Source organism: Pseudomonas sp. C6002 (assembly GCF_013385805.1).
Taxonomy (GTDB): Bacteria; Pseudomonadota; Gammaproteobacteria; order Pseudomonadales; family Pseudomonadaceae; genus Aquipseudomonas.
Map to the genome: position 1 here is coordinate 1 of NZ_JACAPH010000018.1, position 110074 is coordinate 110074.

115 protein-coding genes, 2 tRNA genes, 3 pseudogenes and 1 riboswitch (1 of these 121 cut by a window edge) are annotated in these 110074 nt (G+C 61.1%); of the genes and pseudogenes, 64 read left to right on the forward strand and 56 right to left on the reverse strand.

Going from position 1 to position 110074, the window contains the following annotated elements; translation table 11 throughout:
* Positions 1–145 precede the first annotated feature (145 nt).
* On the reverse strand, positions 146–1162 hold the full coding sequence (locus HX817_RS12315) for a DUF4917 family protein (protein WP_003212103.1): 1017 nt from the start codon (positions 1160–1162) through the stop codon (positions 146–148).
* 127 nt (positions 1163–1289) lie between these two features.
* Between HX817_RS12315 and yiaY the strand changes: the two genes are divergently transcribed.
* Complete coding sequence (gene yiaY, locus HX817_RS12320) at positions 1290–2438, forward strand: L-threonine dehydrogenase (RefSeq protein WP_177040313.1); 1149 nt, start codon at positions 1290–1292, stop codon at positions 2436–2438.
* On the opposite strand, the gene HX817_RS12325 is transcribed toward yiaY, so the two are convergent.
* On the reverse strand, positions 2405–3592 hold the full coding sequence (locus HX817_RS12325; protein ID WP_177008901.1) for an MFS transporter: 1188 nt from the start codon (positions 3590–3592) through the stop codon (positions 2405–2407). The genes yiaY and HX817_RS12325 overlap by 34 nt on opposite strands.
* A gap of 115 nt (positions 3593–3707) precedes the next feature.
* Between HX817_RS12325 and HX817_RS12330 the strand changes: the two genes are divergently transcribed.
* The 5 genes from HX817_RS12330 to HX817_RS12350 all read left to right on the forward strand — a co-directional run bounded on the left by HX817_RS12330 (position 3708) and on the right by HX817_RS12350 (position 9072).
* A complete protein-coding gene (locus tag HX817_RS12330; RefSeq protein ID WP_102604145.1) occupies positions 3708–4382 on the forward strand; it encodes an NAD(P)H-binding protein in 675 nt (224 codons plus the stop codon).
* Complete coding sequence (locus HX817_RS12335; RefSeq protein ID WP_102604146.1) at positions 4383–5294, forward strand: LysR substrate-binding domain-containing protein; 912 nt, start codon at positions 4383–4385, stop codon at positions 5292–5294.
* Positions 5295–5552: 258 nt separating this feature from the next.
* A complete protein-coding gene (locus HX817_RS12340) occupies positions 5553–6746 on the forward strand; it encodes a CaiB/BaiF CoA-transferase family protein (protein ID WP_102604147.1) in 1194 nt (397 codons plus the stop codon).
* Entirely contained in the window at positions 6743–7681 is a 939-nt protein-coding gene (locus HX817_RS12345; protein ID WP_177008902.1) for a hydroxymethylglutaryl-CoA lyase, read from the forward strand. Before HX817_RS12340 ends, HX817_RS12345 begins: the two co-directional genes overlap by 4 nt.
* A gap of 59 nt (positions 7682–7740) precedes the next feature.
* Positions 7741–9072, forward strand: a complete 1332-nt coding sequence (locus HX817_RS12350) for an MFS transporter (protein ID WP_177022970.1) — start codon at positions 7741–7743, stop codon at positions 9070–9072.
* Here HX817_RS12350 and HX817_RS12355 read toward each other — a convergent pair whose 3' ends face one another.
* Positions 9073–9561, reverse strand: coding sequence for a DMT family transporter (locus HX817_RS12355; RefSeq protein WP_177008904.1), 489 nt, complete (start codon positions 9559–9561; stop codon positions 9073–9075).
* 68 nt (positions 9562–9629) lie between these two features.
* On the opposite strand from HX817_RS12355, the gene HX817_RS12360 reads away from it, so the two are divergent.
* Positions 9630–10547, forward strand: a complete 918-nt coding sequence (locus HX817_RS12360; protein WP_008437802.1) for a LysR family transcriptional regulator — start codon at positions 9630–9632, stop codon at positions 10545–10547.
* A 6-nt stretch (positions 10548–10553) separates the two neighbouring features.
* Here the strand turns inward: HX817_RS12360 and HX817_RS12365 are convergent, their stop codons facing one another.
* Complete coding sequence (locus tag HX817_RS12365; protein ID WP_008437803.1) at positions 10554–10838, reverse strand: type II toxin-antitoxin system RelE/ParE family toxin; 285 nt, start codon at positions 10836–10838, stop codon at positions 10554–10556.
* Complete coding sequence (locus tag HX817_RS12370; protein WP_008437804.1) at positions 10828–11067, reverse strand: CopG family ribbon-helix-helix protein; 240 nt, start codon at positions 11065–11067, stop codon at positions 10828–10830. The genes HX817_RS12365 and HX817_RS12370 overlap by 11 nt, the downstream gene beginning before the upstream one ends.
* A gap of 209 nt (positions 11068–11276) precedes the next feature.
* On the opposite strand from HX817_RS12370, the gene HX817_RS12375 reads away from it, so the two are divergent.
* On the forward strand, positions 11277–11804 hold the full coding sequence (locus HX817_RS12375) for a DUF4142 domain-containing protein (protein WP_003212082.1): 528 nt from the start codon (positions 11277–11279) through the stop codon (positions 11802–11804).
* A 55-nt stretch (positions 11805–11859) separates the two neighbouring features.
* On the opposite strand, the gene HX817_RS12380 is transcribed toward HX817_RS12375, so the two are convergent.
* The 6 genes from HX817_RS12380 to HX817_RS12405 all read right to left on the reverse strand — a co-directional run bounded on the left by HX817_RS12380 (position 11860) and on the right by HX817_RS12405 (position 15019).
* Positions 11860–12285, reverse strand: coding sequence for a low affinity iron permease family protein (locus HX817_RS12380; protein ID WP_003212079.1), 426 nt, complete (start codon positions 12283–12285; stop codon positions 11860–11862).
* 110 nt (positions 12286–12395) lie between these two features.
* A complete protein-coding gene (locus tag HX817_RS12385; protein ID WP_003212078.1) occupies positions 12396–12878 on the reverse strand; it encodes a methylated-DNA--[protein]-cysteine S-methyltransferase in 483 nt (160 codons plus the stop codon).
* Between the two features lie 89 nt (positions 12879–12967).
* On the reverse strand, positions 12968–13300 hold the full coding sequence (locus HX817_RS12390; RefSeq protein ID WP_003212076.1) for a hypothetical protein: 333 nt from the start codon (positions 13298–13300) through the stop codon (positions 12968–12970).
* A gap of 22 nt (positions 13301–13322) precedes the next feature.
* Positions 13323–13733 (reverse strand): type II toxin-antitoxin system HicB family antitoxin, encoded by a 411-nt coding sequence (locus tag HX817_RS12395; protein ID WP_003212074.1) that lies wholly within the window; start codon positions 13731–13733, stop codon positions 13323–13325.
* Positions 13734–13756: 23 nt separating this feature from the next.
* On the reverse strand, positions 13757–13939 hold the full coding sequence (locus tag HX817_RS12400) for a type II toxin-antitoxin system HicA family toxin (protein ID WP_003189411.1): 183 nt from the start codon (positions 13937–13939) through the stop codon (positions 13757–13759).
* A 171-nt stretch (positions 13940–14110) separates the two neighbouring features.
* Positions 14111–15019: a LysR family transcriptional regulator gene (locus tag HX817_RS12405; RefSeq protein WP_087692622.1), complete on the reverse strand. Its 909-nt coding sequence runs from the start codon at positions 15017–15019 to the stop codon at positions 14111–14113.
* A gap of 95 nt (positions 15020–15114) precedes the next feature.
* Between HX817_RS12405 and HX817_RS12410 the strand changes: the two genes are divergently transcribed.
* Both HX817_RS12410 and HX817_RS12415 read left to right on the forward strand, forming a co-directional pair.
* Positions 15115–16278 (forward strand): MFS transporter, encoded by a 1164-nt coding sequence (locus HX817_RS12410; protein ID WP_177040314.1) that lies wholly within the window; start codon positions 15115–15117, stop codon positions 16276–16278.
* Positions 16275–17465: an MFS transporter gene (locus tag HX817_RS12415; protein ID WP_177040315.1), complete on the forward strand. Its 1191-nt coding sequence runs from the start codon at positions 16275–16277 to the stop codon at positions 17463–17465. Before HX817_RS12410 ends, HX817_RS12415 begins: the two co-directional genes overlap by 4 nt.
* On the opposite strand, the gene HX817_RS12420 is transcribed toward HX817_RS12415, so the two are convergent.
* The 3 genes from HX817_RS12420 to HX817_RS12430 all read right to left on the reverse strand — a co-directional run bounded on the left by HX817_RS12420 (position 17458) and on the right by HX817_RS12430 (position 19036).
* Complete coding sequence (locus HX817_RS12420) at positions 17458–17766, reverse strand: addiction module antidote protein (RefSeq protein ID WP_003212064.1); 309 nt, start codon at positions 17764–17766, stop codon at positions 17458–17460. The genes HX817_RS12415 and HX817_RS12420 overlap by 8 nt on opposite strands.
* A 2-nt stretch (positions 17767–17768) precedes the next feature.
* A complete protein-coding gene (locus HX817_RS12425; RefSeq protein ID WP_087692619.1) occupies positions 17769–18062 on the reverse strand; it encodes a type II toxin-antitoxin system RelE/ParE family toxin in 294 nt (97 codons plus the stop codon).
* 161 nt (positions 18063–18223) lie between these two features.
* Entirely contained in the window at positions 18224–19036 is an 813-nt protein-coding gene (locus HX817_RS12430; protein ID WP_177035863.1) for a helix-turn-helix transcriptional regulator, read from the reverse strand.
* Between the two features lie 95 nt (positions 19037–19131).
* Between HX817_RS12430 and HX817_RS12435 the strand changes: the two genes are divergently transcribed.
* Positions 19132–20022, forward strand: a complete 891-nt coding sequence (locus HX817_RS12435) for an SDR family oxidoreductase (protein ID WP_177035864.1) — start codon at positions 19132–19134, stop codon at positions 20020–20022.
* A gap of 33 nt (positions 20023–20055) precedes the next feature.
* Positions 20056–20297 (forward strand): annotated as a pseudogene (locus tag HX817_RS12440) (GNAT family N-acetyltransferase); the annotation flags it as partial.
* A 49-nt stretch (positions 20298–20346) separates the two neighbouring features.
* On the opposite strand, the gene HX817_RS12445 reads toward HX817_RS12440, so the two are convergent.
* Positions 20347–20697: a BrnA antitoxin family protein gene (locus HX817_RS12445; RefSeq protein WP_008437812.1), complete on the reverse strand. Its 351-nt coding sequence runs from the start codon at positions 20695–20697 to the stop codon at positions 20347–20349.
* 3 nt (positions 20698–20700) lie between these two features.
* Positions 20701–20982, reverse strand: coding sequence for a BrnT family toxin (locus HX817_RS12450; RefSeq protein ID WP_008437813.1), 282 nt, complete (start codon positions 20980–20982; stop codon positions 20701–20703).
* Positions 20983–21556: 574 nt separating this feature from the next.
* Here HX817_RS12450 and HX817_RS12460 point away from each other — a divergent pair.
* The 4 genes and pseudogenes from HX817_RS12460 to HX817_RS12475 all read left to right on the forward strand — a co-directional run bounded on the left by HX817_RS12460 (position 21557) and on the right by HX817_RS12475 (position 26078).
* Positions 21557–22363 (forward strand): polysaccharide lyase family 7 protein, encoded by an 807-nt coding sequence (locus HX817_RS12460; RefSeq protein ID WP_177040316.1) that lies wholly within the window; start codon positions 21557–21559, stop codon positions 22361–22363.
* Positions 22364–22585: 222 nt separating this feature from the next.
* The gene (locus HX817_RS12465; protein ID WP_003212052.1) at positions 22586–23359 is read left to right on the forward strand and encodes a 2OG-Fe dioxygenase family protein; all 774 of its coding nucleotides are present in this window, start codon (positions 22586–22588) and stop codon (positions 23357–23359) included.
* Positions 23356–24279 (forward strand): lysine exporter LysO family protein, encoded by a 924-nt coding sequence (locus HX817_RS12470; protein ID WP_177040317.1) that lies wholly within the window; start codon positions 23356–23358, stop codon positions 24277–24279. The genes HX817_RS12465 and HX817_RS12470 overlap by 4 nt, the downstream gene beginning before the upstream one ends.
* A gap of 306 nt (positions 24280–24585) precedes the next feature.
* Positions 24586–26078 (forward strand): annotated as a pseudogene (locus tag HX817_RS12475) (amidohydrolase).
* 115 nt (positions 26079–26193) lie between these two features.
* On the opposite strand, the gene HX817_RS12480 reads toward HX817_RS12475, so the two are convergent.
* The 10 genes from HX817_RS12480 to HX817_RS12525 all read right to left on the reverse strand — a co-directional run bounded on the left by HX817_RS12480 (position 26194) and on the right by HX817_RS12525 (position 36540).
* Positions 26194–26267: transfer RNA gene (locus tag HX817_RS12480), tRNA-Gly, on the reverse strand.
* Positions 26268–26404: 137 nt separating this feature from the next.
* A complete protein-coding gene (locus HX817_RS12485) occupies positions 26405–27289 on the reverse strand; it encodes an alpha/beta fold hydrolase (protein ID WP_003212046.1) in 885 nt (294 codons plus the stop codon).
* A 305-nt stretch (positions 27290–27594) separates the two neighbouring features.
* Positions 27595–28287 (reverse strand): pseudouridine synthase, encoded by a 693-nt coding sequence (locus tag HX817_RS12490; RefSeq protein WP_177040318.1) that lies wholly within the window; start codon positions 28285–28287, stop codon positions 27595–27597.
* The gene (locus HX817_RS12495; protein ID WP_003212042.1) at positions 28287–28499 is read right to left on the reverse strand and encodes a cysteine-rich CWC family protein; all 213 of its coding nucleotides are present in this window, start codon (positions 28497–28499) and stop codon (positions 28287–28289) included. Before HX817_RS12495 ends, HX817_RS12490 begins: the two co-directional genes overlap by 1 nt.
* A gap of 73 nt (positions 28500–28572) precedes the next feature.
* Positions 28573–32214: an urea carboxylase gene (gene uca, locus HX817_RS12500; RefSeq protein WP_177040319.1), complete on the reverse strand. Its 3642-nt coding sequence runs from the start codon at positions 32212–32214 to the stop codon at positions 28573–28575.
* 305 nt (positions 32215–32519) lie between these two features.
* Entirely contained in the window at positions 32520–33152 is a 633-nt protein-coding gene (locus HX817_RS12505; RefSeq protein WP_003212037.1) for an urea amidolyase associated protein UAAP2, read from the reverse strand.
* A gap of 9 nt (positions 33153–33161) precedes the next feature.
* Positions 33162–33887 carry an urea amidolyase associated protein UAAP1 gene (locus HX817_RS12510; RefSeq protein WP_177040320.1) on the reverse strand — a complete coding sequence of 242 codons (726 nt, stop codon included), beginning with the start codon at positions 33885–33887 and terminating at the stop codon, positions 33162–33164.
* Positions 33884–34648: an ABC transporter ATP-binding protein gene (locus tag HX817_RS12515; protein WP_003212032.1), complete on the reverse strand. Its 765-nt coding sequence runs from the start codon at positions 34646–34648 to the stop codon at positions 33884–33886. Before HX817_RS12515 ends, HX817_RS12510 begins: the two co-directional genes overlap by 4 nt.
* On the reverse strand, positions 34645–35460 hold the full coding sequence (locus tag HX817_RS12520) for an ABC transporter permease (RefSeq protein WP_003212030.1): 816 nt from the start codon (positions 35458–35460) through the stop codon (positions 34645–34647). The genes HX817_RS12515 and HX817_RS12520 overlap by 4 nt, the downstream gene beginning before the upstream one ends.
* Before the next feature lie 12 nt (positions 35461–35472).
* Positions 35473–36540 (reverse strand): putative urea ABC transporter substrate-binding protein, encoded by a 1068-nt coding sequence (locus tag HX817_RS12525; protein WP_003212027.1) that lies wholly within the window; start codon positions 36538–36540, stop codon positions 35473–35475.
* 61 nt (positions 36541–36601) lie between these two features.
* Positions 36602–36702: riboswitch (guanidine-I (ykkC/yxkD leader) on the reverse strand.
* 302 nt (positions 36703–37004) lie between these two features.
* On the opposite strand from HX817_RS12525, the gene HX817_RS12530 reads away from it, so the two are divergent.
* Entirely contained in the window at positions 37005–37361 is a 357-nt protein-coding gene (locus HX817_RS12530) for a hypothetical protein (protein WP_003212026.1), read from the forward strand.
* A 160-nt stretch (positions 37362–37521) separates the two neighbouring features.
* The gene (locus tag HX817_RS12535) at positions 37522–37971 is read left to right on the forward strand and encodes a DUF3757 domain-containing protein (RefSeq protein ID WP_177040321.1); all 450 of its coding nucleotides are present in this window, start codon (positions 37522–37524) and stop codon (positions 37969–37971) included.
* Here HX817_RS12535 and HX817_RS12540 read toward each other — a convergent pair.
* Entirely contained in the window at positions 37965–39077 is a 1113-nt protein-coding gene (locus HX817_RS12540) for an enoyl-CoA hydratase/isomerase family protein (protein WP_177040322.1), read from the reverse strand. The genes HX817_RS12535 and HX817_RS12540 overlap by 7 nt on opposite strands.
* A 135-nt stretch (positions 39078–39212) precedes the next feature.
* On the opposite strand from HX817_RS12540, the gene ung reads away from it, so the two are divergent.
* The gene (gene ung, locus HX817_RS12545; RefSeq protein ID WP_003212020.1) at positions 39213–39905 is read left to right on the forward strand and encodes a uracil-DNA glycosylase; all 693 of its coding nucleotides are present in this window, start codon (positions 39213–39215) and stop codon (positions 39903–39905) included.
* Positions 39906–39973: 68 nt separating this feature from the next.
* Here the strand turns inward: ung and HX817_RS12550 are convergent, their stop codons facing one another.
* The 5 genes from HX817_RS12550 to HX817_RS12570 all read right to left on the reverse strand — a co-directional run bounded on the left by HX817_RS12550 (position 39974) and on the right by HX817_RS12570 (position 45404).
* The gene (locus HX817_RS12550) at positions 39974–41011 is read right to left on the reverse strand and encodes an AbrB family transcriptional regulator (protein WP_003212018.1); all 1038 of its coding nucleotides are present in this window, start codon (positions 41009–41011) and stop codon (positions 39974–39976) included.
* On the reverse strand, positions 41004–42518 hold the full coding sequence (locus HX817_RS12555; protein ID WP_177040323.1) for a tripartite tricarboxylate transporter permease: 1515 nt from the start codon (positions 42516–42518) through the stop codon (positions 41004–41006). Before HX817_RS12555 ends, HX817_RS12550 begins: the two co-directional genes overlap by 8 nt.
* Before the next feature lies 1 nt (position 42519).
* Positions 42520–42978 (reverse strand): tripartite tricarboxylate transporter TctB family protein, encoded by a 459-nt coding sequence (locus tag HX817_RS12560; RefSeq protein ID WP_008437838.1) that lies wholly within the window; start codon positions 42976–42978, stop codon positions 42520–42522.
* Between the two features lie 130 nt (positions 42979–43108).
* Positions 43109–44095 (reverse strand): tripartite tricarboxylate transporter substrate binding protein, encoded by a 987-nt coding sequence (locus HX817_RS12565; RefSeq protein WP_166742143.1) that lies wholly within the window; start codon positions 44093–44095, stop codon positions 43109–43111.
* A gap of 28 nt (positions 44096–44123) precedes the next feature.
* Positions 44124–45404 carry an OprD family porin gene (locus tag HX817_RS12570; RefSeq protein ID WP_008437839.1) on the reverse strand — a complete coding sequence of 427 codons (1281 nt, stop codon included), beginning with the start codon at positions 45402–45404 and terminating at the stop codon, positions 44124–44126.
* 236 nt (positions 45405–45640) lie between these two features.
* Here HX817_RS12570 and HX817_RS12575 point away from each other — a divergent pair, with 236 nt between their 5' ends.
* Together HX817_RS12575 and HX817_RS12580 are read left to right on the forward strand one after the other, a co-directional pair.
* Positions 45641–46312 (forward strand): response regulator, encoded by a 672-nt coding sequence (locus tag HX817_RS12575; RefSeq protein ID WP_003212008.1) that lies wholly within the window; start codon positions 45641–45643, stop codon positions 46310–46312.
* Entirely contained in the window at positions 46305–47690 is a 1386-nt protein-coding gene (locus tag HX817_RS12580) for a sensor histidine kinase (protein WP_003212006.1), read from the forward strand. The genes HX817_RS12575 and HX817_RS12580 overlap by 8 nt, the downstream gene beginning before the upstream one ends.
* Here HX817_RS12580 and HX817_RS12585 read toward each other — a convergent pair whose 3' ends face one another.
* Both HX817_RS12585 and HX817_RS12590 read right to left on the reverse strand, forming a co-directional pair.
* On the reverse strand, positions 47691–48512 hold the full coding sequence (locus HX817_RS12585) for an HDOD domain-containing protein (RefSeq protein WP_177035873.1): 822 nt from the start codon (positions 48510–48512) through the stop codon (positions 47691–47693).
* 36 nt (positions 48513–48548) lie between these two features.
* Complete coding sequence (locus tag HX817_RS12590) at positions 48549–49490, reverse strand: folate-binding protein YgfZ (protein WP_177040324.1); 942 nt, start codon at positions 49488–49490, stop codon at positions 48549–48551.
* 139 nt (positions 49491–49629) lie between these two features.
* Here HX817_RS12590 and HX817_RS12595 point away from each other — a divergent pair, with 139 nt between their 5' ends.
* Together HX817_RS12595 and HX817_RS12600 are read left to right on the forward strand one after the other, a co-directional pair.
* On the forward strand, positions 49630–49884 hold the full coding sequence (locus HX817_RS12595) for a succinate dehydrogenase assembly factor 2 (protein WP_003212000.1): 255 nt from the start codon (positions 49630–49632) through the stop codon (positions 49882–49884).
* A complete protein-coding gene (locus tag HX817_RS12600; protein ID WP_008437845.1) occupies positions 49868–50320 on the forward strand; it encodes a protein YgfX in 453 nt (150 codons plus the stop codon). The genes HX817_RS12595 and HX817_RS12600 overlap by 17 nt, the downstream gene beginning before the upstream one ends.
* On the opposite strand, the gene nadB is transcribed toward HX817_RS12600, so the two are convergent.
* On the reverse strand, positions 50289–51905 hold the full coding sequence (nadB, locus tag HX817_RS12605; RefSeq protein WP_003211997.1) for an L-aspartate oxidase: 1617 nt from the start codon (positions 51903–51905) through the stop codon (positions 50289–50291). The two genes, HX817_RS12600 and nadB, sit on opposite strands and share 32 nt — an antisense overlap.
* A gap of 468 nt (positions 51906–52373) precedes the next feature.
* Between nadB and rpoE the strand changes: the two genes are divergently transcribed.
* The 4 genes from rpoE to HX817_RS12625 all read left to right on the forward strand — a co-directional run bounded on the left by rpoE (position 52374) and on the right by HX817_RS12625 (position 56230).
* Entirely contained in the window at positions 52374–52955 is a 582-nt protein-coding gene (rpoE, locus tag HX817_RS12610) for an RNA polymerase sigma factor RpoE (RefSeq protein ID WP_003172477.1), read from the forward strand.
* A 31-nt stretch (positions 52956–52986) separates the two neighbouring features.
* Complete coding sequence (locus tag HX817_RS12615; protein ID WP_003172479.1) at positions 52987–53574, forward strand: sigma-E factor negative regulatory protein; 588 nt, start codon at positions 52987–52989, stop codon at positions 53572–53574.
* A gap of 16 nt (positions 53575–53590) precedes the next feature.
* Positions 53591–54547 (forward strand): MucB/RseB C-terminal domain-containing protein, encoded by a 957-nt coding sequence (locus tag HX817_RS12620; protein ID WP_003211995.1) that lies wholly within the window; start codon positions 53591–53593, stop codon positions 54545–54547.
* A 243-nt stretch (positions 54548–54790) separates the two neighbouring features.
* Positions 54791–56230, forward strand: coding sequence for a DegQ family serine endoprotease (locus HX817_RS12625; RefSeq protein ID WP_003211993.1), 1440 nt, complete (start codon positions 54791–54793; stop codon positions 56228–56230).
* A gap of 67 nt (positions 56231–56297) precedes the next feature.
* On the opposite strand, the gene HX817_RS12630 is transcribed toward HX817_RS12625, so the two are convergent.
* Positions 56298–57731, reverse strand: coding sequence for a M48 family metalloprotease (locus HX817_RS12630; protein WP_003211991.1), 1434 nt, complete (start codon positions 57729–57731; stop codon positions 56298–56300).
* A gap of 95 nt (positions 57732–57826) precedes the next feature.
* Between HX817_RS12630 and HX817_RS12635 the strand changes: the two genes are divergently transcribed.
* Both HX817_RS12635 and HX817_RS12640 read left to right on the forward strand, forming a co-directional pair.
* Positions 57827–58066: a sulfurtransferase TusA family protein gene (locus tag HX817_RS12635; protein ID WP_003211989.1), complete on the forward strand. Its 240-nt coding sequence runs from the start codon at positions 57827–57829 to the stop codon at positions 58064–58066.
* A gap of 40 nt (positions 58067–58106) precedes the next feature.
* The gene (locus HX817_RS12640; protein WP_003211986.1) at positions 58107–59177 is read left to right on the forward strand and encodes an AI-2E family transporter; all 1071 of its coding nucleotides are present in this window, start codon (positions 58107–58109) and stop codon (positions 59175–59177) included.
* 133 nt (positions 59178–59310) lie between these two features.
* On the opposite strand, the gene HX817_RS12645 is transcribed toward HX817_RS12640, so the two are convergent.
* Together HX817_RS12645 and HX817_RS12650 are read right to left on the reverse strand one after the other, a co-directional pair.
* On the reverse strand, positions 59311–59784 hold the full coding sequence (locus HX817_RS12645; RefSeq protein ID WP_003211984.1) for a peroxiredoxin: 474 nt from the start codon (positions 59782–59784) through the stop codon (positions 59311–59313).
* 10 nt (positions 59785–59794) lie between these two features.
* Positions 59795–60355: a glycine cleavage system protein R gene (locus HX817_RS12650; RefSeq protein ID WP_003172487.1), complete on the reverse strand. Its 561-nt coding sequence runs from the start codon at positions 60353–60355 to the stop codon at positions 59795–59797.
* A gap of 261 nt (positions 60356–60616) precedes the next feature.
* On the opposite strand from HX817_RS12650, the gene dapA reads away from it, so the two are divergent.
* The 11 genes from dapA to HX817_RS12705 all read left to right on the forward strand — a co-directional run bounded on the left by dapA (position 60617) and on the right by HX817_RS12705 (position 67796).
* Complete coding sequence (gene dapA / locus HX817_RS12655; RefSeq protein ID WP_003211981.1) at positions 60617–61495, forward strand: 4-hydroxy-tetrahydrodipicolinate synthase; 879 nt, start codon at positions 60617–60619, stop codon at positions 61493–61495.
* Positions 61496–61512: 17 nt separating this feature from the next.
* Positions 61513–62628, forward strand: a complete 1116-nt coding sequence (bamC, locus tag HX817_RS12660) for an outer membrane protein assembly factor BamC (RefSeq protein WP_102604223.1) — start codon at positions 61513–61515, stop codon at positions 62626–62628.
* A 4-nt stretch (positions 62629–62632) separates the two neighbouring features.
* Positions 62633–63391, forward strand: coding sequence for an MBL fold metallo-hydrolase (locus tag HX817_RS12665; RefSeq protein WP_008437853.1), 759 nt, complete (start codon positions 62633–62635; stop codon positions 63389–63391).
* A gap of 28 nt (positions 63392–63419) precedes the next feature.
* Positions 63420–64133 carry a phosphoribosylaminoimidazolesuccinocarboxamide synthase gene (gene purC, locus HX817_RS12670; RefSeq protein WP_003211975.1) on the forward strand — a complete coding sequence of 238 codons (714 nt, stop codon included), beginning with the start codon at positions 63420–63422 and terminating at the stop codon, positions 64131–64133.
* Positions 64134–64216: 83 nt separating this feature from the next.
* A tRNA-Ser gene (locus tag HX817_RS12675) sits at positions 64217–64306 on the forward strand.
* A gap of 121 nt (positions 64307–64427) precedes the next feature.
* Positions 64428–64823, forward strand: a complete 396-nt coding sequence (locus HX817_RS12680) for a nucleotidyltransferase domain-containing protein (protein ID WP_087692601.1) — start codon at positions 64428–64430, stop codon at positions 64821–64823.
* The gene (locus HX817_RS12685; RefSeq protein WP_008437859.1) at positions 64813–65247 is read left to right on the forward strand and encodes a DUF86 domain-containing protein; all 435 of its coding nucleotides are present in this window, start codon (positions 64813–64815) and stop codon (positions 65245–65247) included. The genes HX817_RS12680 and HX817_RS12685 overlap by 11 nt, the downstream gene beginning before the upstream one ends.
* Positions 65248–65322: 75 nt before the next feature.
* Entirely contained in the window at positions 65323–65880 is a 558-nt protein-coding gene (locus HX817_RS12690; protein ID WP_087692600.1) for a cytochrome b, read from the forward strand.
* Between the two features lie 43 nt (positions 65881–65923).
* Positions 65924–66475: a tetratricopeptide repeat protein gene (locus HX817_RS12695; RefSeq protein ID WP_017479232.1), complete on the forward strand. Its 552-nt coding sequence runs from the start codon at positions 65924–65926 to the stop codon at positions 66473–66475.
* A 59-nt stretch (positions 66476–66534) separates the two neighbouring features.
* Positions 66535–67032 carry an RNA polymerase sigma factor gene (locus tag HX817_RS12700; protein ID WP_003211943.1) on the forward strand — a complete coding sequence of 166 codons (498 nt, stop codon included), beginning with the start codon at positions 66535–66537 and terminating at the stop codon, positions 67030–67032.
* Positions 67029–67796, forward strand: a complete 768-nt coding sequence (locus tag HX817_RS12705; RefSeq protein WP_177035877.1) for an anti-sigma factor — start codon at positions 67029–67031, stop codon at positions 67794–67796. Before HX817_RS12700 ends, HX817_RS12705 begins: the two co-directional genes overlap by 4 nt.
* Before the next feature lie 2 nt (positions 67797–67798).
* Here the strand turns inward: HX817_RS12705 and HX817_RS12710 are convergent, their stop codons facing one another.
* From HX817_RS12710 to HX817_RS12720, 3 genes are all read right to left on the reverse strand, one after another.
* On the reverse strand, positions 67799–68827 hold the full coding sequence (locus HX817_RS12710; RefSeq protein ID WP_003211939.1) for an AraC family transcriptional regulator: 1029 nt from the start codon (positions 68825–68827) through the stop codon (positions 67799–67801).
* Between the two features lie 26 nt (positions 68828–68853).
* Complete coding sequence (locus tag HX817_RS12715) at positions 68854–69675, reverse strand: SDR family NAD(P)-dependent oxidoreductase (protein WP_102368300.1); 822 nt, start codon at positions 69673–69675, stop codon at positions 68854–68856.
* Positions 69676–69787: 112 nt separating this feature from the next.
* Positions 69788–70729, reverse strand: coding sequence for a LysR family transcriptional regulator (locus tag HX817_RS12720; protein ID WP_003211934.1), 942 nt, complete (start codon positions 70727–70729; stop codon positions 69788–69790).
* Between the two features lie 159 nt (positions 70730–70888).
* Here HX817_RS12720 and HX817_RS12725 point away from each other — a divergent pair, with 159 nt between their 5' ends.
* The 5 genes and pseudogenes from HX817_RS12725 to HX817_RS31620 all read left to right on the forward strand — a co-directional run bounded on the left by HX817_RS12725 (position 70889) and on the right by HX817_RS31620 (position 76450).
* A complete protein-coding gene (locus HX817_RS12725; protein ID WP_177040325.1) occupies positions 70889–72199 on the forward strand; it encodes an MFS transporter in 1311 nt (436 codons plus the stop codon).
* 22 nt (positions 72200–72221) lie between these two features.
* Entirely contained in the window at positions 72222–73451 is a 1230-nt protein-coding gene (locus tag HX817_RS12730) for a Zn-dependent hydrolase (protein ID WP_177040326.1), read from the forward strand.
* 168 nt (positions 73452–73619) lie between these two features.
* Positions 73620–74645: a histone deacetylase family protein gene (locus HX817_RS12735; RefSeq protein WP_177035881.1), complete on the forward strand. Its 1026-nt coding sequence runs from the start codon at positions 73620–73622 to the stop codon at positions 74643–74645.
* A 179-nt stretch (positions 74646–74824) separates the two neighbouring features.
* Positions 74825–75592, forward strand: a pseudogene (locus tag HX817_RS31615) (MCP four helix bundle domain-containing protein); the annotation flags it as partial.
* Between the two features lie 48 nt (positions 75593–75640).
* Positions 75641–76450, forward strand: coding sequence for a methyl-accepting chemotaxis protein (locus HX817_RS31620; RefSeq protein WP_371316412.1), 810 nt, complete (start codon positions 75641–75643; stop codon positions 76448–76450).
* On the opposite strand, the gene HX817_RS12745 is transcribed toward HX817_RS31620, so the two are convergent.
* Positions 76419–77270, reverse strand: a complete 852-nt coding sequence (locus HX817_RS12745; protein ID WP_177040327.1) for a hypothetical protein — start codon at positions 77268–77270, stop codon at positions 76419–76421. The two genes, HX817_RS31620 and HX817_RS12745, sit on opposite strands and share 32 nt — an antisense overlap.
* A 665-nt stretch (positions 77271–77935) precedes the next feature.
* Between HX817_RS12745 and HX817_RS12750 the strand changes: the two genes are divergently transcribed.
* Entirely contained in the window at positions 77936–78838 is a 903-nt protein-coding gene (locus HX817_RS12750) for a LysR family transcriptional regulator (protein ID WP_008437881.1), read from the forward strand.
* On the opposite strand, the gene HX817_RS12755 is transcribed toward HX817_RS12750, so the two are convergent.
* Positions 78830–79588, reverse strand: a complete 759-nt coding sequence (locus tag HX817_RS12755) for a substrate-binding domain-containing protein (protein WP_087692592.1) — start codon at positions 79586–79588, stop codon at positions 78830–78832. The genes HX817_RS12750 and HX817_RS12755 overlap by 9 nt on opposite strands.
* A gap of 12 nt (positions 79589–79600) precedes the next feature.
* A complete protein-coding gene (locus HX817_RS12760) occupies positions 79601–80893 on the reverse strand; it encodes an MFS transporter (RefSeq protein ID WP_003211917.1) in 1293 nt (430 codons plus the stop codon).
* Positions 80894–81091: 198 nt separating this feature from the next.
* Here HX817_RS12760 and HX817_RS12765 point away from each other — a divergent pair, with 198 nt between their 5' ends.
* From HX817_RS12765 to HX817_RS12795, 7 genes are all read left to right on the forward strand, one after another.
* Complete coding sequence (locus HX817_RS12765) at positions 81092–81238, forward strand: hypothetical protein (RefSeq protein WP_166742144.1); 147 nt, start codon at positions 81092–81094, stop codon at positions 81236–81238.
* Positions 81239–81672: 434 nt separating this feature from the next.
* A complete protein-coding gene (locus tag HX817_RS12770) occupies positions 81673–82395 on the forward strand; it encodes a GntR family transcriptional regulator (RefSeq protein WP_003211913.1) in 723 nt (240 codons plus the stop codon).
* Positions 82392–83180 (forward strand): SDR family oxidoreductase, encoded by a 789-nt coding sequence (locus HX817_RS12775; protein WP_010176559.1) that lies wholly within the window; start codon positions 82392–82394, stop codon positions 83178–83180. Before HX817_RS12770 ends, HX817_RS12775 begins: the two co-directional genes overlap by 4 nt.
* Positions 83181–83262: 82 nt before the next feature.
* On the forward strand, positions 83263–84195 hold the full coding sequence (locus HX817_RS12780) for a 3-keto-5-aminohexanoate cleavage protein (protein WP_008437904.1): 933 nt from the start codon (positions 83263–83265) through the stop codon (positions 84193–84195).
* A gap of 69 nt (positions 84196–84264) precedes the next feature.
* Complete coding sequence (locus tag HX817_RS12785) at positions 84265–85143, forward strand: SMP-30/gluconolactonase/LRE family protein (protein ID WP_134325896.1); 879 nt, start codon at positions 84265–84267, stop codon at positions 85141–85143.
* A gap of 75 nt (positions 85144–85218) precedes the next feature.
* The gene (locus tag HX817_RS12790; protein WP_003211904.1) at positions 85219–86541 is read left to right on the forward strand and encodes an MFS transporter; all 1323 of its coding nucleotides are present in this window, start codon (positions 85219–85221) and stop codon (positions 86539–86541) included.
* A 59-nt stretch (positions 86542–86600) separates the two neighbouring features.
* Positions 86601–87932 (forward strand): MFS transporter, encoded by a 1332-nt coding sequence (locus HX817_RS12795; RefSeq protein ID WP_087692587.1) that lies wholly within the window; start codon positions 86601–86603, stop codon positions 87930–87932.
* Here the strand turns inward: HX817_RS12795 and HX817_RS12800 are convergent.
* On the reverse strand, positions 87887–88132 hold the full coding sequence (locus HX817_RS12800) for a hypothetical protein (protein WP_023659101.1): 246 nt from the start codon (positions 88130–88132) through the stop codon (positions 87887–87889). The two genes, HX817_RS12795 and HX817_RS12800, sit on opposite strands and share 46 nt — an antisense overlap.
* 61 nt (positions 88133–88193) lie before the next feature.
* On the opposite strand from HX817_RS12800, the gene HX817_RS12805 reads away from it, so the two are divergent.
* The 3 genes from HX817_RS12805 (at position 88194) to HX817_RS12815 (ending at position 90776) form a co-directional block, all read left to right on the forward strand.
* Entirely contained in the window at positions 88194–89129 is a 936-nt protein-coding gene (locus HX817_RS12805) for a LysR substrate-binding domain-containing protein (RefSeq protein ID WP_003211897.1), read from the forward strand.
* Positions 89130–89155: 26 nt separating this feature from the next.
* A complete protein-coding gene (locus tag HX817_RS12810) occupies positions 89156–90343 on the forward strand; it encodes a low temperature requirement protein A (RefSeq protein ID WP_177040328.1) in 1188 nt (395 codons plus the stop codon).
* 70 nt (positions 90344–90413) lie between these two features.
* Positions 90414–90776: a 5-carboxymethyl-2-hydroxymuconate Delta-isomerase gene (locus tag HX817_RS12815; RefSeq protein ID WP_003211892.1), complete on the forward strand. Its 363-nt coding sequence runs from the start codon at positions 90414–90416 to the stop codon at positions 90774–90776.
* A 128-nt stretch (positions 90777–90904) separates the two neighbouring features.
* On the opposite strand, the gene HX817_RS12820 is transcribed toward HX817_RS12815, so the two are convergent.
* From HX817_RS12820 to HX817_RS12835, 4 genes are all read right to left on the reverse strand, one after another.
* Positions 90905–91840, reverse strand: coding sequence for a LysR family transcriptional regulator (locus HX817_RS12820; RefSeq protein WP_023659100.1), 936 nt, complete (start codon positions 91838–91840; stop codon positions 90905–90907).
* Between the two features lie 137 nt (positions 91841–91977).
* Positions 91978–93165: a cyanate transporter gene (locus HX817_RS12825; protein ID WP_177008928.1), complete on the reverse strand. Its 1188-nt coding sequence runs from the start codon at positions 93163–93165 to the stop codon at positions 91978–91980.
* A gap of 231 nt (positions 93166–93396) precedes the next feature.
* Complete coding sequence (locus HX817_RS12830) at positions 93397–94839, reverse strand: aldehyde dehydrogenase family protein (RefSeq protein ID WP_177040329.1); 1443 nt, start codon at positions 94837–94839, stop codon at positions 93397–93399.
* Complete coding sequence (locus tag HX817_RS12835) at positions 94836–96461, reverse strand: 5-guanidino-2-oxopentanoate decarboxylase (RefSeq protein WP_177040330.1); 1626 nt, start codon at positions 96459–96461, stop codon at positions 94836–94838. Before HX817_RS12835 ends, HX817_RS12830 begins: the two co-directional genes overlap by 4 nt.
* 111 nt (positions 96462–96572) lie before the next feature.
* On the opposite strand from HX817_RS12835, the gene HX817_RS12840 reads away from it, so the two are divergent.
* Positions 96573–97451: a LysR substrate-binding domain-containing protein gene (locus HX817_RS12840; protein ID WP_008437911.1), complete on the forward strand. Its 879-nt coding sequence runs from the start codon at positions 96573–96575 to the stop codon at positions 97449–97451.
* 118 nt (positions 97452–97569) lie between these two features.
* Here HX817_RS12840 and HX817_RS12845 read toward each other — a convergent pair whose 3' ends face one another.
* Both HX817_RS12845 and HX817_RS12850 read right to left on the reverse strand, forming a co-directional pair.
* On the reverse strand, positions 97570–98184 hold the full coding sequence (locus HX817_RS12845; RefSeq protein ID WP_102368311.1) for an NAD(P)-dependent oxidoreductase: 615 nt from the start codon (positions 98182–98184) through the stop codon (positions 97570–97572).
* A 34-nt stretch (positions 98185–98218) separates the two neighbouring features.
* Entirely contained in the window at positions 98219–99091 is an 873-nt protein-coding gene (locus HX817_RS12850) for an MBL fold metallo-hydrolase (protein WP_102368312.1), read from the reverse strand.
* Positions 99092–99195: 104 nt separating this feature from the next.
* Here HX817_RS12850 and HX817_RS12855 point away from each other — a divergent pair, with 104 nt between their 5' ends.
* The gene (locus HX817_RS12855) at positions 99196–100101 is read left to right on the forward strand and encodes a LysR family transcriptional regulator (protein WP_003210653.1); all 906 of its coding nucleotides are present in this window, start codon (positions 99196–99198) and stop codon (positions 100099–100101) included.
* 100 nt (positions 100102–100201) lie between these two features.
* On the forward strand, positions 100202–100378 hold the full coding sequence (locus tag HX817_RS12860) for a hypothetical protein (RefSeq protein WP_162835184.1): 177 nt from the start codon (positions 100202–100204) through the stop codon (positions 100376–100378).
* On the opposite strand, the gene HX817_RS12865 is transcribed toward HX817_RS12860, so the two are convergent.
* The gene (locus tag HX817_RS12865) at positions 100362–101258 is read right to left on the reverse strand and encodes a helix-turn-helix domain-containing protein (RefSeq protein WP_177040331.1); all 897 of its coding nucleotides are present in this window, start codon (positions 101256–101258) and stop codon (positions 100362–100364) included. The two genes, HX817_RS12860 and HX817_RS12865, sit on opposite strands and share 17 nt — an antisense overlap.
* Positions 101259–101447: 189 nt before the next feature.
* On the opposite strand from HX817_RS12865, the gene pobA reads away from it, so the two are divergent.
* Entirely contained in the window at positions 101448–102632 is a 1185-nt protein-coding gene (gene pobA, locus HX817_RS12870; protein WP_177040368.1) for a 4-hydroxybenzoate 3-monooxygenase, read from the forward strand.
* A gap of 74 nt (positions 102633–102706) precedes the next feature.
* On the forward strand, positions 102707–104218 hold the full coding sequence (locus HX817_RS12875) for an MDR family MFS transporter (RefSeq protein WP_008437917.1): 1512 nt from the start codon (positions 102707–102709) through the stop codon (positions 104216–104218).
* Between the two features lie 144 nt (positions 104219–104362).
* On the opposite strand, the gene HX817_RS12880 is transcribed toward HX817_RS12875, so the two are convergent.
* From HX817_RS12880 to HX817_RS12890, 3 genes are read right to left on the reverse strand one after another with little or no spacing between them, the layout of a single operon-like run.
* On the reverse strand, positions 104363–105202 hold the full coding sequence (locus HX817_RS12880; RefSeq protein WP_003210658.1) for a cache domain-containing protein: 840 nt from the start codon (positions 105200–105202) through the stop codon (positions 104363–104365).
* Between the two features lie 55 nt (positions 105203–105257).
* Entirely contained in the window at positions 105258–105728 is a 471-nt protein-coding gene (gene cynS, locus HX817_RS12885) for a cyanase (RefSeq protein ID WP_003210659.1), read from the reverse strand.
* A 29-nt stretch (positions 105729–105757) separates the two neighbouring features.
* Positions 105758–106399 (reverse strand): carbonic anhydrase, encoded by a 642-nt coding sequence (locus tag HX817_RS12890; protein WP_087692575.1) that lies wholly within the window; start codon positions 106397–106399, stop codon positions 105758–105760.
* Positions 106400–106511: 112 nt separating this feature from the next.
* On the opposite strand from HX817_RS12890, the gene cynR reads away from it, so the two are divergent.
* Positions 106512–107378 (forward strand): transcriptional regulator CynR, encoded by an 867-nt coding sequence (gene cynR / locus HX817_RS12895; RefSeq protein WP_177040332.1) that lies wholly within the window; start codon positions 106512–106514, stop codon positions 107376–107378.
* Here cynR and HX817_RS12900 read toward each other — a convergent pair.
* Positions 107353–108129 (reverse strand): transporter substrate-binding domain-containing protein, encoded by a 777-nt coding sequence (locus HX817_RS12900; protein WP_087692574.1) that lies wholly within the window; start codon positions 108127–108129, stop codon positions 107353–107355. The genes cynR and HX817_RS12900 overlap by 26 nt on opposite strands.
* A 387-nt stretch (positions 108130–108516) precedes the next feature.
* On the opposite strand from HX817_RS12900, the gene HX817_RS12905 reads away from it, so the two are divergent.
* Complete coding sequence (locus HX817_RS12905; RefSeq protein WP_177040333.1) at positions 108517–109890, forward strand: glutamine synthetase family protein; 1374 nt, start codon at positions 108517–108519, stop codon at positions 109888–109890.
* A gap of 145 nt (positions 109891–110035) precedes the next feature.
* On the forward strand, positions 110036–110074 hold the 5' portion of the coding sequence (locus HX817_RS12910) for a class I SAM-dependent methyltransferase (protein ID WP_003210665.1). It continues 612 nt past the right edge of the window; the window shows 39 of its 651 coding nt (coding positions 1–39); it begins with the start codon at positions 110036–110038; its stop codon lies off the right edge, out of view.

Below are 110074 nucleotides of genomic sequence, written 5' to 3' on the forward strand. Positions count from 1 at the left end.
CCGAGTGGTGGGGCAAAGCGTTTTTTGGTTACTTTTTTAGGCGTTTGTAAAAAAGTGACCCGCTGTAAGAGCGGAACCATAAGTGGCCGTTACCGCAGCAACGGATATGTACACCCCACCCCACCTCACCTCACCCCAACTACCATCACCGCTCCACGGGCACCGAAAGCCCCGAATTCCCAAGCGCATGACTACGCGCATCAAAAAACCGCAACTCCACCTCCATCCCCTCAAACAACTCCGCAAAACGCCGCTTCTGCTGCTGGATAAACCCTGCACTGCGGCCAAACACCGAAATCGCCAACGTGCTGATCTTCGCCTGTCGAATCGCCTGCACCAGATGCACATCCTGCGCGCCGAGGTGATGCCCAAAGATGCATAGCCCACCTTCATGGCCCAACAACTGCTCATAACAGAACGACAAATAGTCAGAACTGCGAATGGTCTTCAGCTTCTCCTCAACCTTGCCCTCGCTGACAAACAACGGCACATCATCCAGCGTCTTGATCGTGTTGTTGATCGCAAAACTGCTGAGCAACGTGCTGTCAGTGGTCGGCAATTTACGCGCCGTACCATCAAGGTTACGCACCAGGTGCAGGCCACCATGCAGATACAAAATGCGCGTGGTGTCGCAGGCAGTATTGCGCAGGTCAAAGCTCGCATCGGCACTGCGAAACAGATCATCGATGCCCGGCGCATGCAGGATCGCCCAGTAGTTGAGCAGGTCGTAATTGCTGGTGAACACCGTCGGGTAACTCGCCAGCTCCTGATGGAGGGTCGCCAGTGTCGACGGCTTCACCAGGCGCCACGGAATATGCACGCTGTGGATCGTATTGATCAGCGCTTCCTTGATCGCGTAATAGCGATTACGCGGCGCAGCCGAGCTGACCGCCAGGGCCTTGTTGACCCGGCTGGTGGTTTTCAGTGCACCCAGCACCTGCTCGAAGCTGCGGGTCTGCATCGCGTCAAACACGCTGAGTTCGGACTGGCTCAGGGGTTTTTCTTCCACGGTGCGGGCGTTTTCGAACAGTGAGTCGTAGGCAAAATCTTCCCACACTGCGCGGCTGGCGCCGTTGCCGATCAGGATCCCGCTGATGGCGGTACTGCTGCGCAAGGCGTTCCAGTCTTCTAGGTGGGCATCAAAATCCTGGGAATCCTTCATTGCGGCGGGTCTACTCGAAATCGGCTGGGCGGTGACTTTATCACGAGCGGGCGTTGATCCTGGTCAAGATGCCGCAGGCAATCGAGGTCGATGCTGTAGGCATAACGACTTTAAAGGATTAGCCACCATGAGCAGCACCTTCTTCATTCCCGCCGTCAACATCATGGGCCTCGACTGCCTCGACGAAGCCATGACCGCGATTCGCAACTACGGTTTTCGCAAGGCGCTGATCGTCACTGACGCCGGGATGGCCAAGGCAGGTGTGGCCAGCATGATCGCCGAGAAGCTTGCGATGCAAGACATCGACTCGGTGATCTATGACGGCGCCAAGCCCAACCCGAACGTCGAGAACGTCGAAAAAGGCCTGGCACTGCTGCAGCAGAGCGCCTGTGATTTCGTGGTGTCACTGGGCGGTGGCTCACCCCATGACTGTGCCAAGGGCATTGCCCTGTGTGCGACCAACGGCGGGCACATCGGTGACTACGAAGGCGTCGATCAGTCGGCCAAACCGCAACTGCCGCTGGTAGCCATCAACACCACCGCCGGCACGGCCAGCGAAATGACCCGCTTCTGCATCATCACCGACGAAACCCGCCACGTGAAAATGGCCATCGTCGACCGTAACGTCACGCCGCTGCTGTCGGTCAACGACCCGGCGCTGATGGTCGGCATGCCCAAGGGCCTGACTGCCGCCACCGGCATGGACGCACTCACCCACGCAATCGAAGCCTACGTGTCCACGGCTGCCAACCCGATCACCGACGCCTGTGCGATCAAGGCCATCGAGCTGATCAGCGCCAACCTGCGGATTGCGGTGCGCGACGGTAAAGACCTGGCCGCCCGGGAGAACATGGCCTACGCGCAGTTCCTTGCCGGCATGGCCTTCAACAACGCGTCCCTGGGGTTCGTGCACGCCATGGCGCACCAGTTGGGCGGGCTGTATGACTTGCCTCACGGCGTGTGCAATGCGGTGCTGTTGCCCCATGTGCAAAGCTTCAACGCCAGCGTCAGCGCCGAGCGCCTGAGCCATGTGGCACGGGCCCTTGGCGCAGATATCAAGGGTACGTCGCTGGAAGAGGGCGCCCAGGCGGCCATCGCGGCGATTCGCAGCCTGTCCCAGGATGTGGAAATTCCTGCCGGGCTACGGGAGTTGGGCGCCAAGTTGCAGGACATCCCGCTGCTGGCGTCCAACGCCCTGAAGGACGCCTGCGGCCTGACCAATCCGCGGCGGGCGGATCAGCGTCAGATTGAAGAGATCTTCCGCAGCGCGTTCTGATCAGTCCTGGCCATGGCGACGCACAGCAGTGCGCCGCCCGCCAGCGTCACGCATAACACCGCCAACGGCCAGGCCTGCTGACTCGCCAGCAGGCTGGCCACGCCACCGATCGCCGCAGCCATCAACTGATGCATAAAGCCGCTCAAGGCCATGGCGTAGGAGCCGCTCACCGGTGATTCATCATTGGCCAGCGACAGGCTGATGGGATAACTCATCGATTGGCCGAACACCGCCAGGCAATACGGCAGCCACAGCAGGATCGCCAGCCCATTGGCAAACAGGCTGCCCAGCAACATCGTCGCGCTGCCGCACATCACCAACGCCACGCCCCAACTCATCATCGACAGGCGCCCGGTGCGGGCGACGAGGCGATTGACCATCAACGCCCCCGCCAGATACGCCCCGCTGATCGGCCAGCCGAGCCAGCCATATTGCGCCGCGCTCCACTCGAAATGGCCCTGCAAAATCAACGGTGCGCAGGTATTGAACGCGATGATCACCCCGTAACCCAAACCGCCCGCCAACGCAGGCCGCAGGAACGCCGGATGACGCAGGATCGTGCCGTAGATGCGCCAGGCCGAGACGTGCCCGGCGGCTTTTTCCAGTGTTGCAAACACCACCCGTTGCAGCGCAATCATCAGGCCGACAGCCGCTATCGCCAGCCCATAAAAGATCGCCTCCCAACCAAACGCCACTTGCAACAGCGAGCCCACAAACTGCCCGATGCCCAGGGCGATCACGAACGTCATCCCCAGCCACGACAAACCTTTGGCCAACAGGGCACCGCTGAAACTGTCACGAACCAGCACCCGCGCCATCACCGACACACCGCCCGCACCGAGGCCTTGAACCAGGCGCAGGCCGAGGAACGATTCGAGGCTGTAGGCGGACGGAATCGCCGCACTGGCCAGCGCATACAACGCCAACGCTGCCAGCAACACCGGCTTTCTACCCAGGCGCTCACCGAGGCTGCCCCAGAGCAGCATCGGCAACGCCATGCCGATCAAGTACACCGCCAGGGCCAGTGCCACCTGGTCCTCTGCAGCGGTCAATGACAAGGCAATCGCCGGCACGGCGGGCAGATAACTGCTGATGCCAACCTGGGACAGAAAGGCCGCGCTGCAGGCAATGGTGAGGGTCGTGGTGCTTTTCAAGGGGCAAAAGATCCTGTTGAGCAGTAAGCTGCAAGCCGCAAGCTACAAGTTGCCAGTGGGTTTGTCTCTACCTTGCAGCCTGAAGCTAACCGCTTGTCGCTTAGGAACCAACCTTATGAGAGTTCTATTATTCGGCGCCACCGGCATGGTCGGCCAAGGCGTGTTGCGCGAGTGCCTGCTGGCCAGTGACGTGCAGGAAGTCGTCGCCGTCGGCCGTACCGCGCTGACCCAGGAACACGGCAAGCTGCACCAGGTGCTGCATGCCGACATGTTCGATTTCCAGCCCCTGGAGCATCTGCTGCAAGGTTTCGATGCCTGCTTCTTTTGCCTGGGCGTTTCTTCGGTGGGCATGGATGAAGCCAAGTACACCCATTTGAGCTACGACTTGACGCTGGTGGCCGCCAGCACCCTGGCGCGGCTCAACCCGCAGATGACCTTTATCTACGTGTCCGGCGCCGGTACCGACAGCAGCGAAACCGGCAAAACCATGTGGGCACGGATCAAGGGCAAGACCGAGAATGCGTTGCTGCGCCTGCCGTTCAAGGCGGTGTACCTGTTCCGTCCCGGGGTGATCCAGCCGTTGCACGGCGTGCGCTCGAAAACCCCGCTCTACCAGTCCATCTACACCGTGGTCGGCCCGTTGTTGTCGCTGCTGCGCCATGTGCGACCGGCCTGGGTGGTGAGCACGGAAACCGTTGGCCGCGCAATGCTCTCGGCCGTCCGGCACGGTGCACCTCTGCCGGTGGTGGAGCAGGCCGATATCAATCGCCTGGCCACCGAGCGCGCCTAGATGCTGCACAAAAGCCTGGTTCGCCGCCTTGACCTGATCACCCTGCAATTGTTTGTGGCAGTGCATGAGGAAGGCACGCTGACCCGCGCCGCCGCCCGTGAAGCTATCGCGGTCTCGGCGGCCAGCAAGCGCTTGATGGAGCTGGAACAGGTGCTGGGCGTCAGCCTGTTTGTGCGCCAGGCCAAGGGCATGCAGCTCACGGCTGCCGGCGAGACCTTGCTGCACCATGCACGGCAGATGCTGTTCAATGTCGAGAAGATGGGCCTGGAGCTGGGCGAACACAGTCACGGCGTGCGCGGTTATGTGCGGATGCTGGCGAACCTCTCGGCAATCATTCAGTTCCTGCCCGAAGACTTGCGCGACTTTTCCGCGCTGCATCCACAGGTGAAGGCCGACCTGGAAGAGCGGCCCAGCAATGGCGTGGTCCAGGGTGTGATTGACGGCGTTGCGGACCTGGGCATCTGTTCCAGCGACACCGATACCAAAGGCCTGCCCGGTGTGACCTATCGCCGGGACAAACTGGTGGTGCTGATGCCGGCGGATCACCCGTTGGCCTCGCGCAAGACCCTGGCGTTCGCCGAGACGCTGGACAGCGACTACGTGGGGCTGCATTCCGCCAGTTCGATCAACATGCGCACCCATGCGGCGGCGCGGGAGGCGGGCAAGGTGCTGCGCTTGCGGATCCATGTGCCGGGCTTCGATGCCATGTGCCGGATGGTCCAGGCCAACATGGGCATCGGCATCCTGCCGCAAAAGGCCTATGAACTGTTTGGCCGGGCATTGGGCTTGCACGCGGTGCCGCTGACGGATGCCTGGTCGGACCGCAGCCTGATCCTGGTGGTGCGTGACGAGGCGCAGCTGTCGCCGGTGAGCCGGTTGTTGTTCGATTACCTGCGGCGGGAGCAGGCGTAAGCAAACCCTGTGGCGAGGGCGCTTGCTGTGGTGAGGGAGCTTGCTGTGGCGAGGGAGCTTGCTCCCGCTGGGCTGCGTAGCAGCCCCAAAAAAGCCGGGAGCGCTACGCACTCCAGCGGGAGCAAGCTCCCTCGCCACAACCAGTCCTTACTCAAGCGTTCGCATTTGGCGAACGCTCGTTGCCAACTGACGGTTGGATTTCTACTGCCTGCATCCTCTAGCCTTGGCCCCACATTCCAAGAACAAGAGGTACACCCCATGACGGCTCCCCTGAGCGGTATCAAGGTGATCGAGATCGGCACCCTGATTGCCGCGCCCTTCGCCGCCCGGCTGATGGCCGAGTTTGGCGCCGAGGTGATCAAGATCGAAGCCATGGGGCAGGGCGATCCGCTTCGCAAATGGCGAAAGCTGCACGAAGGCACGTCGCTGTGGTGGTACCTGCAATCGCGTAACAAAAAGTCCCTGGCCCTGGACCTCAAGTCGGCAGAAGGCCTGGACCTGGTCAAGCAATTGCTGGGCGATGCCGACGTGCTGATCGAAAACCTGCGCCCCGGCGGCCTGGAAAAACTCGGCCTGGGCTGGGACGTGCTGCACGCCCTCAACCCCAAGCTGACCCTGGTGCGCATCTCCGGCTACGGCCAGACCGGCCCTTACCGCGACCGCCCGGGCTTCGGTGCCATCGGCGAGGCCATGGGCGGGATTCGCTACACCACCGGCAACCCGGACTCGCCACCGGCGCGGGTGGGCGTCAGCCTCGGTGATTCCCTGGCGTCACTGCACGGCGTGATCGGCGCGCTGATGTCGCTGTTGCGGGTCAAGACCGGCCAGGGCGACGGCCAGATCGTCGATGTGTCCCTGGCCGAAAGTGTGTTCAACCTGATGGAAAGCCTGGTGCCGGAATACGACATGCTCGGCCATGTGCGCGAACGCAGCGGCGGCGCCTTGCCCGGCATCGCACCCTCGAACACTTACCTGACCGCCGACGGCGCCTATGTGGTGATCGCCGGCAACAGCGACCCGATCTACAAGCGCCTGATGCTCGCCATCGGCCGCGCCGACCTGGCCGAAGCGCCGGAGTTTGCCCACAACGATGGCCGCGCTGCCAAGAGCGGCCTGCTGGACGCCGCCATCACCCACTGGACCAGCAGCCTGCCCATCGACGAGGTGCTCAGTGCCCTGGAAGCCGCCGAAGTACCGGCGGGGCGCATCTATTCAGTGGCTGATATCGTCGCCGATCCGCACTACCAGGCCCGCGACATGCTGCTCAGCGCCGACCTGCCCGGCGGCCTCACGGTGAAGATGCCCGGTATCGTGCCCAAACTGTCGGAAACCCCCGGCGCGGTGAATTGGCAGGGCCCGAGCCTGGGCCAGCACACTGATTCAATCCTCGGCGACCTGGGCCTGAGCGGCGCCGATATTCAACGCCTGAAATCCTCGGGAGTGGTGCAATGAAAAACTATTCCGATGCGCTGATCGTGCAGGAAGTCTCGCCCCGTGACGGCCTGCAAATCGAGCCGACCTGGGTCGAGACTGTCGACAAGATCGCGTTGATAGACCAACTGTCCATGGCCGGGTTTTCCCGGATCGAAGCCGGCTCGTTCGTGTCGCCCAAGGCCATCCCTGCGTTGCGCGATGGTGAACAGGTTTTCCAGGGCATCACCCGTCATCCCGGGGTTATCTACGTGGCGTTGATCCCCAACCTCAAGGGCGCCCAGCGTGCCATCGAGTCCCGGGCCGATGAGTTGAACCTGGTGATGTCCGCCAGCCAGACCCACAACCTGGCGAATATGCGCATGCGTTGCGAAGCCTCGTTGGCGGCGTTCGGCGATATCGTGAGCTTTGCTGCCGAGCACCCGGTGCGCCTCAACGGCAGCATCGCGACCACTTTTGGTTGCCCGTTCGAGGGCAAGATCGATGAGGACCGCGTGCTGCAATTGGTCGACGCCTACCGCGAGCTGGGCATCCAGGGCATCAGCCTGGCCGACACCACCGGCATGGCCAATCCGCGTCAGGTCGAGCGCCTGGTCAAGCGCGTGCTCGAACGTGTTCCGGCGAGCGACCTGACCCTGCATTTCCACAACACTCGCGGCCTGGGTTTGTGCAATGTGCTGGCCGCCTACGAGGCCGGTGCGCGACGGTTTGATGCGGCATTGGGCGGCCTCGGCGGTTGCCCGTTTGCGCCCGGCGCGTCGGGCAATATCTGCACTGAAGACCTGGTCAACCTGTGTGATGAAGTCGGGATCCACACCGGCATCGACCTGCCGCACCTGCTGAAAATGTCGCGGCAATTGCCAGCCTTGCTGGGCCACGAATTGCCGGGCCAGGTGGCCAAGGCCGGGCGCAATTGCGACCTGCATCCGCCACCGGCCTACATCGCCACCTTGTAAGCCGTAACCAGACAACAAAAACAATCGGACGCCTGCGAGCAGTCTGCTGGAGAGAATCGATGAGCCTTAATACGTTGGAGGCCGGCGTGCGCCCGGCCGCTGAACACGATGCCGAAAAAGCCTTGGTCAGCAAGGTCGCCTGGCGCCTGATGCCGCTGATCATGGTCTGCTACCTGTTCGCGTTTTTTGACCGCATCAACATCAGCTTCGCCAAGTTCCAGCTACAGGCCGACCTGAGCCTGAGTGACACCGCCTATGGTCTCGGCGCCGGGCTGTTTGTGGTGGGCTATGTGATCTTTGAAGTGCCGAGCAACATGATGCTGTACAAGGTCGGCGCCCGCCGCTGGATCGCTCGCATCATGATGTCGTGGGGGCTGGCGACGGCCGCTATGGTGTTCGTCACGGCCGAATGGCAGTTCTACGTGCTGCGTTTCATCATCGGTGCGATGGAGGCGGGGTTTGCTCCGGGGGTGCTGTATTACCTGACGTTGTGGTTCCCGCAGCACTACCGTGGGCGCATCACCTCGATGCTGTTCCTGGCGTCGGCGTTTGCCGGGCTGGTGGGCGCGCCGTTCTCCGGGCTGGTGCTGGAACACCTCGATGGCGTGCTGCAAATGCGCGGCTGGCATTGGTTGTTCTTGCTCGGTGGCTTGCCCTGTGTGGGCCTGGGGTTCCTGGTGCTCAAGCTGCTCAAGGACCGTATCGAGGACGCCCACTGGCTGACCTCGGCGGAGAAGACGTTGCTGGCCAGCCGCATTGCCGTGCATGAACCCCACAAGAGCGGTGGCTCGTTGCTGGCTGCATTGCGTATCCCAGGCTTCCTGATGCTGGGTTTTATCTACTTCCTGATCCAGGTGGCGTCCTACGGCCTGAACTTCTGGGCGCCGCAACTGATCCGCAGCGCCGGCACCCAGAGCCCGGTGATGATCGGCTTGCTGACGGCGATTCCCTACGTCTGCGGCGCCATCAGCATGGTGGTGATCGGACGCTTGTCCGACGCCACCGGCGAACGTCGCAAGTTCGTCAGCGGCCTGGTGGCGCTGGGGGCGGTGGGGTTCTTCTGTGCCGGGATCTTTGCCGATCACACCACGTTCCTGATCGTCGCCCTGAGCTTGCTGGGCGCCGGGATCATCGCTTCGATCCCGACGTTCTGGACGCTGCCGCCGAAGTTGTTGGCCGGTGCCGGCGCGGGCGCTGCTGGCGGGATCGCGGTGATCAACACGTTGGGCCAGTTCGGCGGCATCGTCAGCCCGGTGATGGTCGGCCGGATCAAGGACCTTACTGGCAGCACCACGCCGGCGCTGTATGTCATCGGCGTGTGTGCGTTGCTGGCGGCGGCGCTGTTGCTGTGGGGCTTGCCTCAGAAGCTGCGCACCCTCGACAAGCGCTGATCAGCCGGCGGTCACCAGCGAGCGGGTGGGTGCGGCACTGAATTGAATCAGGGCCACACCGCCAATCAACATCAGCGCCCCGATCAACCGGGGCGCGGTCAATTGGCGCTCCACCAGCCCGAACAAGCCAAAGTGGTCCAGCATCAACGAGGCGACGATTTGCCCGGCCATCGCCAGGGCGATAAACCCCGAGGCGCCGAGCTTGGGCATCAGGATCAACGCCAGCGAAATGAAGCACACGCCGAACGCGCCGCCGCTCCACATCCACAGCGGCGCCTTGGTGATAAAACCCAGGTTGGGCAGCGGCAGGCGCAGGGCCAGGATCACCGGCAGCAGCACGACGATGCTCACCAGCAGCGAGGCGAGGGTGGCCCACAGCGGATGCCCCAGGCCGCGTCCCAGGTTGGCGTTGATCGCGCTTTGAAACGGCACCACTGCCCCGGCAAACGCGGCCAACAGCAACAAACCTACCCAATGCAACGTCGTCATGATCAATATCCCAGAGGTTTTGCTGGACTCTAGGCTATTCGTCGCGCAAATTTAAATTCCAAGTTCTTATGCAGAACATGCAGCTGATGAATGATCTACGACGCATCGACCTTAACCTGCTGGTGATCCTTGACGCCTTGCTCAGCGAGCAACACGTGACCCGTGCCGCCGAGCGCCTGCACCTGAGCCAGCCGGCGGTGAGCCACGCGCTGGCGCGGTTGCGGGACTTGCTCGGAGACGCGTTGCTGGTGCGCCAGGGCAGTTCGCTGGTGCCCACTGCTCGTGCTCTGGAACTGGCCATGCCGCTGGCGGAAGCGCTGGCCCAGGTACAGGCGCTGCTGGAGCCCAATCGTTTTGATCCGGCGTCGGCCAAGCGCACCTTCCGGGTCGCCATGTCGGACTACAGTGCGGCGATTTTCTTGCCGGGGCTGGTGCGCACCTTGCGCCGGGAAGCGCCGGGGATTGATTTGCAGATTATCCAGGCCAGTCGCGAAGGCATGCTTGACGGTGTGCTCAATGGCGATATCGACCTGGCGGCCGGGGTGTTTCCCGACATGCCTGCCGAACTGCGCAGCACGCCGCTGTTTGAAGAGCATTACGTGTGCCTGGTGGACCGTGACAGCCTGCCGGCAAGCGGTGTACTCGACCTGCCCACCTATCTGGCGCGGCCCCACGTATTGCTGGAAATGCGTGGCAGCGGCACCCCGGAAATCGAACGGGCGCTGACGGCGATTCGTGAGCGCCGGCACGTGTCTATCAGCTTGCCTCATTGGGGTGTTGCGCCGCAGTTGATCCAGGGCACGGACCTGATTCTTACCGTGTCGTCTCGCGGGCTGCTGAACATTGATCACGAACAGTTGTTGGCGGTGCCGCCGCCGTTTCACATTCCGTCGTTTGCGTTTGTGCTGGCGTGGCATTCGCGGCGGGGTGGGGACGCGGCGTTGCAGTGGTTGAATGGGCAGGTGCAGGTTGTGATACAGGGTTGATCGGCGTTACCAACTGTTCGGTGGTTGGCGCCGTGTGTGAAATATTCGAAGAACCTGTAACCGTCCCTCGCGAATACGATATGGCACGAGATAGGGCCAGCGTGGCATCACCCACTCACGTGTACCAGGAACGCGTCCTTCTCGACCCATCGCCGGAAACTCAGCAACATGCTCAAGCCCCGTCCGGATGGCCTGAACAAACTCATAAGCCGCTTTGGGGTTTTCCTGGGCGATGAAAGCTGCTTCATCATCAAGATTTTTGAGTGCTGCCTTCAGCCACTCAACGCGCATTGGCACGCCATTTGTTTGCCACTGCGTCTACTTCGGCGGCAGTTGCAAAGTCACCCGCATCGGCTTCTTTCAACGCCTTTTGAATTTCCTCGATTTGCCATGCTTCACGCGTCAGGTATTCGCGTAACGCATCGACGGCGAGGAACGATTTGCTGCGCCCGGTGGCCTTGGCAAGGCTGGCGAGTGTTTCGGAGATGTCTTCAGGTAGACGTAATGACATGACCGACATAAGTGCCTCGATGTAGTGATGTGTAATACAACATACTACATTGTCACCGTTGCATCGTTGTGTCCCGTTCGTCAGGACTGCTCCTCAGTAAGCCCTGACGACCGTTCGTCGCACTAACAAGTTTTTTCTAAACCTTTACCGCCCTGAAAATTCAGATTCAGAGCGGGGCTCGTTTCCCTGCACCTGTTTATTACCTGGAGGAACCCATCATGAGCCGCATGGCTATCCGGTTACGCACCGCCAGTTTCGCGATGCTGCTGGGCCTCGGCGCCAGCAATGCTTTCGCCCAGTCGCCTGCCGATTTCATCGAGCAGGCTTCGGCCAAGGGCATGGCCGATATCGAGACCAGCCGCATGGCACACGCCAAGACTTCGTCCCAGGAGATCAAGGACTACACCATCGAAGTCATCAATGAACGCACCCTGGCCAATCAGCACCTGGCGGCCATCGCCAAGAAGCTCGATTTGCCAGTGGCCCCACGGGACAAGATTGTCGACAAGGCCGAATCGCTGATGCCCGAGCTCAAGGACGGCGACTCCTTTGACGCCGCCTACACCGCCCAGCAGATCAAGGCCAATGAAGACGCGATCGCCTTGTTCAAGCAGGAGGGCGCCGAGTCGGATATCCCGGAAATAAAGGCTTTGGTGGATGAGACCTTGCCCAAGTTGGAAGAGCGCTTGGAGAAAGCCCGGGCGCTGGCGTCGACGTACGGTAAGGGTCACCAGGGCGACGGTTGATTGCCTTGAGTACCCCATGAAAAACGGTGGCTGGAGTGATCCAGCCGCCGTTTTTTTATGCCTGGTTCAGGTCCGTCTTGGACCGGCCATTGTCATCCGTTGTTTCGGTAACCAGCGTCGTCACAGTGATGGTTTCACTGTCGCCGATGGTCTTGTATTCCTTGCGCAGTTTCTCCAGTTCCTTGCGGTCCAGGCCGTCCAGGCTCAATACGGCGTTTTGTGCATCTTTGGTGGCGCGCAGCAACTCGTCAATCTTGATATGCAAAATGTCGTTGTCGCGGTTTTGCGTGTTCTGGATCAGGAACACCATCAGGAAGGTGATGATGGTGGTGGAGGTGTTGATGATCAGCTGCCACGTGTCGTTGTAGTGGAAATAAGGCCCGCTCAGACTCCACAGGAGGATCAATCCCACCGCCGCGTAGAACGTGCGGGCGCTGCCTGCCCAGCGGGACAGGGATTGTGAGATGGCGGAGAATTTCATGACCGTTTTCCTATAAGGGTGGGTGATGAAAATACTGACCGCAGGCGCGCTCTGAAATTTCTTTTTACAATTGAGGATCTGAACAAAGTTGTACGTTTTCCTGCTGGGGGTCAGCCGTGATCCTCCAGCGCCAGCAGATACTGCTTGGCCTCAAGCCCGCCGGCGAACCCGGTCAAGCCACCCGACGCACCAATCACCCGATGGCACGGCGCAACAATCGAAATCGGATTGCGCCCGTTGGCGGCGCCGACGGCACGCACGGCCTTGGGGTTGCCTATCTGCGCAGCGATCTGGCTGTAGCTGCGGGTCTCTCCGAACGGGATGGTCAACAGCGCCTGCCAGACTTTCTTCTGGAAGTCGGTGCCGGCGAAGTCCAGTTCCAGCTCGAAACGATTGCGGGCACCGGCGAAGTACTCCTTCAACTGTCGCTCGGTCTCCAGCAGTACCGGGCTGTTGCTGGCTTCTTGCAGGGCACCCAGGCGAACGCGATTGGGCCGCTCTTTTTCCCAGAGGATGGCGGTGAGTTTTCCGTCACGGGCCACGAGGGTCAGTTGGCCGACGGGGGAGGGCATGTATTTGTATTCGTAGGACATGGTCGGGCTCCTTGAGTGGGTATGGCTCTACTGTAGATGGGCCGGCCCAGGGTGGAACTACGTTTCTTGCGGTCGAATTCGCGAACGACTTAGAAGTTCCAGTAAACCCAATCGGCGTAATACGGATACCAATAAAACCACGAGAACCAGTACAGCGCCTTGAGTACCGATGCCGTGCCAATGACAAAAAATGAAGCGATGTTGAGCAGCGTGATGATCACGGCAAATACGGTTACACGCCGACTGGCATGCAGTTGGGCAAACCGGGCGCCATAAACGGAGGCGGTGATGGACGCCAGCACCAACACGAGTCCCAGCGCAAAGGGCAGCCTGAGGAACGAGAGCAGCAGAGGAGCGATCAGCACCCAGCCCAGTACCTTGCGCAGTACGGGGCTGGGCGTGCGGTGTGAGGGAGGGAGCATTGCGCGGTTCCTTGAAGTGCTGTTACCGGTCTTGTTGCAATACCTTGAGGGCAGCAGACGCAAGAAAGCCCGAACGGCTTTTTTCTTCCGGATGATGCAGGACGTATTCGTCAATGCGGTTCAGCAGATAGCCGGGCAACGTGATATTGAGTTTCTGTGCCTTGCCCAGGTACTTGGTCACATCAATATCCACCACCGCCCACGTGCAGCCGGCATATTGCGGGTTGGCGGCATGGAGGGTGACTTTCTGTGCTGTAGGAATGGGCGCACCGTCTTCTGCGAGGATCTCGAAGTGGCCTTCGATCGCTTCGCGGGCCATGGCCATGGCGTCGTCCAGATCATCTCCAGCTGAGAAGCAACCGGGAATGTCCGGGACTTCCACACCCCAGGCATGGTCCTCGTCACCGGTTGAAATTGCGATTGGGTACAGCATGTTTGTTGTCCTCCACGAACGTGTTAGCTGAGCAGAGCTTGTTTCAAAATGCTCTTTGCGGTCTTGTCCAGCAGGTCTTTTTTAGGATGGGGAATCGTCACGAGCCCCGGCTTTGTGGGGTGCTTGAAATGATGATGGCTGCCTCTGATTCGCACCAGATACCAGCCATCCGCAACGATGTGACCTATCAAATATCGGCTGTCCACAGCACCTCCTTGTGGTGTGTGTTGGTGGAGACTATAACCACTGAAAATAAATTATCAACACTCTACCTACCAGCGGTCGATGACCGGTGTTTCTGTAGGGCGCGTATGTAGTGTATGAGCGCATGGGGACGGTGCCCGACGGAGGTATTGCGAGGTTTTTCGAGAGAACAATCAGGCTTTCTGACGAGCCTGCAGCAACTCATCAATTACCGTGAGAAATGCCGTGACCATCAAGCTGCTTGCGCCGCTGCGCGTAAGAACGAGCAGCCGTGCATACGCTTCCGCGTCCACCAACGGCCGATACGTCACGCCCTTGTTCATCAAACTCTGCGTACATTCCGGCACCAGCGCCACACCTTGTCCCGCCGCCACCAGTGCAATGATCGAGGTAATTTGCCGTCCCGACGGCCCGGCCCTTAGTGGCAAACCTTTGTGCCGATAAAGCTGCTCAATGGACTGGTTAAGCCCCGAGCCATAATCGGCTGGGAACAGAATTAACGGGTACCCACTCAACTGCGCCAGGCTGACCTCGGCCTGGTTGGCCAACGGGCTGTCGCTGGACACCGCCGCCACCAGCCGCTCCTCACCCAACGACAACGCTTGCACCTCAGTCTGACCGTCCTGGGGCAGTAACCGGCTCAAGCCGATATCCAGGCGGCCATCAGCCACCTGTGCGCCCAGGCTGCCGGAGGCGCATTCCACCAGCGTCAGTTGCACATCGGGAAAGCGTTGGGCGAAGGCTTGAATCGCCTGGCTGAACAAGTCCGACAGGGCTATCGAACTGACGTAACCCAGCGCCAGTTGCCCGGCGGCACCCGCCGCCAGTTTGCCCGCGATGACTTCAGCGAGGTCGACCTGCTCCAGCACCGCCCGTGCGTAGGGCAGGAACGCGCGCCCCTGGGGAGTGAGCGAAACCGTGCGACTGGTGCGGTCGAACAGGCGAAATCCCAGCTCAGTCTCCAGCGCGGAAATCTGCCGGGTCAACGGCGGCTGGGCCAGGTGCAGGCGAATGGCCGCTCGGCCGAAGTGCAATTCTTCGGCGACGGTCAGAAAGTAACGCAGCTTGCGTAGGTCGAGCATCCTGGCCCCAGGGTATTGATCGGTTCAAAATCGGTATTGGTCTCGGGTGTGCGGGTCATTCTATAAAGGCCTCAGATAATAAAACGAGAGGTTTCATGAAACCGCGCCTGCATTGTGCCCGTCTTGCCCTGTTCCTGTGTGGCTGCGCGGCGTTTCTCAACCTCTACGCCACCCAGAGCATTTTGCAGACCCTTGCCGCCAACTTTGAAGTGAGCGCCAGGGCGGCCGGTTGGAGCATTACCGTCACCACCTTGGCGGTAGCGCTGACCGCGCCCTTTGTCAGCCGCCTGACCGGGCGTTTTGAGCAACGCACGGTGATCTCGGCGGCCGCGCTGTTGCTGGCGTTGCCGGCGCTGATGACTGCCTATGCCAGCAGCTTTGCCGAACTGCTGGTGTGGCGCTTTATCGAAGGCATGCTGATCCCCGTGGTGTTCGCCACCAGCGTGGCCTACATCGGTGATCGCTGGCGCGGCGGCACCGTCACCGAAGTCACCAGCCTCTACGTGGCCGGCACCGTGCTCGGCGGGTTTGCCGGGCGCTTCGTCACCGGTGTGATGACCGAGTACGTCGGCTGGCGTGAAGCCTTCGAGCTGTTGGCAGTGTTGAGCCTGATGGTGGGCGGGTTTATCCAGTTCCTGCTGCCGGGCAATCCACCCCGAATTGCGCGACCTTCAACCACCTGGGCCGATGTGCTCGGCACGCCGTTGCTGGCAGCCTACGCCGTAGGATTTTGCGTGCTGTTCTCCCAAGTGGCGACGTTTACCTACGCTGGCCTTTACCTCAGCCAGGCCCCGTTCGACCTTGGCCCGGCGGCGCTGGGCACGATCTACATGGTGTTCCTGCTGGCCCTGGTAGTCATTCCCGTTGCCGGGCGCCTGAGCAAATCCCGCCCGCAATCCGAACTGCTGACGGCGGCTGCGGTGCTTGGCGTTTGTGGCTCGGGCCTGACCTTGCTGCCATCCCTGTGGTGCATCGTATGGGGCCTGGCCCTCAGCTCTACGGGCGTGTTCCTCGCCCAGGCCGCCGCCAGCGCCTTCACCACCGCCACCGCCCGCCACAACAAGGCCGGCGCCGTGGGCCTGTACCTCACCTGCTATTACCTGGGCGGCAGCTTCGGCGCCATCGTCCCGGCGCTGATCTGGGGGCGTTGGGGTTGGGTGGGGTGTGTGGCGCTGATCATCGGTTTCCAGCTACTGTCGTTGCTGATCGCCCTGGCGGGCTGGAAGCCCCTCCAACCTGAACTGAGCAAGACCTCATGAACGATGCCGTTGCCCTGCCGGTACCCGAGACTTCCGCCCGTCGCCGCTCGTTGATCGCCGGCTGCAGCGCCCACGCGATTCACGATGGCCTGACCGATGTGATCTACGTGCTGCTGCCGATCTGGCAAGCGCAGTTCGGCATGACCTACGCCCAGGTCGGCCTGCTGCGCGGTGCCTATTCCGGGATGATGGCGGTGTTTCAGTTGATGGCCAGTCGTGCCGCCAAACGCTGGGGACGCACGCCGATGCTGGTGGGCGGCACGGCGCTTGCCGGTGTTGCTTATCTGTTGGTGGGACAGGCGACCGGGTTGGGCATGTTGTTGCTGGCGCTGCTGTTGGGCGGGCTGGGGGCGAGTACCCAGCATCCGCTGGCTTCTTCGATGATCACCGACACCTACGAGAACGGTGGTGGGGTCAAGGAAGCGCTGTCTCAATACAACTTCTCCGGAGACATTGGCAAAACCCTGGTTCCCGGGCTGGTCGGCCTGTTGCTGACCGTCATCAGCTGGCGCGCGAGCGTCACGCTTCTTGGAATGCTGGGATTGGCCGCGGCGGGGTTGCTGTGGTGGCTGATCCCAACGCAGGCAGCGGCGTCTGCTTCCGGCAAAACCGCCAAGACCTTGATCGGAAGTGGCTCGGTCAGCGGTCTGCGTGCGCTGATCGTCACGGGCACACTCGACAGTGCCGTGCGGATGGGCTTTCTCACGTTTCTGCCCTTTCTTCTGAAAGCTAAAGGCGCCGGCACTGCGGGCATCGGTCTCGCGCTGACCATGCTGTTTATCGGCGGCGCCTTCGGCAAATTGCTCTGCGGCTACCTCGGCGCACGCATCGGCATGATGAAAACCGTGTGGCTGACGGAAACCGTCACGGCGCTGTTGATCGTCGCGGCGGTGTACCTGCCGTTGAGCGGGTTGATGGTGATATTGCCGGTGTTGGGGCTGGCGTTGAATGGCACCTCTTCGGTGCTGTACGGCGCGGTGCCGGATCTCGCTGGCGCAGGTAAACGAGAGCAGGCGTTTGCCGTGTTCTACACCGGCACCATCGGAGGTGGCGCGTTGGCGCCGGTTCTGTTTGGCGGGCTGGGGGACTTGATGGGCGTGCCGGTGGCGGTGATGGTGCTGGCGGGGATGTTGTTGCTGACGTTGCCGTTGGCGTGGGTGGTGCAGCGGGGCTGCTCACTCAAATAATCGAATGATTGGCGACATGCCCCGGCTGTGCTTGCAGATCGATACCCAGTGCGTGAAGCACCTTGAGTACCGTTTCGAAGCGGGGCTTTGCTCCAGGGGCAAATGCCTTGTACAGACTCTCACGGCCCATGCCGGTATCGGTCGCGACCCGCGCCATCCCGCGAGCTTTGGCCACGTACCCGACGGCCCTGAGGAACTCCTCGTTATCGCCGTCGGCCAGAACTTGAGAAAGGTATTCGCTGATGGCTTCATCACTGTCGAGCAGTGCCGCCATATCAAATGTCGTCAGTGTTTGGCTCATGATCAAACTTCCTTTGCCAGTTTTTTTGCTCGCCGGATGTCGGCGTCTTGTGAGGATTTGTCGCCACCGGCCAGCAAGACGATGACGGTTCTTCCTCGCTGCGTGAAATACACTCGATAACCTAGACCGATATCTACGCGCATTTCCGAGACACCATTGCCTACCGTCTTTATATCGCCCAGATTGCCAGCAGATGCGCGATCGATGCGCCGGGCGATGGCGATTTTTGCGCGTAAATCACGTATTGCTGAATGCCAGGTAATGAAGGTCTGCGTTTGCTGGACATGATAGTTCACGGGTTCTCACTGTATCCATATGGATACAGGCTGGCAATAGGCATGAGCACGTGCGCGCGGCGCGGTTAGGCGCAGGAGAATGATGTGAGTAAGGCTAAGGATTCAAATGGCCTCTTGTTGCGAGCGATTGCAGTGTCGAAGTCTCTTGCAGTTGCTGGCGCCTAATCCATCAAGGATGCGATCCGCTGCGCATCCTCCGGCGTCGCCGGGTTGTACACCACCATATTCAGATCCTTGCGCCCATCGACCGCAAACACTGAATACTCAAATTCGATCGGCCCCAACACCGAATGGCGTATCCGCTTGATGCGATCACCATGGGCGCCCTGAACATCGTTTTCGCTCCACATCGCCTTAAATTCAGGGCTGCGTCGACACAGTTCATCCACCAGCGGCTGCACCTGCTCCGCCGCGCCTGAGCGCGCCGTATCAATCCTGAAAGCCCCCAACACAAACCGTGCCACGCTTTCCCAGTCGTATTGGGCCGCGCGGGATTTGGGATCAAGGAACATGAACCGCAGGATATTTCGCTGTTCCGGCGCCTGGGATCCGTAGTCCATCAACATCACCGTCGCCGCCTGGTTCCAGGCCACCACATCCCAGGTCGCCGTACGCAGGATCGCGGCGCTGGGGTTCAAGGCATCCAGTACCCGTTGCAGGCGTGGCGTCACCGTTTCGTTTTGCTGATAGCGCACTTCGGGTGGGCGTCCGAAGGCCAGCAGGAACAGATGCTCGCGTTCGATATCGGTCAACATCAGCGCATGGGCAATCCGCTCCAGCACTTCCACCGACGGCGCGCCGCCACGGCCCTGTTCGAGCCAGGTGTACCAGGTAGGGCTGATGTTCGCGCGTTGGGCCACCTCTTCGCGACGCAAACCTGGCGTACGCCGTCGTGCCGATGAGAAGCCGAATGCCGCCGGATCAAGCCGGGTACGTCGGTCTTTCAGATAGCTGCCCAACTGGTTTGCGCTCATAGCCTGTTAGCCTCTATACCCTGATAACTTCACTACTTTACCCGTATAGGGCAGGCGCACAGATTAGTCTCTGAATACACACGGAGATACGGTTCATGCGCATATTTATAACGGGTGCCAGCGGATTTATCGGGTCGGCTGTCGTCAAGGAACTGATCGCGGCGGGCCATCAGGTGCTGGGGTTGTGCCGCTCGGATGACAAGGTGGCAGCGCTGGAGGCCGCCGGGGCTCAGGTACATCGTGGGTCGCTTGAGGACCTGGGAAGCCTCAAGTCTGGTGTTGCCCAGGCGGATGGCGTGATTCACCTGGCGTTCAATCACGACTTCTCGAAATTCGTCGCGAACTGCGAGGACGACCGCCGGGTTATCCAGGTGCTGGGAGAGGCACTTGCCGGGTCGGATCGACCGCTGATCATTACCTCCGGTGTCGGAATTGCGAGCACCGTGCCGGGGCAGTTGGCGACGGAGGATGGTGCGGTGGTTACCTCAGCGCAGATTCCTCGTGCAGCGTCGGAAGAAGCAGCTAACGCTGTAGCCGCGACGGGGGTGAATGTGTCGGTGATGCGTTTGCCTCAAGTACACGACACCGTCAGGCAGGGGCTGGTTAGCCCGGTGATCGAGTTGTATCGCGAGAAGGGCGTTTGCGCTTACATCGCCGACGGGAAAAACCGTTGGCCGGCGGCACATATTCTGGATGTGGCTCGGCTCTACAGGCTGGCGATTGAAAAGGCCGAGCCGGGCACGAGGTATCACGCGGTGGCGGAGGAGGGTGTGTCGCAAAGGGAGATTGCCGAGGTGTTGGGGACGCGGCTAGGGTTGCCGGTTAAATCCATTTCGGCGCAAGAGGCTCAGGGGTTTTTTGGTTGGTTGGCAAGGTTTACCGCTCACGATATGCCTGCATCCAGTGCGATCACGCGCAAGAAGTTGGGATGGGAACCGGTGGGGCCGGGGTTGCTTGCGGATCTTGCGCAGTTGGAGGGCTTTTAAGGTCGAATTGCTGGAGGGCAGATTACTAATGTTTTCGAGAACGGGTTTGTTTCATTAGTCGTTGTTTCTCCAGCATTCCAACGTCAAGGAATAGCGCTTCGGCTGCTTGCTGCGTCTGAGACCGCCTGCAAGACGATGAAGCTTTTTACCTCGGCAAATACGTCCAACGTCGCTTCCCAGAGACTCATCGCCAAGGCTGGTTTTTTCCAAGCGGGGTTATCGAGAACCCGTATGAGGATGATCCGGAGCTGGTTTATTTCAAACGTATTCGGTGAATGAGACGGGCCGTTTGATCATTGTGAAACACCACGCTTGAGGCCTGGCTTAGTGTTTGCCGGAGTTGTGTGCTCCTAACACACGATGCAACTCCCCCGCGACAGCAAGCAGTTGCTGTTCCAAGGCTTCCACATCGGATGCGTTGATCCTGTCATTGATGACAGGCAAGGTTTTCGCCCGCTTTTTCGGGGCGGTTACTAGGTTATGTGCATCCTGGGAGACCAGAGCCTGGCGCAGAATGTTATTGATCACCGTCTGATAGCCCGTACCGGCGTTTTCGGCGCATGTGCGTGCTGCATCGATCACGACGTCATCCAGCATGATGGTGATGCGTGTCTTGCCTTTGTTGCCTGCAATAGCACCGCGCTTCCCTGAGCTGAAATCGTATTCGTCTTTCATGGTTCAAACCTCCAGATACTGGCGTCGTTCACTTTTGGATGCGAGCCTTGCACTGATGATGCGTACGAAATTCGGATCACGGTAGGTGTAGGCCACCACCAATATTCGATCCTTTGCATCTTTGCCCACGACTACCCAGCGTTCTTCATCGTGGTCGCGGTCTTCTATCATCAATGCTTTAGCGTCGTGAAATACCGGTTCAGCATCGGCCAGGCTTACACCTCTGTGCTTTAGCTGATTCAGTGTGTTCTTGGTGTAGTCATACTGGATTCTAAAGGTTTTCATTATGCATATTTTATATGTATAAAAAAGCGATTGATTGGGGGATGGATCTTGAGGGAAGGGATGACGGATTTCCGTCGGTCGACGCTGATGCGCCCGGTATGAGGGGGATGCTTAGTGTGTAGGGAAGGTGAGGAACCAAGGGGGGATTGTTGAGCGCAGCTATCTGGAAGAGAGATCTTGCGGCTTTGCCTACACAGCCATCAGAATCGTCCCGGTTGTACGCCTTGGGCGACGTCTTTAAGGTTCGTCAGCCGCTGCCCATCAGCGGTCGGGTTTAGTAGCCCGATTTGATCAACGGCGTATGGCTGTGCCATTTTTCAGACGTTTGAATGTCTGGTCTTTATGGTGGCTGTACGCGGGGCGCCTTTGGGCGCGCCGGTTTCGTTGATCAACCGGTCTACTAACCCGCGTATAGCCGCCACCCTTTGTTTAGTATCTCCGGAAGGTGGTCCTAACCGAGGATCAACAGATGTGTACTGGCTCGTATAACTCACCCACATTGATTCGACGCCCCCAATCGCTGTCGGATTGCTGGCGTTGCAGTTGGCGCTTTGACGAATGATCGGTGACGGTGATGCACGCATTTAAAGTGTTTGGCGCTGGATTTAGCGTGGTGTCGGTCTTGGCCATCGGAGTGATTTTTAACGGTGGAAATGCCTTTGCCCTGGATGCCACAAAAACCCCAGGCGACAACCTGCCCAACCTGAGCCGTGCGTACGTTCTTCAGGATTTCAATGCGCAAGGTCAGCCAGAAGAAATAGCGCTAGGCGAAAATCTTCAGAACGCCTATTTCTACACAAACTGTTATCGCTCATCGGGATGCCATCAAGGTGTGCCGGAAGGAGCGCTGGTATTCAACACACCCTCGGGTTTTAACGCGACGCCCAACAGTCACTATCCCCGGGTTGAACTGCGGGCAAAAAGAGAGTTCACCGCAGGTGATGTGTTTGATAACACCCAGTCCGGCGAGCTTTATGTGGTGCAAAATCCAAGCACAAAATCGATCATATTTGCCCAGATACATGGCGACAAGGCGGGAGGTTCGGAGCTGCTGAAGCTTCGCTGGGAAGGTGGCTCGATCATCGCCGGGACCAAAACGCGCTATGGGCAGAAGGAGCAACGGACAGTATTGCTGAAGGGGCTCGAGCTTAACGACAAGCTGAATTACAAGATTGAGGTCAAGGGCTCCGAGGGTGGCATGGTGCTGCTAATTTCGGCTGCGGCGAATGGCAGGCAGGCCAGCCGGGAATTCGATATTTCGCCATCGGGTTGGCAGGGCATCAATCTGTATTTCAAGGCCGGGAATTACAACCAGACCGCTGAGCAGGACGGCGGGGCAGCTATTGTTGCGTACACCTCCCTGGATGTGGGTTACCAGTAGCAGTGTGCGCCGGTTCAGAGACTCCCCGGCCCAGCAACCTGCGTACAGTTTCACCCTATCTGCGTAGTACTGCGTCAGTAATGCCGAGTAAAAAGATTCGTTCCCCCTCTCCCCATTAGCGTCCGACGTCGTTGTAAGACACTTCTCGTTGTTCGCGCCTCCATTGAAGTTCTCCACGGTGATTGCCTATGTTTGATGGCATCAAACCAAGGAGGAATGACCATGCCTCGAAGTGCCTTAGCAGAAGATGGATATCTGCATTACATGCCTCGTGTGAGCCAGACTCATTGCGTCGAAGAGCTCGCAGAATTACGTCGAGAGTTTGAACAGTTGGAGCCGGATGAGTACGCCCCGCCTGGAGTAAACAGGTTTCGACGGTATGGCAACGGAGTCATTCTTCCCTGGCAAGACACGCATGAAGGCCACTGGTTGCCAATCGTCAAAGATGGGGCAGGCCACGGACGCGCAGGTTACGACCAAGGCGGTAACAATCCGGATCACGCAAATATTCGCTACTTTCACGCGTTGAGTGATGCGGTAAAAAACAATCGCGTACTACTCGACCTGATCGATGAAGATTTTTCCCTGACGTTCTGGCAGCATCCTGGCCAGCCCCTTCCTATCTATTTTGGGGTGCATTTTGTAAAACTCACGTCCGCGAGTTCGGATCAGCCAGGTATAAGCTCACCGAACTTTTTTCACCAGGATGGAGAGCCCTTCACGTTTGCGCACTTGATCTACCGTTCTTCGAACATGACGGGTGGCATCAATTTTATTGGGCATCCGGAAATTCGAAACATGCTGTTTGAGGACGCGCGGTCAAGTCAGATTTGGGCGGAGTTTACCCTTTCGGAGCCTCTCGATAGTTTTGCCGTTCATGATCCGAAGGTTTCGCACTATATAAGCCCGATCAAGAAACTTGACGACGCCTCTCCCGGAGTCTGTGAGCGCTGTATTGTTTTGGTTGATTTCTCGCCAACCATTCAGAGGATATGACGGTGCAGGCGTTGAGCTCGGTATTGCCCATCTTGATTGCGTTGGGAATAGGCTATCTATCGAGCAAACTCTTGCTCCCGGATAAAGTTGTTGCCCGATTGGTCAGTCTGATCAGCCCTTTGGTTTGGGGGCTACTTTTTCTGATAGGCACTGAGTTCGGCGAAGTGGTTTCTTCGCTGGATGCGGTTGGCTATGTGCTCAAGACATCTTCGCTTGTCGCGGTCGCAACAACAGTGGTGCCTTGCATGCTGCTGCTGGGCTTGGCGGCTTTGAGAGGGGCTGGACGAGAACCAGGCAGGGTTGCCAGTTTCGATATGCATGGCGCTGCTGCTCCTCTGAAAGAGTGCTTTATTGCGCTGCTGATGGTGGCCTTGGGCGTGTTGTTCACATATGCAGAATCAACCGTTGCAAGCTTGTGGCTTCCGCCCAGCAACGTGATGTTAATGGTACTGATCTTCTTGGTGGGACTCGACTTGTCGAGCATCAAGTTAGGTCGTGACTGGATCTCATGGGGCGTTCTATGCGTTCCGATTGCCGTGGTCATTGGCTCAATATTGGGAGCCTATGCGGTTCATTTCATCACTGGCGAAGATATCCGTTTGCTCCTGGCACTCTCGACGGGATTTGGATGGTTCACGCTATCCAGCGTCCTGGTCGGAGGGCTGTCCGGAGAAGTTCATGGCGCTACGGCATTGCTCGCAGACCTGGGGCGCGAACTGATCGCGATCGCTTTACTGTACCTGGTCGGTGGCTTCCACCCAAGGGTCGGTATCGCCGCCGCTGGGGCAACCGCTCTGGACTCGACGTTACCGATCGTGCGCCAAACCTGCCACTGCGACACGCTGCCTACCGCTCTCATGAGTGGTTTGATTCTGACGGTGTTAGCGCCCTTTTTTATAACCTTCTTTCTGACCGCATGACGTGACCTCTTACTGGAGGAAATCATGACTCCACGATTTTCAGGAGAAAAACCGAGTCTGCAACCATCAGCATTTAAAAGTCTCACGCTCGGCCCGATGCTTGCCGCGTTTGAACAGCTGCTGATGTGTATCAAAACTCAGCCCAAGGCGTTGATCCCGGTGGCTATGTTCCTGTCGCTGGCGGGGCCCGTCCGGGCGGAGCCAACGATTATGGAAAATGTGCGTGGTTATACCGTGAGTGGAGGCGGTCTGATGCGTTTTGATGCGTTGGCCTTTGATGCGTCGGGCAAAGTGATTTGCGTCGGTATGGCGGCCGATCTTGCTGGCAAGCATGCATTGGCGACGCGCATCGATGGTAAGGGTGCGTCCCTCTTGCCTGGGTTGACCGATGCGCACGGCCATATCAAATGGCTTGGAGAGTCCCTTCGAAGCATTGCTTTACGGGGCTCTCCAACACTGGTTGATACGCAGGAGAGGCTTCGGGTATTCGCTGCAGCGCGCCCCGGCGCCCGTTGGCTGACCGGCTCAGGCTGGAACCACGTTACCTGGAAGTTGGGGCGGTTTCCGACGGCTGCCGAAATTGATAAGGTCGTTGTCGATCGACCAGTGTGGCTAATCGGGTGGATGCCCATGCCGGATGGGCTAATACCAAGGCGATGCAACTGGCGGGTATTACTAAGGACACGCCTGATCCGAAAGGCGGACGTATCGAACGGGATGCAGAAGGTAACCCGACAGGTGTATTTATCGACGCCGCTATGGGGCTGGTCGCGGATATTATTCCGCTGCCTGACGAGCAGGAGCGAGAGGTCGCGTTGCAGGCTGCATTGGAGCATCTCAATGCACAAGGCCTGACATCTGTGCACGATGCAGGTGCTGATAGGCAGATGATCAAGACGATGCGCGGTTTTGCCGATCGCGGCCGGCTTCCGTTACGTGTCTACTCGATGATCAACGGTGCGGGGGATGATTTCGCGGTGTTGTCCCAGGACGGCCCTTTGATCGGCTACGGCGATGATCGTCTTACCATTCGTAGCGTCAAGCTTTATGCCGATGGCGCTTTGGGAAGCCGTGGTGCGGCGCTGTTTGAGCCATACACCGACGACCCAACCAACAAGGGGTTGCTTTTTGAAAGCCGGCAGGAGATGAAGCACAAGATTGAGTCGGTACTGAAAGCCGGCTTTCAAGCTAATGTGCATGGCATCGGTGATGCTGCCATCAAGCAGGTCATGGATAGCTTTGAACAGACCTACGCCACAGTCGGTGGGCGCGCCTTGCGTAACAGGATCGAGCATGCGCAGGTGGTTGATGTGGCGCAGATACCGCGCTTTATCGATCTAGGGCTGATTGCATCGATGCAGCCTACACATGCTACCAGCGACATGAATATGGCTGAGGACAGGGTGGGTGTCGAACGGATCAAGGGGGCTTATGCCTGGCGCACTCTGCTTAACCAGGGAACGAAAATTGCGGCAGGGTCAGACTTCCCAGTCGAATCTGCCAATCCGTTCTACGGCATACATGCTGCCGTGACTCGCTCGGATCATGAGGGCAACCCCTTGGCTGGATGGCACCCTGAGCAGGCCATGACCCTCTTCGAGGCTTTCCGTGCATTTACGCTGGATGCAGCTTATGCAGCCCATCAAGAAGCTACCCAAGGCAGCATTGAGCCCGGAAAGTGGGCCGATTTTATCTTGGTTGATCAGGACATTTTTGCCGTCAGCCCGGCAGACATCTGGAGGACACGCGTCCTGCAGACTTGGGTTGGCGGGAAGAAGGTCTATCAGGCGATTGAATGAGCCCGGTTCGACCGTTTAATTTCCAAATCCCACCCATAAAAAAACCGGTCACCAAGGACCGGTTTTTTTACACATCCCCCGTCAAAACCAGCCTGACGCAGGAGCAAAATCTGAGTGGAGCGGGTAGAGGGAATCGAACCCTCATCTAAAGCTTGGGAAGCTTTCGTTCTACCACTAAACTATACCCGCTCAGAGCGGCTGACTTTGTACCAGATGTGCTCGCGGATTTGAAGTTTTTCTTCGAAAATTCTGTGTTTTACGTGCCAACGGTCGATCGTGGGCAGGCGGCCCCCCTGGGAAATCCGGCCCGCCCACAACCCCACCGCTCATACGGCAAACGCATGCTGTGGCTGTGACGCGTGGTACCGCAACCGGCTTGGCTGCTGCTCCGGTCTCAAAAAGCCCATCAACGCCTCCCGGCTATCCCGGCACGCGGCCTTGTGCTCCATATCCAGAAAGTGCCCGGTTGCCTGAATCGTGCCGAAGCTGCTTTTCGCAATATGTTGCCCAAACAGCTTGGCATCCTGGGCACTGGTGTACTCGTCCCATTCGCCGTTCAAGAACAACACCGGTATATCAATCTGCTTAGCGGCCTTGAGGTAGCACAGCCGGTCGCTGTTGAGCACGTGGCTGATGTGAAAGTGCATCTGCCCATACTCGTGCTCGGCCAGGCTGCTCACGTGTTTGTGATTGAAGCGTTTGAACAGCGACGGCAGGTGTTTGCCGATGGTGCTGTTGACCAGGTGGCCCACGCGGTCGCGGTCGAGGTTGCCGAGGTAGTCGACACCGCGCTCCAGGTAGTCGCGCATCGGGGCGTTGATCACCGGGGAGAACGAGCTGATCACGGCCTTTTCCACACGGCGCGGGCGGTGGGCGAGGGCGACGAGGGTCGCGGCGCCGCCCCAGGAAAAGGACAGCACGTGTTCGGCGGCGAAGTGGTCGATGAGTTCCAGAAGGATCTGGCCCTCGACTTCTTTCGTCAGCATATGCTCGTGGCGGTTGTGGATTTTGGAGCGGCCAGCGTAGGGCTGGTCATACAAAACCACGTTGAACGTCGGGTGCAGGCTTTTCACGGTCTGGGCGAAAGACGCAGTGGTGGCCATTGAGCCGTTGACCAGGATGATGGTCTTGGCTGCTGCGTCCGCGCGATAGAACTCCGTGTAAACCCGATACTGACCCTGTATATCCAGCACAGCGATTTCTGGCCTCATGTCGTAAGACTCCTGGCAAGCGGGTAATGCGCGCAGATCACTCTGCACGAGCTTTGTGACAGGTAGGCATACGCCTGGAAGTGAGGGCCCATGTCGATCCGGTACTGGCTGGCCGACGGGTGTTGTTATGGCGGGCAATTTGCCGTGAGAGGCCCGCAGGTCAAGCGTGCGGACGGGCAAAGTGTTTCTTGTAGGTAGGGGTGACTCGCCAGTCAGATTGCGGCTGGCTGGGTAGATTCAAGCATCAGGGATGCCAGTTCGCCAGTCGATGGCGTGGGTTTTTGCCATCATCGGCTGAACGGTCATCAGACCTGTTGGATTTCAGCCTCTGTAAGCGCCCGGTAATGGCCTGGCGCAAGGGCTGCGTCCAACTCCAGCGGTCCCATGCGTTCGCGGTGCAGGCGTATCACTTTGTTGTCGAAGTGCCCGAACATGCGCTTCACCTGGTGATAACGCCCTTCAATGATGCTCAGGCGCGCCGTTCTGGGGCCCAATAGTTCCAGTTCCGCCGGTTGGGTGGTGAGGTCTTCAAAGGCGAAGTACAGGCCGGCGGCGAAAGTGGCCGCGTATTGCGGGTCGATGTCCTGCTCGGTCTCGACGTAGTAGACCTTGGGCAGTTTGGTTTGCGGCTGGGTCAGGCGGCGCGACCACTGGCCGTCGTTGGTGATCAGCATCAGGCCGGTGGTGTTGAAATCCAGACGACCGGCGATGTGCAGCTCGTGCTTGTCCGGTTCATCCAGCAGGTCGAGCACCGTGGGGTGTTGCGGGTCGGACGTGGCGCTGACGCAGCCCTGGGGTTTGTGCAGCATGAAGTAACGCGCGGGTTTGCCGGCTTGCAGCACTTCGTCATCCAGCAACACACGGCTGAACTCGCTTACCGGGTGGTGCGGATCGCTGATGGCCTGGCCGTCGACGCTGATCCGCCGCTCCACCAGCAACAGGCGAACCTGTTTACGGTTGAAACGGGGCAGGTTGCTGAGGAAACGATCTACGCGCATTACGACCGCTCGTTGCCGCGCAGTTGTTCGTCCACCTGGGCACAACGCGGGCACAGGCAGGCTTTGTTGCGCAGTTCCGCCGGCAAGGCTTCGAGCACTGCGGGGTCGATGCTGACGGAATAGCACCAGCATGCCTGGTCGGCAGTGCGCGGGTCGGCCAGGGCGCAATCGTTGCGGGCGCCGCAGGCGGGGCAGAGGGTTGGCGTGGTCATCGGTCGGTTCAGGCTGTATCGGACAAGGTCCCGGTGAAACCCGGTGTGCCTTGCACGATACAGCCCCGCCGCGTTATTGCAAATCACGCTCCAGCACCACCACCCGTTGGCCTGCACCAATGCCGCTGCCGGGCTGCACCGGAATTTCCCGCACGGTGCCGGCGAACGGTGCGACTACCGGGATTTCCATTTTCATCGACTCCAGGATCACCAGCACATCTCCCGCCGCCACGCGTTCGCCAGCGCTGACCTGCACTTGCCAGAGATTGCCGGCGATGTGGCTGTCGATGCTGTATTCGTTGGCCTGCAAGGGCGTGTCTGCGCCCTGTGGTGCGGCGAGTTCCTCGCTGTCGAAATGCGCCTGGCCGCTGGCGATCCAGCGTTCGCGTTCGGCGTTGAACGCGCGCTGCTGTTGCCCGCGAAACGCGCCGATGCTTTCGGCTTCCTGCGCGAGAAAGGCCTGGTAATCCGTCAGGTTCAACTGGCTGTGTTCGATGTTCAGTTCAAACCGCCCAAGGGGGAAATCCCTGCGAATCTGCACCAGCTCATCGGCGCTCACCGGGTAAAAGCGGATCTGGTCGAAGAAGCGCAGCAACCACGGTTTGCCATCGAACGCGGCGACTTCCCGGTAGCGGTTCCACATCTGCAAGGTGCGCCCGACGAACTGATAACCGCCGGGGCCTTCCATGCCGTACACGCACAGGTAGGCGCCACCGATGCCCACGGAGTTTTCGGCGGTCCAGGTGCGTGCCGGGTTGTACTTGGTGGTGACCAGGCGGTGACGCGGGTCCAGCGGCGTGGCCACGGGCGCGCCGAGGTAGACGTCGCCCAGGCCCATCACCAGGTAGCTGGCATCGAACACGGTGTGGCGCACTTCGTCGAGGTTGGCCAGGTCGTTGATGCGGCGGATGAACTCCAGGTTGCTCGGGCACCATGGGGCATCCTTGCGCACGGTGGTCATGTATTTTTCGATCGCCAGTTGGCAGGCCGGGTCGTCCCAGGACAGTGGCAGGTGGACGATGCGCGACGGCACCTGCAGGTTTTGGCTGGCGCAGACGGCGTGCCATTCGGCGGTGATCAGCGCCAGGAGGTCGGCGAGGGTAAGTTGTTCGGGCTGATAGTGGATTTGCAGGGAGCGGATGCCGGGTGTCAGGTCGATGACGCCGTGCAGGGCTTGTGCTTCGAGGGCATGCATCAGGGCGTGGGCGCGAAAGCGCAGCACCAGGTCGAGTTCCGGGGCGCCGATTTCCAGGAGCAGGTGGGTGTCGCCGGCGAGGCGGGCGACGAGGCGGGTGTCGGCCTGGCCGATGTCCAGAACAACAGGCGACCTGATCATTCCCACGCTCTGCGTGGGAATGCATCCTGTGACGCTCTGCGTCATTGCGTCGACAGCGGGACGCGGAGCGTCCCAGGCGGCATTCCCACGCAGAGCGTGGGAACGATCCCAGTTCAAGGCGAGGTCGCGGGCGGTCTTGATATCGACGGGGGTGAAGCAGATTTTGTCACCCGCCTTGAGCTGGCCCAACTGCCACAAGTCCGCCTCGATCACCGTCACCGGGCATACAAACCCACCCAGGCTCGGGCCGTCGGGGCCGAGGATCACCGGCATGTCCCCGGTAAAATCCACCGCACCGATCGCATAGGGATTGTCGTGAATATTCGACGGATGCAACCCCGCCTCACCGCCATCCGTACGCGCCCACAGAGGCTTCGGCCCGATCAACCTCACACCCGTGCGGCTGGAGTTGAAATGCACTTCCCACTGGGTGGCAAAGAACGTCTCGATGTACTCGGGCTTGAAGTATTCCGGCGCGCCGTGGGGGCCGTAGATCACCCGCAGTGTTCGCACCTCGCCAAGCGGTTCAGGCACTAGCGTATTGCCGCAACTGAGATCCTCCAACGGCAGTAAGTGCAACACATCACCCGCCCGCAAAGCCCGCCCGCCATGCCCACCAAACTGGCCAAGGGTGAAGGTACTTTTGCTTCCCAGATAATCCGGAACCTGCAGCCCGCCGCGCACGCAAAGGTAGCTGCGAGCTCCGGCCCCGGCGATGGTGCCCAGGCTCAAGGTTGCGCCCGCCGGGATCAGCAACGCGGTGTTCATCGGTACCGCTTCATCATTCAAGCGCAGCACAATGTCTGCACCCGTCACCGCCACCACCGCCGCACAATTGAAGCGCAGCAACGGCCCGCTCATGGTGATTTCCAGCGCAGCGGTGCCCTCGGCATTGCCCAGCAGGCGATTGCCCAGGCGCAGCGCGCGACTGTCCATCGGCCCCGACGGCGGCACGCCTACGGCCCAGTAACCGAGGCGCCCCGGATAGTCCTGCACACTGGTTTGCGTGCCGGCGCTGAGCACTTCAAACGTGTTGGCGTGGTACACCAAATCTTCAAGGCAGCGCGTCCACGGATGGCCACTGGCGAACGGTGTAGCGAGCAGAATCTGGCGCAGATAATCGCGGTTGGTTTCCACGCCGTACAGTTGGCTGTTGCTCAGGGCTTGATGCAAATCCAGGCGTGCCTGTTCGCGGGTCGGCGCCCAGGTGATGAGCTTGGCGATCATCGGGTCGAAGTAGGGCGGAATCTCGCAACCGGCCTCCACCCACGTGTCGATACGCAGGCCTTCAGCGACCGGGAAGTCCACATACGTCAAAAGCCCCGGGCTTGGCTGAAACTCCCGGCCCGGATCTTCGGCGTACAGGCGTGCCTGAATCGCGTGGCCGTGAGGCTTCAGTTGCAGTTCCCGCAATGGCGGCATTTCCCCGGCGGCCAATTGCACCATCCAGCGCACCAGGTCCACGCCCCACACTTGCTCGGTGACGCCATGTTCCACCTGCAACCGGGTGTTCACTTCCAGAAAATAGAAGCGGCCATCGGCGCTATCAAAGATAAATTCCACGGTGCCGGCGCTGCGGTAATTCACTGCCTTGGCCAGGGTGATGGCGGCACGGCACAGCTCATCCGCCATGCCGTCGGGCAGGTTCGGCGCCGGGGTTTCTTCAAGCACTTTCTGGTTGCGCCGCTGCACCGAACAGTCGCGCACGCCGAGGGCGATCACCTCGCCGCCGCCGTCACCAAACACCTGCACTTCCAGGTGCCGGGCGTGCTGGATGTACTTCTCGATAAACACACCGGCATCGCTGAAATTGTTCTGGCCCAGGCGTTTCACCGCCTCGAAACAGTCGCGCAATTCATCGGCGCTTTGGCACACGCGCATGCCGATCCCGCCACCACCGGCGGTGCTTTTAAGCATGATCGGATAGCCCACGGTTTCCCCGGCCAGTAGTGCGGCGTCGAGGCTGTTGAGCAGCTCGGTGCCTTCCAGCAGCGGGATGTTGTGCTGCCTGGCCAACGCGCGCGCGGTGTGCTTGAGGCCGAACACCCGCAGTTGCTCCGGCGTCGGGCCGACGAAGGCGATGCCTGCTGTTTCGCAGGCTTCGGCGAAGGCGGCGTTTTCCGATAGAAAGCCATAGCCGGGATGAATCGCGGTGGCGCCACACGCCTTGGCCGTGGCGAGGATTTTCTCCACCGACAAATAGGTGCCGGCCGCCGCGCCTTCGCCCAGGCTGTAGGCCTCATCCGCTTGCTGGATATGCAGGCTCGCGGCATCGGCTTCGGAATACACCGCCACGCCCTTGACCGAAAGCTCACGCAAGGTGCGCAGGATGCGGCAGGCGATGGCGCCACGGTTGGCGATCAACAGTTTTTCGAACATGGCAAAACCCCGCAGGCCGATGAGTGCTCGGCCTTGTCCTGGGATGCGGGCCGTCCCGCAAATGTGGATGGCGCTGCGGTCGTCCGCAGCGCAAATTTCAACACCAATGGAGATCAACTGTGGGAGCCGGGCTTGCCCGCGATGGCGGTGGATCAGTCACCCCATATGTCGGCTGATCCACCGCTATCGCAGGCAAGCCAGCTCCTACAGGTCATCTTCCACAGTTGATCTTCAGCGTTTTCGCAGGCACTGCCCGGCCCGGGCCTGGCACAGGGCGAACAACCACTGGCGCAACCGCTTGATCTTCAGTTCCATACCAGTAACTCCGCAGGGGTTGGGTTGTAGCCGTTGCACGGGTTGTTCAGTTGCGGGCAGTTGGAGATCAGTACGATCACGTCCATCTCGGCCCGCAGGTCGACGTACTTGCCGGGGGCGGAAATCCCGTCCTCGAAGGTCAACCCGCCATCGGCGGTCACCGGCACGTTCATGAAGAAATTGATGTTCGGCCCGATGTCGCTTTTACCCAGCCGGCCATCGTGGGCGCAGGCCCGCAGGTAGTTGTCGCGGCAGCTGTGCATGTAGCGTTTTTCCAGGGCGTAGCGCACGGTGTTGCTCTCTTGGGCGCAGGCGCCGCCAAGGGTGTCGTGGCGTCCGCAGGTGTCGTCGACGATGGTCAGCATTGGCTGGCCGAGGTTGGAATACAGCACGCTGCCGGTGCTCAGGTACACGCTGTTTTGCCGACGCAGGGTGCGCTGCACGTCGTAGCGTTCCCTGGGGTTTTTCAGGCTGTAGAACAGCGTGTCGACCGCCTGGTTGCCCTCAAGGTCGAGGATGCGCAGGGTCTGGCCGGCTTTGACTTCCATCAGCCAGGGTTCGCCGGCGGGAATGGTCGCGCGGTACACGGCCGCGTCCGGTTGTTTGGCGAGTGCGATAGACATGGCAGGTCCTCAGGCGAACAGACGGTCGGTGTTGATAAAGCCGCGCTCGTTTTCCGGGCGCGAGGTACGGCAGTGTTCGGCGACGCTTGGGTCGGCGTTCATCCAGCTGAGTTTCAGCGGCTGCGGCGCGTACTCGGGGTTGGGGTCCATGGGATGTTGCAGCGCGGTGAGCACCACCAGTGTGTCCATCGGTGCGTAGAGTTCGATGTAGTCGCCGGCCTTGGAGTGACCGGGGACAAAGTGCAGGCTGCCAGCTTCATCTACCGTGACTTTGCTGAACAGGTTGAGGGTCATCAGCAGGTCGGACAGCCCCAGGCCCCACTTGCCCAGTTCCACCAGCAGGTTGTCGGTGCCGTTGCGGTAGAAGCCGTTGCGCAGCTCTTGATAGCGGCCTTTGCCGTATTTTTCCGCGACCTCGGAGGCGCATGACACGCCGCCGATGCTGTCACTCCAGCCGCAGGTGTCGGCGGTGATGGCGGCCAGCACGCGACCCATGTCCGAGTACAGGCAATGGCCGCTGGTGAGCTTGGCGGTGTGTTGGCATTTGAGGCTGTCGGGCAGGTTCAGGCGCTCGGTTTTTTCATTGGCATTGAGCAGGGTCAGGCTGACGTTGGCGCCGCCGCGAATGTCGGTGAGGCGCAGCAGTTGGCCGCGCTTGAGCACAAAGGAACGGTGGCCGCCGCCGGGGAGCATTTCCTCGGCGAAGGGTTTGAACAATTGAGTTGAGTCGGTCATTTGGAAGTGGCTCCAAGTTCGGCGGCGATCGCCTTGCGGCGCTCGCTGTTCAAAGGGATGTCGTAGGTGATGCGGGCGCCGTAGGCGCCGGGGGCGTGTGGGTCGAGGCGCACCTTGTCGAATACCAGCAAGCGGGTGCCGAGGCTGAAGCCTTCGCTGAGGTCGTGGGTGACCATGAACACCGTCAGCCTGGTTTCGCGCCACAGCTCCAGCAACAGCAGGTGCATGTCTTTGCGAATGCCCGGGTCGAGGGCGCCGAAGGGTTCGTCCAGCAGCAACACGCGGGGCTTCATGATCAGCGCCTGGGCGATGGCCAGCCGCTGCTGCATACCGCCGGAAAGCTGCGCCGGGTACTTGTCCAGGGCATGGCCCAAACCGACTTTATGCAGCAGGGCTGCGGCCTGTTCCCGGGCCTGTTTTTTCGCGCTGCCGAACAGGCGGCCGAGCAACGCTGAACGCGGCAACTCAAGGCCCAGCGCAACGTTGTCCAGCACCGTCAGATGCGGGAACACCGAGTAGCGCTGGAACACCACGCCACGGCTGGCATCGGGTTCGGCGGCGAGCGGTTTACCGTCCAGCAGAATCTCGCCATGGCTGGCGGTTTCCTGCCCCAGCAGCAGGCGCAGGAAGGTCGATTTGCCGCAACCGGAGGTGCCGACCAGGGTGCAGAATTCGCCTTCGGCCACGTGCAGGTTCAGGCGCTCCAATACCACCTGGTCGCCATAGCGCTGCCACACATTGTTGACGCTGATAAAGCTCATGCCCGCGCTCCTTCGTACCAGGGGAACGCGCGCCGCGTCAGGGCCTTGAGGCCCCAGTCCATCAGCCAGGCCAGCAGGGTGATCCACACCACGTAGGGCAGGATCACGTCCATCGCCAGGTAGCGGCGCACCAGGAAGATCCGGTAACCCAAACCGTCGGTTGAGGCGATGGCTTCGGCTGCAATCAAGAACAGCCACGCCGAGCCGAGCATCAAGCGCAGGGAGATCAGCAAACGTGGCAGCAATTGCGGCAGCACCACCCGCAGCATCAGGGTCCAGGTGGAGGCGCCGAGGGTCTGTGCCTTCACCAGCAACTCCACGGGAATTTCCCGTGCCCGCTGTTCCAGGTCCCGCGCCAGGGCCGGGGTGATACCGATCACGATCAGCATCACTTTCGACAATTCCCCCAGCCCGAACACGATGAACAGGATCGGCAGGATCGCCAGCGGCGGCACCATCGACAGCACCGTCAGCAAGGGGGACAACGGTGCGCCAAACAGCGGCAAGGTGCCGGCTGCAATGCCCAGGCACAGGCCGGCGAGGGCGCTGATGCCCAGGCCGATCGCCAGGCGGCGCAGGCTTGAGGCGCTGTCTTGCCACAGCACGTATTCACCGGTGCGAGTGTCGGCGCTGAAGGCCAGGCGTTTCACTGCGTCGCCCATTTGTGCGGCGCTGGGCAGCAGCTTGTCGTTGGGGTTGTCTGCCAGGCGCTCGGCCGAGCCCACGAAGTAGGCGAACAGCAGCAGGGCGAAGGGCAGCAGCACCAACAGCAGGCGACTGGAGCGTTCCGGGTGACGGTTGATCAGGCGCATGGCCGCGTCCTCTTACAGCGTGCCGTCGGCGGCCATCTGTACGTAGCTGGGGTCGAAATGCAGCTTGAGGTTGGCGGTGTCGCCGCGGGTCACGCCATTGGCGAAGCTCATGCCCACGGCGTTGGTGTCCTTGGCACCTTCACCCAGCAGGCCGTGTTTAAACGAGAACTCGGCGACTTTGCCCATGGTGGCGGGCAACTGCGCGCTGGTGGCGAAGGCCAGGGCTTCCTTGGGCGTGGCGAACAGCTTGGTGGTGTCCAGTTGCGACTGGAAGCCCTTGAGGTCGGTGCCGGAGGCCTTGGCCATGTGTTCCAGGGCGTCGGTGCTGGCGGCGTTTTTCGCGTTCATCAGCGCCACCACTTCAAACCAGGCGCCGGTCAACGCTTTGCCCAGCTTGGGGTTGTCCTTGAGGGTCTGGGTGTTGACCACCATCATGTCCATGATTTCGCCGGGCACTTTGCTGGAGTCGAACACTTCGGTGACGCCGGGCTTGGCCTTGATCTCCGAGAGCATCGGGTTCCAGGTGGTGACGGCCTTGACCTGGTCGGTGTTGAAGGCGGCGGCGATGTCGGCGTCGGAGGTGTTGACCACTTTCAGGTCTTTTTCGCTGAGGTTGGCCGACTCCAGGGCGCGGGCCAGCAGGTAGTGGGACACGGAGAGTTCCACCAGGTTGACGTTCATGCCCTTGAGGTCGGCGACGGTCTTGCCTTCACCTTTGATGACCACGCCATCGTTGCCATTGGAGAAGTCGCTGACCACCAGCGCGGTGCTGTCCACGCCGCCGGCGGCGGGAATGGTCAGGGCGTCCATGTTGGTCATGGTGCAGCCGTCGAACTGGCCGGCGGTGTACTGGTTGATGGATTCGACGTAGTCATTGAGCTGCACCATGTCGATCTTGATGCCGTACTTCTTGGCCCACTTGTCGAGGATGCCTTGGCTGCCGGCGTATTCCCACGGCATCCAGCCGGCATAGATCGTCCAGCACACGCTGAAATGGTCTTTGGGGGCGGCTTGGGCGGAAAAACTCACCACGGCGGCGAAGGCGGCGGCGAGCAGGGCGGGTAAACGTATCGAGGGCATGGATGCTTCTCCAGTTGATCAAGGGCGAGCAGGAGCAACGCGGCACCGTGAACGGTGGCTTGTCTCCCGGGCTTTTATCCCGCCGTGTAACCTCAACTGGAGGTCGCCGACTCTCGGACCAGCCACTCGCCTTAGCGAGCCGGAACCCTAGTCAGCCATTGCAAATTGTGGTGCCGCGAACCTGTGATGACTCCTGCACGGGAGAGGTAAAGCGAGAGTCGTGCCAAGTGGCACGGGCGCAGTAATGGCGTGGGTTGGCGCGAGGAGGAGGGAGAAACGTGCAGGGAATATGCATTGTGGTGGTGCGGGGTTGCACTGCAATGAGGCGACCGGCAGATGTATCAATCTATGTCTAAATCGCACCAGATTCCGTTTTTGATGTCAGATATTTCGTCAGGCAGTGAAAGCTGTTTGCCGCCCCCCAGCGTCGCTGGGTGTGCTCTTCCGCGGTCCAGGAGGCCGCCATGTATCGTCGACTGCTTCTCATCGCTTTGCTCGGCTTGACCCTGTCTGCGTGCGCGCCTTATTACGGTGGCGGCCAGGCCTACTACGGTTCCGAGGTCTACACGGCGCCCGCGCCGGCGTATTACTACGGCGGCGGCCCGTATTACCATTACCGCCAGGGTTACTACCCGCCACCGCAGCGTTATTACCCGTCGCCGCGTTATTACCAGCCGGCGCCGCGCTATTATCCTGCGGGGCCGCGCGCGGGTTATCGGCCTTACCCAAACCAGGGTTGGGGCAACAGTCACTGGGGTAATGGTGGCGGACATGGCCAGGGTGGTGGTCAGGGTGGAGGCCGTGGCGGCGGTCATCGCTGATAGGAATAATTGGAAAAACGGCGCTCAGGCGCCGTTTTTGTTTACCGTTGGTCGGCACTGTCATATTTGACAGCTATCCTGTGGGTTACGCCTGTAGTTAATTGGGAGCAGTCGCCTGTTTGGCGTATCGCTTTCAGCATCGACTGATGGAACCCATGACATGAACGTCAGCCAGCTCTACCTGTTATTTTTTGCTTTTCTTGGCGTCAGTACGTTGGCAGCAGCGCAATCCTGTCCTTACCCGAGCGCTGTACGCTACGTTGACGGTCACTTTCAGGGAACTGACAGCGACTCGCCATGGGTAAGCCAGGCAATGAGCGGCGGGGAATTCGTGGAAACCTTTGTCGGCGCGCTTTTTACTCCTAGCGAGCAGGACGAGCGCAAGCATGGCTATCTGGAAAAGTGCATTTATAAAACCCTGAGCGGTAAGACAGTCACCCTGAGGTACGGCACGGATCAAGCCGGGGGCTCAATGTCGCTGGCAGATACCACGCATTGGGTACCGGGCACCGATGCTTTCGGGCAACAGGTTTTCCAGTGCGACGACCACCAACCCGATAATTGTGCCTTCACGTTCGAGGGCAAAAAAGCGCCGACGGGCGCTCAATAGTCAGACAGGTCCGCCAGCGGATGCCGCCCTTCCCAGACCTTGTGGAAGTGCGCCTGCACCACGGCCTCGGGGATCAAGTTGATGTCCGGCCAGTGCCAGTGTGGCTGCTGGTCCTTGTCGATCAACCGCGCCCGCACACCTTCGCTGAATTCCGGGTGACGGCAGCAGTTCAGGCTCAAGGTGTATTCCATCTGGAACACCTGGGCCAGGGACAGGTGCCGCGCGCGCTGGATCTGTTCCCACACCAGGTGCGCGGTCAGCGGGCAGCCTTCGTTCAGGGTCTTGCCTGCGCGGCGGAGCAGCGGGTCGGTGTGATCGCGTAACTGGCTCAAGGCTCGCCACGCACAGCGCACATCCCCCACGTCCAGCCACTCGTCGATCTGCCCACGGCGCGGCAGCCATTGGGCTTCGGGCCACTGGCCGGTGGCTTCCTGGGCCAGGGCCTTGAGCAGGCTGTTGAGCTGCATGTCGGTCTGTTCCTGCCAGTTCAGTTGCAGCAGGCCTTCAAGCAGTTCGTCTTGTTGTTCATCCAGCAGGAAACGGTCAGCCAAGCCCAGGTCCAGGGCGTCGCGGCCATTCATATGGGCGCCGGTCAGGCCGAGGAACAACCCCAACTTGCCGGGCAGGCGAGACAGAAACCAACTGGCGCCCACGTCCGGGTACAGGCCGATGCTGATTTCCGGCATGGCCAGGCGGCTGCTTGGCGTGACGATGCGCACGGCGGCGCTTTGCAGCAAGCCCATGCCACCGCCCAGCACATAGCCGTGGCCCCAGCAGATCAGCGGTTTGGGATAGGTGTGCAGGCGGTAGTCGAGGCGGTACTCCGCGGCGAAAAATTGAGCGGCCAGCGCCGGTACTTCGCCGGGATGTTCACGGCAGGCCTGGGCCAGGCTGCGCACTTCGCCACCGGCGCAAAAAGCCTTGGGGCCATTGCCGCGCAGCAGCACGCAGACGATTTGCGGGTCTTTGGCCCAGGCGTCCAGGCGTTCGCTCAGGGCCAGGATCATCGGCAACGACAAGGCATTGAGGGATTTTTCCGCGTCCAGGCTGGCGATGCCAACGCGGGCGCCGCCGGTGCCAATCAGCTCTTCGAAGTGCAGGTTCATCATGACCTCAATCGAGAAAGTGAAGGTTCAGTATGATCGCTTCGCAGGAAAGTGCGGTATCTGCGTCAGATCAATTGACAAGCAAGGTCGGCTTTCCTAGGGTTCGCCTCATTCTTTTGACTAGACAGCGTAACCATGACCACCGACGACCGTATCAAACTCGAACCCAGCTGGAAACACGCCCTGCGTGACGAGTTCGACCAGCCGTACATGGCCCAGTTGCGGGAATTCCTGCGCCAGGAGCACGCGGCAGGCAAGGAGATCTACCCACCCGGCCCGATGATCTTCAACGCACTCAACTCAACGCCCCTGGACAAGGTCAAGGTGGTGATCCTCGGCCAGGACCCGTATCACGGCCCGGGCCAGGCCCACGGCTTGTGCTTCTCGGTGCAACCGGGCGTGCCGGCACCGCCGTCGCTGGTCAATATCTACAAAGAACTCAAGCGTGACCTGAACATCGACATTCCCAACCACGGCTACCTGCAAAGCTGGGCCGACCAGGGCGTGCTGATGATCAACACCACCATGACCGTGGAGCGCGCGAATGCCAACGCCCATGCGGGCAAGGGCTGGCAGTTCTTTACCGATCGGATTATTGAAGTGGTGAGCGAGCATCAGCCGCACCTGGTGTTCTTGCTGTGGGGCGCCCATGCGCAGGGCAAACAGAAGCTGATCGACGCCACCAAGCACCTGGTGCTGACGTCGGTGCATCCGTCGCCGTTGTCGGCCTATAGAGGGTTTATTGGCTGCGGGCATTTCAGCCGCACCAACAAGTTTCTTGAGCAGAATGGCGAGACGCCGATCGAGTGGCGATTGCCGCCGGTTTGACATAGCTCCAATGTAGGAGCTGTCTCGCTAAAGCTCGACAGCTCCTACAATTGAATGTCTCTTAGGCTTCAGATTTTGTCTGGCTGCCGGTTCCAGTGCCGAAACAACGGCTCCGCCAGAAACAACACAAACAACAAACGCATCACCTGCATCGCCGTCACCAACGGCACCGACAGTTGCAGGGTTTCCGCCGTCAGGCTCATTTCCGCAATTCCGCCTGGCATCATGCCCAGTGTCAGCGAACGCAGGTCCAGATGTGTGAGTGCACTCAAGCCCACAGCCGCCAGCGTCGCAATCAACATGGTCAACGCCGTACCGATCAACGTACGTCCCATGAACAACGGCGCGCGCCGGAAGAACTGCCGGTTGAAGTGGCAGCCCAGGCCGCTGCCGATCAGCCACTGGCCGATCTGGCTGCCGCCGTCGGGCAGCCCGATGTGCAAGTCCCAGGTAATGCTGGCGGCGGCACTGACCAGCAGCGGCCCGAACAGCCAGGGGTTTGGCTGACGCAAGCGTTGCCAGCCCCAGGCCACCAGGGCGCCGACGGGAAACAGCAGCGCCAGCCAGGTCCAATCCACCGTCGCCGGATGAAACTGCGGGGCACCTTCCCCCAGCAAATACTTGAACGCCGCCGGCACACAGAGCACCACCACCAATACCCGCAAACTCTGGCCCGCCGCGACGCGGCTGAGCACTGCGCCGTTGCGTGCGCCGAGGTTGACCATCTCCCCCGACCCACCCGGCATGCTCGAGAAAAACGCTGTGGCACGGTCTTCACCGCTGCGGCGCATCAACCACACACCCACGATGCTGGAGAGGCTGGTGACCAGCGCGCCGAAGAAGATCAGGCCGAAGTGGCTCATCACCTGCTCGATCACCACCGGGGTGAAGTGCAGGCCGATGCCGATGCCCACCACCCATTGGCCGCATTTGCGGCCGCCGGGAATTTCCGCGAGCTGCCAGGGTGTCAGGCAGCGCACCAGGATGATCGCCAGCAACGAGCCGACCATGTACGGCAGTGGCCAGCCGATCTGGCTGGCGAGATACCCGCCCAGCAGACCGACCAGCGGTGTTGCCCACCAGTTTCTGAACGTGGCCTCAGACATCGGCCAAGGCACGACGCTGCAGGGAACGCTTGCGCCAGATGCGCAGGAGCGGGAACAACAGCATCAAGGCCGTCAGTACCCACACGCCGAAGGTGATCGGGCTCGACCAGAGGATCTGCAATTCGCCGTTGGAAATCGACAGCGCACGACGCAGGTTCTGCTCCATCAACCCGCCGAGGATAAAGCCCAGCAGCACCGGCGACAGCGGGAAATCCAGCTTGCGCAGGATGTAGCCGAAGATGCCGATGCCGACCATCAGGAACAGGTCGAAGGTGGTGGCGTGAACCGCGTACACACCGATCGCAGTGATGATGGCGATCACCGGCACCAGTGCCCAGTTCGGCACGGCAAGGATGCGGGTGAAGATGCGGATCATCGGGATGTTGAGGATCACCAGCATGATGTTGGCGATAAACAACGAGGCGATCAGGCCCCAGACGATGTCCGGTTGCTGTTGGAACAGCAGCGGGCCGGGGGTGATGTTGTAGAGCGACAGGGCGCCGATCATCACCGCCGTGGTGCCCGAGCCGGGTACGCCGAGGGTCAGCATCGGCACCAGGGCGCCGCAGGCGGAAGCGCCGATCGCGGTTTCCGGAGCCGCGAGGCCGCGCATGTCGCCCTGGCCGAATTTACCGCTGGCACCGGCCAGGCGTTTTTCGGTCATGTAGGCCACGGCCGAGGCCAGTGTGGCACCCGCGCCCGGCAATACACCCATGATGAAACCCAGCAGGCCGCAGCGAATATTCACGACGAATACCGCGCAAGCTTCCTTCAGGTTGAACATCATGCGTCCGGTGGCTTTCACGGCTTCCTGGCCACGGTGGGTTTTTTCCAGCAGCAACAGGATCTCGCTGATGGAGAACAGGCCCAATACAAGCACCACGAACTGGATGCCGTCGGTCAGGTGGATGTTATCGCCGGTGAAGCGGTATACGCCGCTGTTGGCATCGATACCCACTGCTGACAGAAACAGGCCGATCAATGCCGCGACAAAGGTCTTCAGCGGCTTGTCACCGGCCATGCCGCCCAGGCAGACGATGGCAAACACCATCAGTACGAAATATTCCGCCGGGCCGAAGGCAATCGCCCATTTGGCCAGCAGCGGGGCGAACAGCACCATGCCGCAGGTGGCGATAAACGCACCGATGAACGAACTCCACGCCGACAGCGACAACGCCACGCCCGCCAGGCCTTTGCGAGCCATCGGGTAGCCGTCGAGGGTGGTCATCACGGTGGAAGCTTCACCCGGGATGTTCAACAGGATCGAGCTGATGCGCCCGCCGTATTCGCAGCCCAGGTACACGGCCGCCAACAGGATCAAGGCCGACTCAGGCGGCAGCCCCAGGGCAAATGCGATGGGGATCAACAGCGCTACGCCGTTGATCGGCCCAAGGCCCGGCAACAGGCCGACCACGGTGCCGATCAAGGTGCCGCACAGTGCGGTGATCAGGTTGTAAGGGGTCAGTGCAACGCCGAAGCCCTGGCCCAAATAGCTGAACGTATCCATATCAGTTCTCCAGAACTTCAAGCAGGCCGAGCGGCAGCGGTACATCCATGGCCTTGTCGAACAGCAGGTAAAGACCGATGCTCATCAAGGTCACGATCACCACGCTGGGCATCCAGCGGCCGCCATACAGGCGCGCCATCGGAATGCCGATCAGCATGCTGCTGAGGATGAAACCCAAGGGTTCGAAGGTGCCGGCAAACACCAGCAGCAACCCGACGCAGATGCCGATCTTGATCAGGGTCTGGCGGTCCAGCGCGGGCTCTTCTTCTGTGTGCTTGGTGGGCTGTGGACGAAACAGCATGTAGATCAGGCCCAGGCCCATCAGCCCGAGCATCAGCAGCGGGTAGGCCCGAGGCCCTACCGGCTCGTAGGAAAACGACGCCTGATATGGCCAGGCCATCAGTGCGAGGCCGGCACATACCAGCAACATCACTGAGGCGAAAATGCGTTGTAAGAGCATGGGAAACTCCTTGGAGACTCTTGTAGGCGCGAGCTTGCTCACGAAGAACGCCAGGACGTCGCGTTTATACAGGCAGCACGCGTCATCGTTGAAGTTTTTCGCGAGCAAGCCCGCTCCCACAGAGGGGCGATTACTGGATCAGGCCAAACTCTTTGGCCAGCACTTTGTAGTCAGCCACCTGTTTCTTCACGTAGGTGTCCAGCTCCGGGCCGGTCATGGCGAACGGGAACAGCTCGCGCTGGTCACGCAGCTTGGCGAACTCTTCGGAAGCCAGCAGTTTGTCGAAGGCGTCTTTCCACCAGGCATAGTCTTCGTCGCTGACTTTTGGCCCGAGGTAGAAGCCACGCACCACCGGCCAGACGATGTCGTAGCCTTGTTCCTTGGCGGTCGGGATGTTCTTCATTTCCGGCTCGTCCAGGCGTTCGTCGGAGAACACCGCCAGCAGGCGCATGTCACCACTGAGGATGTGCGGCATGGAGTCGGAGATGTCGGTACTGCCTACCTGGATATGGCCGCCTAGCAGGGCGGTGGCGATCTCGCCGCCGCCTTCCAGTGCCACGTAGCGCAGGTCACGCGGGTTGATGCCGGCGGCCTTGGCGATCAGGGCGGTTTGCATCCAGTCCTGGCTGCCGACGGTGCCGCCGGAACCGATGACCACGCTGCCCGGATCTTTCTTCAGGGCCTTGACCAGATCGTCGAGGTTTTTGTAGGGCGAATCGTTTTTCACCGCGATGGCGCCGTAGCTGGTGCCGACGGCCGCGAGCCAGCGCACGGCGCTTTCATCGAAGCGGCCAAATTTGCCCTGGGCCAGGTTCAACAGCGAGCCGCTGGACCACGCCACCAGCGTGCCGGCGTCGGCCGGACGCTGCGCCACGACGGCGTTGTAGGCCACCGCGCCCACGCCGCCGGGCATGTAGGTCACGCGCATCGGCTTGCTCAGCAGTTTCTCGTTGACCAGCGCGCTCTGCGCCAGTTTGCAGGTCAGGTCGAAACCACCGCCAGGGGACGCCGGGGCGATGCACTCCGGGCGCTTGGGCTCGGCGGCCAGCAGTTGGCTGGCGAACAGCATGCAGCTGGCCGTCAGGGCAAATTTACGCAGTGAAAGGGTCATGTTCATCTCCATCATTGTTGTTATGAGGTTGCTGTTACCAGAGTGCGACGCTGTAGCTCACCAGCAGGCGCACTTCATCCGCATCACGGGCCGAATAGTTGGAACGGTAGGTGGCATTGCGCAGACGCACGGCCACGTCCTTGAACGTGCCGCTTTGCACCACGTAGCGGATCTCGCTGTTGCGTTCCCACTCCTTGCCGGTCTCGCCGTTCTTGAGCTTGATGTTGTCACCCGACAGGTAACGGCTCATGAAACTCAGGCCGGGAATCCCCAGCTTGGCGAAGTCGTAGTCGTAGCGGGCCTGCCAGGAGCGTTCTTCGGCGCCGGCAAAGTCGTTGATCTGCACGAAGTTGACAAGGTAAGGATCGCTACCGTCCACGTAGGGAAAGGCGCTGTCGCCGGACATGTGCTGGTAACCGGCGCTGAGCTTATGGCCATTGAGGGCATAGCTGAAGAGGCCGTTGAGGGAGGTGTTGTCGATCTTGCCGCCGCGCGCCGCACCGGTGTCGTCACTGACGGCCAGGCGCAGGTCGGCGCCGAAGGTGCCGGGGCCCATCGGGCGCGAGGCCACGAGGCCGAGGAAATGCTGGCGGTACACGTCGTCGAGTTGGGCGAAGTGGTAGCTGCCGGTGATCTTGTCGGCGAACTTGTAGTCCACGCCGCCGAAGTCGAAATGCTTGCCGGTGGCGCCGCTGAGGAAGCGGCTGTTCTTGTTGTTGAGGCCGATGTCTTCGTAGTTGGTGTCGTCGCGGTCCTTGGCCTTGTTCAGGCGGCCGCCGGTGAACACCAGGTTCTTGAATTCCCTGGAACTGAGCAGGCCGCCTTCAAACGTCTGCGGCAGGATGCGCCCGTCGTTGGGCTTGAGGATCGGCAATTCGGGGATCAGCGCGCCGATCTTCAGCTCGGTGGCGGAGATCTTCACTTTGCCGGTCAGGCCGAGTTTGGAATATTCGTTGGCGGCGCGGCCGTCGTCGTGGGTCGGCAACAGCCCGGTGCCGGTGCGGTCGGGGCTGGAGTCGAGCTTGACCCCGAGCATGCCCAGCGCATCCACGCCGAAGCCGACGGTACCGTCGGTATAGCCCGACTGCAGGTTGAGCATGAAGCCTTGGGCCCACTCGTCGCGCTTGGATTGTTGTGCGCTGGTGCCGTCGCGAAAGTCGCGGTTGAAGTACATGTTGCGGGTTTCGAGGGTGGCGGTGCTGTCCTCGAAAAAGGCGGCCTGGCCTGCGGGGGAAAAGCCGGCGAGGGCGGCGGCACTGGCAAGGGCGGTCTGGGTGATACGAGAAGAACGAGCAGGCGGCTGTGTGCGCAGCATCGTGGGTGTACTCCGTTATTGTTCTTATTTTGGCGAAAACGCTTCGAGGCGTTTTTCGGGCGCTATGGGTGAAATAGCTCGGCAGGCGAAACCCACCGTGGCTGGATGCTAAAGGGCGAAGCTTTCACTAACCTTTCAGTCGCCTTTCAATGTTTTCGGGCTTCACAGCGCAGGCCGCGCCTGTAAACTCCCCGGCAAAGCGTGGCGCCGACCACCCCCGAACGAGGTAAAAACCCATGCGTGTCCTTCTGGTCGAAGACCATTTGCAGCTAGCCGAAAGTGTCGCCCAGGCGCTCAAGAGCACGGGTTTGACCGTCGACGTGTTGCACGACGGAGTGGCGGCGGACCTGGCCTTGAGCAGCGAGGAATACGCGGTGGCGATTCTCGATGTGGGCCTGCCGCGCATGGACGGTTTCGAAGTATTGGCGCGCCTGCGGGCCCGTGGGAAAAATCTGCCGGTGTTGATGTTGACCGCACGCAGCGATGTGAAAGACCGCGTGCATGGCCTCAACCTGGGGGCGGATGACTACCTGGCCAAGCCGTTCGAACTGACGGAGCTGGAGGCCCGGGTCAAGGCGCTGCTGCGCCGTAGCGTGCTGGGCGGTGAGCGGCAACAGGCGTGTGGCGTGCTGATTTACGACCTGGATACGCGGCGCTTCACCCTGGGTGGTGAACTGCTGACCCTGACCTCCCGCGAGCAGGCGGTGCTTGAGGCGCTGATCGCGCGTCCTGGCCGGGTGATGAGCAAGGAGCAACTGGCCTCCCAGGTGTTTGGCCTGGATGAAGAGGCCAGCCCCGATGCCATCGAAATCTACGTGCACCGCCTGCGCAAGAAACTCGATGGCCAGCCTGTGGCCATCGTCACCTTCCGTGGCCTGGGGTACCTGCTGGAAGCCCGCGATGCATAAGCCCAGCAGCCTGCGCTGGCGCCTGCTGTGGAACCTGGCGCTGTTGCTGGTGGTGTTGATGATTGCCAGCGGCTTGAGCGCTTACTGGAATGGGCGCGAGGCGGCGGACACGGCTTACGACCGCACGCTGTTGGCCTCGGCGCGGACCATTGCGGCCGGCCTGTCCCACCGCGACGGTACCTTGAGTGCCGATGTGCCCTACGTCGCCCTGGATACGTTCGCCTACGACAGCGCCGGGCGGATCTACTACCAGGTCAACGATATTCACCAGAAGCTGATTTCCGGCTACGAAAACCTGCCGGGCCCGCCGCCGGGAACTCCACGCACCGATGACTATCCGGCGCTGGCGCGCTTTTATAACGCCAGGTATCAAGGCCAGAACGTGAGAGTGGTCAGCCTGCTCAAGGCAGTCTCCGAACCGAACATGAACGGCATGGCGGAAATCCGCGTGGCCGAAACCGACGAAGCGCGGGTGGCGATGGCGCGCAGCCTGATGGCCGATACCTTGCTGCGCCTGGGGATGCTGGCCATCGGTGCATTGTTGTTGGTGTTCTTTGCCGTGAGTGCGGCGCTGCGGCCGTTGGAGCGCTTGCGCACGGCCGTGGAAGAGCGTCAGCCCGATGACCTGCGGCCATTGCCGCTGGTGGAGGTGCAGCATGAATTGGGCCCGCTGGTACATGCGCTCAACCATTTCACCGAACGCCTGCGCGGGCAGTTCGAGCGCCAGGCACAGTTTATTGCCGATGCCGCCCATGAGCTGCGCACTCCGTTGGCAGCGCTCAAGGCACGCTTGGAGCTTGGCCTGCGTGCCGAAGACCCGGCTACCTGGCGCACCACCCTGGAAACCGCAGCCCAGGGCACTGATCGCCTGACTCACCTGGCCAATCAATTGCTCTCGCTGGCGCGCATCGAAAACGGCGCCCGGGCGATTGCCGAAGGCGGGGCGCAGTTGCTGGACCTGAGCCAGTTGGCTCGCGAGCTGGGCATGGCCATGGCGCCGCTGGCCCATGCGCGTGGCGTGGCCCTGGCGCTGGAGGCGGATGAACCGGTGTGGCTGCGGGGCGAGCCCACCTTGTTGAACGAGTTGTTGAGCAACCTGGTGGACAACGCCCTGGCCCACACGCCCCCGGGCGGCAACGTGATCCTGCGGGTCACGGCGCCGGCGGTACTTGAGGTGGAAGATGACGGCCCGGGCATCCCGCTGGATGAGCGGGACCGAGTGTTCGAGCGCTTCTATCGGCGCAGCCAGCAGGGCTTGGGGGCGGGCTTGGGGTTGGCGATTGTTGGCGAGATCTGCCGGGCACACCTGGCGCAGATCAGCTTGCATGACGGAGAGTTGGCGGGGTTGAAAGTGCGGGTCAGTTTTATCGCGGGGTAATCAGTAGAACATTGACCGTGCTTCATCCAGCTCGGCGCGCAAGGTGTCGCTGTAGGGGTCGAGTCGCAGTTTCTTGATCGCAGGTACCGTCGATATCGGTACGCTGGCCAGCGGGTGGTCAGTGTCGCGGTGGCAATACAACACGGCGACCTGCACCAGGTCGATATAGTCCAGGCGCTCGGAGTCGCGCTCAAGGTTCATGTACTGCGCCGGCAGGTTCACCAGCATTTCCGGGAAGTCCCAGCGCCGCAGCAGCTTGTCCCCCAGCAACGGGTGGATGCTTTCAATCACGTGATCGAGGCTGACCGGATCGGACAGCAGTTCATAGTGATCTTCGGCGAAGGTCAGGATCGGTAGCACGCCAATCTGGTGCACCAGCCCACCCAGCGCCGCCTGGTCAGGCTTCAACTGGCTGTGGTTGCGGCACAACGCATAGCTCACGCCGGCCACTTCCAGGCTGCGCCGCCAGACGTCGCGCATCTTCTGTTCGACCACTTCGGAACGGGCGTGGAAGATCTGTTCCATCACCAGGCCGATCGCCAGGTTGCTGCTGTAGTTGGTGCCCAGGCGGGTGATGGCGGTGTGCAGGTCGGTGACTTCCTGGGTCGCGCGCAACAGCGGGCTGTTGACCACTTTGATCAGCCGTGCCGACAAGGCGGTGTCGCGGCCGATCACTTTGCTCAGGTGGCTGATGCTGATGTCCGGGTCTTCGGCGGCCTGGCGAATGTTCAGGGCCACTTCCGGCAGCGTTGGCAGAACCAGGTCATCGTTATCGATGGCCACAACCAACGCCTGTTGGACTTTTTCCGCCAGCTTGTTCATTCAAGATCTCTAGGGTGTAGCAAAAAGGTACGACGATCAGCGCTGGATCTCGCGATCACGGTCCAGCTGGTAGGGCAGGTCGAGCAGCTGAAGGCCCGGGCCTTCCAGCGTGCCCACATGCACATCGCCACTCTCTGCTGCTTCGGCTTGCAGCACCGCTAGAAGTTCAATCGCCTGATCGGCACGGGCGGCAAGCACCACCTCGCCGATGGCGCTGTTGTGATTCGGGGAAAACAGTGGGGTGCCGGGCTCAGGCAGCTCGCCGGCATTCAGGCTAAGACGATACAGGCGACGCTTGAGTTTGCCCAAATACTGCATGCGCGCGACGATTTCCTGGCCGGTGTAGCAGCCTTTCTTGAAGCTGACGCCGCCGACGGCTTGCAGGTTGAGCATCTGCGGGATGAACAGTTCGCGGGTCTGGGGCATGACCTGGCCGATACCGGCACGGATCTGGCCCAGCAGCCATTGGTTCAGTTCACCTTCGTTCAATTGTGCGGCGAGTTGGCCGTGCAGGGTTTGAGCTTGGGCGGCGGGGGCCCAGAGTTCGGCACGGCCCGGCGATACGCGGATGGCGATCAAGTCGTCGCTGCGCACCACGCTGTCGGTCTCGGCGGGTAGTTGGAGGCCGAGGCCGGCCAGTACCTGATCGGCATCCGACACACCGAAACGCGCCCAGGCAGCGCTTTCGTCGGTGAGTTTGGATTTGGAGAACACGGCGTACTTTTTCAGGTCCGCCAGTTGTGGCTCCAGCAGTTCGGTGGCCATGGCCAGCAGCACGCCATCGCCTTGCAGCAGGATGCGGAAGCTCGACTGCATGCGCCCTTTCTGGGTGCAGCGCGCGCCCAGGCTGGCCTGGGTGTCACTCAGGTAGTTAAGGTTGCAGGTCAGTTGTCCCTGGAGGAACTTGGCAGCGTCGGAACCGCGGACGGCGAGAACGCCTTCGTGGGACAGGGGGCAGAAAAAAGCAGAGTCAGCCATGGGTCATCGCAGGTTAAAAAGTCATGAGTGCATCATAGAGGGGCGCCCGGCAAATGGATAGTTTCCGTATGGCCGACCAAAGCCGACTGTTCCAGGCAGCTTCGGCCTGTATACTTGCGCTCTATTTGAGGAGCGCTCCATGGTCGAAGATGTAGAACTCAATCGCCTCTACTGGCACAGCCGCCGCGGCATGCTTGAACTGGACGTGTTGCTGGTACCGTTCGTCAGGGAGGTCTATCCGCACCTCAACGACGTCGACCGCGACTGCTACCGCAAGCTGCTGGAATGCGAGGATCAGGACATGTTCGGCTGGTTCATGGAACGCGCCGAATCGGAAGACCCGGAGCTGCAGCGCATGGTTCGGATGATTCTGGATCGTGTCCAGCCCAAGTAATACGTTCGAATGCCGCTGGCACGCCTCCGGGCAGTTGCTGGCGGCTTATCTTTTCGCCCAGGCGTTCGCACTGGGTGCGCTGTGGTTTCTCGATGTGTCCCCGTGGTTCGGAGCCTTTGGCGCCTTGTTGTGCCTGGCCCATGCCGGTTGGGTATTGCCGCGTCATATCCTGCTGACTCACCGTTCGTCGATCCGTGGCCTGCGCCGCGACGAGGATGGCTGGCAACTGTGGAGCGCCGCGCGTGGCTGGCACAGCGTGCAACTGCGCCCCGACAGCCTGGCGTTGCCGTTGATCGTGGTGCTGCGCTTTCGGGTGCAGGGTGACTGGCGGGTGCGTTCGATCTGCGTGCCACGGGATTCGCAGGCTACCGATGTGCATCGGCGCCTGCGGGTGCGCTTGAAGTTCAGCCGCCGTAGGTGGTTGGCACCAGAATAGTGTCGCGCGCTTCGGGCAGCATTTGCGGGTAGTCGAGGGTGTAATGCAATCCCCGGCTTTCCTTGCGCTCCATGGCCGAGCGGATCATCAGTTCCGCCACCTGGGCCAGGTTGCGCAGCTCAATCAGGTCGCGGCTGACTTTATAGTTGCTGTAGAACTCGTCGATCTCATCCAGCAACAGTCGAACCCGGTGCTGCGCCCGCGCCAGGCGCTTGTTGGTGCGCACGATGCCCACGTAGTCCCACATGAAGCGCCGCAACTCGTCCCAGTTGTGGGCGATGATCACGTCTTCGTCCGAATCGGTCACCTGGCTGGCGTCCCAGCGGGGCAGGGCGGCCGGCACCGGGATGCGCGGCAGCTGTTCAAGGATGTCGGCGGCGGCGGAGCGGGCGTACACGAAACACTCCAGCAACGAATTGCTGGCCATGCGGTTGGCGCCGTGCAGGCCGGTGAAGCTGGTTTCGCCAATGGCGTACAGGCCGGGCACGTCGGTGCGGCCGTTCTGGTCGACCATCACGCCGCCGCAGGTGTAGTGCGCCGCCGGGACGACCGGGATCGGGCCCTTGGTGATGTCGATATTGAACGCCAGGCAGCGCTCGTAGACCGTCGGGAAATGGGTCTTGATGAAGGCTTCAGGCTTGTGGCTGATGTCCAGGTAGACGCAGTCGATGCCCAGGCGCTTCATTTCATGGTCGATGGCCCGGGCGACGATGTCCCGCGGGGCCAGTTCTGCTCGTGGGTCGAAGCGCTGCATGAAACGTTCGCCGTTGGGCAGCTTCAGGTGTGCGCCTTCGCCGCGCAGGGCTTCGGTGATCAGGAAGCTCTTGGCCTGCGGGTGATACAGGCAGGTGGGGTGGAACTGATTGAATTCCAGGTTCGCCACCCGGCAGCCCGAACGCCAGGCCATGGCGATGCCGTCACCGCAGGCGCCGTCGGGGTTGCTGGTATAGAGGTAGACCTTCGCTGCGCCGCCCGAGGCGAGAATGGTGAAGCGCGCGCCGTAGGTGTCGACTTCGCCGCTGGCCCGGTTGAGCACGTAGGCGCCGAGGCAGCGTTCGCCCGGCAGGCCAAGGCGCTTTTCGGTGATCAGGTCGACGGCGACCCGCTGTTCCAGCAGTTCGATGTTGGGGCGTTGCCGGGCCTGGGCGAGCAGGGTCTTGAAGATCGCGGCGCCGGTGGCGTCGGCGGCATGGATGATCCGCCGATGGCTGTGGCCGCCTTCGCGGGTCAGGTGGAACTCGAAGCCGCCGTCGTCGGTACCGGAATGTTCGTCGCGGGTGAAGGGCACGCCCTGGTCGATCAGCCACTGGATGGCTTCGCGGCTATGCTCGACGGTGAAGCGCACCGCCTCTTCATTGCACAGGCCGCCGCCGGCATTCAGGGTGTCTTCGACGTGGGATTGCACCGTGTCGGTGTCATCGAGCACCGCGGCGACACCGCCCTGGGCCCAGAACGTCGAGCCATTGGCGAGGTCGCCCTTGCTCAGTACGGCTATGCGCAGGTGGCCCGGCAAGGTCAGTGCAAGGCTCAAGCCCGCGGCGCCGCTGCCAATCACCAGGACATCGTGTTGAAACTGTTGGCTCATTTGAAGGATTCCGCAAAAAGCGATCCGTAGGGGGGCGCAAACAGGACGCCTGGATCGGCGAATCAAAGGGTGACACGGCCCACTAGTATATAGAGGGGGGGAGCGGCACAATAGCCGGGCATTCGTGGCATTGTGAGACTACGGGCAACGAACTGCACGGCTTTCATGAAACGGACAGCGATTAGGATGGGAACTTTTTGCATAGGCCCCGACTCAATAGCAGGATGCCCGAAAGCTGGGAACACGCTGGATTTGCTGAGCTGCGTCTGTGTCAGGCGCGTCAGGAAACTGGCGACAGATTATTCGCGCAGCCGGCATTGCCCGCGCTGCGTTTTTCGTGTGTGCCAAATCAGTGCGCGCCGGAAACTTGCTTGGAGGGGGAGAACTTTTGCGAAAAGTCCGAGTCTATGTTTGCAAGCCTGATCGATTAGTTATGCAAGCCTCCTTCAAGTACAACGAGGAGTGTTCATGCTAACCCAGGAAGAGGATCAGCAGCTGGTCGAGCGCGTTCAACGCGGCGACAAGCGGGCATTTGATCTGCTAGTGCTGAAATACCAGCACAAAATTCTCGGGTTGATCGTGCGGTTTGTGCACGACACCCATGAAGCGCAGGACGTTGCACAGGAAGCCTTTATCAAGGCGTACCGTGCACTCGGTAATTTCCGCGGTGACAGTGCGTTTTACACGTGGCTGTATCGCATCGCCATTAACACGGCGAAGAACTATCTGGTTTCTCGCGGTCGCCGCCCGCCGGATAGTGATGTTAGTTCGGAAGATGCTGAATTTTATGATGGTGATCACGGCCTCAAGGATCTCGAGTCGCCGGAGCGTGCATTGCTGCGCGACGAGATCGAAGGAACCGTCCATCGCACTATTCAACAACTGCCAGAAGATTTGCGTACGGCGTTAACTTTACGTGAATTCGATGGTCTGAGTTACGAAGACATTGCGAGCGTCATGCAATGTCCGGTGGGTACCGTACGCTCCCGGATCTTCCGGGCTCGGGAAGCCATCGATAAAGCCCTGCAGCCGTTGTTGCAGGAAAACTGAGACAGCGGCGACAGCCAAGAGAGGAACCGCCATGAGTCGTGATGCCCTGCAGGAATCGCTGTCCGCAGTGATGGATAACGAAGCGGATGAACTGGAACTTCGTCGAGTGCTTAATGCATTTGATGATGCCGAAACCCGTGATACCTGGTCTCGTTACCAAGTCGCTCGGGCGGTGATGCACAAGGATCTTCTAATCCCTCGTCTGGATATTGCTGCGGCCGTTTCTGCTGCACTGGCTGATGAAGCCGTTCCGGCAAAAGCTGCTCGCGGTCCTTGGCGTAGCCTGGGCCGTCTGGCAGTCGCTGCTTCGGTGACCGTCGCTGTATTGGCAGGTGTTCGCCTGTACAACCAGGACGAAATCGCCGGTGCCGAACTGGCCCAGCAGACCCAGCAACCGGTCATGGCCGGCCCGCAGGTTAAGGGTCCAGCCGTACTGGCCGGCTACAAGGAAAGCTCCGATACCACCGGGCCTATGGCCAACGGTGTACTTCAAGGGCAATCCGGCTGGCAGGATCAGCGTCTTCCAGGCTACCTGCGCCAACACGCACAGGAATCGGCCTTGAAAGGCACTGAAAGCGCTCTGCCTTACGCTCGCGCTGCAAGCCTGGAAAACCGCTAGTCCGCCAAGGAGCTTTATGCGCGCCATACCGCTCCTTGCGCTTTTGCTCAGTGGCTGGTTTGCAGTCCCCGCCCATGCCGATGAAGCCCAAGACTGGCTGACGCGTCTTGGGCGGGCGGAGCAGCAGCAAAGCTTTCAGGGCACCTTCATCTACGAGCGTAACGGTAGTTTTTCTACCCATGACATCTGGCATCGTGTCCAGAATGGTCAGGTCCGTGAGCGGCTTTTGCAGCTCGATGGTTCTGCCCAGGAAGTCCTGCGCGTCGATGGCCGTACCCAATGCGTGAGCGGCACGCTGGTTGCCGGGCTTGGGGGCTCCCCCAATACCTCTGCGCGTACCCTTGATCCGCAAAAACTCAAAGCGTTCTACGATCTTGCCGTCATCGGCAAATCGCGCGTGGCCGGTCGGAATGCGGTGATCGTCTCCGTGACCCCCCGCGATCAATACCGTTATGGTTTTGAGCTGCATCTGGATCGTGAAACTGCGCTGCCATTGAAGTCATTGTTGCTTAACGACCAGGGCCAGTTGCTGGAGCGTTTCCAGTTCACCCAGCTCAATACATCGGTGCCTGACGATCGTGATTTGCAGCCCAGTGGCGAATGCACGCCGGTGGCGGTGACCAACGCCAAGGCCCCGGAGGTCGAGATCCCTCAGGATTGGCGCCTCGACTGGTTGCCACCAGGCTTTCAGCTGGTCAACAGCAGTGCCCATAAAGACTCCCACACCAAGGTAACCGTCAGCAGTCTGATGTATGACGATGGTCTGGCGCGTTTTTCGGTATTCCTGGAGCCGCTTAACGGTGCGACCGTAAACGAGACCCGCACCCAGTTGGGCCCGACAGTCGCCGTTTCACGGCGGTTGAATACCCTGGAAGGCGAGGTGATGGTGACCGTCGTCGGCGAGATCCCGATTGGCACCGCCGAGCGAATTGCGCTGTCACTACGCAGTGGCACCGTGCCCGCCAAGCCTTGAGTTGTTAATCCTATGTTCATCCTGATATTTCAATGTTGCGCAGGAGATAGTCGATGCCTGCCTCTGCCGAGAGCATGAAATGTCTGGATCATTTTTTTCACTTGCTAATATCCCCTATGTTTTTTATAGGTCAGGGCTTAACGGCCCTGGCCTTGTTTTGTTCGCGGAACAAAAATGTCGGTCGCAGTTTTCGGCGTTTATTGAACCCTGTCGCTCAACCCTGCTCGTCGTAACGGGAGCTGTATGTCGATACCACGTTTGAAGTCTTACCTATCCATAGTCGCCACGGTGCTGGTGCTGGGTCAGGCGGTTACCGCGCAAGCGGCCGAGCTGCCTGACTTCACCCAACTGGTGGAGCAGGCGTCGCCTGCCGTGGTGAACATCAGTACTACGCAGAAGCTGCCGGATCGTAAGGTCTCCAACCAGCAGATGCCCGACCTGGAAGGCCTGCCGCCGATGCTGCGGGAGTTCTTCGAACGCGGCATGCCCCAGCCGCGCACGCCGCGTGGCGGTGGTGGCGGCCAGCGTGAGGCCCAGTCCCTGGGCTCGGGCTTCATCATCTCGCCTGACGGCTACATCCTCACCAACAACCACGTGATTGCCGACGCCGACGAGATCCTGGTGCGCCTGGCGGACCGCAGTGAGCTGAAAGCCAAGCTGGTGGGCACCGACCCACGTTCCGACGTGGCCCTGCTGAAAATCGAAGGCAAGGACCTGCCGGTGCTGAAACTGGGCAAATCCCAGGACCTGAAAGCCGGCCAATGGGTCGTCGCCATCGGTTCGCCGTTTGGTTTTGACCATACTGTGACCCAGGGTATCGTCAGCGCCATCGGTCGCAGCCTGCCGAACGAAAACTACGTGCCGTTCATCCAGACCGACGTGCCGATCAACCCGGGCAACTCCGGCGGTCCGTTGTTCAACCTGGCGGGTGAAGTCGTTGGCATCAACTCGCAGATCTACACCCGCTCCGGTGGTTTCATGGGCGTTTCGTTCGCGATTCCGATCGATGTGGCCATGGACGTATCCAACCAGCTGAAAACCGGTGGCAAAGTCAGCCGCGGCTGGCTGGGCGTGGTGATCCAGGAAGTGAACAAGGACCTGGCTGAATCCTTCGGTCTCGACAAGCCGGCCGGTGCCCTGGTCGCGCAGATCCAGGACGATGGCCCTGCTGCCAAAGGTGGCCTGCAAGTCGGTGACGTGATCCTGAGCATGAACGGCCAGCCGATCGTCATGTCTGCGGACTTGCCACACCTGGTGGGCGCGCTCAAGGCCGGCAGCAAGGCCAAGCTGGAAGTGATTCGTGACGGCAAGCGCCAGAACGTCGAACTGACCGTCGGTGCTATCCCGGAAGAAGGCGCGGCGCTGGATGCGCTGGGCAACAGCAAGCCAGGTGCCGAGCGCAGCAGCAATCGCCTGGGCATTGCTGTAGTCGAGTTGACCGACGAACAGAAAAAGAGCTTCGACCTCAAGAGCGGTGTAGTGATCAAGGAAGTCCAGGACGGTCCTGCCTCCCTGATCGGCCTGCAACCAGGTGATGTCATCACCCACCTGAACAACCAGGCTATCAACTCCACCAAAGAGTTCACCGACATCGCCAAGGCGCTGCCGAAGAACCGTTCGGTGTCGATGCGCGTCCTGCGTCAGGGGCGTGCCAGCTTCATTACCTTCAAACTGGCCGAGTAATCCGCTAGTCCAATAAAAAGCCCCGCTCTCGATGTTCGAGAGCGGGGCTTTTTTGTGGCTGAAAGGTTTAGCCCATCATGTCTTTGACCATGCGTTCCTGGTCGATCAGTTCACGCTGGCGTGCGTCGATACGTGACGAAAGCGGGAAGTTGCTGCCGGCGCGACGCTTGGCGAAATCCAATTGCTGGATGGCCTGCTTGAAATCTCCCACCAGCGCGAAGTACTCGGCGCGGGCCTGGTGCAGGCCGATGATATTGCCCGACAAGCCACGGGTTTCCGCAACCTGGTACCAGACGTCCGGATCGTCCGGGCGAGACTTCAACAATCCTTCCAGGGCTTTTTCCGCGTCAGCGTTGCGGTTCTGCTTGAGCAGCAGATCCACACGAACCTGGTTCAGCGGATAGTTGCCTGGATATTGCGTCAACATTCGGTCCGTACGCTGCTGGGCATCCGGCAGGCGATTGTTGGTCATGTCCAGCTCGATCTGCGCCAGGTTGTAGGTGATGTCGTTGGGCGCCTTGGCCAGCAGCGGCTTGAGGTTTTCCCGGGCCAGGTTGAACTGGGCACCCTTGATCTGAGCGATGGCGAGGCCATAACGCGCGATATCGTTCTTCGGATTTTCATCCAGCTGGGCCTGGAAACGTTTGGCGGCCAGCCCCGGGGTGTCTTCGTAATACAGTTGCACTCGAGCACGGATCAGTTGATAGCGCAGGCTGTCCTCAATGCCACCCAGCTTGGCTTGCTCCGCACGGTTGCGGGTGTCGGCGATCCGCGATTCGGTTACCGGGTGAGTCAGCAGGAATTCAGGCGGCTTGGCATCGAAACGGTACTGGCGCATCAAGCGCTCGAACATGGTTGGCATGGACCGTGGGTCGTAGCCGGCTTTCTCCAGGTTGAGAATGCCGATGCGGTCAGCCTCTTGCTCGTTTTGCCGGGAAAAGCGCCGTTGCTCCTGGATCGCGGCGGCCTGGCTGCCGGCGATCGCGGCAATGCCCGCATCGCCTGCGCCAGCGGCGGCAGCGATGATGCCGCCGAGCAGCGCAGCCATCATCGGGATCTGCATGCGCTGCTGTGCTTCCACGCCTCGTGCGAAGTGACGTTGGGACAAGTGAGCCAATTCGTGGGCCAGTACCGAGGCATATTCGCCTTCGGTCTGGGCGTTGAGGAACAGGCCGCCGTTGACCCCGACGATGCCACCCGGTGCGGCAAAGGCGTTCAACTGCGGGCTGTTGATCAGAATGAATTCCAGGCGCCGGTCATTGACCTGGCTGGTTTCCACCAGCTTATAAACGCTGGATTCGACGTAATCCTTGAGCTGCGGGTCGTTGAGTTGCGAGACCTGGCCACGCAGGTAGGCCAGCCATGCCCGACCCAGATCGTATTCCTGTTTTGGCGAGACAATGGCAGAACTGGCGTCGCCAAGTGACGGCAGGTCGTCGGCGAAGCCTGGAGAGGCAAGCAGGCAAGCCAGCGTCAGCAGGGTAGGGCGCAAAAAAGTCATGCACAAAGCCTTTCGACAAAGAGCTTACTGTAGCCGGACACTGAGCTTCGGACCAGATATTCTAAGCGCCCTCGACGCCCACCCGGAGTTAGACCATGACCGACGCTGTAGCCTTCGATGCCGAACTGGATGCCAGTGGCCTTAACTGCCCGCTGCCCTTGCTCAAGGCCAAGCTGGAGCTCAATCGGCTGGCCAGCGGCGCGGTGCTCAAGGTGATCGCCACGGACGCTGGCTCCCAGCGGGACTTTCGTACGTTTGCCAAGCTGGCCGGCCACACCCTGCTGCATGAAGAAGACGAAGCGGGCGTCTATCGTTACTGGTTGCGCAAGGCCTGAATCGCTTGAATATGCTGTCCTTATCGCCTGAGGTTTATTGATGTTCAAAGTGTTACGTGACTGGATTCAGCGCTACTTCTCCGACGAAGAAGCCGTGGTGCTGGCCGTCCTGCTGTTTCTTGCCTTTACGGCCGTGCTCACTTTGGGCGGCATGCTGGCGCCGGTACTGGCGGGGATGGTGCTGGCGTACCTGATGCAAGGCCTGGTCTCCATCCTGGAGCGTCTGCGCTTGCCGGGTGGGGCAGCGGTGGGTCTAGTGTTTGCCTTGTTCATGGGGCTGTTGCTGGTATTTATCGTGATCGTGGTGCCTTTGCTGTGGCACCAGTTGATCACCTTGTTCAACGAGCTACCGGGCATGCTCGCCAAGTGGCAGTCATTGCTGCTGCTGTTGCCTGAGCGCTATCCGCACCTGGTGTCGGACGAGCAGGTCCTGCAGGCCATTGAGGTGGCTCGCGGCGAAATCGGAAAGTTCGGACAATGGGCGCTGACCTTTTCCCTTTCGAGCTTGCCGCTGCTGGTCAACATCATGATCTACCTGGTACTGGTGCCGATCCTGGTGTTTTTCTTCCTCAAGGACCGCGAGATGATCGGTCGCTGGGTGCGTGGCTATCTGCCCCGTGAGCGTGCGCTGATTACCCGGGTCGCCGAGGAAATGAACCGGCAGATTGCCAACTACATCCGCGGCAAGGTTATCGAGATTTTTATCTGCGGTGGCGTCACTTACATCGGTTTTGTCGCGCTGGGGCTTAACTACGCTGCCCTGTTGGCGCTGCTGGTGGGTGTTTCAGTGGTGGTGCCATACGTTGGCGCGGTGGTGGTGACGGTGCCGGTGATGTTGATCGCGCTGTTCCAGTGGGGCTGGAGTGATCAGTTCATCTACCTGATGGCGGTGTACGGCATCATCCAGGTGCTGGACGGCAACGTGCTGGTGCCGCTGCTGTTCTCCGAGGCGGTGAACCTGCATCCGGTGGCGATCATCTGTGCGGTGTTGTTGTTTGGCGGGTTGTGGGGCTTCTGGGGGGTGTTCTTTGCGATTCCCCTGGCGACGCTGTTCAAGGCGGTGCTGGATGCCTGGCCTCGGCAGGAGCCTGTTGTAGCGCCGTTACTCTGATATTTGTGGTGCCGGTGCATGGCCTCATCGCGGGCAAGCCCGGCTCCCACATTGACTGAGTTGTCCTGTCGAACAATGATCACAGGTGGGAGCTGGCTTGGCTGCGATAGCTATTTCAAAGCCAGCAGGTGAATCAAGCCTGGTTCAGCGCCTGCGCCGCTTCGAGCACTGCATCCACATGGCCCGGCACTTTCACACCGCGCCATTCCTGGCGCAGTACGCCATTCTTGTCGATCAGGAAGGTGCTGCGATCAACACCCAGGTATTCCTTGCCATACAGCTTCTTCAGCTTGATCACATCAAACAGCTGGCAAACCGCTTCGTCCTTGTCGCTGATCAGCTCAAAGGGGAATTCCTGCTTTGCCTTGAAGTTCTCGTGGGACTTCACGCTGTCCCGGGACACGCCAAACACCTCGGTGTTGGCCGCCTTGAACGCAGCATGCTGGTCACGGAAGCCCTGGCCTTCAGTGGTGCAGCCCGGGGTGCTGTCTTTCGGGTAGAAGTAGATCACCACTTGCTTGCCCTTGAGCCCGGCGAGGCTGAAGGTTTGCCCGCTGGTGGCCTGGGCTTCGAAGTCGGCTACCGGTTGGTCGATCACTACAGACATGAAGACTTCCTTACATAGGGTTCTGTGGGCGCCAAGGCTCGATCAGTGCGTCGAGGTTCAGGGCATCGGCGAAATCCAGGAACTGGTCGCGCAGCCAACTGATCTGCACGCCGGCCGGCAAGGTCACGGTAAAGGTCGCGTTGAGCATGGTGCCGCCGGTCTGCGGAGCCTGATAGGTGTCGCAGGTCAGGTTTTCCAGCTCGACGTTGTGGTCGATAAAGAACTGGCACAGCTCGTTGACGATGTCCGAGCGGTAGGCCGAACTGACATAGGCCACGTAGGGCAGGGCCTGCGGACGGTTTTCCAGGGCGGCGCTGCGCACCACGTTGACCGTGAAGTCATGCTTCTTCGCCAAACCCGGTAAACCGGTTTCAAGGCGGGCCAGGGCATCCCAGGTCCCGGAAATCTGCAGGACCAGCGCACTGCACTCGCCATGGCGGGTCAGGCGGGAGGTCACGACGGCGCAGCGGTTTTCATGGCTGGCGCGGCACAGGACGTTAGTCAGCTCCATGGGGTTGGCGCCGAGGGCACTGATGACAAGGAATTGTTCGCGGACTGTGGGGGTGGACATGCAGCCTTCCTAAAGCGATGAGCGGTCGATACGATGCAAGCGGTATCAATCAAAGGATGAAGGGTAGCGAAAACCATCGCCAAGGGCTAGGAGGTGGCGTTTTCATTACGTAATCAGCTTCATCAAACCCCGCTTTGGCAGAATGATGGCGCTGCCGCGAACTAAGTTGATCCAGAACGCATCCTCAGGCGGTACTTCGCTTGTACAAGCATCTTGGCGCCAGTACCATTACCGCTCTCTTTTTCCGGCAGGAGCGGTTGCATGATTGCGGGCAGTATGGTGGCACTGGTCACACCCATGGATGCACAAGGTAATCTCGACTGGGACAGCCTGGGCAAACTGGTGGACTTCCACCTGCAAGAGGGCACCAACGCCATCGTGGCGGTCGGCACCACAGGTGAATCGGCCACACTGGATGTGGAAGAACACATCGAAGTGATCGAGTTCGTGGTCAAGCGCGTTGCAGGGCGCATTGCTGTCATCGCCGGCACGGGCGCCAATTCGACCCGCGAAGCGATCGAATTGACCAGCAACGCCAAGAAAGCCGGCGCCGATGCCTGCCTGCTGGTGACGCCGTACTACAACAAGCCGACCCAGGAAGGCCTGTACCTGCACTTCCGCGCCGTTGCCGAAGCAGTCGATATCCCGCAGATCCTCTACAACGTACCCGGTCGCACCGCCTGCGACATGAAGGCCGAGACCGTGATCCGCCTGTCCACCGTACCGAACATCATCGGTATCAAGGAAGCCACCGGTGACCTGCAGCGTGCCAAGGACATCCTGGCCGGCGTCAGCAGCGACTTCCTGGTGTATTCCGGTGACGACGCCACGGCGGTCGAGCTGATCCTGCTGGGCGGCAAAGGCAACATCTCGGTGACTGCCAACGTTGCACCGCGCGCCATGAGCGAGCTGTGTGCCGCGGCCATCGCCGGTGATGCGGTCAAGGCCCGGGCGATCCACGAACAACTGGCACCGCTCAACAAAACCCTGTTTATCGAATCCAACCCTATCCCCGTGAAATGGGCGCTGCATGAGATGGGCCTGATGCCGGACGGTATCCGTCTGCCGCTCACCTGGCTCAGCGAAGCCTGTCACGAACCGCTGCGACAGGCCCTGCGCCAGTCCGGCGTCCTGGTTTAATTGAGGAAGCACTACGCATGAAGCGATTGGCCGGACTTTCCGCACTTGCCTTGATTATCTCCAGCACCAGTGGCTGCGGTTGGATCTGGGGCCCGGAAGGCTACTTCCGCGACCGCGGTAGCGATTACCTGGAAGCCCAACAAACCGCCCCGATGAAATTGCCGTCGGACGTCAATGTCGCCAAGCGCCTTGACCCGTTGCTGCCGATTCCGCGCAACGTGGCCGACGACACCGTCAAGGGTGAATACGAAGTGCCGCGTCCACAGCCGTTGTCGGCCGTGGCCGATGCCAGCGACTACAGCCTGCAGAAGAGCGGCGACACCCGTTGGGTCATGGCCCAGCGCCCACCTGCCGAAGTCTGGCCGGTGGCCGTGCAGTTCTTCCAGGACAACGGTTTCCGCATTGACGAACAACGCCCGCAGACCGGTGAATTCACCACCGCGTGGCAGCACACCAGCGAACTGTCGGCATCCATGGCCAAGCGCCTGCAGGCCGGTGGTGTAGCCAATGACAGCGAAGCCCGCATCCGCGTGCGTATCGAGCCAGGCGTGCAACGCAACACCAGTGAAGTCTACGTAGTCAGCGCCGAGCGTCCTGCCGGCAGCACCGCCAACGTCGACTTCACCCCACGTTCGGTCAACACCGGCGTGGACGCTGCCCTGGTCGACGAAATGCTCGCCAGCATGAGCCGTATTTCCGAGAAGGGCGGTTCCGTCTCCCTGCTCGCCGCCGGTAGCTTTGACACACCTAGCCGCGTCAGCCTCAGCGAAGACGGCAGCGGCAACGTGGTGCTCAACCTGGGTGAAGACCTGGACCGCGCCTGGTCGAGTGTCGGCCGCGCGCTGGAGCACGGCGAATGGCGCGTTGAAGACATCAACCGCAGCCTGGGCCTGTACTACATCAACCTGGCCGAAAAAGCCGAGAAGAAAGACGACGAGCCAGGTTTCTTCAGCAAGTTGTTCGGCAGCAAGCCGACCAAGGAAGAGATCGAGACCCGCGCCGAGCGTTACCAGGTTCGTTTGAGCAAGGTAGGCGAAAGCGTGCAAGTCACCGTCGAGAAAAACATCAACACCGTGGCGCCGGCAGAAGTGGCGCGCAAAGTGTTGGGCGTGATTCAGGACAACCTGGGCTGATCCGATGCGTTTTGCCGTTCTCGGCAGCGGTAGCCAAGGGAACGGCACGCTTGTAGCCCACGACGACACGTACGTCCTGGTGGATTGTGGTTTCTCCCTGCGGGAAACCGAGCGGCGCCTGCTGCGCCTGGGGGTTCACCCCACGCAGCTGAGCGCGATTCTGGTGACCCACGAACATGCCGACCACGTGCATGGCGTGGGTTTGCTGTCTCGGCGCTACAATCTTCCGGTGTACCTGAGTCGCGGCACCTTGCGCGGGATGCGCAAACCGATTGAGCCCGCAGGTTTGCTGGCCGGTGGCGAACAATTGCAGATCGGTGCCTTGAGCATCGATGTGATTGAAGTGGCCCACGATGCCCAGGAACCGACGCAATACGTATTCAGTGACGGTGAACGGCGTTTTGGCCTGCTCACTGACCTGGGTTCGTACTGCGCCAAGGTGCTGGACGGTTACCGGGACCTCGACGCATTGATGATCGAGTCCAACCACTGCCGTGACCTGCTTGCGCGTGGCCACTACCCGGCCTTTCTCAAGCAGCGGGTCGGCGGGCAGTTTGGACATTTGAACAACCACCAGGCGGCGTACCTGGTGTATGAGTTGGGCTGGCAAGACCTGCAACACCTGGTCCTGGCCCACCTGAGCAGCAAGAACAACCTGCCGCAGCTGGCCCGGCAATGTTTTGTCGACACCCTTGGGTGCGACCCGGACTGGCTGCAACTGGCCGATCAAGATTCAGGGCTCGACTGGCGACACATCGCCTAGCCCACCTACTTAGCAAGCGGAGCCCATCATGGAAAAACGTGAAGAACTCTACCGCGGCAAAGCCAAATCGGTTTACAAGACCGACGACGCCAACCGCTTGATCCTGCTGTTTCGCAACGACACCTCGGCGTTCGACGGCAAGCGCATCGAACAGCTCGACCGCAAAGGCATGGTGAACAACAAGTTCAACGCCTTCATCATGCAGAAACTCGAAGCGGCCGGCATTCCGACCCAATTCGACAAACTGCTGGGCGACAACGAATGCCTGGTGAAAAAACTCGACATGATCCCGGTCGAGTGCGTCGTGCGTAACTATGCGGCCGGCAGCCTGGTGAAGCGTTTGGGCGTGGAGGAGGGCCTCAAGCTCAACCCCTACACCTTCGAGCTGTTCCTGAAAGACGACGCCAAGGGTGACCCGTTCATCAACGAATCCCACGTGGTGGCATTTGGTTGGGGCACCGCTGAGCAACTGGCTCGCATGAAGGAGCTGTCGCTGAAGGTCAACGACGTCCTGAGCAAACTGTTCGACGACGCCGGCCTGCTGCTGGTGGACTTCAAACTGGAATTCGGCGTGTTCCACGACGGCTCCATCGTCCTGGGCGACGAATTCAGCCCGGACGGCTGCCGCCTGTGGGACAAAGACACTCGCAAGAAGATGGACAAAGACCGCTTCCGCCAGGGCCTCGGTGACGTTATCGAAGCCTACGAAGAAGTCGCCAACCGTCTCGGCGTACCGCTGTAATCGACGCAAGCATCTGATAGCACGGAAAAAAATCGCTTTTGCGCTTTGCTTCCAGGAAACAGGCTGTTATGATGCGCGCCGTTGGAGAGATGCCAGAGTGGCCGAATGGGACGGATTCGAAATCCGTTGTACCTTCACCGGTACCTAGGGTTCGAATCCCTATCTCTCCGCCATTATTGAAAAATGAAAAACCCCCGATAACTTCAATGTTGTCGGGGGTTTTTTGCTTTCAGTCAGAAACTGCATACTGAATTCTGCTACGGTCTTCGTTAATTGGCGCTTCGGACATCGGTCATGAATTTTAAAAAAGTACTGGCGCATTTGCAGGCTGAAGTTCCCGAGCTATTGGCTGTGTATGTGTTCGGTAGCCAAGTGACGGGTGAGGCAGGTAGTGAGAGTGATCTGGATGTTGCGGTCCTTTCTGCGGGAGTGGTCGAGCCTTTATTGCTATGGCAGCTGTCTGGGGAGTTGGCTGATATCGTTGGAGTTCCCGTCGACTTGCTTGATTTGCGCGCAGCCTCAACGGTAATGCAATACCAAGTATTGACCACTGGGCGTCGGCTCTGGTCCGGGAACGTCCAGGCGGGTCTATTCGAGAGCTACGTCCTGAGCGAAAAAACCGCGCTGGACACGGCAAGGGCTGAGTTGTTGGCGGATATCCAGAAGGAAGGGAAAGTTTATGGTCGATGATGTTCTCATCAATAAAGCAGCCAGCATTGAGCGGTGCGTTGCTCGCGCCCGTCAGGAATACGATAAGGATCCCACCAGCTTCGCCACAGATTTCACGCGCCAGGATGCGGCGATTTTTAATATTCAGCGTGCCTGTGAGGCAGCGCTGGACATGGGCCAACACTTGATTCGTCGTGAGCGCCTGGGTGTTCCACAAGGAGCTCGTGACGTGTTTGAGTTGTTATGTCAGGGCGGTTGGGTCAATCCTGCGTTGCTGACCAACCTGAAGAACATGGTCGGGTTCCGTAACATTGCTGTTCACGAGTACCAGACGCTTCAATTGCCGATTACTGTAGCGATCATTACAAAACACCTGGATGAGTTTCTAGCATTTAGTTCGCATATTTTGACCAAGGATGCGGGGTTGGAAAATAAACAAGTCTAATCTGTAAATTTTCCATCCCTCTGAATAAGTTTTCCTGCTGCGGTGTTCACCACACAGACCACTCAGGAAACGCCCATGAACAATCCCGCCGACCGCTACGACCGCCTGACCCGCACCTTCCACTGGCTGACCGCCGCCCTGGTGATCTTCATGTTCGCCAGCGCCCACGTCTGGGAAAACCTGGAAAAAGGCACGCCACTGCGCAAGGGCCTGCAATCGGTCCATATCTCCCTGGGCATCGCCATGGCGGTGCTGATCGCTGCACGTATCCTCTGGCGTGTGTTCGGCGGCAATCACCCAAAGGCCGACAATCACCCTGCGCTTAACGTGGCCGCCAAAATCGCCCACGGCTGTCTATACCTGTTGTTACTGACGCAGGTGACCCTGGGCTTCCTGTTCCGCTGGGCCCAGGGCGAGCCCTTCAACTTTTTCGGACTGTTCCCGGTGCCAGCGCCTTTTGTGATCGATCACGAATTGCGAGGCACTCTGGGTGGCCTGCACAACAATGTCGCCTGGGCGATCATCGTACTCGCCGGGCTGCATGCCTGCGCCGCGCTGTGGCATCACTACATCCAGCGCGACAGCACGTTGCGCCGCATGCTGCCGGCCCCTCGTGGCGATCTTCCCTACTGAGTTTGCTGCTGTACTTTCCCTATCGTTACGGAGCATGAATGCCATGAAGAATCGTCCCGAGCACGCCGTTGGTTACCGCACCGCTTTGTTCTTTGGCGCCTGTATGGCCGCCGCGCTATTGGCCGGCCAGGCCCATGCCTCCGGTGACGAATCGGCGCCGCCCAAGCCCAACTGCCCCAAAGGCCAGGTCTGGGATACCAAGACCGGCAAGTGCGTGCTGCAAACCAGCAAGGCCACGTCGGACGCCGACCGCACCGACTACGCCTATCGCCTGGCCAAGGACGGGCGTTATGAAGAAGCCTTGTCACTGCTCGACACCCTGCAAAACCCGAACACCGCCAAGGCCCTGAACTACCGCGGCTACGCCACCCGCAAACTGGGGCGCACCGATGAAGGCATCAGCTACTACCTGAAGTCCGTGGCACTGGACCCCAACTACGCACAAGTCCGTGAGTACCTGGGGGAAGCCTACGTCATCAAGGGCCGTGTGGACCTGGCCCAGGAGCAACTGGTGAAGATCAAGGCGTTGTGCAGCACCACCTGCGAAGAGTACGAAGACCTGGCTGAAGCCATCGCCGCCGCGCCTCAGGCTTGAAGCTGTGAGCGAACAGCCGGGAGATTGCCATCACCACAGACGCTGAGTTGCGCCGAGAGTTGAGCCAGCTGTTGCCACGTTTATGGCGATACGGGCTGGTGCTGTCGCGACAAAAGCATGTGGCTGATGACCTGGTGCAAGCCACCTGCGTGCGGGCGTTGGAGCGTGCAGGCCAGTTCGTGGCTGGCACGCGGCTGGACCGCTGGTTGCTGACGATCATGCATTCGATCTGGCTTAACGAATTGCGCGCCCAGCGAGTACGGCAAGGGCAGGGGTTTGTCGACGCCGAGCAGGCGTTGTCGTTCGACGGTGAAGCCCTGGCTCAGGACCAGGTCCTGGCCGCGCAGGTGATCAAGCGCGTCAATGCATTACCCGAAGCGCAGCGGGAGACTGTTTTTCTGGCCTACGTCGAAGGCCTCTCATACAAGGAAATTGCCGAAGTCCTGCATATTCCCGTAGGAACGGTGATGAGCCGGTTGGCCGCTGCACGCATGAAGCTGGCTGAAACTGCGCACTCAAGCGGCTTGTTGGATAAATCGAGCGGAGAACGACGATGACTCAAAATACACCACCGTCGGATGAACTGCTGGTGGCTTACCTGGACGGTGAGTTAGACCCTCAGCAGCGCCAGCTTATCGATAACCTGCTGGGGATCGATCCTGCCGTGACAGCCCGCTTGGAACTGCTCAAGCGCGGCCACTTGCCGTTCAAATCAGCCTTCGATTCGGTTCTCGATCAAGCCCCTACAGAGCGTTTGCAGGTGATGCTCGATGCGTTGCCGCCGGCACAAACACCGACCCTGAGTCGACGCAAATTTCTCGCGGTAGCAGCAAGCTTTGCGGTGGCAGGTGTGGTCGCTGATCGATTGTTCATGACCTGGCCCCGGCCTGAGCCCGGTTCGGGCTGGCGTGCCTCGGTGGCCGAATACATGGCGCTGTATACGCCCCAGACCCTGGAAAACCTCAGCGCCGATCCCGACTCCCATATCGCCCAGCTGAGTTCGGTCGGGACCCAGCTCGGCCTGTCGTTGAACCCGGATGCAGTACACCTGCCTGGCGCCGAATTTCGCCGCGCACAAATCCTTGATTATGACGGCGTACTGATCGGCCAACTGACCTACCTCGACGCGCGCCACGGCCCGCTGGCGCTGTGCATTACGGCGGCGAAAAAAGGTGCGGTGGCCATGGCCACCGAACAGCGCCGGGGCATGAACGTGGTGTTTTGGTCCAGCCCGTCCCATGCGTTCATGTTGATTGGCAGAAACCCGTTCGAGGATTTGCAGATCATGGCGCGCAGTGCCGAGAAGGCTTTGTCGGCATAGCGTCAATGAGACGATGAGGGCGTCTGCAACGCCCGCCACCGAGCCGGCGTCGTCCCCTCCCAGGAACGAAACGCACGATAAAACGAGTTGGTATCTTCATAGCCCACCAGGCACGCGATCTCGTCTATCTCAATTGACGGCTCGGTGAGCAGATGCCGCACCACTTCCTGGCGGGTTTCCAGCATCAGTTGCCGAAAACTGGTGCCGGCCTCGGTAATGCGCCGTTGCAACGTGCGTTCGCTCATGCCCAGCTCCCGCGCTACCTCGACCATCTCGGGGCGGCCACTGGCCAGGAAGCGCTTGAGGGTGATCTTGACCTGATGGCTGATGCTGGCCGGTGTCGAGGCCTCGGCAAGCGCTGCCACCAGGCCCGGGTTCAGCATTTCGAGCATTTGCGGGTTGTACCCCGGAAAAGGTCGGTCCAGATCGGCGGCGTCCAGTATCAGCGCGTTGCGCCCGGCACCAAAACGCACGGAGCAACCGAAAAACTCGGCCAGTGCACGGCTGCCATCGTCCGGGCGAACCAGTTCGACCTGCAGGGGAGTGATCTGCGTCCGTGCTCCCCTTCGCCCCAATTCAACAAACGTCGCAAACGCCGCATCCACCAGCAGCGCAGGCGGTAATTCTGGCGTGTGCAACCAGTCGATGGTCACCGTACAGGCACGGCCATCCTCGCAAACCAGCAGGCGCTCGGGTGTGCACAATTGCTTGAAGCGGGCGAGGCGGTGCAGGCCATCGCGATAATCCCGGGCGATAAAAGCGGCAAAGCTGGAGGGTGGAAGCGCGGTGATATCCAGCCGCGTCACCAGTAATATCCCGACAGCCGGATCAGGATTAAGTATGCGCACCGCCTCCCACAAGCGAAAGAACTCCAGCGTCGTCACCTGCCGCCGGTCTCGCCGCTCGCGGATATGCAGGGTCATGGGCAAGCGTGCCTGACGCAACACCACCGACGGCTCCAGCCCGACGCTCTGCAGCGCCAGCCAGAACACATCCGGTATGTTGAAACGGGGTTGGGTCACGTCAGGCATGCGGCACCTTTTTCAAAAGCGTGAGATTAGTCCGAGGCTGACACGCTGAGGTCATGCCACTTCTTATCCGACTCGGCCAAGTCTGCCGCTGCCCGGGCGGCGTATTGCACGGCATCGCTGCCGATCAGCAAGCGTAGCGGGGCGTCTTTGTTCAGTGCCAGCTCCAGCACGATTTCGGCAACCCGGTCCGGACCCGTCGGCAGGATGCCGGGGGAGTTGAGCAATTCAACCAGGGCGCCGACCGTTTGTTGGTAGGGCTCACTGATGGCCGGAATCGTCATGGAACTGCCCGACCAGTCCGTGCGCATGCCGCCCGGCTCCAGCACGGTCACCTGGATGCCCAGTGGCGTGACTTCCTGTGCCAGTACTGTGGAAAATCCACCGACTGCCCATTTCGCACTCTGATAAGCGGCCAGGCCGGCCATGCCGATGCGGCCACCCAACGACGATACCTGGAAGATATGCCCACGGCCCTGGGCGCGCAGCACCGGCACCACCGCCTTGCTCACGTGCACCACACCATAGAAGTTGGTGCTGATCTGCGCGGAAAAATCCTCCAGCGTCACATCTTCCACCGACGCCAGGTCACCGTAGCCGGCGTTATTGACCACCACATCCAGGCGACCAAAATGTTTCACCGCGGCATCCACCGCTTCCAGCACCTGCTGGTTGTTGGTCACGTCCAGCGTGACCGGATAAATCGCCTCGCCGTAGTCGGCCACCAGGTCATCCAACTGCTTGGGATTGCGCGCGGTGGCAACCACACGATCACCGGCGCGCAGGGCGGCTACGGTAATCGAGCGGCCGAGGCCGCGGGAACTGCCGGTGATAAACCATATCCTGGACATTCGAACACCTCTTCGTTTGAGACTGCGGGAGTAACTTGTGAACGAATGATGGTCGACGGGCCTCTCTCATACACTAGCAAGAGGCCGCCAAGTGACTTGCATATCACGCCATTTATTCTGCGGCCAACCGTGCCGACAGGCTTTCGATAAACACCGTCTCCGCCCGGCTCATCTTCTGCTCACGGTTCCACAGCAGGTGGATATCCACGTCGGTAATCCCTTCGTCTGGCGGCAAGCGCCAGAGCAACCCATGCTTCACATCCTCGGCCACCACATGAATCGGCAGGCAGCCCAGGCCAAACCCGGCAATCACCAGGCGCCGCACTTCCTCCAGGCTGGAGGACGACGCCACGATGCGCCCGCTGAAGCCCTGCTGGTCGCGAAAGATCGTCAACGGCGAGAGCATCCCGCCGATCTGGTCGCTGGTAAAACTCACGAAGTTCTCCGACTGCAAATCTCCCTCCGCCAGCCCGGTGCGTCCGAACAACGGGTGATGCCGCCCGCAAAAAAATGCATAACGCTGACGCAGGAACAGGTGCTGCTCCAGCCGTGGTTGCGGCCGGCGATTGAGGCTCAGGCCCAGCGTCGCGGTTTTCTCCAGCAGGGCGGCGACGATGTCAGAGCTGCGCATCACCTCAACGTCCAGGTCGACCCGGGGATGCTGGCGATGGAAGTCCGCCAGGAAGTCATCAAAGGTGTCCGAACTGATCCGGCTGATCATCAGCAACCGCACTTTGCCAAGCACCTCGTCGCCAGGCTTTTGCAGGGCGTTGCTCATCTGCGAGACCTGGCCATACATCTCGCCGGCGATCGCGAAGATCTGCTCGCCGGCTTCGGTCAGCACGAAGCGCGGGCCGCGCCGGGCGATCAACTGGCAGTCGAGCTGTTCTTCCAGGCGCTTGAGCGCCTGGCTGATGGCCGGCTGGGTGAGGTGCAGGCGGGCGGCGGCGCGACTGATGCTCAACTCCTGGCCGATCACCCGGAAGGTGCGCAACAGGTTCCAGTCCAGGCGGTCATTGAGCAGCGGATGAACATCGCGGCGGTTTTCAGGCATGTCGACAGCTCGATAATAAGCAGGATTTATAATCGGAATAATAAATAGAAAATTGACTAATCATAGGGCTGAGACGAAAAATCACCCTCAACCAGCGCCATCAGAGCGCGTGCGCCAGTCCTTTCTCCTGCCAAAAAAATAACCAAAGGAGCCAGCCCCATGAAGCCTTCCGCTTCGCCGCAGCCGCGCCGTGCCGCGGCCGCCGCTTTCATCGGCACCATGATCGAGTGGTACGACTTTTACATTTACGCCACCGCCGCCGCGCTGGTGTTCGGTCAATTGTTCTTCCCTTCCGACGACAAACTGTTCAGCACCATGGCCGCGTTCGGCACCTTTGCCGTGGGCTTTTTCGCCCGGCCATTGGGCGGCATTGTGTTTGGGCATATCGGTGACCGTATCGGTCGCAAGAAATCCCTGGTGATCACCTTGGTGATGATGGGCGTGGTCACCGTATGTATCGGCCTGTTGCCGACCTATGCGCAGATCGGCGTCGCGGCGCCGGTGTTGCTGGTGCTGCTGCGCATCGTGCAGGGCATCGCCGTTGGCGGCGAGTGGGGCGGGGCGGTGCTGATGGCCGGCGAACATGCACCCAAAGGCCGTCGCAATTTCTTTGCCTCCTTTGCGCAACTGGGTAGCCCGGCGGGTTTGATCCTGTCGTTGCTGGCCTTCAGTGCGGTAACCCGTTTGCCGGAGGCCGACCTGCTCAGTTGGGGCTGGCGCGTGCCGTTCCTGGCCAGTGCCTTGTTGTTGATCGTCGGTCTGGCAATCCGCCTGGGCGTCAACGAATCGCCTGAGTTCCTGGAAGACAAAGCCAAGGCAGAAAAGGCCCGGACCATCACTCAGGATCAGGCCCCGGTGATCGAAGTGCTGAAAACGGCCTGGCGCCCGCTGCTGCTGTGCATCGGCGCCAACACCCTGGGGATTGCCGGGGTGTATTTCACCAACACCTTCATGATTGCCTACACCACCCAGCAACTTAACCTGCCGCGCTCGTTGATTCTGGAATGCCTGTTTGTCGTGGCCATCATCCAGTTCTGTGTCCAGCCGCTGGCGGCCTGGGTGGCGGAGAAGGTCGGTGCCACTCGTTTTCTGTGTGCGATGAGCGTGCTTGCGATGGCCTCGCCTTATCCGATGTTCGTGCTTGTCAGCAGCGGCCAGGCGCCATTGATCATCCTCGGCATCGCCCTGGCCGTGGTGTGCATGGCCTCGTTTTATGCGGTGATCGCCGGCTTCGTCAGCGGCTTGTTCGAAACCCGCGTGCGCTACACCGCCATCTCCCTGGCCTATCAAGTGTGCGGCGCGCTGGCCGGTGGCCTCACGCCGTTGATCGGCACCTGGCTGGCCCATGAATACCAGGGCCAGTGGTGGCCGATGGCTGTGTTCTACAGCGCGATCGCGGCGGTTTCGCTGCTGTGCGTACTTGCGTTGTCCCGGCGTCACGCCACCGCCCACCGTCTTGAAATGGCTTGAAGCGTTTGATTGGAGAATGTGTATGTTGAAGATTGATGGCGAGCGCCTGTGGGCCAGCCTGATGGCCATGGCCGAGATCGGCGCCACGGCCCGCGGTGGCAGTTGCCGCCTGGCGTTGAGCGCCGAAGACCAGGCGGGCCGCGCACTGTTCAGCCGCTGGTGTGAAGAGGCCGGGCTGACCCTGAGCGTCGATGCCATCGGCAACCTGTTCGCCCGCCGGGCTGGCACCGACCCTGAAGCTGTGCCGGTGATGATGGGCAGCCACCTCGACACCCAGCCGGAAGGGGGGCGTTTTGATGGCGTCTATGGTGTGCTGGCCGGACTGGAAGTGATCCGCAGCCTCGACGACCACGGCATCAAGACCCGCAAACCGCTGGAAATCGCGGTGTGGACCAACGAGGAGGGCGCCCGGTTTACCCCGGCCATGCTCGGCTCGGCGGTGTTCACCGGCACCTTGGCGTTGGATAACGCGCTGGCCACCCGGGATGTCGCCGGTGTCAGCGTGGCGGATGCGTTGCGCAGCACCGGCTACAACGGCGAGCGCCCCTTGGGTGGCGCGGTGGATGCGTATTTTGAAGCGCACATCGAGCAAGGTCCTATTCTGGAAGACAACGCCAAGAGCATTGGCGTGGTCACCGGTGGGCAGGCGATTCGCTGGCTCGACGTGCGCGTGGAGGGCATGGCCGCCCATGCCGGGACCACGCCGATGCCACTGCGCAAGGACGCCTTGTATGGCGCCGCGCAGATGATCCAGTCGCTGGAAAACCTGGCGGCTGATTTTGCGCCTGAGGGCCTCACGACCGTGGGTGAATTGAGCATCGCCAAGTCGTCGCGCAACACCATTCCCGGCTTGCTGAATTTTACCGTCGACCTGCGTCATCACCGCGACGCCGACATAGAAGCCATGGAGCAACAGGTGCGTGCCCGCTTGCAGGACATCGCCGCCCAACGTGGTCTGAGCGTCACCGTCAGCCCGCACTGGATCAGCCCGGCGACACCGTTTGATGCCGAGTGTGTCGCCTGTGTGCAGTCCGCCGTGGATGCGTTGGGTTATGCCCAGCAATCGATTGTCAGCGGTGCTGGCCATGACGCCATCCACCTGGCGCGGTTCTGCCCCACGGCGATGGTGTTCATTCCGTGCGTGGGAGGCTTGAGTCATAACGAAGCCGAAGATGTGCTGCCCGAGGATGTTCGCCAGGGCACCGATGTATTGCTCAATGCCGTGTTGAAACGTGCCGGCCAGGCTAATTAACGAAACATTTCTGCAAGGTTGAACGCGATCAAAATGTAGGAGCTGGCTTGCCTGCGATAGCGGTGGTTCAGGCAACAAATTTGTATCTGAGCCACCGCAATCGCAGGCGAGCCAGCTCCTACAGGTCCGGTGTTCAACCGCAGATGTGTGCCCATCAGGAGAAATCCCATGCGTACTTATTTCCACCCCGAACAACTCCTGCACCATCCTCGCAGCTACTACTCCCGTGGCCAGATGCGTACCCCGCAGGAAGTCCCGGAGCGCGCCCGCAATCTGCTGCTGGCCGCGCAAAACCTGGGCTTCGACATCCAGCAACCCCACGACCACGGCCTTGATCCACTGCTGGCTGTGCACGGTGCGGCCTACCTGGCCTTCCTCCAGGAAGCCCACCAGCGCTGGAAAGAAATCCCCGAAGACTGGGGCGACGAAGTCATGTCCAACATCTTCGTGCGCGAGCCCAACGCCCTGCGCGGCATCCTTGCCCAGGCGGCGCGCTACCTCGCCGACGGCAGTTGCCCAATTGGCGAACTCACCTGGCGCTCGGCCTATTGGTCCGCCCAAAGCGCCGTCGCTGCCGCCCGGGACATCCTCGACGGCGCACCCGCGGCCTACGCGCTGTGCCGCCCGCCAGGCCACCACGCGCGTTTTGATGCAGCCGGTGGGTTCTGCTATATCAACAACGCGGCGGTTGCGGCGCAGGCGTTGCGCGCTGGCTTCGAGCGCGTCGCCGTGCTCGACACCGACATGCACCATGGGCAAGGCATCCAGGAGATTTTCTACGAGCGTGATGACGTGCTGTACGTGTCGATTCATGGCGACCCGACCAACTTCTATCCGGGGGTTGCAGGCTTTGCGGAGGAGCGCGGCGCAGCCAAGGGGGAAGGCTTCAACCTCAACCTGCCGATGGCGCATGGCGCGAGTGAGGCGGTGTTTTTCCAAAAGCTGGAACTGGCATTGAAGGCAGTGAAGGACTTCTCGGCGGACGTGCTGGTGTTGTCGCTGGGGTTCGATATCTACGAGCTGGATCCGCAAAGCAAAGTGGCGGTGACGCGGGAAGGATTTGCGCGGCTGGGGGAGTGCATTCGTGGATTGGGGTTGCCGTGTGTGATCGTGCAGGAGGGCGGGTATCACCTGGAAACGCTGGACAGTAATGCTCAGGCTTTTTTTGCAAGTGCGCAGGCGTGGTCAATGTAACCCGCTGAATAAAGCGCCCCGGACTGCCTTGGAAATACATTCAAGGCGCGTCCGACCCGTGGGCCTTTCACGTCGATAATTTATATCTCTTAACTTCTGGTCGACACCCCTAAAGTCCCGCCCCGACTGGCCGAAACTCTGTCATACGATGTCGTATGCTCATAATGAGAACAATCGCCATGTCGCTCCGCAGCCTGTCCATCGCCCGCCGTGCGGGTCTCGGTTTTGCCTTGATTGCCTTGCTCGTGGCGCTGTTGGGGTTCTTTGCGCTCTCGAACATGGCAAGCATCCGCGAAAGCGCCGTGCAGGTTGAAAGTGGCCTGGTGCCGAAAATGCGCCTGGTCTCGGATATCCGCGAAATCATGCTGCGCATCCGCACTATTTCCCTGCGCATGGCCCTTGATCCCAATCCCGCGAGCCTCTCGCAATACCGTAGCCAGATGGACACCCGCAGCCAGGATCTGACGAAGAAACTGGCCGACCTGAATGCGGTGATTGATACCCCCGAGGTACGCAATCTTTATGATCAGTTCCAGGTCTCCCTGCGTCAGTATCAGCAAGGTCTCACTCAGTCATTCATCCTCGCCGACAAGCAGCAGACCGCCGAGCTGAACAAGTTGCTGCTGGTGGACATGAAGACCGTGGTCGACGGTTCCGGCAATCAGCTCAATGCCCTGGCCGACTATTACAACGCCCAGATAAACCTGCAGGGCCAGACGGCCGAGTTGCAGTACAGCCGCTCGCGCACGATGGTCTTCGGCTTCGTGCTGCTGGCCGCGTTGAGCACCGTGGCCCTGGCCTGGTTGCTGACGCGTAGCATTGTCGGCCCGCTCAGCCACGCGGTGCGCGCCGCAGAAAACGTCGCCCAAGGCGACCTGACCCAGACCGTTGAAGTCACCGGCGATGACGAAGTGACGCGCCTGCTGGTGGCGTTGCAGACCATGCAAGGCAGCCTGCGCAGTACCTTGCAGCTGATTCGCCAGTCGGCCGGGCAGATGGCCGCGTCGGCCACCGACCTCAACGGCATCACCGACCAGAGCAGCCGTAGCCTGCAAAAGCAGACCGCTGAAATCGAGCAAGCCGCCACCGCGGTCAACGAGATGACCTCGGCCGCCGATGAGGTGGCACGTAATGCGGTCTCCACTTCCGAATCCACCCGGCTCTCCAATGAAACGGCCCGTGACGGCCAGCAGCGCGTCGGCGAAACCGTCAGTGCGATTCAGGCGTTGAGTACCAACATCGGTGAAACCTCGAGCCTGGTGCAAAACCTCGCCGATCAATCGCGGGACATCGGCAAGGTGCTCGATGTGATTCGCTCCATCGCCGAGCAGACCAACCTGTTGGCCCTGAACGCCGCCATCGAGGCGGCGCGTGCCGGTGAGTCCGGGCGTGGCTTTGCCGTGGTGGCCGACGAAGTGCGTGCGCTGGCCCATCGCACCCAGCAATCGACCCTGGAAATCGACCAGATGGTCACCGCGATGCGCAGTGGCTCCAGCGAGGCACTGACCTCAATGCAATCGAGCACCCAGCGGGCCAGCGAAACCTTGATCCTGGCCGAAGGCGCCGGTGGAGCCTTGAGCCAGATCACCGACTCCATCGACCAGATTCACCAGCGCAACCTGGTCATCGCCAGCGCCGCCGAGGAGCAGGCGCAGGTGGCCAAGGAAGTGGATCGCAACATCGTCAATATTCGTGACCTGTCTGCGCAGTCGTCTTCGGGAGCGGGGCAGATCAACGGGTCGAGCCAAGAGCTGGCGCGCTTGGCCGTGTCGCTCAATGAGGCGGTGGCGCGGTTTCAGCTGTAACCGGGTCTAGTCGTGCCACGGATGGCACCAGCTCCAGGATCCGGTCACGACCCCCTTCGGCCACCAGGTACGTTCCCTTCGTCGTACGCACAATCGACTGTGGCGCCTTCAGGAAAGACAGGATCGTCTGCTGGCGTCCTTGCTTGTCGATCAACAACAAACGCGCGCGGTGGGTGGAATCCTCGTTGATCCATAACCCGCGTTCATCGCACATCAGGAAGGTGGGTTTGTTCAAATGGCTCAGTACCACCGGGTCGCTACCGTCGATGGTCAGCTCTCGCACCACGCCCTTCTTCTTTTCTGTGTAGAGCATGCGCCCATCCGTGCAGCGAACAATCGACTCGCCTTCGCTGAGTTGGTCACGCACGACGCTCAAGGTCCTGTCGCTCCAGTGATAGCGCAGAATCCGCGCCCCGACCTTGCGGTCTTCGATGGCATACAGGTACTCGCCGTCGTCCCACAGCCCTTGCACGCTTTCTCCCCTGAACAGCTCGGTGACGACGCCGTCCTTGAGGAAGCTGACCGGCGCGCCGTCCACTTCCTGGCTGAACACCCAACCGCCCTGAGTGGCGACCATGCCATCGGGCTTGGATAGTTTTCCTACAACCAGCTCGCGTTTTCCGTCGGGCAAGATGCGTACGATACTGCCAAGCCCATCGCTCAATTCCTGGCTCACCATCAGCGAACCGTCGGGCATCGGCATCAGTGATGCGGCCTTTGCTACGTCTCGGTGGACGACATGAACACTCCAGTCTTCGGCTGCACTGACCGGGTAGAAGCTTTGCCAGGCGAAGAAGCCCAAAGCTGCAAGGCAGAGCAAACCCAGGAGCCACAACCCCGCTCGAAGCGCTCGATAGAGAGGCGCAGGGCTGGAAGTCCTTTTTATTGTTTCATCCATTGATTGCGTTACCAGTCTGTATTCGTGAGTGGAAAAGATTGCCGCTGCGGTTGATTGTCGTCGTCATCCTGCAAGAGGCTCTAAGCAGGAATTTTCCCGCATAAAGAATTTCCTTTATACCCATGCATGAGTGGTGCGAGAAACATAAAGGGACCGCAGGCATACAGCGGGGATTTGGCAGGAGGCGAGTTGCACATAGGCAATTTCAGTGGGAGTGGAACTACAGCCCATACAGTCATTCCGCACCATTCACGTTTGGTAGGTTGTGGTCGGGTGTTGGTGTGAGCATCTTTATCATCGGGAAGGGCTAGATGGATCCCTACGCATCCAGTAAGACAAATCAGCAGTGTTGTGCTGACAACTGTTTTTCCCATGCTAGACCTGTGAGGTGGTACCTAAGAGCTGTCAGTATTGACGCTTTTCAGAAGTCTCGTTTCCAACCCACGCAAATTCCCTGCTGATATGTATGACCGCATATTTTCCGTAGGGTTATTGGCTAATCCCGAGTCTGTGGCCCGCGCCAATAGCATCCCGCCAGCCTCCATACGATAATGCCCGCCAAATCTGCTCAACCAATGGCTGCCCCCGTGATCATCAACTTCGACCTCAACGACCTCCAGGCCTTCCGCGCCGTCGTAGACAAGGGCAGTTTCCGTGCGGCGGCCGAAGCCATCCGTATCTCCCAGCCGGCCCTCAGCCGGCGTATCGAGAAGCTCGAATCCGCCCTCGACGTCAAACTCTTCGAGCGCACCACGCGCCGGGTCAGCCTGACCATGGTCGGCCGCGCGTTCCTGCCGCAAGTCGAGCGCATGCTCGATGACCTGGACATCGCCCTGATGGGCATCAGCAACGTCGCCTCGACCCGCATGGGCAATGTCACCATCGCCTGTGTGCCCTCCACCGCGTACTACTTCATGCCCCACGTGATCTCCGAATTCCACAAACTCTATCCGAAGATTCGCCTGCGGGTCTTGGACGCGAGTGCGGGCGAGGTGTGTGCGGCAGTGGAAAGTGGCGAGGCGGATTTCGGCGTGAGTTTCAGCGGCAGCCTGGCAGACGGGGTGGAGTTCGAGCTGTTGTTGCAGGAGCGTTATGTACTGGCCTGTCGCCGGGAGCACCCGCTGGCGGACCGCGCCAGTGTGACGTGGGCCGAGGCGTACGAGCACGACTACATCACCGTGGACAAGACCTCAGGCAACCGCTTCCTGCTGGACCAGGCCCTGCGCGGCGTGCGGGTGAAGAAACCAAGCATCTGCGAAACCCATCACGTGACGACCATGATCGGGCTGGTGGAGGCGGGGCTTGGGGTGGCGATGGTGCCGTCGATTGCGATGCCGGGCGGCGAACATCCGATTCTGACGAGCGTGCCGCTGGTGGAGCCGGAGGTGGTGCGCAACGTGGGGTTGATCAAGCGCCGCGGGCGTACGTTGACGCCGGCGGCACTGGAACTGGAGCGGTTGACGCGGGAGATGCCGTTCCGGTCAGTGTGAGACCGAATCCAGGCCGGTGGATTGCACCACGGGTTGCGCCTGGGGCGAGGCGAGGAATTGCAGGAGCTTTTTCGCCTGCGCCGGGTGCTGCGCATTTACCGGAATGCCGGCGGCAAAACGGGTGACGGACTGCACGTCTTCAGGGATCTTTCCGACGTAGGTCACGCCTGGAATTGGCAGCAGTTCGGACACCTGTTGCAAGCCCACTTCGTAATCACCCTTGGCCACCTGTGAGGCCACCGGGATGCGTTCGATCATGGTGCCCTTGGACGGCATGCCGAGCTTCTTGAACAGTTCCTTTTCGACGTAGACGCCGCTGGCGCTGTCCGAGTACGCGACGGATTTGGCGTTGGTCAGTACCGTCTTCAGTTCGGCATCGGTGGCAATCGAGGGCTTGGCCGCGCCTTCCTTGACCACCAGGCCGATGCGCGAGTCCGCCAGTTCAACCCGGGACGCTTTGTCGACCTTGCCTTGCTTGATCAGCTCATCCAGGGCGTAGCCGACCATGATCACCACGTCGGCGTGTTCGCCACGGGCCAGGCGGTTGGGAATCGCTTCCGGCGCCTTGCCCATCGACGGGCCGAGGATGGTGTCGAGGGTGTCGCCGCTCTGGGTGGCGTATTGCGCACCCAGCACCTTGTAGGCAGCGGTGAAGCCGCCGGAGGTCATGACTTTCAGCTCTTCGGCGTGGGCGACCATCGCCAGGGAACCGATCGCCAGTACCGCCAGTGTTTTCAGCATGGGGTTCATCAGTGCGACTCCTCAGGCAACTTGCAGACGGGCGCTGGCGCGGCGATACAGTGCGAACGTCGCGCACAGGGCGCACAGCGCGGCGAACATCAGCCAGTAGGCGGGCGATGCCTTGTCGCCCGTCTCGTGGATAAACCAGGTGGAAATCGCCGGGGTAAAACCGCCGAAGATCGCGGTCGCCAGGCTATAGGCCAGGGAGAAGCCCGCCACACGCACTTCCACCGGCATGATCTCGGTCAGGGCCGGGATCATGGCACCGTTGTACATGCCGTAGAGGAAGGAGAACCACAGCAGGGTTTCCAGCATGTGCGCGAAGCTTGGCGCATTGACCACGTAGGAAAGTGCCGGGTAAGCGGTCAGCACGGTCAAAGCAGTCATGGCGATCAGCACCGGCTTGCGGCCAAAACGGTCACTGAGGGTGCCACCGATGGGCAGCCAGATGAAGTTCGACACGGCCACCAGCAAGGTCACCAGCAGGGCGTCGGCGGTGGTCAGGTTGAGTACGGTTTTGCCGAAGGTGGGTGCGTACACGGTGATCAGGTAGAAGGCCGTGGTGGTCATCGCCACCATCATCATGCCGCCGATCACGATGGTCCAGTTCTTCACCAGGGTGGCCAGCACTTCGCGCATGGTCGGGCGATGCTTGCGGTTGGCGAACTCTTCGGTTTCCTGCAGGTTGCGGCGCAGGACGAAGATGAACGGGATGATCACGCAGCCGATGGCGAACGGAATGCGCCAGCCCCAATCGGCAACCACGGCTGGTTCCATCCACTGGTTCAGGCCATAACCCAGGGCGGCCGCGACCACGATGGAGATCTGCTGGCTACCCGATTGCCAACTGGTATAGAAACCCTTGCGGCCCGGGGTGGCCATTTCGGCCAGGTACACCGACACGCCGCCCAGTTCGGCACCGGCCGAGAAACCTTGCAACAGCCGGCCCATCAGCACCAGCAGCGGTGCCCACAAACCAATGGTGTGATAGCCGGGCACCAGCACGATCAGCAGGGTGCCACTGGCCATGATCGCCAGGGTCACGATCAAGCCTTTGCGACGGCCCACATCATCGATGTACGCGCCGAGGATGATAGCCCCCAGCGGACGCATCAAAAAGCCCGCGCCGAACACGGCGAAGGTCATCATTAATGACGCAAATTCATTAGCGGCAGGGAAGAAGGCCGCGGCGATATAGGTGGCATAGAAACCGAACAGAAAGAAGTCGAACTGTTCGAGAAAGTTGCCGGAGGTGACGCGAAAGACCGCGCCGACTTTGGAGCGGGCAGAGTCAGGCCGTGAAGGGTTTTGCATTTTCTTGTGTCTCCAGCGTTCTTTTTAAAGTGCTTGTTTCGCTTAAGACCGCGGATAGTGGCTGACACATTTGGAAATGATAAGTGAGTTGTTTACATGTATTGATGCGTCGTGGTTATCAATTGCCGGATGCACACAAAACCGCTCCCTCATCTATGCTTGCCCAGTGTGTCCAATTCTTACGGATGGGAGGTGGGTATGAGCAACGAACAGAAGCAGCGCGAAGAGTTGGAGCAGGAGCGGGCGAGGAAGCTTCGCGAGGAAGAAAAGCCGCAGACCTGGAAGCATCCGGACGATGGCACCGAGCTGTCCGAGCGTGACCAGGAGCGACCGCTCAAGCCCTGATGCAGGCAATTCACTGTGGCGAGGGAGCTTGCTGTGCCGAGGGAGCTTGCTGCGGCGAGGGAGCTTGCTCCCGCTGGGCTGCGAAGCGGCCCCAAGATTTTTGGGAGCGCTTCGCACTGGAGCGCCAGCCCGGTCCAGCGGGAGCAAGCTCCCTCGCCACATTACGATTTACTGAATCGGCATTCCCAACTCCACCAGCGTGCCATCTGGGCACCGCACACTAGAAACAACCTTTGCGCCTCCCCACGCCGCCCTTGAAGTTCATCCCGCCCTGCGAAGCAGAGGGTGGTGTCGCCGGTATCCCGCTCGCCATAGATCCCTGATTAATACAGTCGACGGCGACTGAAGCCATACCGTCAACGGGAAACTATTTGACATATTTGATTTGTGATCACATATTGGAGCCATAAGAACGACAACACAGGTTTTGACTCATGACAGATGGCCCGCTTCTCCTTCCCACCTTGCGCCAGGTGTCCCGCGATACCTTGCAAGACCAGGTCTATCGCCAGATCCGCGAAGCCTTGATGAGTGGTCGTTTCCAGCCCGGCCAGAAACTCACCATCCGCGGCCTCGCCGAAGCCCTCGGCTCCAGCCCCATGCCAGTGCGCGAAGCCCTCCAGCGCCTCAGCGCCGAAAACGCCTTTGAAGTCACCGAAACCTCTCGTCTGCGGGTACGCATGATGACGGTCGAACGCCTGCGGGAAATCCGCGATGCGCGGGTCGCCCTGGAAGGTTTGCTGGCAGAAAAGGCCGTATTGCTCCTGGAAAAAGCCGACCTCGACGAAATCTCCGACCTCTGCCAACAGATGCAACAGGCCGCCGACGAAGTCGACGTTTCCCGCTACCTGTGGACCAACTTCGCCTTTCACCGTCGGATCTATGCCGTCGCCCAGGCCGAATTGACCATGGCCGCCGTGGAAAACTTCTGGCTGCACATGGGCCCGTGTTTTGCCCTGGTCGCCCCCGATAAAGCTCACTTGCAACGCTCGATGGAGGCGCATACGCGCATCGTCGAAGCCCTGGCCGCCCGCGATGGCGCCGGTGCCCGCGCGGCCGTGACCGATGACATCATGCAGGCCGCCGATTCCCTGGCGCGCCTGCTCGTCAAGAACGACCGTTCGCGGTCGTCTGTTTCAGGAGGTAAACGTGCATGAGTGTCCTACAGCGGCTGCAGCCCTATCCTGGGTTACGTGTGTTGATTTCCGGCGGGGCTGCCGGCATCGGTGAAGTGTTGGCGGCGGCCTATCTGGAGGCGGGTGCCAAGGTGCATGTGTGTGATGTCAGCGAACCGGCCCTGGCGGCGTTTCGCGACAAGTACCCGGGCACTGTCGCCACCCGTGCCGACGTGAGCGATGCCGCGCAGATCGAGGCGGTGTTCCAGGTGCAGCGCGAGCAATTCGGCGGGCTGGACGTGCTGGTCAACAACGCCGGGATTGCCGGGCCCACCGGCGGCATCGACGCCATCAGCGATGCCGAGTGGCAAGCCACGATCAATATCAACCTGACGGCGCAATACCGCTTTGCCCACCACGCGGTGCCGATGCTCAAGGAATCGTCCCACGGCCATCTGCTGCATATCGCCTCGGTCGCCGGGCGCCTCGGCTACGCCTGGCGCACGCCGTATGCGGCGACCAAATGGGCCATCGTCGGCCTGATGAAATCCCTGGCCTCGGAGCTGGGCGAAAGCGACATCCGCGTCAACGCCTTGCTGCCCGGCATCGTTGAAGGCCCGCGCATGGACGGCGTGATCCGCGCCCGTGCCGAACAGGTCGGTGTGCCGGAAGCCGAGATGCGCCAGGAATACCTGAACAAGATCTCCCTCAAGCGCATGGTCACCGCCGAAGACGTCGCGGCCATGGCCTTGTTTCTCTGCTCGCCCGCCGCCCGCAATGTCACCGGCCAGGCGATCAGTGTCGACGGTAACGTCGAGTACCTGTAGGCCGCGTCAGCGTTTAGCCAGGGAAGAACACACAAGTTACACCCGGGATTTTTTTCATAAGAATAAAAGTCGGAGAATCGTCATGTCCAAAAATCGTCCTGTGATCATCACCTGCGCCGTCACCGGTGCCATCCATACGCCGTCGATGTCGCCGCATTTGCCGATCACCGCGCAGGAAATTGCCGACGCCGCCATCGGTGCCGCCGAAGCCGGCGCCGCCATTGTCCACCTGCATGCCCGTGATCCCATCGATGGCCGTCCCAGCCAGGACCCCGCGCTGTTCGCCGAATTCCTGCCGCACATCAAGGCCGCCAGCGACGTGGTGATCAATATCACCACCGGCGGCGCACCGACCATGGGCGTCGAAGAACGCCTGCAACCGGTGATGCAGTTCAAGCCGGAACTGGCCTCGCTGAACATGGGCTCGATGAACTTCGGCCTGTACGAAATGCTCAACCGCTTCACCGAGTTCAAGCATGACTGGGAGCGTCCGTACCTGGAAGAAAGCGACGACCGGATCTTTCGCAATACCTTCCGCGACATTACCCACATCCTCAATTCCTGCGCCGAGAACCGCACCCGTTTTGAAATCGAGTGCTACGACATCGGCCACCTGTACACCGCCGCCCATTTCCTGGAGCGCGGCCTGCTGAAACCACCGTTGTTTATCCAGTCGGTATTCGGTTTGCGCGGTGGCATCGGCGGGCACCCGGAAGACCTGGCCCATATGCGCCGCACCGCCGACCGCCTGTTTGGCGACGACTACGTGTGGTCGATCCTCGGCGCCGGCCGTGGGCAGATTCCGCTGGCCACCATGGGCCTGTCCATGGGCAGCAACGCCCGGGTCGGCCTGGAGGATTCGCTGTGGGATGGCCCGGGCAAACTGGCCGCGTCCAACGCCGACCAGGTACGGCGCATTCGCACAGTGATCGAAGCCCTCGGCCATCAGGTCGCCACGCCGGATGAAGCGCGGGAAATCCTCGGGCTCAAGGGGCGTGACCAGGTCAATTTCTAAGTGATAAACCGGCCGCGTCACGGCGCGGCCATGCCCATCCCGCACAACAACAAAAAAGGGGATAACACCATGCGTATCGAAGTGCTTGTGGACGTGAAGACCACCCTGGGCGAAGGCCCGGTGTGGGACGTCGAACAACAACGGTTGTACTGGATCGACAGCGCCGACGGCCGGATCCTGCGCTGCACCGAGGATGGGCGCGAATTGCGCGCCTGGGATGTGGGCCAGAAAATCGGCTCTATGGCCCTGCGCCATAGCGGCGAGCAAGCCATCGTCGCCCTGCAAAACGGCGTGCACCTCCTGGACCTCAACAGCGGCGAACTGGCCCTGGTGATCGACCCGGAACCCGCACTACCCAACAACCGCCTCAACGACGGCAAGGTCGACCGCCAGGGGCGCTTTGTCTTCGGCTCCATGGACACCCTCGAAGACAGCGCCAGCGCCAAACTCTACCGCCTCGACGCGGACCTGAGCCTGCACACCCTGGACGAAGGCATCATCGTGTCCAACGGCCCGTGCTGGAGCCCGGCGGGCGATACGTTCTACTTTTGCGACACTTGGTCCGGCGAGATCTGGGCCTATGACTACGACCCTGCCAGCGGCGCGGTGAGCAATCGACGCACCTTCGCCAAGGTCGATACCAGCGGCGGTGGCGCTGCCGACGGCTGCACCGTGGATGCCGAAGGCTGCCTGTGGCAGGCGCTGGTCTACGCCGGAAAACTGGTGCGCTACACACCCGACGGCGAGGTCGACCGGATCATCCAGATGCCGGTGAAAAAGGTCACCAGCCTGACCTTTGGCGGGCCGAACCTGGACACCCTGTTTGTCACCTCCATGGCCAAGCCACCGTTGCCGCGTTTCCCGGCCGACGGTCAGCAGCGCGGGGCGCTTTTTGCGATCACCGGGCTGGGCGTGCAAGGAATAGCCGAGCGACGGTTCGCCAGCTAGCGCGTTTTTTTCAACAAGGCACTTTCCTTTCGCAACCTTGTGTCAGTGCGCGCCCTCGCGCGCCTGGAGAAACCCATGGCAACCTTGAAAAAAGCCTCGCTGCGCAGTATTCACCGGCACTCCTGGGTGTCGCTGCTGGTGTGCTGGATGATCTGGATCCTCAACGCCTACGACCGTGAGATCGTGCTGCGCCTGGGGCCGACCATCTCCAAGCATTTCGATTTGTCGGCCGACCAGTGGGGCACCATGGCCACGGTGATCATGCTGGCCCTGGCCCTGCTGGATATTCCCGGCTCGATGTGGAGTGACCGCTACGGCGGTGGCTGGAAACGTGCGCGGTTCCAGGTGCCGCTGGTGCTGGGCTACACGGCTATTTCGTTCCTCTCCGGGTTCAAGGCCCTGAGCGGCAACCTCGCGACCTTTATCGCGCTGCGGGTCGGCGTCAACCTCGGCGCAGGCTGGGGCGAGCCGGTGGGCGTGAGCAACACCGCCGAATGGTGGCCGGTGGAGCGTCGTGGTTTTGCCCTTGGCGCGCACCATACCGGTTACCCGATCGGCGCCATGCTCAGTGGCATCGTCGCCAGCTTTGTCATCAGCACCTTCGGTGAAGACAACTGGCGCTACGTGTTCTTCTTCGCGTTTGTGGTGGCGTTGCCGCTGATGATTTTCTGGGCGCGGTATTCCACCGCCGAACGCATCACCGCGCTGTACGTCGACATCGCCGCCAAGGGCATGACCCCGCCGGACAACGCACCGGCCAGCCAAGTGAAGGGCCACGCCTGGCGCACGTTTATCGCCACGTTGCGCAACCGCAATATCGCCCTGACGGCGGGTAATACGATGCTGACCCAAGTCGTGTACATGGGCGTCAACATCGTGCTGCCGGCCTACCTGTACAACATTGCCGGGCTGTCCCTGGCCGAGTCGGCGGGGATGAGCGTGGTGTTCACCTTGACCGGGATTCTCGGGCAACTGGTGTGGCCGTCGCTGTCGGACATCATTGGCCGGCGCGTCACCCTGATCATCTGCGGGGTGTGGATGGCGGCCAGTGTCGGTGCGTTCTACTTCGCCAATACCCTGACCCTGATCATCGTCGTGCAACTGCTGTTCGGCCTGGTGGCCAACGCAGTGTGGCCGATCTACTACGCGGTGGCCTGCGACTCGGCCGAGCCGTCGGCGACCTCCACCGCCAATGGCATCATCACCACCGCGATGTTTATCGGTGGCGGCCTGGCGCCGGTGCTGATGGGCAGCCTGATTGCCATGGGCGGCGGCTGGACCACCTTGCACGGCTACACGGTGTGCTTCTTCGTGATGGCCGGCTGTGCCCTGGGCGGGGCGCTGCTGCAACTGTTTTCCCATCGCCCGCCGGCGCTGGTTGCGCAACTCGAACCCTAGAACAACACCGATGCGTCCCCCAGCCGTTGCGCTGGCGGGACGCCAAGAGGAATTGCCCGATGAAGACTGCCAACACCGCCCGTGAACCACGGGAGTTGAACAAACTGATGTTCGTCAAGCTGATGCCCTTGCTGATCATCGCCTACGTGCTGAGCTTCCTGGACCGCACCAACATCGCCTTGGCCAAGCACCATCTTGACGTTGACCTGGGGATTTCAGCAGCGGCCTATGGCCTGGGCGCCGGGCTGTTTTTCCTGACCTATGCGCTGTCGGAAATCCCCAGCAACCTGATCATGCACAAGGTCGGCGCGCGGTTCTGGATAGCCCGGATCATGGTGACCTGGGGCCTGATTTCGGCGGCCATGGCGTTCGTCCAGGGTGAGACCTCGTTCTATATCCTGCGCCTGCTGCTGGGCATTGCCGAAGCCGGCCTGTTTCCCGGGGTGATGCTGTACCTCACCTACTGGTTCAACCGCGAGCAACGGGCGCGGGCCACCGGGTATTTCCTGCTCGGCGTGTGTTTTGCCAACATCATCGGTGGCCCGGTGGGCGCGGCGTTGATGCGCATGGACGGGCTGCTCGGCTGGCACGGCTGGCAGTGGATGTTCCTGCTCGAAGGGCTGCCGGCAGTCGCGTTTGCCTGGGTGGTGTGGTGCAAGTTGCCGGACCGTCCGAGCAAGGCGCCATGGCTCTCGGCCGCAGAGGCGCGCGGGATTGAACAGCGCATCGCGATGGAGACCGAAGAGGGCGCAGGCGAGGGCGGGCATTCCCTGAAGAACTGGCTGACACCGCAGATCCTGCTGGCGATCTTTGTGTATTTTTGCCATCAGATCACCATCTACACCGTGATCTTTTTCCTGCCGAGCATCATCAGCAAATACGGTGAATTGAGCACCATGAGCGTCGGCTTGCTGACCTCATTGCCGTGGATTGCCGCAGCGGCCGGCGCTGTGTTGCTGCCGCGCTTTGCGACCACGCCCACCCGTGCCCGGCGGCTGTTGATTACCGGTTTGCTGACCATGGCGTTGGGGCTGGGGATTGCCTCGGTGTCGGGGCCGGTGTTCAGCCTGCTGGGCTTTTGTGTGTCGGCGGTGATGTTCTTTGTGGTGCAGTCGATCATCTTTCTCTACCCGGCCTCGCGCCTCAAGGGCGTGGCGCTGGCGGGCGGGCTGGGCTTCGTCAATGCCTGCGGATTGCTCGGCGGGTTTGTCGGGCCGTCGGTGATGGGCGCGATCGAGATGAGCACCGGCAATGCCACGAATGGCTTGAAAGTGATTGCCGTGGTGCTGGTGGTGGCCGCGTTGGCCGCCTTGCGTTTGCGTCAGGGGCAGGAGCAGGAGCCCGGTCACACCAGCAACGAGGTAGGGAACCCCGAAGCCAGCACCAGGTAAGCCACGACTGCCGCCAGGCACAAACCGACAAATACCCGTAACAGTGTCCTGGCGGTGGGATGAGCGATGAATTTGATGGCCCAGAGCAAAATCCCGGCAACCAGGACGCTCAAGGCAGAAATGACCAGCACGATGGTGTTCTCGCAAGCCTTGGAAGCTGCTTTATAGTCCCAAAGGCCCGTGTTGAACAGTGTGCGCATAGACGCAGGGCCCCGGGTGTTTCTAAACTGCGACTTATCCAGGGCAGTGGGGCGGTCGCCGATGAATCGCAATGAATTACGCAAGGCCGACATCAATTTGATGGTGGTCTTTGAAACCTTGATGCTCGAACGCAACGTGACCCGGGTGGCGGAGAAGCTGTTTCTCGGGCAACCCACCATCAGTTCGGCCCTCAACCGCCTGCGTACGTTGTTCAATGACCCGCTGTTCATTCGTGTCGGCCATCGGATGGAACCTACCGCGCGGGCCGAGGAAATCATCAAGCACCTGTCGCCGGCCCTCGACTCCTTGTCGTCGGCCCTGAGCCTGACCCACGATTTCGACCCGTCCATCAGCACCATGACCTTTCGCATCGGCCTGTCCGATGACGTCGAGTTCGGCCTGCTGCCGCCGCTGCTGCGCGCCTTGCGCCAGGAAGCGCCGCAGGTGGTGTTCGTGGTGCAGCATGTGGATTACTGGCGCATCCCGGACCTGCTGGGTTCCGGGGATATCACCGTCGGCATCACCCAGACCCGCGGCCTGCCGGCCAATGCCAAGCGCAAATTATTGCGGCATATCCGCCCGTGCCTGCTGCGGGCGGACGCCTCGGACAAACCCCTGACCCTCGACGAATATTGCGCACGGCCCCATGTGCTGGTGTCCCACACCGCCAACGTGTCCGGGTTTGCCGATGAGTGGCTGGCGGAAATCGGTCGCAAGCGCCACGTGGTGCTCTCGGTGCCGCAATACAGCGCATTGCCGGCGCTGCTCGCCGGCACCGACATGATCGCCAGCCTGCCGGACTACACCGCCCAGGCCATGGCCGCCGGAGGCAATCTGTTCTGTGAACCGTTCCCGTTCGAAACCCCGACCCTGGACTTGTCGATGGTCTGGCTCAGCCACGTTGACACCGATCCGGCGGAGCGCTGGATGCGTTCGCGGCTGGAGGCGTTCATGAGCGAGCGGGACATGCTGCCGGTGGTCGCACCCAAATCTTGAGATAAAACCTTCAGGGAGATCCAGGCATGGCCCCATCCCGTTCCTTGCTGCGTGGGCGCGGCAGTCATGACAGCGGCAAGGTTGGCATGGTCGAGCTGTTTTTCGACCTGGTGTTCGTGTTTGCCGTGACCCAGTTGTCCCATTCGCTGCTCGCCCACTTGTCCATCGGCGGTGCCGTGCAGGTGGCGTTGATGATGGTCGCGGTGTGGTGGGTGTGGATCTTCACTTCGTGGGTCACCAACTGGCTGGACCCGGAAAAAATCCCGATCCGCATCGGCCTGTTCGGTTTGATGGTGGCGGGCCTGTTGCTGTCCTCGTCGATCCCCAAGGCGTTTACCGATCGCGGGCTGTTGTTCGCCGGCGCCTATGTGTTCATGCAGGTAGGACGCACGCTGTTTGCGTTGTGGGCGGTGCGCGGCGAGTCGCTGAACATGACCCGCAATTTTCAGCGGATCCTGGCGTGGATGCTGTTTTCCGGGGTGTTCTGGATCACCGGTGCGCTGCTCGAAGGCGAGCAGCGCCTGGCCTTCTGGGCCCTGGCGCTGTTGATCGAGTTGATTTCCCCGTCGGTGTATTTCTGGGTGCCCGGGCTTGGGCCCTCGACGCTTGCGGACTGGAATGTGGAAGGCAACCACATGGCCGAACGCTGCGGCCTGTTTGTGATCATCGCCTTGGGTGAGTCGTTGCTGGTGACCGGCGCGACCTTCGCCGAGCTGCCCTGGAGCGTGGACGGGCTGGCGGCATTCCTGGCGGCAGTGGTGGGCAGCATCGCCCTGTGGTGGATCTATTTCGACAGCGGCGCCGAGCGCGCCCACCATCGCATTGCCAGCTCTGCCGACCCGGGCCGTCAGGCGCGGATCGCCTACACCTACCTGCATGTATTGATCGTCGCCGGGATTATCGTCAGCGCCGTGGCCGACGAACTGGTGCTGGTGCATCCGGGGCATGCCAGCCAGGCAGGCGTGGTGGCGATCATCGCCGGCCCGTGGTTGTTCCTGCTGGGCAGTGCGCTGTTCAAGTGGGTGATGAGCGACCGGCCGTTGCCACCGTTTTCGCACCTGGGCGGCTTGCTGATGCTGCTGGTGTTGCTGCCGCTGGGATTGCAGCAGGTGTTTTCGGCGTTGGTACTGGGGGCGTTGACGTCGGCGGTGTTGGTGATCGTGGCGATCTGGGAAAATCGCTCGCTGCACAGCCTGACCGAAGTTTCACACTGAAAGCGGTCTGATTCCGCCCGGCCCCGTGCTATATGTATGACTCTTTTCCTACAACAAGCTCGGAGCCTTCATGCCGCATCTGCATCTGGAATACACCGCCAACCTCACAGGGCTGGCCGTTGAGAAAACCTTGTTGCGGCTCAACAACGTGCTGATGGCGTCCGGGCAGTTCGGTTCCGAGTTCGACATCAAAAGCCGCGCGCTGAAGGTGGAGACATTCCAGGTTGGGACGTCCATCAGCCCGCGCGCTTTTATCGCGGTCAAGCTGTCGCTGCTCAGCGGGCGTTCACCGCAGGTCAAGAAGCAATTGTCGGAAAGCCTGTTGGCGGCGCTGCAGGACCTGGGCGATTGGCCTGCAGACCTGCAGGTGCAGCTCAGTGTCTTGCTGGTCGATATGGATCGCGAGTCCTACAGCAAAGTCACCATCGGCTGACGGGCAATACTCTGAGGCGAGGGAGCTTGCTCCCGCTGGACCGGGCTGGCGCTCCAGTGCGAAGCGCTCCCAAAATTCTTGGGGCCGCTACGCAGCCCAGCGGGAGCAAGCTCCCTCGCCACAGGGGGTCATAATAACCCCTGATCCGCACACACCTTCACCACCTGCTCCCTGAACCACGTGTTGGCGCTGTCCTGCGCGCTGTGTTCATTCCACTGCATATCCAGGGTAAACCCCGGCAAACCGTTCGGCGCTTCGCAATGGCCGAACACGGTCGTGTCTGCCAGCAGCTTCAGCACTCGACGGGGCAAGGTGACGATAAAGTCAGTGCCGGTGATCATCTTCAGCGCCGCGCTGTAGCTGTTGGCGCGGGCGATCACCTGGCGTTTGTGGGACTGGCGCGCCAGCCAGCCGTCGATCATGTTGGTGTCGGAACTCCAGGGCGTCGGAAACACATGGCGCCGGGCGACGAAGGATTGCAGGCTGAACGCCGGTTCCCGGGGCGCCGAGTGTTTGTCGAACACGCACACCAGGTCGTCCTCCAGCAGCATCTGGGTCTTGATGTCCTTGTGCTCGCGATGAAAGTGCGGCCCGAAGCAAATCACCAGGTCCAGACGCCCGTCGCGCAAGGCGTCGGCCGGGACCTCGGTTTCGAGCTTCTGCACGTTGACGATCACCGGCAGGTCGGCGCGGTCGAAGTTTTTCAGCAGGCGCGGCAGGATCAACTGTTCGAAGTATTCGGGGGCGCAGACGTTGAAGGTCACAGCCTTCTGGGTGGGGTCGAACGTTTGGCTGCCGGCATGGCACAGGTTGATGCTTTCGAGGATTTTCTGCACATGCCCGTACATGGTGGCGGCTTTGTACGTAGGACGCATGCCCGCCCGGGTGTTGATAAACAACTCGTCTTCGAAGCTGGTGCGCAGCTTCTTCAGGCTGTAGCTCACGGTGGACTGGCTGACGAACAGGGTTTCGGAAACCTCGGTGACGCTGCTTTGGTCGTAAACAGCGACAAACACCATCAGGTCCTGCATATCGAGCTTTCTAAGCAAGTTGCTGTTTAGCATCCGTTCCGTCCGCAAGCGCTTTGTACCGAACTCGGTACAAGACAATACAAAATGTTAACGGAACGCTCGTACCAATAGAAAGCTCTGTCGGACCTTTCTCTGTTTGAGGTGGGACAAATAATGTTTACAACACGACCTCAGCGAATATGCCGCGCGTAATGCCGGGGATCGAAGCGCAGTACGATCAGCAGCATCACCACCACCACGGCCGTCAGTGACCACCAGGCCCACTCGAAGCTGCCCAGCTGGTCGCGGATCATCCCGGCAATCAACGGCGACAACCCGGCGATCAGGTAGCCGATGCCCTGCACAAAGGCCGTCAGGCCACCGGCGCGGCGCGGGTTGTCGAGGTGGTCGAGGGACAGGATCAGGCTCATCGGAAACAAGCCGCCAATCCCCAGGCCGAGCAAACACGGCCACAGCAGGCTCAGGTATTGCGGGCTCAGGATCAGCCCGCAGAAGCCGGCGATGATCAGCACCAGCAGCACCGCGACCACACCCCGCTTGTCCCTCCGGCGGTTGGCGATGGCCGGGGTAATCAGGCCGGAGACCACTTCCATGGCCGTCAAAAAGCCCAGCAACAGGCCGGCGTTCTGTTCACTCCAGCCTTGTTCCACGTAGTACGGCGCCAGCCAGGCCAGCACGCAGGTGTAGGACGCGGTACCGAGGCCGAAGAAAATCGCCAGCAACCAGGCCCGGCGATTGCCGAAGAATGACGCCTGCGGGCCTGCGCCGGCTTGCGGCAGCGGCGGCAGCACCGAGCGTTGGGCGTACCAGAACACCAGCGCCAATACCGCGAGAACCGCCCAGATGGCCAGGCCGATGCGCCAGCTGCCGGTTTGCACCTGGATAAACGGCGAGAACGAAGCGGCGAGGGCCGCGCCGCCCATGATCGCGGTGACGTACAGGCCCATGAACAGGGAAACGTTGTCGCTGAAGCGCGACTTGATCAAGGCGGGCATCAACGCCTGGATCATCGCGATGCCTACGCCGGCGGCAATGGCGCTGAGGATCAGCTCAACCGCCGAATCCAGGAACAACCGGGAGACGGTGGCCAGGCCGATCACCACCAGCGACAGCACAATGCTGCGATGCTCGCCGAAGCGTTTGGCCACGGCCATGCCAAAAAACATCGCCAGGCCCATGGCCATGACCGGCAGCATGGTCAGCAGGGAGGCCGTGCTGAAACTCAGGGCCACATCGGCGCGAATCGACGACAACAACGGGCCGACGGCGGCCATCGACGGGCGCAGGTTGAGGGCGACCAGCACAACGCTGATCATCAGCCAAACGGCGGTGGCGGGTTTTGCGCGGACGTTTTCCATGGGCAGGCCTTGAACTGACAAGGGCAGTATTAGGCCGGGCGTGGGGGAGGGCGGCAAATGAGAAAGTCGTTGGCGCTATTGAAAAAATGCATCTGCTGACACGGCACAAATCAACAGGTAGGAGCTGGCTTGCCTGCGATAGCGGTGGGTCAGGCAACACATCTGTGTCTGATAGACCGCAATCGCAGGCAAGCCAGCTCCCACAGGGAACAGTGGTGCTCTTGAGTGTTTCTACACCGCCCGGATCACATGCTTGATCTCCTGAAACGCCTGCAACCCCCAAGGCCCCAGTTCGCGGCCAATACTGCTCTGCTTGTAACCACCCCACGCCGTTTGCGGGAAGATCACCTGCGGCGCGTTGATCCACACCAAACCCACCTGCAAAGCATTGGCCACTCGCTCAGCCGCTTCCACGTTGCTGCTCAGCACGCTCGCGACCAGGCCAAACTCACTGTCATTGGCCAGCGCCACCGCCTCGGCCTCATTGGCAAAACTGCGCACGCACAGCACCGGGCCGAAGATCTCCTCGTTCCACAACGCGCTGTCCAACGGCACTTCAGTGAAGACCGTCGGGCGAATGAAATACCCATGAGGCAAATCCGCCGGGCGCCCGCCGCCACACAGCAGCTTCGCGCCGGCTTGCACGCCACGTTCGATATGCCCCAGCACCCGCTGGTACTGCGCACGGTTGACCAATGCGCCCATTTCCACGTCTTCGGCAAACGGGTCCGCCACGCGAATGCTCTCGGCCCTGGCCTGCAAGCGGGTGAGAAACTCGTCCGCCAGTTCGTCGGCCACCAACACCCGGCTGGTGGCGGAACACATCTGCCCGGCGTTGAAGAAACCACCGCCGCAGGCCAGTTCCACGGCCAGGTCGAGGTCGGCGTCCGCCAGCACCAGCAACGCGGATTTGCCGCCCAGTTCCAGGCTCACACCCTTGACCGTTTCGGCGGCGCGCTGCATCACCTGCACGCCCACGGCATTGCTGCCGGTGAAGGAGATTTTCGCGATCCGTGGGTCAGCCGCCATCGGCGCGCCCACCGCCAGGCCAGTGCCGCAGACCAGGTTGAACACACCGGCAGGCAAGCCCACCGAGGCGATGATCCGGGCCAGTTCCAGCTCTGCCAGCGGCGTCACTTCCGAAGGCTTGAGCACCACGCAGCAACCGGCCGCCAGCGCGGGGGCGAGTTTCCAGGCGGTGGTCACCATCGGGAAATTCCACGGCACGATCAGGCCCACCACGCCGCAGGCTTCACGGCGTACACGGGCGCTGAAATCCTCAGTGGGCAGTACCACCGGACGGTCCTGGGTGGCGTCCATTTCGTCGGCCAGGTTCGCGTAATAGGCAAAGGTGGCGATCACGTCATCCACATCGATGCCGGCTTCAAACAGCGGCTTGCCGTTGTTGCTCGATTGCAGTTGCATCAGGTGTTCACGCTCTGCGCTCACACCCTCGGCGATCTTGCGCAACAGCGCGGCGCGGTCGCGGCCGGTGCTTTTTGACCAGCCCGGGAAGGCCGCGCTGGCGGCGCCGATGGCCTCAGTCACCGCGCCTGCATCACCCACGCTCACTTGGGCCAGGGTGGCCTCGGTGGCCGGGTTGATCACGTCCAGCACGTCATGGCCGGCACGCCACGCGCCATTGATAAACAGCCCATTCAATACCGCGCTCATACCGCCACCTCCTTCATCCAAAGCCCCTGGTCGATTTCAATCAGCGTCGGGCCCTGGCGATCAGTCGCGGCACGCAAGGCGCTGCGTAATTCCTCAACACCCTGGATGCGCTGGGCAGCAGCGCCGAGGGCCTTGGCCACGCCGATAAAGTCCGGGGTGTAGATGTCCACGCCCACCGGTTCGATGGCGCGGTTGACCATGTATTTCTTGATCTCCTCATAGCCCTGGTTATTCCACAGCAGCACGATCACCGGCGTGCGCGCTTCCACGGCGCTGGCCAGTTCCGGCAGGGTGAATTGCAGGCCGCCGTCGCCGATCAGGCACACCACCGGCGCGCCGTTGCCGCGCCCCAGCCACGCACCGATGGCCGCCGGCAAGGCGTAGCCGAGGGTGCCGTAGCCGGTGGAGGAGTTGAACCAGCGGCGCGGCTGGTCGAGGTTCAGGGTCAGGTTGCCGGTGTACACCGGTTGGGTGGAGTCGCCCACCAGTACGGCGTCGGGCAGTTCGTCCAGGACGGTGTTGAGGAACAGGGTTTGCGCGCGGGTGGCGGCGTCCCAGGTGGGTTCCAGTTCGCTCCACAGGCGGGCGACGCGGTGGGCGCCCCAGTTGCTGGCGCGGACGGCCAGGGGTTTGTTGCCCAGCTCGGCAAGCAGTGCCTGCGCAGCGATTTGCGCGTCGGCTACCAGCGCGACTTGCGGCGGGTAATTGCGCACGGTCTGGTCGGAATCGATGTCGATGCGCAGCAGGGCACCGGGAATGTCGAAGCCGCCGGCGAAAGTCACGTCGTAGTCGGTTTCGGCCAGCTCGGTGCCGATAGCCAGCACTACGTCTGCCTCGGCCACCAGCGCGCGGGTGGCGACCAGGGTTTGGGTCGAGCCGATCAGCAGCGGGTGGTTGGCGGCCAGCATGCCCTTGGCATTGATGGTCAGCGCCACCGGCGCGCCGAGGGCTTCGGCCAGTTGCGTCAACTCGGGTGCTGCGTCGATGGCGCCACCACCGGCGAGAATCAGCGGGCGTTTTGCCGCCGCCAGCAACTGGCTCATCTGCTTGACCGCCGACGGCGCAGCGCCAGCGCGGGAAACGCTGACCGGTTCACTGCCGAGCAACGCGTCGGCGTTTTCCACCAGCACGTCCAGCGGGATTTCGATGTGCACCGGGCGCGGTCGTCCGGCCTGGAACAGCGCAAATGCCCGGGCCAGTACACCGGGCAACTCGGCCGCCGACATCAAGGTATGGGAGAACGCCGCCACGCCCGCGATCATCGCGTTCTGGTTCGGCAGCTCGTGCAGCTTGCCGCGCCCGCCGCCCAGCTGGCTGCGGGACTGCACGCTGGAGATCACCAGCATCGGGATCGAGTCGGCGTAGGCCTGGCCCATGGCGGTGGTGATGTTGGTCATGCCGGGGCCGGTGATGATGAAGCACACGCCGGGCTTGCCGCTGGTGCGCGCATAGCCGTCGGCCATGAAGCCGGCGCCCTGTTCGTGGCGCGGGGTGACGTGGCGGATGCTCGAGCGCGCCAGGCCCCGGTAGAGTTCCACGGTGTGCACGCCGGGGATGCCAAACACCTGGTCCACGCCGTAGCCTTCCAGCAGGTTGACCAATACTTCGCCGCAGGTCGCCATTGTCGTCGCTCTTATTGTTGATAAAGGCCCGTATTGGAACGGCTGGCCCGTAGCGGCAACAATCGATAAAAAGTCATACTAGCCATGTCCTCACGTCATGGCTGCGCCCTTATGAAACGTCTTCCGCCGCTGCCGGCCCTGCACACCTTTTGGGTCACGGCCCAGTGCTGCAACTTCACCCGAGCCGCCGAGCAATTGCACATCACCCAGGGCGCGGTGAGTCGGCAGATCGCCGGGCTGGAAAGTCATCTGGGCTATGCGCTGTTCCAGCGCCAGGCTCGTGGCTTGAGCCTCACCGAAGAGGGCCGCGAATGGTCACTGCGGGCGCAGCAGGTGTTCGGCCTGATCGGCGAGGCGGTTGAGCAGATCGGCACCCGCCGCGAGACCTTGCAGCTCAAGGCCTCCACCTGCGTGATGCGCTGGCTGTTGCCGCGCCTGATGCAGTGGCAGCAGGAACGCCCGGATGTGCCGGTGGAGTTGACCACCACCGTGGCCTACACCGTCGACTTTCGCCGCGAGCAGTTCGATGCCGCGGTGATCTACGCGCCGATTGCCGAGCAGTCGGCCCAGGCCCGGCATCTGTTCGATGAGCGCCTGACACCGGTGTGCGCACCAGCCTTGCTCGGTGGCTTGCACACGCCCGCCGATTTGCAGCAACAGGTGTTGTTGCACCCTACGCGGGATGAGCGCGATTGGGCGTTGTGGTTGAAAGCGGCGAATACACGCTTGAGCAATCTGGCCCAGGGGCATCATTTTGAAACCCTGGACCTGGCGATGACGGTGGCGTCCCAAGGCTCGGGCGTGGCAATTGGTGACAGCGCGCTGATTGGCGAGGACCTGAAGGCGGGGCGGTTGGCCACGCCGTTTGAACTACGGGTGCCGACGGGGATGGGGTATTACCTGGTGTACCCGCCGGGCACTGAGCCCTCGGCGGGGTTGGAGCAGCTTATGGATTGGCTGGTGAGCCAGGCACAGTCGCCGTCACAATGAAGATCAAAATGTGGGAGCGGGCTTGCTCGCGAAGGCGCCGGGTCAGTCAATACATCTGTTGACTGACACACCGCATTCGCGAGCAAGCCCGCTCCCACATTTTTAGTGCGCGTCAGCCTTAGTAGCCGACGGTAAACCGCTGGCGTGAATGCTTCGGTGTTTCCACTTCATCAATCAGCGCAATCGCAAAGTCGGCAAAGCTGATCCAGCTGCGGCCTTCACTGCTCACCAGCAATTCATCCTGGCCCAGGCGGAATGTGCCGGTGCGTGCGGTCTCGACGAACTCCGCCGAAGGCGACAGGAAGGTCCAGTCCAGGTCTTTTTCCTGGCGCAGGGTATCGAGGAAAACACTGCCGGCGCTGGCTTCGGCTTTGTATTCCTCGGGGAAGCCCGGGCTGTCGATCACTCGGCTGCCGCCCGGCAACAACAGCGAACCGGCACCGCCGACCACCAGCAGGCGCTTCACGCCGGCTTTTTTCACCGGGTTGATCACCGCTTCCGGCGGCAGGGTGGCGAAGTGCGCCGCACTGATCACCACGTCGTTGCCGCGGATGGCCTGTTCCAGCGCCTGGGCATCCAGCGCATCGACTTGCTTGGCGGTGACGCCAGGGCGCGCGCCGATCTTGTCGGTATTACGTGCGATGGCCGTGACGGTGTGCCCGCGACGCAGCGCTTCTTCCAGCAGTTGGCTACCGGCACGACCGGTGGCACCAATGATTGCGATCTTGCTCATGACGTTCTCCAGTACGGTTAAGGGTTGAATCAACTCACCACTGCATTTCGCCCTTGGCGACTTTGGCGCCCAGTTCCAGGGTGCTCTCGTCACCCAGGTTCGGGTAACGCTTTTGCATCGCCGCAATCAGGGCGGCGGAGTCCTTGGCCTTGGCGGTTTCTTCGTCAAAGGCCTTGATGTAGTCGGCGGTGAACGCCACGGATTTGAGCGACGGCGTGCCCAGGTAGTGACCCGGAATCACCGTGCGCGGTTTCAAGTCCTGGATACGTTGCAGGGTGGCCAGCCAATCGGTGTGGGACTTCGCGGTCTGCGTATCGGCCATCCACACATGAATGTTTTCCGCGACGACTACACCACCGACCACCGCCTTGATCGACGGGATCCACACAAAGGTGCGGTCCGGTTGTGCGCCGTCGAGGCCGATCACCTCCAACTGCTTGCCTTCGAGGGTCAGGCTGTGGCCCTCAAGCACCTGGGGAATGACGGCTTTGCCAGGCTTGTCGGCGCCCAGTTTCGGGCCCCAGAACGCCAGTTTGTGTTCAACGGTGGCCTTGATATGGTCCACCACCGGCTGCGGTGCCAGGACTTTGGCCTGGGGGAAGGCGGCGGTCAGGGTATCGAGGCCGAAGTAGTAGTCCGGGTCGCCGTGGCTGATGTAGATGGTAGTCAGGCGCTTGCCGCTGGCGCGGATTTTTTGCACCAGTTGCTCGGCCTGGGTCTTGCCGAATTGGGCGTCCACCAGGATCGCATCTTTGTCGCCGCTGACCAGTACCGAGGTGACCGGCATCATCGCGGTTTCGCCCGGGTTGTAGGCGTCCAGGGTCAGGTCGGCCGCCATGGCGTGCGCGGCGAAGGCCAGGGAGGCGGCGGCCAGGGCCACGCGCTTGAGCGGGGAGAATCCAAACATGTGCAGCTCCAGTCATCGGTAAGGTGTGGACAGAGCTTAGTTGCACCAAACGCTACAAAAAATGCGATGCTTGGACATAGTTTGTTTCTAAAAGCGGGCAAATCATGGATCGTCTTCAAGCAATGCGGGTGTTTGTCGCGGTGGTGGACTTGGGCAGCCAGTCGGCGGCAGCCGACCATCTGGACCTGTCGCGCCCGGTGGTGTCGCGCTACCTGGCGGAGCTGGAAGACTGGGTCGGCGCGCGCCTGATGCACCGCACCACCCGCAAGCTCAGCCTGACCGCCGCCGGCAGCGAAACCCTGCCCCGTTGCCGACAGATGCTGGAGTTGTGCAGCGACATGCAGGCCGCCGTCAGCGAACCCGACGAAGCGCCTCGCGGCCTGCTGCGCCTGAGTGTCAGCACCTCGTTCGGCCAGGCACAGCTGGCCGATGCCATGGCCGAATACGTCAAGCGCTACCCGCTGGTCAACATCGATATGCAGATGCTTGATCGCACGGTGAACCTGGTGGATGAGCGCATCGACCTGGCGATCCGCACCAGCTTCGAACTGGACCCCAACCTGATCGCCCGCCGCCTCACGCTGTGCCGTTCGGTGATCTGCGCATCGCCCGCTTACCTGCTGGAGCATCCGCAACCGCGGCAGGTACAGGACCTGGCCCGGCACAATTGCCTGACCCACTCCTACTTCGGCAAAAGCCTGTGGCACTTCATGGAAAACGGCGAGCCGGTGTCGGTGCCGGTGCAGGGCAATATCAGCGCCAACGAGGCCAGTACCTTATTGCGGGTGACGCTGGCGGGGGCAGGGGTGTCGCGGCTGCCGAGTTATCAGGCGGGCGACTACATCCGCAGTGGCGAGTTGATCCGCTTGTTGCCCGAGGCCGAGCCGCAGCAGATGAACATCTACGCGGTGTACGCCTCGCGCAAGCATATGCCGGCGGCGCTGCGCAGCCTGCTGGATTTCCTGGTATTGAGGTTTCCGGAAGAGCCGGTGTGGGACGTCGGTCTCTAAGCCTGCATAAACAGGTTGAATGTCGCCCGATAATGGCGACTTGCCCCAGCTGACCTATGCTTATCAAAGCACCTTCTTGATCGGATCAGAGGTCAGCATCATGTCGATCAAAACAAGAAAGTACCTGATGATTTTCACCCTGTGCGCCGCCGCCACCGCGCTCTATGGCACTGCCGCCTACCGCGTCGAACAGACCCGCATGCAGCCGGGCTTCGCCTCCAGCTGCAATCACGGTCAATGCGTTGGCCACATGGCTGCCTTCAGTTCGCTTCGCTAGCGTCCTGGTCGGCTTTCAACTGCTCCCGAAACGCCTTCGGGGAGAACCCGACGCGTCGGCGAAACAGCCGTGAGAAGTTGGTCGGGTCGGAAAAGCCCAAAACCTCCGACATTTCATTGATGGTCATGCTGGTGTAGGTCAGCAGGCGCTTGGCTTCCAGCAACTGGCGGTCGTGCATGATCTGCAACGCGGGCTGCCCGCCCAACTCCCGACACGTCCCGTTCAGGTGTGAGACCGAGATCCCGAGCTTGTGGGCCAGGTCTTCGATTTTCGGGTGCTCGCGATAATGTTGCTCTACCAGCTGGGTGAACCGGCGGAAATATTCGCGGCCCCGCGGTGCCCGTGGATGGCGACGCTGGATGGCCTGGCGGCTGATCCACACCAGCAGCACGCTGACCAGGGCGTGCATCATCATGTCCCGCGCCGGTTGGTCGCTGGCGTATTCCTCCTGCAGGCGCGCAAACAGGCTGTTGAGGTAGTCACTGTCGTTACCGGCAGGGTAGCTGCCCAAGGCGTTCAGGCCATCCAGCGCGGCCCCCAGTTGCCCCTGCAGATGCGCCATCAGCGGCGCGGCCAGGGTCACCACAAAGCCTTCGACGTTTTCGGAAAACCGAAAACCATGCACGCACAACGGCGGCAGCACCTGCAGCGTCGCTTCGCTCAGGGTGCTGCGCTGGCCTTCGATCTCCAGTTGCGCCTGGCCCTTGTGCACGTAGAGCAATTGGCACAGGTCCGCATGCCGGTGGGGCTGGATTTCCCACTGGTACTCACGGCTGCGCCGGGAGATGGTTTCACAGTGCAACAAATCCGGGGTCGGCCATTGCTGGCTCTCACCGTAGAGTTTGAACACTGGAATCGCGGCACTGGCAGTTTTGGTCATGGCTTCATCCGATACTTCGGGATAGTTGTGCGGTAATCGCCCCAATTGGCGAAAAGCGCAGCTTTGGGCTCAGTTTTCACCTTCTTATGCCGGGCACTCAAGTGAAAAATGCCAGCAACACCTTCAATGACAACTCTTTCACCGGATACGTTCGGATGAAGCTTGCGGGCCATAAAAATAATGAAAACGCTGAAAACCCAAGTCGCCATCATCGGCGCCGGTCCCTCGGGGCTGCTGCTCGGTCAACTGTTGCACAACGCGGGGATCGAAACCCTGATTCTTGAGCGCCAGACGCCGGATTACGTGCAAGGGCGCATACGTGCCGGGGTGCTGGAACAAGGCATGGTCGACCTGCTGCGCCAGGCCGGCGTGAGTGCGCGGATGGATGCCGAAGGCCTGGTGCATGAGGGCTTTGAGCTGGCGCTGAATGGGCAACTGACCCATCTCGACCTCAAGACGCTGACCGGCGGCAAGACGGTGATGATCTACGGGCAAACCGAAGTCACCCGCGACCTGATGGCCGCGCGCCAGGCCAGCGGCGCGACAACGTTGTATGAAGCCGGCAACGTGCAGCCCCATGATTTGAAGAGCCCGGAGCCGTGGCTGAGCTTCGAACATAAAGGCGAGCAGTACCGGCTGGACTGCGACTACATCGCTGGCTGCGATGGATTTCACGGTGTGGCGCGCCAGTCAATTCCCACCGAGGCATTGAAAGTCTTTGAACGGGTCTATCCGTTTGGCTGGCTGGGCATCCTCGCCGACACCCCGCCGATCCACGATGAACTGGTGTACGCCAAGCACGAACGCGGTTTTGCCCTGTGCAGCATGCGTTCACCGACCCGCAGCCGTTATTACCTGCAGGTGCCGGCCGATGAGTCGGTGGACGACTGGTCCGATGAGCGCTTCTGGGATGAACTGAAAACCCGTTTGCCCAACTCACTCACCGAGCAACTGGTGACCGGCCCGTCCATCGAAAAGAGCATCGCGCCGCTGCGCAGTTTTGTGGTGGAGCCGATGCAGTACGGCCGCCTGTTCCTGCTCGGCGACGCGGCCCACATTGTGCCGCCCACCGGCGCCAAGGGTTTGAACCTGGCGGCCAGCGATGTCAGTACCTTGTTCAATATCCTGCTCAAGGTGTATCGCGAGGGCCGGGTAGAGTTGCTGGAAAAGTACTCACAGATTTGCTTGCGGCGGATCTGGAAGGCCGAACGGTTTTCCTGGTGGATGACCTCGATGCTGCATCAGTTTCCTGAAGCAGACGGCTTCAGCCAGCGCATTGCACAGAGCGAATTGGAGTATTTCGTGGACTCAGAGGCGGGGCGTAAAACCATTGCAGAAAATTACGTCGGACTTCCTTACGAGACTATCGAATAGTCAGCTATCTAGTACACTGACAAGCATTCCCGTGGGCCTCCTTTTCCCGCGGGCCCTTGCTCGCAGGTTCTGCCGTGACCAACCTCAATCAGCCCGCCACACCCGCCGTGCGCAGTGTCCTTGTCGCCTTGATGATGGCGATCTTTCTCGGGGCTTTGGACCAGACCATCGTCGCCGTCTCCATGCCGGCGATTTCCGCCCAGTTCCATGACGTCAACCTGCTGGCCTGGGTGATCTCCGGCTACATGGTGGCAATGACCGTGGCCGTGCCGATCTACGGCAAGCTCGGCGACCTGTACGGGCGCCGGCCAATGATGCTGATCGGCATGGGGCTGTTCACCCTCGCGTCACTGTTCTGCGGCATGGCCCAGAGCATGGAGCAACTGGTGCTGGCGCGGATCCTCCAGGGCATCGGTGCTGGCGGGATGATTTCGGTCAGCCAGGCGATTATCGGCGACATTATTCCGCCCCGTGAGCGCGGGCGCTACCAGGGTTACTTCAGCAGCATGTACGCGGTGGCGAGCGTGGCCGGCCCGGTGTTGGGCGGCTACATGACCGAGTACCTGTCGTGGCGCTGGGTGTTCCTGATCAACCTGCCGCTGGGCGCGGGCGCCTGGTGGGTGGCCCATCGCACGCTGGTGGGGCTGCCGGTGCCGCAACGCAAGCCGGTGATCGACTACCTCGGCACTGTGCTGATGATCGTCGGTTTGACGGCGCTGTTGCTGGGTATCACCGAAATCGGCCAGGGCCATCATTGGCGCGACGATGAAGTGCTGGGGCTGTTGGTCTGTGCCGTGGTGGCGTTGACGGTGTTTGTGTGGCACGAGCGTCGGGCGCGGGAGCCCTTGTTGCCGATGCACCTGTTTGCCAACCGCAGCGCGGTGTTGTGCTGGTGCACGATTTTCTTTACCAGTTTCCAGGCGATTTCCCTGACGGTGCTGATGCCGCTGCGCTACCAGACCGTCACCGGTTCCGGTGCCGACAGTGCCGCCTTGCATTTGCTGCCGCTGGCGATGGGTTTGCCGATGGGGGCGTATTTTGCCGGGCGCATGACCTCGGTGACCGGGCGTTATAAACCGATGATCCTGATTGGCGCCTTCTTGAGCCCGATCGCGATTTTCGGCATGGCGTTGAGTGCGCCTCAGGCGGTGGCGGTCACCAGTCTGTTTATGTTGCTGTGCGGGATTGCCGCCGGGATGCAGTTTCCGACTTCCCTGGTGGGTACGCAGAACTCGGTGGAGCAGCGGGATATCGGGGTGGCGACCAGCACCACCAACCTGTTCCGTTCCCTGGGTGGTGCGGTTGGGGTGGCATGCATGTCGGCGCTGTTGCTGGCGTTGTTGCAGGACTCCAGTTTTGCGCACCTGGCCAGTGGGGCGCTGGTCGCGGAAGGGAGTTCGGGGAATGTGCTGCTGGATGGCTTGAATGCGGCGCCTGGGCCGGCGCAGGATGCCTTGCGGGGGGAGTTGTTGATTACCTTCAGGCATTTGCTGATGGTCAGTGCCGGGGTGTCGTTGTTGGGGTTGGCGGCGGCGATTGCCATGCCTAATCGGGTGTTGCGGGGGCGGGAAGACAAGGCCAAATAGTTGGACCAATGAAGATTAAATGTGGGAGCGGGCTTGCTCGCGAATGCGGTCTGTCAGCTGATAAATAGGTTGGCTGATACACCGCATTCGCGAGCAAGCCCGCTCCCACATTCGATTGCGTTCCAGCATTTAAATAGCTGACCTTCACGGGCTGTAATACCCCACAGCCACCATGAAATGTCCGGTTTTGCGCAAATACGCATGCTTGTTCTCAACCTTTCCGGTCACCGGATTTTTCCAGCGGTACTTGTATTCCCCCTGATCCTGCTCGGCCATGACCGCCAGGATCGGCTCACCCACCGGCTTCCCGTCGGGATCCTTGATCTTGCTGAAATCCGTATTCACCAACCGCGGAGTCGTGCCATGGGCCACGTAGCGCTGGGTGTCGAGGTCAACCACAAACACATACAAATCGTCCTGTAGAAAACCACCCTGCATGGCGTTGATCGCCTTGAGCGTTCCAACCGGGTCTTTCTCCAGCGCCTTGACGGCTTTGTTTCGCAGCGCTCTGGCATGTTCCGGCGTCGCCCGCGGCAGGTAGTAGCCAACGGCCAAAATCCGCTGCCCGACGCGCTGGTAATACACATGCTTGCGCTCCACCTTGCCGTCATTCCAGTTCTGCCACCGGTAATCGGCCTGCTGGATGCCACTGCCTTCCGGCACCGCCAACGCCTCCTTGAACGATTTGTTCAGATCCGGCCCCAGTACCTCGGAAACATTGCGCCCGATCAACGCGGAAGAGGGCCCGCCACTCGCCAGCAGCACGCCCTTGGTGTTGACCACGAACACGTAACGGTCCTGGTCGACGAATTCACCCTGGCGGCTGAACGCCGCAAAAGCCTTGTCACCATTCGTCTGGTAATACGCCAAGGCCTTTTCCAGCAAGGCCTTGGCAGCTTGGGCATCCGCCTCCTCAGCGGTGGCGGCGTGCACCTGGCCAACACATAACAGCAGCAGCCAGGTGGCTCGGAGCATTGCCTTCATTACCCGTCCCTCGTTCTTGTTGGTGTGCCAAGAGCGTAGACGGTTTGCCGGCAAATCAGAACGGTTTGGTCGGCAGGTATTTGCCATCCAGGGTGATCACCGCGCGGGAGCCGCCGTCCGGGTCTTCGACCTTCTTGATGTCCAGCTTGAAGTTGATCGCGCTGATGATGCCGTCGCCAAATTGTTCGTGCACCAGGGCCTTGAGGGTCGAACCGTAGACCTGCAGCATTTCATAGAAACGGTACATGGTCGGGTCCGTCGGCACGCCGCCCGGAAAGCTGCCGCGCAGGGGCACGGTTTGCAGCAGGCGGCTGGCGTCCTGGTCGAGGCCAAGCTTGTCGCAGACCACATCGGCAGCGTCCTTGGGCAGCGGATGCTGGCCGAGCAGGGCGGCGGTAACGAACGCCAGGCTCAGGCCGGTGCCGTCGGTGAGGTCCTGCCATGACAGGTTCTTGCGCGCCTTGATGTCGATGACGGTGTCGGCCAGGGCCAGGCGTGGGGATTGGGCGAATTGGGATTGCAGCATGGTGATGTCCTCTTGGGTTTGAATAAGGTTCAGGCGGCGTAGGCACGGGTGGCCGGGTGGTCGAGCAGCGACACGAAGCGCCCGCTGCGGCCATCCAGGGCGTCGATGGCGCCGCTTTCGATGTCGTAGACCCAGCCGTGCAGGCTCAGCCGGCCTTGTTCCAGGGCCAGGGCCACGGAAGGGTGGGTCTTGAGGTTGGCCAGTTGGGCGACCACGTTTTCCCGTACCAGCGAGTTCAACCGGTCGGCATCCGATGCGTGAGTGCGGGCGGCGTTGATCACCTTGGCCGACTCGGCGTGGCGCAGCCAGTTGGCCACGGCGGGTAAGTGATCCAGGCATTTGCAGGTGGAGATCGCGGTCATGGCGCCGCAGTCGGAGTGGCCGCAGATCACGATGTCGCTGACGCCGAGAACGGCCACTGCGTATTCGACGGTGGCCGACACGCCGCCAGGCTCCGGCCCGTAGGACGGGACGATGTTGCCGGCGTTACGGATCACAAACAGGTCACCGGGTTCCTGCTGGGTCAGCAGTTCCGGGACTACGCGGCTGTCGGAACAAGACACGAACAACGTGCCGGGGTTTTGCGTGGTAGCCAGGTGTTTGAACAGGTCGCTGCGTTGGGTGAAGGCTTCACCCTGGAACTTGCGAAAGCCGTCGATGAGATCTTGCATGGTGGTTCTCCTTGCGTCGCTGATGGGGCAAGGATGGAAGTTTTCAGCTATAGCGTCCAAGACCGGCTTATTATGGTTTCTATAAGTCATGCCTATAGTTGGAGCGCCTTCCATGTTGCTGCGTCATATCCGCTACCTGCTGGCCGTTGCCGAGCACCGTAATTTCACCCGGGCGGCGGAGGCGCTGCATGTGTCGCAGCCGACCTTGTCGCAGCAGATCCGGCAACTGGAAGACACTCTCGGTGCGCCACTGCTGGACCGTTCCGGCAGAAGCGTCAGCCTGACCGATGCAGGCGAGGCCTATGTGCGGTTTGCGCGCCTGGCCTTGCAGGATCTACAGGCCGGCACCCGCGCCATGCATGACGTGCAGGACCTGAGCCGTGGCAGCTTGCGCCTGGCGATGACGCCGACATTTACCGCTTACCTGATCGGGCCGCTGCTGGCGCGATTTAACGGGCTGTATCCGGGGATTACAGTGAGTGTCGAGGAGCTGACCCAGGACCGCATGGAGGCGGCACTGACGGAGGATTTGCTGGATATCGGCATCGGTTTTACCGGCGAGCATTTGCCGGATATCGAGTGTGAAGGGGTGTTTGTCGAGGCGTTGAGCGTAGTGGTGAGCGCCGGTCATCCCGGCATTGATCGACAGTCGTGGCTCCAGCAGCCGTTGGTGCTGCTGAATGCCGGCTTCGCCACGCGTCGCTATATCGATGAGTATTTTCGCAGCCAGGCGGTGAAACCGCTGATTACCATGGAGGCCAATTCCATCAGCGCGATTATCGAAATCGTACGAAATACGCAGTTGGCGACCATCCTGCCCAGCGCGATTGCCCAGGTGCAGCCGGGGTTGCAGGCGGTGCCGCTGAGCCCGCCGTTGCCGCAACGCACGGCGGCGTTGCTCAGCCGCAGGGGAGGCTATCGCAGTGCGGCGTGCAGGGCGTTTGTCGAGCTGGTCAGGGCGCAGCCAGCCACTGATTGATGATGCCGTCATACACGCCGGTCACCGTGCTCAAGTGCAGCCACTGGTCCACGTAACTCTTCCATGCGACATCATCGCGGGGCAGCAGGAACGCTTTTTCGCTGTACTGCATGTACCGCTCGGGATTCACCGCGCACAGTCCCGGCTTGAGCTTCTGCTGATACCGCGCCTCGCTGGCGTCGGTGATCATCACGTCCGCCTTGTTCGCCAGCAGTTCCTCGAAAATCGTCACGTTATCCGGGAACAGCGTCAGTTGTGCCTTGCCCAAATGCGCCCGCGCAAATACTTCATTGGTGCCGCCCGCAGGCTCGATCACGCGTACCTGCGGCTGATTGATCTGCTCCACCGTCTGATAGCGCTGCACATCGGCGCAACGCACCAGCGGGATCTTGCCGTCGACGCCCAATGGTTGGCTGAAAAACGCCTTTTTCTGCCGCTCCAGGGACACTGAAATACCACCCACCGCAATATCACAGCGCTGGGCCAGGAAGTCCGGCATCAGGGTTTTCCAGGTGGTCGGCACCCACTTCACCTGCACCGCAAGGCTCTTGGCCAGCGACTGGGCCATCGAAATGTCGATGCCTTCGTAGCTGCCGTCCGGGCGTAAATAGCTGTAGGGCTTGTAGTCGCCGGTGGTACAGACGCTCATTTCGCCGCGCTGGAGCACTTCATCCAGGCGCGACGCAGGGCTGTCGGCCAGGGCCTGGGCAGACAGGCCGGCCAGCAGGGAAAGGGTCAGCAATGCTTTCATGCGGTCGGGTCCTTGGGCATGGGCAGGGCCGCCATTATTTGCAAATGTTTAGCCACGGCACAACCAAACTCCATCAAGACTGGATTTAACGGCTTAACCTCGCGTGTGAGGCTGCCCGGCATCTCTTTATTGTGAATCCCGCATGGACGGTTCCCCCGACACACACCCTGAGACATCGCCAGGCGCCACCGCGTCCAGCCGTCCGGATGGTCGTCGAGTCACCGCTGATGCCCTCCCTTCCGAACTCGCCTTCTGGGCGCTCTGGCACTGCCGCCACGCGCGCCCACCGGACACCTTTCTCCTACGTTGATTTGCCCGAATGGATGCCCCGCGCATCTGCCCGGCAGCGCCCGCGCGCCTGCCTGACGCGAACGTATGAGAATGCCCATGAACACGCCCTTTGCCACCCTGCACGAAGCCCAGTCCTTTCTTGAGCAGAACCCGGATATCGAGATGTTCGAGCTGTTCATCCTCGACAACAACGGTGTGCCTCGCGGCAAACTGCTGCACCGCGATGAACTGCTGGCGGTCTATGAAAGTGGCCGGCCGCTGCCGAGTACCATCCTCGGCCTGACCATCAATGGCGACGACGTGGAGAACTCCGGGCTGGTCTGGGAAGTCGGTGATATCGACTGCCGCGCTTACCCGGTCAGCGGCAGTTTGCAGCGCATGCCGTGGCGCCTGATCCCGACGGCAGCAGTGCAAGTCAGCATGCACCCCACCGAAGGCATGCCCGCTACCGTGGCCGATCCCCGGCACCTGCTGGCCAGGGTGATTGACGACCTCAAGGCCGACGGCTATTACCCGGTGATGGCGGCGGAGCTGGAGTTCTATTTGCTCGACCAGAAACCCGACAGCAACGGCCGCCCGCAACCGGCGCGGGATGTCGACGGCGGGCGCCCGCGCTCGACCCAGGTCTACGGCCTGCGGGAGCTGGAGCAGATCGAACCGTTCCTCGCCGACCTCTACAGCGCCTGCAAACTCCAGGGCATCCCGGCGCGCACGGCGATTTCCGAATACGCCCCGGGCCAGGTGGAAATCACCCTGGAACATCGCAGCGATGCCCTGCAAGCCATGGACGAGGCGGTGCGTTACAAGCGCCTGGTCAAGGGCGTAGCCCACAAGCACGGGATGACCGCGTGTTTCATGGCCAAGCCGTTTGACGATCTGGCCGGCACCGGCATGCACATGCACGTCAGCCTGGCCGACCGCGACGGCAATAACCTGTTTGCCAGCGAAGCGCCCGACGGCACGCCGCTGTTGCGCCACGCGGTGGGCGGCATGCTCAGCACCTTGCTCGACTCGTTGCTGATGTTCTGCCCCAACGCCAACTCCTATCGACGCTTCCAGACCAACAGCTACGCGCCGCTGGCCGCGACCTGGGGCGTGGACAACCGCACCGTCACGCTGCGGGTGCCCGGCGGGCCGGCGTTTTCCCGGCATATCGAACACCGTATCTGCGGCGCCGACGCCAACCCGTACCTCGCGGCGGCCGCGATTCTGGCCGGTATCCACCGGGGCATCCGCGAACAGCGCGACCCCGGCGCGCCGGTGGAAGGCAACGGTTATGCCCAGGCCAAGGAGTTGCTGCCCACCGATTGGCTGACCACCTTGCGTGCGCTTGAAGGCTCGGTTTGGGCGCGGGAGGCGTTCGGCGGCGAATTCCTCGGCGTGTACCTGGCGGTCAAGCGGGCCGAATACCGTCAGTTCATGGGCGAGGTGGGCGAGCAGGATTGGCGCTGGTATCTGCACCAGGCCTGAAGATGAAGGCGCTGATCACAGACAGTTAACAGACAGGCAGCGGGCTGGATACTGGTTCTGCATTAACGGCGAACAATCCTTCGACCTTTTTTTCACGAGACGGTGGTTAAGCTGCGAATGTCTGATCCATTAACAGAGTCGTGTGATGCCGTCGCAACCGCCGTCTTCCATCGAGATTGAATTT

What these genes read in the sequence shown, in the direction of transcription:
- HX817_RS12570 (WP_008437839.1), bottom strand. Translation starts at nt 45,404, where the DNA reads ATGCTGCGCACACAGCCGCCTGCTCGTTCTTCTCGTATCACCCAGACC.
- HX817_RS12390 (WP_003212076.1), bottom strand. Translation starts at nt 13,300, where the DNA reads ATGCTCCCTCCCTCACACCGCACGCCCAGCCCCGTACTGCGCAAGGTA.
- HX817_RS12880 (WP_003210658.1), bottom strand. Translation starts at nt 105,202, where the DNA reads ATGAAGGCAATGCTCCGAGCCACCTGGCTGCTGCTGTTATGTGTTGGC.
- HX817_RS12620 (WP_003211995.1), top strand. Translation starts at nt 53,591, where the DNA reads ATGCGCGCCATACCGCTCCTTGCGCTTTTGCTCAGTGGCTGGTTTGCA.
- purC (WP_003211975.1), top strand. Translation starts at nt 63,420, where the DNA reads ATGGAAAAACGTGAAGAACTCTACCGCGGCAAAGCCAAATCGGTTTAC.
- HX817_RS12855 (WP_003210653.1), top strand. Translation starts at nt 99,196, where the DNA reads ATGGATCGTCTTCAAGCAATGCGGGTGTTTGTCGCGGTGGTGGACTTG.
- HX817_RS12555 (WP_177040323.1), bottom strand. Translation starts at nt 42,518, where the DNA reads ATGGATACGTTCAGCTATTTGGGCCAGGGCTTCGGCGTTGCACTGACC.
- HX817_RS12905 (WP_177040333.1), top strand. Translation starts at nt 108,517, where the DNA reads ATGAACACGCCCTTTGCCACCCTGCACGAAGCCCAGTCCTTTCTTGAG.
- HX817_RS12830 (WP_177040329.1), bottom strand. Translation starts at nt 94,839, where the DNA reads ATGAGCGCGGTATTGAATGGGCTGTTTATCAATGGCGCGTGGCGTGCC.
- ung (WP_003212020.1), top strand. Translation starts at nt 39,213, where the DNA reads ATGACCACCGACGACCGTATCAAACTCGAACCCAGCTGGAAACACGCC.
- HX817_RS12865 (WP_177040331.1), bottom strand. Translation starts at nt 101,258, where the DNA reads ATGACCAAAACTGCCAGTGCCGCGATTCCAGTGTTCAAACTCTACGGT.
- HX817_RS12380 (WP_003212079.1), bottom strand. Translation starts at nt 12,285, where the DNA reads ATGAAATTCTCCGCCATCTCACAATCCCTGTCCCGCTGGGCAGGCAGC.
- HX817_RS12615 (WP_003172479.1), top strand. Translation starts at nt 52,987, where the DNA reads ATGAGTCGTGATGCCCTGCAGGAATCGCTGTCCGCAGTGATGGATAAC.
- HX817_RS12770 (WP_003211913.1), top strand. Translation starts at nt 81,673, where the DNA reads ATGACAGATGGCCCGCTTCTCCTTCCCACCTTGCGCCAGGTGTCCCGC.
- HX817_RS12470 (WP_177040317.1), top strand. Translation starts at nt 23,356, where the DNA reads ATGACGGTGCAGGCGTTGAGCTCGGTATTGCCCATCTTGATTGCGTTG.
- HX817_RS12525 (WP_003212027.1), bottom strand. Translation starts at nt 36,540, where the DNA reads ATGCCCTCGATACGTTTACCCGCCCTGCTCGCCGCCGCCTTCGCCGCC.
- HX817_RS12890 (WP_087692575.1), bottom strand. Translation starts at nt 106,399, where the DNA reads ATGCAAGATCTCATCGACGGCTTTCGCAAGTTCCAGGGTGAAGCCTTC.
- HX817_RS12505 (WP_003212037.1), bottom strand. Translation starts at nt 33,152, where the DNA reads ATGTCTATCGCACTCGCCAAACAACCGGACGCGGCCGTGTACCGCGCG.
- HX817_RS12680 (WP_087692601.1), top strand. Translation starts at nt 64,428, where the DNA reads ATGAATTTTAAAAAAGTACTGGCGCATTTGCAGGCTGAAGTTCCCGAG.
- rpoE (WP_003172477.1), top strand. Translation starts at nt 52,374, where the DNA reads ATGCTAACCCAGGAAGAGGATCAGCAGCTGGTCGAGCGCGTTCAACGC.
- HX817_RS12715 (WP_102368300.1), bottom strand. Translation starts at nt 69,675, where the DNA reads ATGTCCAGGATATGGTTTATCACCGGCAGTTCCCGCGGCCTCGGCCGC.
- HX817_RS12335 (WP_102604146.1), top strand. Translation starts at nt 4,383, where the DNA reads ATGCTGCACAAAAGCCTGGTTCGCCGCCTTGACCTGATCACCCTGCAA.
- HX817_RS12445 (WP_008437812.1), bottom strand. Translation starts at nt 20,697, where the DNA reads ATGAAAGACGAATACGATTTCAGCTCAGGGAAGCGCGGTGCTATTGCA.
- HX817_RS12530 (WP_003212026.1), top strand. Translation starts at nt 37,005, where the DNA reads ATGTATCGTCGACTGCTTCTCATCGCTTTGCTCGGCTTGACCCTGTCT.
- HX817_RS12540 (WP_177040322.1), bottom strand. Translation starts at nt 39,077, where the DNA reads ATGAACCTGCACTTCGAAGAGCTGATTGGCACCGGCGGCGCCCGCGTT.
- dapA (WP_003211981.1), top strand. Translation starts at nt 60,617, where the DNA reads ATGATTGCGGGCAGTATGGTGGCACTGGTCACACCCATGGATGCACAA.
- HX817_RS12435 (WP_177035864.1), top strand. Translation starts at nt 19,132, where the DNA reads ATGCGCATATTTATAACGGGTGCCAGCGGATTTATCGGGTCGGCTGTC.
- HX817_RS12360 (WP_008437802.1), top strand. Translation starts at nt 9,630, where the DNA reads ATGCAGAACATGCAGCTGATGAATGATCTACGACGCATCGACCTTAAC.
- HX817_RS12515 (WP_003212032.1), bottom strand. Translation starts at nt 34,648, where the DNA reads ATGAGCTTTATCAGCGTCAACAATGTGTGGCAGCGCTATGGCGACCAG.
- HX817_RS12560 (WP_008437838.1), bottom strand. Translation starts at nt 42,978, where the DNA reads ATGCTCTTACAACGCATTTTCGCCTCAGTGATGTTGCTGGTATGTGCC.
- yiaY (WP_177040313.1), top strand. Translation starts at nt 1,290, where the DNA reads ATGAGCAGCACCTTCTTCATTCCCGCCGTCAACATCATGGGCCTCGAC.
- HX817_RS12585 (WP_177035873.1), bottom strand. Translation starts at nt 48,512, where the DNA reads ATGAACAAGCTGGCGGAAAAAGTCCAACAGGCGTTGGTTGTGGCCATC.
- HX817_RS12635 (WP_003211989.1), top strand. Translation starts at nt 57,827, where the DNA reads ATGACCGACGCTGTAGCCTTCGATGCCGAACTGGATGCCAGTGGCCTT.
- HX817_RS12395 (WP_003212074.1), bottom strand. Translation starts at nt 13,733, where the DNA reads ATGCTGTACCCAATCGCAATTTCAACCGGTGACGAGGACCATGCCTGG.
- cynR (WP_177040332.1), top strand. Translation starts at nt 106,512, where the DNA reads ATGTTGCTGCGTCATATCCGCTACCTGCTGGCCGTTGCCGAGCACCGT.
- HX817_RS12755 (WP_087692592.1), bottom strand. Translation starts at nt 79,588, where the DNA reads ATGAACCCCATGCTGAAAACACTGGCGGTACTGGCGATCGGTTCCCTG.
- HX817_RS12430 (WP_177035863.1), bottom strand. Translation starts at nt 19,036, where the DNA reads ATGAGCGCAAACCAGTTGGGCAGCTATCTGAAAGACCGACGTACCCGG.
- HX817_RS12575 (WP_003212008.1), top strand. Translation starts at nt 45,641, where the DNA reads ATGCGTGTCCTTCTGGTCGAAGACCATTTGCAGCTAGCCGAAAGTGTC.
- HX817_RS12590 (WP_177040324.1), bottom strand. Translation starts at nt 49,490, where the DNA reads ATGGCTGACTCTGCTTTTTTCTGCCCCCTGTCCCACGAAGGCGTTCTC.
- HX817_RS12315 (WP_003212103.1), bottom strand. Translation starts at nt 1,162, where the DNA reads ATGAAGGATTCCCAGGATTTTGATGCCCACCTAGAAGACTGGAACGCC.
- HX817_RS12405 (WP_087692622.1), bottom strand. Translation starts at nt 15,019, where the DNA reads ATGCTCGACCTACGCAAGCTGCGTTACTTTCTGACCGTCGCCGAAGAA.
- HX817_RS12640 (WP_003211986.1), top strand. Translation starts at nt 58,107, where the DNA reads ATGTTCAAAGTGTTACGTGACTGGATTCAGCGCTACTTCTCCGACGAA.
- HX817_RS12580 (WP_003212006.1), top strand. Translation starts at nt 46,305, where the DNA reads ATGCATAAGCCCAGCAGCCTGCGCTGGCGCCTGCTGTGGAACCTGGCG.
- HX817_RS12550 (WP_003212018.1), bottom strand. Translation starts at nt 41,011, where the DNA reads ATGTCTGAGGCCACGTTCAGAAACTGGTGGGCAACACCGCTGGTCGGT.
- nadB (WP_003211997.1), bottom strand. Translation starts at nt 51,905, where the DNA reads ATGAGCCAACAGTTTCAACACGATGTCCTGGTGATTGGCAGCGGCGCC.
- HX817_RS12780 (WP_008437904.1), top strand. Translation starts at nt 83,263, where the DNA reads ATGTCCAAAAATCGTCCTGTGATCATCACCTGCGCCGTCACCGGTGCC.
- HX817_RS12510 (WP_177040320.1), bottom strand. Translation starts at nt 33,887, where the DNA reads ATGACCGACTCAACTCAATTGTTCAAACCCTTCGCCGAGGAAATGCTC.
- HX817_RS12340 (WP_102604147.1), top strand. Translation starts at nt 5,553, where the DNA reads ATGACGGCTCCCCTGAGCGGTATCAAGGTGATCGAGATCGGCACCCTG.
- HX817_RS12765 (WP_166742144.1), top strand. Translation starts at nt 81,092, where the DNA reads ATGAGCAACGAACAGAAGCAGCGCGAAGAGTTGGAGCAGGAGCGGGCG.
- HX817_RS12645 (WP_003211984.1), bottom strand. Translation starts at nt 59,784, where the DNA reads ATGTCTGTAGTGATCGACCAACCGGTAGCCGACTTCGAAGCCCAGGCC.
- HX817_RS12330 (WP_102604145.1), top strand. Translation starts at nt 3,708, where the DNA reads ATGAGAGTTCTATTATTCGGCGCCACCGGCATGGTCGGCCAAGGCGTG.
- HX817_RS12790 (WP_003211904.1), top strand. Translation starts at nt 85,219, where the DNA reads ATGGCAACCTTGAAAAAAGCCTCGCTGCGCAGTATTCACCGGCACTCC.
- bamC (WP_102604223.1), top strand. Translation starts at nt 61,513, where the DNA reads ATGAAGCGATTGGCCGGACTTTCCGCACTTGCCTTGATTATCTCCAGC.
- HX817_RS12565 (WP_166742143.1), bottom strand. Translation starts at nt 44,095, where the DNA reads ATGAACATGACCCTTTCACTGCGTAAATTTGCCCTGACGGCCAGCTGC.
- HX817_RS12730 (WP_177040326.1), top strand. Translation starts at nt 72,222, where the DNA reads ATGTTGAAGATTGATGGCGAGCGCCTGTGGGCCAGCCTGATGGCCATG.
- HX817_RS12685 (WP_008437859.1), top strand. Translation starts at nt 64,813, where the DNA reads ATGGTCGATGATGTTCTCATCAATAAAGCAGCCAGCATTGAGCGGTGC.
- HX817_RS12450 (WP_008437813.1), bottom strand. Translation starts at nt 20,982, where the DNA reads ATGAAAACCTTTAGAATCCAGTATGACTACACCAAGAACACACTGAAT.
- HX817_RS12785 (WP_134325896.1), top strand. Translation starts at nt 84,265, where the DNA reads ATGCGTATCGAAGTGCTTGTGGACGTGAAGACCACCCTGGGCGAAGGC.
- HX817_RS12495 (WP_003212042.1), bottom strand. Translation starts at nt 28,499, where the DNA reads ATGACCACGCCAACCCTCTGCCCCGCCTGCGGCGCCCGCAACGATTGC.
- HX817_RS12385 (WP_003212078.1), bottom strand. Translation starts at nt 12,878, where the DNA reads ATGTCCTACGAATACAAATACATGCCCTCCCCCGTCGGCCAACTGACC.
- cynS (WP_003210659.1), bottom strand. Translation starts at nt 105,728, where the DNA reads ATGCTGCAATCCCAATTCGCCCAATCCCCACGCCTGGCCCTGGCCGAC.
- HX817_RS12375 (WP_003212082.1), top strand. Translation starts at nt 11,277, where the DNA reads ATGAGCCGCATGGCTATCCGGTTACGCACCGCCAGTTTCGCGATGCTG.
- HX817_RS12490 (WP_177040318.1), bottom strand. Translation starts at nt 28,287, where the DNA reads ATGCGCGTAGATCGTTTCCTCAGCAACCTGCCCCGTTTCAACCGTAAA.
- HX817_RS12825 (WP_177008928.1), bottom strand. Translation starts at nt 93,165, where the DNA reads ATGGAAAACGTCCGCGCAAAACCCGCCACCGCCGTTTGGCTGATGATC.
- HX817_RS12815 (WP_003211892.1), top strand. Translation starts at nt 90,414, where the DNA reads ATGCCGCATCTGCATCTGGAATACACCGCCAACCTCACAGGGCTGGCC.
- HX817_RS12735 (WP_177035881.1), top strand. Translation starts at nt 73,620, where the DNA reads ATGCGTACTTATTTCCACCCCGAACAACTCCTGCACCATCCTCGCAGC.
- HX817_RS12800 (WP_023659101.1), bottom strand. Translation starts at nt 88,132, where the DNA reads ATGCGCACACTGTTCAACACGGGCCTTTGGGACTATAAAGCAGCTTCC.
- HX817_RS12845 (WP_102368311.1), bottom strand. Translation starts at nt 98,184, where the DNA reads ATGAGCAAGATCGCAATCATTGGTGCCACCGGTCGTGCCGGTAGCCAA.
- HX817_RS12520 (WP_003212030.1), bottom strand. Translation starts at nt 35,460, where the DNA reads ATGCGCCTGATCAACCGTCACCCGGAACGCTCCAGTCGCCTGCTGTTG.
- HX817_RS12625 (WP_003211993.1), top strand. Translation starts at nt 54,791, where the DNA reads ATGTCGATACCACGTTTGAAGTCTTACCTATCCATAGTCGCCACGGTG.
- HX817_RS12810 (WP_177040328.1), top strand. Translation starts at nt 89,156, where the DNA reads ATGGCCCCATCCCGTTCCTTGCTGCGTGGGCGCGGCAGTCATGACAGC.
- HX817_RS12820 (WP_023659100.1), bottom strand. Translation starts at nt 91,840, where the DNA reads ATGCTAAACAGCAACTTGCTTAGAAAGCTCGATATGCAGGACCTGATG.
- HX817_RS12595 (WP_003212000.1), top strand. Translation starts at nt 49,630, where the DNA reads ATGGTCGAAGATGTAGAACTCAATCGCCTCTACTGGCACAGCCGCCGC.
- HX817_RS12345 (WP_177008902.1), top strand. Translation starts at nt 6,743, where the DNA reads ATGAAAAACTATTCCGATGCGCTGATCGTGCAGGAAGTCTCGCCCCGT.
- HX817_RS12710 (WP_003211939.1), bottom strand. Translation starts at nt 68,827, where the DNA reads ATGCCTGACGTGACCCAACCCCGTTTCAACATACCGGATGTGTTCTGG.
- HX817_RS12365 (WP_008437803.1), bottom strand. Translation starts at nt 10,838, where the DNA reads ATGCGCGTTGAGTGGCTGAAGGCAGCACTCAAAAATCTTGATGATGAA.
- HX817_RS12460 (WP_177040316.1), top strand. Translation starts at nt 21,557, where the DNA reads ATGCACGCATTTAAAGTGTTTGGCGCTGGATTTAGCGTGGTGTCGGTC.
- HX817_RS12410 (WP_177040314.1), top strand. Translation starts at nt 15,115, where the DNA reads ATGAAACCGCGCCTGCATTGTGCCCGTCTTGCCCTGTTCCTGTGTGGC.
- HX817_RS12850 (WP_102368312.1), bottom strand. Translation starts at nt 99,091, where the DNA reads ATGTTTGGATTCTCCCCGCTCAAGCGCGTGGCCCTGGCCGCCGCCTCC.
- HX817_RS12835 (WP_177040330.1), bottom strand. Translation starts at nt 96,461, where the DNA reads ATGGCGACCTGCGGCGAAGTATTGGTCAACCTGCTGGAAGGCTACGGC.
- HX817_RS12695 (WP_017479232.1), top strand. Translation starts at nt 65,924, where the DNA reads ATGAAGAATCGTCCCGAGCACGCCGTTGGTTACCGCACCGCTTTGTTC.
- HX817_RS12355 (WP_177008904.1), bottom strand. Translation starts at nt 9,561, where the DNA reads ATGACGACGTTGCATTGGGTAGGTTTGTTGCTGTTGGCCGCGTTTGCC.
- HX817_RS12860 (WP_162835184.1), top strand. Translation starts at nt 100,202, where the DNA reads ATGTCGATCAAAACAAGAAAGTACCTGATGATTTTCACCCTGTGCGCC.
- HX817_RS12350 (WP_177022970.1), top strand. Translation starts at nt 7,741, where the DNA reads ATGAGCCTTAATACGTTGGAGGCCGGCGTGCGCCCGGCCGCTGAACAC.
- HX817_RS12630 (WP_003211991.1), bottom strand. Translation starts at nt 57,731, where the DNA reads ATGACTTTTTTGCGCCCTACCCTGCTGACGCTGGCTTGCCTGCTTGCC.
- HX817_RS12420 (WP_003212064.1), bottom strand. Translation starts at nt 17,766, where the DNA reads ATGAGCCAAACACTGACGACATTTGATATGGCGGCACTGCTCGACAGT.
- HX817_RS12665 (WP_008437853.1), top strand. Translation starts at nt 62,633, where the DNA reads ATGCGTTTTGCCGTTCTCGGCAGCGGTAGCCAAGGGAACGGCACGCTT.
- HX817_RS12465 (WP_003212052.1), top strand. Translation starts at nt 22,586, where the DNA reads ATGCCTCGAAGTGCCTTAGCAGAAGATGGATATCTGCATTACATGCCT.
- HX817_RS12760 (WP_003211917.1), bottom strand. Translation starts at nt 80,893, where the DNA reads ATGCAAAACCCTTCACGGCCTGACTCTGCCCGCTCCAAAGTCGGCGCG.
- HX817_RS12795 (WP_087692587.1), top strand. Translation starts at nt 86,601, where the DNA reads ATGAAGACTGCCAACACCGCCCGTGAACCACGGGAGTTGAACAAACTG.
- HX817_RS12705 (WP_177035877.1), top strand. Translation starts at nt 67,029, where the DNA reads ATGACTCAAAATACACCACCGTCGGATGAACTGCTGGTGGCTTACCTG.
- HX817_RS12415 (WP_177040315.1), top strand. Translation starts at nt 16,275, where the DNA reads ATGAACGATGCCGTTGCCCTGCCGGTACCCGAGACTTCCGCCCGTCGC.
- HX817_RS12720 (WP_003211934.1), bottom strand. Translation starts at nt 70,729, where the DNA reads ATGCCTGAAAACCGCCGCGATGTTCATCCGCTGCTCAATGACCGCCTG.
- HX817_RS12690 (WP_087692600.1), top strand. Translation starts at nt 65,323, where the DNA reads ATGAACAATCCCGCCGACCGCTACGACCGCCTGACCCGCACCTTCCAC.
- HX817_RS12370 (WP_008437804.1), bottom strand. Translation starts at nt 11,067, where the DNA reads ATGTCGGTCATGTCATTACGTCTACCTGAAGACATCTCCGAAACACTC.
- HX817_RS31620 (WP_371316412.1), top strand. Translation starts at nt 75,641, where the DNA reads ATGGCCGCGTCGGCCACCGACCTCAACGGCATCACCGACCAGAGCAGC.
- uca (WP_177040319.1), bottom strand. Translation starts at nt 32,214, where the DNA reads ATGTTCGAAAAACTGTTGATCGCCAACCGTGGCGCCATCGCCTGCCGC.
- HX817_RS12650 (WP_003172487.1), bottom strand. Translation starts at nt 60,355, where the DNA reads ATGTCCACCCCCACAGTCCGCGAACAATTCCTTGTCATCAGTGCCCTC.
- HX817_RS12535 (WP_177040321.1), top strand. Translation starts at nt 37,522, where the DNA reads ATGAACGTCAGCCAGCTCTACCTGTTATTTTTTGCTTTTCTTGGCGTC.
- HX817_RS12840 (WP_008437911.1), top strand. Translation starts at nt 96,573, where the DNA reads ATGAAACGTCTTCCGCCGCTGCCGGCCCTGCACACCTTTTGGGTCACG.
- HX817_RS12775 (WP_010176559.1), top strand. Translation starts at nt 82,392, where the DNA reads ATGAGTGTCCTACAGCGGCTGCAGCCCTATCCTGGGTTACGTGTGTTG.
- HX817_RS12485 (WP_003212046.1), bottom strand. Translation starts at nt 27,289, where the DNA reads ATGAGGCCAGAAATCGCTGTGCTGGATATACAGGGTCAGTATCGGGTT.
- HX817_RS12725 (WP_177040325.1), top strand. Translation starts at nt 70,889, where the DNA reads ATGAAGCCTTCCGCTTCGCCGCAGCCGCGCCGTGCCGCGGCCGCCGCT.
- HX817_RS12805 (WP_003211897.1), top strand. Translation starts at nt 88,194, where the DNA reads ATGAATCGCAATGAATTACGCAAGGCCGACATCAATTTGATGGTGGTC.
- HX817_RS12900 (WP_087692574.1), bottom strand. Translation starts at nt 108,129, where the DNA reads ATGAAAGCATTGCTGACCCTTTCCCTGCTGGCCGGCCTGTCTGCCCAG.